The organism is Zunongwangia atlantica 22II14-10F7 (genome assembly GCF_002094855.1).
GTDB lineage: Bacteria > Bacteroidota > Bacteroidia > Flavobacteriales > Flavobacteriaceae > Zunongwangia > Zunongwangia atlantica.
The window spans coordinates 1-115343 of sequence record NZ_ARYN01000015.1; the positions used below are offsets into that span (position 1 = coordinate 1).

Consider the following 115343-nt stretch of genomic DNA (forward strand, 5'->3'; position numbering starts at 1 on the left):
TATACTATGACCGTTTTTTGCAGGAGTAGAAGAACTACCTGTGACTCCGGTTTTAGTGGAAGAAAATATAGATGTAATTTCTGGAGGAGACGTAACATTTGAAATAGAAAATCCAGATGCCAACTTAACGTATAACTGGTATGCTGAAGGGGATGCAGCTACTATAATTCATACGGGGGAGACGTATGAAATTACAAATGTGACCGCTTCAGCAGGTTATACAGTGAGAGCAATTTCTGATGCCGGTTGCGAAAGTGAGGCTGCTATTGCAACTATAAATCTATTGCCAGATTCATTAGCTCCAACGGTAGTTCCTTCAGAAGCTACCATTACTGAAGGTGAAACGGTGACTTTTACAGCTAGCAGTGAAAATCCAGACCCTGTTGTGTATGCCTGGTTTGATGAAGATGGCGTGGAAGTTTTTGTGGGAGAAAACTTCACTACACCATCAGATTTAAGCCCTGGAACTTATACTTATGATGTAATTTCCAGGAATCCAGATACGGGACAGGAGTCTGAACCTACGCAGGTCACTGTAATAGTTTTAGAGCAATTGTTGCCTCCAACGGTAGTTCCTTCAGAAGCTACAACTACTGAAGGTGAAACTGTGACTTTTAAAGCAAGCAGTGAAAATCCAGATCCTGTAGTGTATGCCTGGTTTGATAAAGATGGTGTTGAAGTTTTTGTGGGAGAAAACTTTACGACACCATCAAATTTAAGCCCTGGAACCTATACTTATGATGTAATTTCCAGAAATCCAGATACGGGACAGGAGTCTGAACCAACGCAAGTTGTAGTAATTGTAGAACCAATAGGAGATTTAAATGATTGTACTGCGGCTAACGCTCAGAATAATGGGATAGATGGATTGCTTTGTGTATCATGCGGAGTAACAAATGCCGGTAATGCCGTAGATAATGATCCAGATAATTTTAGCCGTTTAAGTGTATCGGTTGGCGTAGCTGCTTCGGTTTATCAGGAATTAATTTTTCCACAGGCGGGTATTTCAGGAGATAATATTCGATTAGATTTAGGAATACCTAGTGGCCTTGCTGATGTAGGTGTTTTAAGCGGTATTCAGTTGACATTGTTCAATGGTGCAACTCAGGTTAATCAGTTTACTTTAGACGCTTCTTTAGTTTCAGTAAATGTACTTGGAGGAGATCGATTTACAGCAGATTTTGAAGCTAACGGAACCTATGATCGAGTTGAGGTTAGAAATTTAGGTCTTGTAACTGCGCTTACCAGCCTAGATATATATGGAGCTTACATTTTGGTGCCAGAGGTACAGGTTGATAATGATACTGTAGAAATTTGTAGTGGAGAAACAGTTGATTTCAATATAGCAACTGAGGCAGGTTTATCTTATGCCTGGTACGACTCAGAAACAGGAGGTAGTCTATTAGCAACTGGAGGTAATTATTCAACTTCAGAAATAAATACCAGTCAGACTTTCTATTTAGAAATAAGTAGGAATTCTTGTCCAATTCAGGATAGAATTCCGTATGAAGTCGAGGTCTTACCAACCGCTACGGAAGATGATATAGTTGTAAATGACTTAAGCATTTGTGCTGGTGGAAGTGTGGAACTACAAGCAAGCAGTTCAATCACAAATCCAATATTTACATTTTACTCAGATGCAGAATTAATTTCAGAAATCACCAATCTTACCGTAACACCCACAGTAACTACAACGTATTATGTAACTGTAAGTGGAGATAAAGTGTGTGAAAACCTTCCAAGTGATGCTGCAATGATCACGGTGGCCGTTAGCGATCCGGGTACACCAACTACAGATATGGCTATGCAGAGTTTTTGTGCTCCGGCTACAGTTGCCGATCTAATGACCAATGAAGGAAATGTAGTTTGGTATGCCGATGAAACTGGTGCAGATATTTTAGATGAATCTACAACGCTTCAGGATGGAATGACTTATTATGCTGGTTTTGATCCTGCCAGTGGTTGTGCTAGTTCAGAGTTATTAGCAGTAACTGTTGAAATTTTACCTACTGCTACAGAATCTGATATTATAACTACAGATTTAGAAATTTGCTTAGGAGAGAGTTTTGAGTTAAGCGCAAGTAGTGCGATAGCGAATCCTGTGTTTAGATATTATACTAATGCTAGTCTTACTTCAGAGATTACAAATCTTACGCTTATTCCAACATTTAACGCAACCTATTATGTAACAGTAAGTGGGGACGGACTTTGTGAAAATTTACCCGGAGATGCTGCGACGATTACGGTTACAATTAGTAATCCTGGTACGCCAACTACAGATATGCCAATGCAAAGTTTCTGTACTTCTGCTACGGTAGCGGATTTAATGACCAATGAAGAGAATGTAGTTTGGTATGCTGATGAAGATGGAACAACACTACTTGCACAAGACGAAGCTTTAGTTGATGGAATGAACTATTACGCCGGTTTTGATCCTACTCTAGGATGTCCTAGCAATCAATTGTTAGCGGTACAAGTGGAGATCTTGCCAACCGCTACAGAAGATGATATTATTGTAAATGATTTAAATATTTGTACAGGTGGAAGTGTTGATTTAGAGGCAAGCAGTTCAATTACAAATCCAATATTTACATTTTATTCAGATGCAGAATTAACTTCAGAAATCACTAATATTAACGTATCACCAACGGTAACTACCACCTATTATGTAAGTGTAAGTGGAGATGGAGTTTGTGAAAATCTTCCTGGCGACGCCGCAATGATTACAGTAATTGTTAGTGATCCGGGTACACCAACCACCGATATGCCAACACAAAGTTACTGTGCTCCAGCCACAGTAGCCGATTTGATGACCAATGAAGGAAACGTAGTTTGGTATGCTGATGAAGATGGAACAACACTACTTGCAGAAGACCAAGCTTTAGTTGACGGAACAACCTATTATGCCGGATTCGATCCAGCCAGTGGATGTGCTAGTTCAGCATTGTTAGCTGTTGAAGTTGAAATTCTACCAACCGCTACGGAATCTGATCTGGTAGCAATGGATTATGATATCTGTATGGGTGGTAGTGTGGAACTGGAATCAACAACTTCGGTAGCCAATGCAACGATAAGGTATTACGCCGATGCAGATCTAATGACTGAGATCACCGATCTAACAGTAATGCCAACGACAACTACAAGCTATTATGTAACGGTAAGTGGTGATGGACTTTGTGAAAACTTACCAGGTGATGCGGCGATGATTACGGTAAATGTAAGCGATCCCGGTACACCAACTACGGATATGCTAACACAAAGTTTCTGCGGAGATGCTACCATAGCTGATCTGATAACCAATGAAGGCAATGTGGTGTGGTATGCCGATGAAGAAGGAACAACGATCCTGTCCGATACTGAAATATTAGTAAACGGAACTTACTATGCCGGTTTTGACCCAGCAAGCGGTTGTGCAAGCAGTGAACTATTAGCGGTAACAGTAGAGATTCTACCAACAGCTACGGAATCAGATCTGGTAACAATAGATTACGATATCTGCGTGGGTGGAAGTGTGGCACTGGAGGCAACGACTTCAGTAGCCAATGCAACGATTAGATATTACGCTGATGCTGAACTGACCACGGAAATCACCGATCTAACAGTAATGCCAACGGCAACTACAAGCTATTATGCAACGGTAAGTGGTAATGGTATTTGTGAAAACCTTCCTGGTGATGCCGCAATGATCACGGTAAGTGTCAGTGATCCGGGGACACCAACCACCGATATGCCAACACAAAGTTTCTGTGCTGAAGCTACTGTAGCCGATCTAATGACCAATGAAGGAAACGTAGTATGGTATGCTGATGAAACTGGTGGAGACATTTTAGATGAATCTACTTCCCTTCAGGATGGAATGATTTACTATGCAGCTTTCGATCCAGCCAGTGGATGTTCTGGTTCAGAACGTTTAGCAGTTACAGTAGATTTTTTACCTACGGCTACCGCTAATGATATAGCAGTGAACGATAGCTTTATTTGTAGTGGCGGTAATGTTATACTTACGGCAACTAGCTCGATTAGCAATCCTGTATTTAGGTATTATACTGATGCAGCTCTAACTTCAGAAATTACCGATCTAACAGTTATGCCAACAAGCACTACTGCTTATTACGTAACGGTAAGTGGAGATGAAATTTGTGAAAACTTACCGGGTGAAGCGGCTACACTTCAGGTAATTGTAAGTGATCCCGGTACGCCAACAACAGCATTACCTAATCAATCTTTTTGCGCCGGGGCAACGGTGGCTGATATTCAGGTAAATGAAAGTAATGTTGTTTGGTATGCTTCTGCAGATGCAACAAACCCAATTGCTCAAAATACGCAATTAGAAAACGGTATGACCTATTATGCCGGTTTTGATCCCGCTAGTGGTTGTTCAAGTTCACAGCGATTAGCAGTTACAATTAGCTTACTAGCAGATACGGTTGCGAGTATAGACGGACTCACAGATGATATCTGTTTAATGGATGAAGTGACTTATACTACAGAATCTGGTAAAGAAGATTACTTATGGGATATCGAAGGAGGTGAAATTACAGCCGGTGGTGGATTATCTGATAATTCAGTTACTGTAAGATGGACAAGCCTTTTAAATACTTCAGTAAGTGTTTCTTATATGGATAACGGAAGTTGTTCAGCAGAACTTATGGAAATAATCGATATCATAGTGGTAAACTGTTCAGATCTAGCGATGAGCGTTTCTGTAGATAACTTCTCACCGATGATTGGAGAAGATGTGACTTTCACCATTAGGGTTGATAATCTCGGTAATGTAGACTTTAATGATATCATGATTCGAAGTATGTTGCCAGAGGGTTACAGAGTAAAATCGATAACTTCAGTAAAGGGTCAGTTCAGTATGGTAAATAGAAATTGGAAGATATCGATGCTACAGGCACATGCCTTTGCTGAAGCCAGAATTATTGCGGAGGTCACAGATGAGGATGATTATATGAAAGTGGTAGAACTTATGTCTAGCGTTCCGGTAGATCCTAATGCAAGTAATAACAGGGCACAAATTACGGTTAATCCGCTTTGTCTAGTGGTTTATAATGAATTTACTCCAAATAATGATGGTTCTAATGATGTATTCAGGATCGATTGTATAGAGAATTATCCTAATAACAAACTAGAAGTATACAATCGCTATGGAGATCTGGTATATGAAACCAGGGGATACCAAAACGATTGGGACGGAACGGCAAATCGAGGGCCGGTACTTACCAACAAACCCTTACCAGTAGGTACGTATTATTACATATTGCAGGTAGATGGAAGAGGAGAAGTAGAAAATTTAAACATGCAGGGATGGTTATATATAATGAGATAATGTATAGATAAAATTAAATCTTAACTGAGAAAAAATTAAAATTATGAATACAGCTTATATATATAGAAATTTAAAAGCCTGCTTAGTTCTTCTAATCTTAATAATAACTAAAGTGGCAAACGCGCAGCAAGATCCGCATTATACACAATATATGTACAATACAATGTCTATAAATCCTGCCTATGCAGGAAGTACAGGAAGCTTGCAGGCATTGCTGCTTTATCGTAGTCAATGGGTTGGGGTAGATGGAGCTCCAGAAACTCAGAATTTTAGTGTGCATAGTCCGCTTCGTAATGAAAAAATGGGGCTGGGATTAAATATTGTAAATGATGAGCTTGGTCCATCCAGTGAAGTTTTTGCAGATGTAAATTTTTCATATACCATTCAGACCGGGTATTACACAAAGCTCGCCCTAGGAGTTAAGGGTGGTGCCCGGCTTTTGAATGTAGATTGGAGCAAAGGTCGTTTTTACGATCCAGAAGATGTGCTTTTAAACACCAATATCGATAGTAGGATTATGCCATCTGTTGGTGCCGGCGCTTATTGGTATTCAGACCGTTGGTATATTGGTGCATCCGTTCCAAATTTTTTAAGATCAGATTATTATGATGATATTGAAGAGTCTGTACTTTCAGATCGCTTGCACTACTTCATAATGGGGGGCTATGTATTTGATATCAACCGAAATCTGAAATTGAAGCCTGCCTTTTTAGTAAAAGCGGTTAGCGGTGCACCAGTTTCAGTAGATGTTTCGGCCAATGTTTTATTACAGGAATTCCTGAATTTAGGAGTAGCCTATCGATGGGAAGATTCGGTAAGCTTTTTAGCAGGCTTTCAAATCTCAAGAAGCTTATTTGTCGGATATTCTTTTGATTACACCACAACAGATTTTAATAAATATAATGATGGTACCCACGAGATTTTATTGCGCTTTGATCTCCTAAAAGGAAATAATAAAATTAAATCCCCTCGATTTTTCTAATTCACTTTTGTTATGAAAAACTACATTTTACTATTGTTTTTTTTGAGTTTGGGAGTTACGCTACAGGCGCAACGTTTAAAGCATGCCGATCAATTATTTGAGGAAATGAATTATATAGAGGCCGCAAAAGTCTATGATGATTATCTGGCCAAAACCGATGAAAGAGAAATTGAAACCTTGAAAAAAGCCGGGGATGCTCACTATTTAATTAGTGAGATCCCAGAGGCTTTAAAATGGTATACGGAATTGTATAGCATTCAGGGAGAAGCGATGGAAGATGATTATATGTTTAAATATATCCAAAGTTTACGCGGAGTTCAGGATTATAAGAAAGCAGATGAACTTGCTGAAGTTTACTTAAAACGAAAGAATAATCCCATGCTTATAGCTCGTTTTATGGAACAGAAAAAGGAGTTATGGGGAATGCAGGAAGGAAACTCTGGTTACCTACTTTATAATTTGTCCACAAATAGCGAGAATTCAGATTTTGGGCCGGCATTTTATGGCGACCAGTTAGTGTATTCTTCCAGTAAAAAGAATAATGAAACTGGCAATAAAATTTATGTATGGAACCAACAACCTTTTCTTGACCTGTACATTGCAGATCGCACTAAGAATAATGGTGAGCTTATAAATGAAAAATTATTTATGGAAGGTCTGGCTTCCCGTTATCATGATGCCACCATTGCATTTTCCAGAGATTTAGATACCATTTATTACACCACTAATATGAGCAAAAACAACAAGCTGTTTAGTAATGCAGATGGTGTAAATAATTTCCATGTAATGCGCGGACTTATAAAAGAAGGTGAGATTAGCGATGTAGAAGACCTAATTTTTAATAGTAAAGACTATTCGGTTGGACATCCGGCACTTAGCGGAGATGGAAAACACTTGTTTTTTGTCTCCGATATGCCGGGTGGATTTGGTGATACCGATATTTATGTAGTTCAGCTCAACACCGACGGAAGTATGACGCAGCCTAAAAACCTTGGGCCAGAAATTAATACTGAAGGTCGAGAAATGTTCCCATATTACCAGGATGATGTTTTGTATTTTTCTTCAGATGGACATTATGGTTTAGGCGGATTGGATATTTTTCAGGCTAAAAATTTAGGTGATTTTCGTTTTAGCGTTCCGCAGAATTTAGCAAAACCAATTAATAGCAGTAAAGATGATTTTTCTTATATCATTGCTGAAAATCAGGAAGACGGTTATATATCCTCTAACCGAAGTATGGGCAAAGGCGATGATGATATTTATTATTTTACACGTTGCTGTTATCAATTAGTGGCGGGAAAAGTATTGGATTCACTTACCAAAAAACCTTTAGAAAATGCGGCTATAATTATCAAAGATCAATTTGATGCAAAAATAAAAACAGTAACCACAGATAGCCAGGGAATGTATGTAGCGCAGGTTCCCTGTAATGATGAGTTTTTATTTACTGCGGAAAAAAATAACTACTCAAAAGCTGCAAAATCGATTACCACAGAAAATGTTCATCGTGATACCATAAGTGGGGTTAACTTTTTACTGTCTGCTTACCAGGATCTGGTAGAGACCGATGGTGATGAGGAGAAAATAAAGATCGATCCTATATTTTTTGAATTTAACCAATACGATATACGGCCAAAAGCGGCAAAACAGCTGGATCATATAGTGTATGTGATGCAAAGTTTTCCTGAAATGAAGATCAAGATCGAATCGCATACCGATTCCCGAGGTAGTGATACTTATAATTTAATTTTGTCTCAAAATCGTGCAAAATCGACTAAAGAGTATCTAATCTCGCAAAGAATTGCTGAAAACCGAATTGTAAGCATCAAAGGCTACGGGGAAATTGAAATCCTAAACCGCTGCAAAAACAAGGTCGAATGTTCTGATGAAGAACACGAAGAAAACCGCCGCTCAGATTTTATTGTGGTGGAGAGGTAGGAGTGACTAATATCTATGTACAATTGTTTGAAATTTGAAGTATTATTTCTGAATGAATATTTTTTAAAAGGGAAACGGTCAAGATTCTAATTTTCAAAAAAAAATAATGGACTAACAGTTCAGCAAATTTAATTTCATCTTTTTTTCATTTGCCGTAAAATACCCGATATCAGGTATTTTTTGAAGCTTTAGATCTTAAGAAAACATATCAAAAATGATCAATACTGATACTTGGAGTATAAATTTTAAAAATTGATTTTGTTCTAGGATTTTGTGTGAATTAGTTTTAGATTTATGAAAATCAATTTGTTAGTGGGGATTTCCCAATATTACACCTAAAAAGTTTTAAAGTAATTCATTCAATCATCTAATTTCGATCATCATGAAGACAAAAATCCTTTTCATTTTCATCGCTTTTTCCTTTTTCAATCTTAATGCGCAACAATCAGATCTTAGTGCTAATAAGATTATGATAAAAGTTTATAAAAATTACCAGGAAAATCAACCTGAAGAAACACACATGGCCAAAACTTATTCGGCGGAATTGATAAGGTTGAATAACGATCCTGTAGTCTTAAATGAAAGTATTGGTTATTCGATCTATTTGGGGCAAAAAAGAAATACTGCAGTGTACTCAGATTATAAATTTGTGCCTAAAAATTCAAGAATTTCAACACCTAAGGCTGAATTCGAAAAGTGGATCGAGAAAGAAACAAATATCAGTATTATAGGATTATCTACCGGAATTCACCAATATCGTGTGTTTCAGGAATTAGGCCCTATTTCAAAGAAAAAACACAATGTATTTAAATACAATATCGAGAAGATCACTAAAGAAAATGAAGCGATCGTTCATTTTTTAAATGATCATTTTGAAGGAGAGTTAACTGTAGATCTAAACGATTATTCTATCAAAAATGCGAGTTATACGACTAAAAAATTATATAGTATGACACTAAACCGTTATGTTGAAGGTGATGTGGAACTATATTTTGAAAATTCTTCGCGATTATCCAAAATATCATCGAAGTATAAATATAAGGAAATGGATTATGAGAATAATCTGATGGTTTTGGAGCAAAAATTGGAAGATTTCGAGATCTCTTCAAATGAGTACTGGGCATTTAATTTGTACAGTCAAAATCCCTTTGTGATCTATAATGAAACCGAATGGAAAAAATATAAAAACATACTATCGAAATTCGATAATTTAGATGCTAATTTTTATGCTTCAGCTAGAGCAGAATTAAAAAATAGTCTCTGTGAAAATTCGGGTAAGTGGTTAACTTCAGAATCTAATCAGTTAAAACTTGCTTATCATAAAATAAGGTCTTTAGAGCTACAATTCGATTAGTTTTATGCCTAAAATACGATTTTGCTATTCCTTTCAGTGTAAAAAATTATACCGCAGAGTTTTGCAATTTCAATTTTCTTCGATGGTTCTTCAGAATTAAAAAAGTAGCGTAAAAAATCACCAAAACTAGCGGAATACCAACACCTAAATATCGCAAAGACATATCAAAAGTGTTTGTAATTTCTCCGGAAGAAGAGATCGCAAAACTTACGATGGAAGTGATAATATAAAGGAGTCCGCCAATTAATCCTCCGGCAATCCCGGCATTACTGGGGAAATAGATCATATTCTGAGTAAAATAGTTGGTAAAAATAAAACCAGAAATAATATGCATTAAAAAGGCAAATCCTATTAAAAGATATAATTGGTCTAATTGAACAGCAGCGATTACAAATAGAATTAACAAAACGATTTGTACAAAAGCCGATATTCGTAATTTTTGAGGGAAATTTTTTTTCGAAAAAGTTTTACTTAAAATTCCGCCAATCATCCAGGAAATTCCCAGGATAAGTGTACAATATCCTGTGGTCACGGCATTAAAACCAAAGTGATGTTCTACCACAAATGGGCCGGCGATATTAAATACCATTACGGTAGAGTAGGCAAGTCCTAAGATTAAAATTCCAAAAACAAAGGCTTTATTTTTCAACATGATGGCGTAAAGCATGGAAGTTTTCTTCAGGTTGAATTTCTTCACATTTCTTATTGTTTCGCCACTTAACAATAATTCAGCAAAAAATAGAATTCCGGCATAAATAGCGAGGAAGTAAAAATTAGCCTGCCAATTAAATAAACTTTCCAGATATCCGCCAAGAAAAGGTGCGATTATTGGTCCGCAAGACCACACAATGGTGAAAAAGCTTAAAAAATGCTTTCGTTTTTCTTCATCATAAACATCTACAAAATAAGCACGTTTTGCCACCACGATAAAGGAAGTCCCCAATCCCTGTACAATTCGCCAAAAACAGATTAGCCAAACCTGCTCTGTCCAGGTAATAGCAAGACTACTTATAACTAAAGCCACTAAAGAAAATAAAACGGGTTTGTAACGCCCAAGACTATCTAAAATGCTCCCAACAAATAGCTGTGCAAAACCATAACTTAAAAAGAAACAAGTTAAGGTAAGCTGAATACTTTTTTCTGAAACCGAAAGATTTTGGGCCATAGAAGGGAAGGAAGGCAAATAAATATCGGTCATAAATCCTGAAAGTGGAATCGTAAAGAAAGTGACGATGGTAGCAATTTGTTTCCGTTTTTCAGAGGCTTCTCTTAAATGCATTGTTTGTGGGGATTAAGAATGCGGCAAATATCAGATTAATTTTCGGGAGGTAAGTCGGAATATTTTAGTGTGACTTTCAGTATTTGAAAAAAGTTATTTATAAGTGAGTTGTAAATAGAAACTTTTCATTTTTTTTAATTATCACATTTATAATGGATTAGGTGTGATTCTGTCTATTTTGATGACGAAATTGTTGTAAAACGAGTCTTTAAAAAGGAGTTTTCATATCAATAATATAAAAAGAAGTATTCAATTTATTATCTAAAGGCTTATGAATCTAAATAATTAAAAAATTTAGGATATAAATATTTAATTATATGTAATATTAATATTTCATTATGTTAAAATTAACTTTTTGTTTGATAACACGGAATTATTGTATTTATTTAGCTAAATCGATTAACTAAAATAATTTAGTTGAATTTATGTTAATTTAAAAACTAACTAAGCATGGAAAAACAATTACTCTTACAAAAAGGGTGGAAGGCAAGTTTTAACAAAATTGTTGGTTTTGGGAAATCCAGTTTTGGGCAAATTCCAAAATCTAAGTTGTTGCTTGTTTTTTTAATGATTTTAAGTGTCCAAGATTTTTATGGGCAGGAATCTGTTACCATTACCGGTACGGTAACAGATAATAATTCACTGCCTTTACCTGCGGTTTCTGTTATGGAAAAGGGAACCCAAAATGGAACACAAACAGATTTTGATGGTAAGTATACCATTACAGTAAATTCAGGAGCAACCTTAATATTTACTTATGTAGGTATGAATCCTTTAGAAATGAGTGTCGACGGTAAAACTGTTATCGATGTGGCTATGGAAAATGATCCACAGGCACTAGATGAAGTTGTACTTGTAGGTTATGGTAAACAAAAGAAGATTAGTGTAGTAGGTGCACAATCTACTATCGAGCCAGCCGAACTACAACAACCTGTTGCTAATATTTCTAGTATGCTGGCGGGTAGAGTTGCTGGTCTAACCGGAGTGCAACGATCAGGTTTACCTGGTTATGATGGGGCCGATATCTGGATTAGAGGTATAAGTAATATAAGTGGAGGAAACTCACCTTTAATATTAGTAGATGGGGTACAACGTTCTCTAGATAATTTGGATCCTAGGGATATTAAATCTTTTACTGTTTTGAAAGATGCTTCGGCAACAGCAGTTTATGGAATTAGAGGTGCTAATGGTGTTATTTTGATTGAAACCAAAAGAGGACAGATTGGAAAACCTGAAATTTCGGTAGATTATAATGAGGGTATAACACAGTTTACACAAATGCCAGATTTAGCAGACGGTGTTCTTTATATGAATTTAGCTAATGAAGCTTTAACTACCAGAGGACAGGTTGCAAGATATTCTCAGGAAACTATAGAGAGAACTGCTAATAATTACGATCCTTTATTATATCCAAATGTAGATTGGTTTGATGAGGTTTTTGATGACTTTGGTAGAAATAGAAGAGTTTCTGCCAATGTTAGTGGAGGAGCAGAACAGGCTAGATATTATGTTTCCTTAGGATACTACGATGAAACAGGCTTATTTGTAACCGATGGTCTAGAAAATTATGATTCAGATACGAAATTTAAAAGATACAATTTCACATCAAACCTTACTGTAGATATCACACCTATTACAGAAATGCATTTAGGGATACAAGGTTATGTCTCTGAAGGTAATTATCCATCTGAAGGAGTTGGAAATATATTTTCTCAGGCAATGTTAGTTCCTCCAGTAGAATATCCTGTATTATATCCAGGAGGATTTATACCGGGTATTAGCTCGAATGGAGATTTACGTAACCCATACGCAGATGTAGCGATGAGAGGTTACAGAAATGAAAACAAGAATCAATTATATTCAAACTTAAGATTAACTCAAAAGTTAGATTTTCTAACTGATGGTTTGTCGCTTACTGGTATGTTTTCGTTCGATACTTACAATCAGCACAATATTACCAGAAGTAAAAGGGAAAGTACTTATTTCGTTAATCAGGATTACCCATATACCGAGGATGGAGAAATTATCATTAATGAAACATATACAGGATCTAATTATTTAAATTACGGTAGAGCAAATTCTGGTAATAGAAGATTTTACCTGGAAACCAGTTTAAATTATGATAGATCATTTGGAGATCATCAGGTAAGCGGACTGTTATTATTTAATAGAACCGACTATGTAGATGCTGCTGCTAATGATTTTACAGCTTCTATTCCATATAGAAATCAGGGACTTGCAGGAAGAGCTACATATTCTTATGATAATAGATACTTCGCCGAAGTAAATGCAGGTTATAACGGATCTGAAAACTTTAGTCCAGATGATCGATATGGTTTCTTCCCTTCATGGGCATTAGGATGGGTTGTTTCTAACGAAGATTTTTTCGAGCCATTGACTAAAACGATTAACTATTTGAAATTTAGATATTCTGATGGTTTAGTAGGTTCAGCTTCAGGAGCAGGCCGTTTTGCATATCTAAGTAGAGTTGAAGATGGTCAATCTGGATATAATTTTGGTGAGAACGTTTACGGTATCGGAGGGATTGCTGAAAATTACCAAGGTGTAGATGTGACATGGGCTGAATCCAGAAAGCAAGATTTAGGTATAGAACTTAATGCTTTCAATAATAGCTTTAGATTAATCTTCGATTTATTTAAAGAGCGTACGGAAGGATCTTTTCTTCAAAGATCAGATGTACCTAACTATATAGGTTTGGTTAGTGATCCTTATGGGAATTTAGGAATTACCGAAAATAAAGGTTTTGACGGTACTTTAGAGTACAATAAAACTATAAATGATTTTAGTATTAATCTTCGCGGGGTGTTTTCATATAACGAAAATGAGATTATCGAAAACGGAGTTCCAGAACAGCCTTATGAATGGTTAGATAGAAGAGGTGCAGGTTTACTTGCTAGATGGGGTTACGTAGCTGAAAGGCTGTACACTTTAGAAGATGATACAGATGGAGATGGTTTAATTACTCCGGCTGATGGTAATGGTATACCAGAACAGTTTGGGCAAATTATGCCTGGAGATATTAAATATACAGATCTAAATGGAGATGGTCGTATAGATGCTTACGATCAAAAACAAATAGGTAATGGTGATGTACCTTATTTTACTTATGGACTTGGTATAAGCACACAATACAAGAACTTCGATTTGAGTGTATTCTTTCAAGGTCAACACGCTGCAGATATTTTACTTAGTGGTATAGGAATCCAGCCATTTATTGGTGACGGTGGTCGCGGAAACCTTTATACTATTGCTGAAGATAGATGGACGGTAGAAAATAATGATGCTTATGCTACATACCCACGTTTATCTTATGGTTCTTCAGGTATCGGACAAACAAATAATACTCAGGCTAGTACCTGGTGGTTAAGGGATGTTAACTTCTTAAGATTAAAGACGGCTGAAATAGGCTATACTCTGCCACAAAATGTATCAGAAAGATTGGATCTTGATAATGTGAGGTTTTATATGAGAGCCACAAACTTATTTACAATAAGTGATTTTGATCTTTGGGATCCAGAACTTCTAACAAGTAATGGAGGGCAGTATCCTAACATTTCTGTAGGTTCTGTAGGTGTTACTTTCAGATTTTAGAATTAGGGAGATGAAAAATAACACATTGATGATTAGTCAAAATGATTTGAAAAAAATATGATAATGAAAAAAATATTAATCTTAATCGTAAGTATACTTTTAGTATCCTGTAATGATGATTATCTAGATCAGGTTCCTGATGATCGTCTTACATTTGATGAGACCTTTTCCAGAAGAAATACGGTAAGGCAATATCTTGCAAATATTTACTCTCGTATTCCAGATGAACATTCACAACGTTATGTAGGTGCGGGAGCAGGCCCATGGACGGCAGCTTCAGATGAAGCCGATTATACATGGTCTGGAAACTGGGCAAATAGCCTGAATATTGGAGATTGGAATCCTACTTCTCAAAATGTGAGCAATATTTGGTCAAGTTTTTATCGAGGAATTAGAGCTGCATCTACTTTTATTCAAAATGTAGAAAGCTGCCAGGATTGTACAGATAGTGATATTTTACAGTATAGAGCAGAAGCAAGAGCTTTAAGAGCTTTTTTCTATTATAATCTTATTCGTAGCTGGGGACCAGTAATTCTTCTTGGGGAAGATCCAATTCCGGCAGATGCAGATCTAAGTGAATTAAATAGAAATACTATGCAAGAATGTGTAGAGTATATTGTTTCTGAACTTGATATAGCTGCTAATAATCTTTCTGATTTTCCTTACGATGGGCAAAATGCAGGGAAAATGAGTAGACCATATTCTCTAGCTTTAAAAGAGAAAGTTTTATTGCTGAATGCGAGTCCTTTATTTAATGGTAATACAGCATACTCAGATATGGTTGATGCTGAAGGTACACCATTAGTGAGCCAGAGTGCAGATGCTTCGAAATGGCAAAGGGCAGCAGATGCTGCAAAAGACTTTATAGATGAGTTTGTTCCCGGTACCTTTAGTTTATATCGTGAGAATGATGCAAATGGAACGTATAGTCCTTATTTGTCTACCAGAAATGTAATGATTACAGACTGGAATGAAGAAATAATTTTCGCAAGACCTAGAGGTTCTAGTTACTTCTTCTACGATGTAACTCCTTTTCACGCCCAGTATCCACAAGAGGTAAAAGGAGGTGGAGCTTTAAGTGCTACTCAGGAAATGGTAGACGCATATTTTATGGCCAACGGCCTTTCAATAGACGATCCTAATTCAGGCTATCAAGAAGATGGGTTTTCAGATTTTCAATCTCCTTACGATATTCAGCAAAGAACAACTTATAATCAGTGGGTAAATAGAGAGCCTAGGTTTTATGTAGGGATTACCTATAATAATAGCTTATGGTTAAACCGAAATTTTGGAAATGTAGTAACAGAAACTTGGTATAATGGAAATTCAGGTAGAGCCGTAGGAGGAAACGATTATAGTAGTACGGGGTATGTAGTAAGAAAAAATGCAACTACAGATATATGGTGGAATACAGCTTATGCAGTTCCTATGCTAAGATTGGCTGAAATTTATCTGGATTATGCAGAAGCTTTAAATGAAGCAGATCCAGGAAACCCTGATATTCTTACTTATTTAAATGAGATAAGAAATAGAGCTGGTATACCAGAGTATGGGCCGGGAGGTATTGATGTTCCAGGAACACAAGCTGAAATGAGAGAAGCTATTCATAAAGAAAGAAGAGTAGAACTTGCTTTTGAGAATGTTAGATATTTTGATGTTAGACGATGGAAAGAAGCAGAAGATTCTTTTAACGGAGCTACACATGGTTTAGATATAAATTCCCCTCAGTTAGATAATTTCTATACAGAAGTAATTTTTGAAAATCGTGTATTCACAGAAAGACATTATTTGTGGCCAATACCACAAGATGAAATCAATGCAAATCCGGCATTAATCCAAAATACCGGATGGTAAATTTTGAGTTTGAATTGAGTTAGTTTGTTCACACAGGCTCTTTCCCACGTGGTGCAGCGTGGGAAGAGTCTTAACTTTCAAATAAACTACTCGTAAAACATGTAAAGATGAAAATATTAAGATTAGTCATACTACTTTTAGTGGTAAGCCTTCAGGTAAATGCTCAGGAAGTTGAAGAATATTCAAAAGGAAAGCTGAGCATAACTTTTAAAAATTTTGATGCTACTTTAAAGGAGGGAACTGAAGATAAATTTGTTTCAACTGTCTTTAAGGTTTACCCTAAACTTTTAAAAGATTTTAATCCAGATGCCCAAAAGCATATCACCATTAATATAGATACCTCTTACACTGGTGTTGCCTATGCTTTTAATGGAGAAATCACTGTAAGTAGCAGGTGGTTAAAACAAAAACCTACAGATATAGATCTAATAACTCACGAGGTTATGCATCTTATTCAATCTTACCCACATGGTGGTGGGCCTGTTTGGCTTTCAGAAGGTGTAGCAGATTATGTTCGATTTAAATATGGTGTGGATAACACAGGAGCTGGATGGTCTTTAACAGATTTTAATGAAAATCAAAGTTATACCAATAGTTACCGTATAACTGCGAGATTTTTAGTTTGGTTAAGTGAAAATTACGACGATGCTATAGTGTATAAACTGGATCAACAAATGAGATCTAAAACCTACTCAGAGGGTTCTTGGGAAAAGCTTACAGGTAAAGGAATAGATTCTTTATGGGATCAATATTCAAAAAATCCAGAGATTTAATATGATAAAATTTCCATTCTATAATCTTTTTTCTGGTTTAGCGCTGTTTTTCTTTATGAATTCATGTTCCTCAAGTGAAGATGAAGTAACTCTTGAAGATGATAGAGAGGAAGTTGAAGAGCCAACTGAAGAAGAGCCTGATGATGAATATGCGGCACCAGCCATGTGGCAGGAGCACTGGTTTGATCATACAGAGTTAGTGCAACTGGTTTACGAAAATGAGGATCTTGCTTTGTATTATGATAGTGATGTAGACCGTTCAATTATCTGGCCTAACACTACATTTTCAGATGTTTGGGAGTATGTGAAAACCGTTTATGGTTCTTATGGTGAAGATGAAAAATTATATGCCATATTGCATACCGATAAATACTCTGGTGGGCATCCATCAACATTTATGGATGAAAGTCACGATTTTAGAAATGTTGTAGACTGTGGCCCATACACATGGCAGGACGAAGATCCAGATTTGGGTTTAAGTATGATGATTCATGAAGTAGGACACATTGTTGAAGGCGCTACTAATGGTATTCAATACAATCCGGCATGGGATATTTGGGGAGACAGTAAGTGGGCAGAGATTTTTGTATACGATGTTTATAAAGGAATTGGTAAAGATGATTTTGCGCAGCATGCCTATGATGATTTTATGAATACTGTAGATGACTATCCTCGTCCGGGCACAATGTGGTTTAGAAATTGGTTTTATCCTATCTATTCAAATTATGGAGAAGCTGCGCTTTTGAATAATTTTTATGATTTGTTAGCAGATTATTTCCCAACGAACTCTGCCAAAAACAGGTTTTCTCGAAGAATGAATATGGGAGAGTTTATCCATTTTTGGAGTGGTGCTGCAAATCATGACCTTAAGGAGCAGGCTACGATTGCTTTTGGATGGAGTTCAATTTACGAAGAACAACTTACCAAAGCTCGTGAAGATTTTCCTGAATTAGATTATGAATATTCAGAAACTCCAGAGGTGGATCAGCCTGTTAATTTTGCTTTAGAAGGTAACTTAAGTGTAAGTGCTGAAAATGCAAATGGAGCAGAAGCACAGGAAGGTTCTTCTAAACTTACAGATGGGTTACTAAGTACTAAATTTTTTCTAAGACCATATTCTAGCGATTTCGAGGCGATTTTATCTTTTGAAGACGAAATTACTATTAATGCCTATTCCATTTCATCTGCTAATGATTTTGCAGAAAGAGATCCCAAGAGCTGGGAATTATTAGGCTCTTTAGATGGAGAAAATTGGGAGAGCATTGATGTTCAAACAGAGGTAACCTTTGAAGAACGTTTTCAGAATAAAATTTTTGAGTTCGACCAGGATATCAATTATTCTTACTTCAAATTAAGGATTATGGAGAATGCAGGTAGTACAGATCTGCAGGTAGGTGAATGGAGCCTGCTATACATTAATGACCAAAATGATAATTAACTTTTAATAATAGAGTTATGAAAAAAAATACTTTTAAAATACTTCTTGGTTCACTACTTTTTGTAGGGATTACTTCTTGTGAATCAGATGATAGTAGTATCGTGGATGGAATGCCAGATGCTATTGTAAATACAGATGGAGCAGATGCTCCTGCCAGAGGCTTAAACGAAAGCTGGTTTGGTCACGAAGAGGCCTTAAACCGCCAATATTATGAAACCAATGTAGCGGTTTATTATGATGATTATGTAGATCGTGAAATTGAATGGCCATTTTTATTTACCCAGAGTATTTGGGATAATACAATAAGCACATATACTACAGTAGGGAATAATATTTTATACGCAGTCTATCACACAGGAGCTACAAATCAGGCTGAATATTTAACCAATTTTGATTCTGAAGTAAGTGGCGGTGTAATAGATGTTCCACTTGATGATGCTGAAATGGGAGAAGAAATCACAACTCAGATTATTTCTCAAATAGGTAAGCTTGTAGAATACTCGGCAAAAGGGGTAGAAGGCTCTCCAGCTGAAGATTTATGGATGGACGAATTTAATAAGATCTTTGTGTATGACACCTATCTAAATCTCGATATGGAAGCTGAAGCAACAACGGTAAGAGATCGCTATGCAGCTACCCAGTTAAATGGTGTTTATTGGTTTAGAGATTGGTTTTTACCACTTTATGAAACCTACGGTGGTACTTCTTTCCTAAACAATTTTTATAATATTACTTCGCAAAACTATCCAAAAGATGGCGATAGTTATGCCAGAACAATGAATTTAGGAGAGTTAGTTCATTTTATGAGTGGTGCTGCCGGCGAAGATCTTCAACCAATGGCTGAAGTAGCTTTTAACTGGACAGATGATATTGAGAGCGAATTATTACAAGCTCGTGTGGCATTTCCAGATTTAGCTTATCCTTTTGAAGCTGTTTCGCAACTTCGTGATGTAACTGAAGGTGCAAGTATTACAGTAAGTAAAGAAAATGGTGGAGGAGCAGGAGCAAATGAAGGTTCTCCAAAATTGATTGATAACGATCCTAATTCTAAATACCTTACAGGTAATGTACAAAACATTATAGGAACTAGTGATTTTTGGTTACAACAGGAATTAGTAGCTCCAGAAGCAGTAAATAAATATACACTTACCTCAGGTAATGATGCTCCTTCTAGAGATCCTAGTGCATGGCAACTTTTAGGATCTAATGATGGTTCTAGCTGGACCGTTTTAGACGAGAGAGCTGATGTAACTTTCTCTGATAGAAATCAAACTAGAGAATTTGATTTCGACAATTCAACTGAATATTTGTATTATAGGTTGAATATTACAGATTATAATGGTGATTATAACTTCCAGTTAAGTGAGTGGAGATTATTGGTTTTAGAAACACTTACTGCACCAGAACCTGTAGATTATACGATAGGGGCGACTATTTCTGTAAGTAAAGATCATACAAACGGAGCAGATTCTAACGAAGGATCTTCAAAACTTATAGATAACGACACTTCTACAAAAATGTTTCTTGGAGGATATACCAATGATTTCTGGATGCAGCAGGATTTGTCTTCAGAAGAAATCGTAACAATGTATACGCTAACTTCCGGAAATGATGCACCAGATAGAGATCCTCAAGACTGGACGCTTTCTGGATCTAATGATGGAGAGAACTGGGACGAATTAGATAGCCGTACAGGTGAATTATTTGATGGTAGAAATCAAACTAAAGAATTCTCATTTTCTAATGAAACAGCTTATCGATATTATAGGTTAGCAATCACAGCTAACGCTGGTAGTGGTGATTTCCAAATGAGTGAATGGCGACTTATTGGTATGGAATAGGTCAATTTTAATAACTTCTTTTTTAGACCCCGGGAGCGATTCCGGGGTTTTTTATTACAGGATGGCAAATACCGCTAGACTTTTCACGCTAGTAAGTTTTTAAAGTTTGAAAATGCATTCTGCTAAAATCTACGTGCGTTTGCCTAGAAGATTTTACATACGGCTCTCCCATAATTATTTTGCATACTACAAACAGTGGTAGGTCAAAAAGCCTAAATTTTTATAAAATACATCTATGACAACGATTCTGCCAGCTTGGAGGCGAAGGAAAGTTGAATATGGTAGCTAACCTGTTAATTACAATTTCTATTTTGCAAATCGATAGCAAAAACTTAGTAGATCATATCCCACTTTCTTTAGCGGAATGAGAAAAGAAATATTAGAAAGATCTTCGAGATTGAAGAATCAGGTGATAAACCAATTTTATATAGAGCAATAGAATATCGATTTCTATAAATATTCTAGTCTAAGGAATTTTTAGTGACCCAGGTTTTCCAGCCAATAATCGCCATTTGTACTTTGCTGGCCTTGGTTAAATCTAATTGCTTTTTAGAATAGCTTGGCAAGACTTTCTTGTTAAGCCTGGCTAAAGTTTTAAACAACTTCTTTTTCATTTTGGTCAGTTTATTTCAAATATATTAAAATATTGACTTTCAATAAAAAAGAAGCCGTTTTTATAAATTACTTACCAGGTGTTTGATTGGTAATCTTAAAGGCATCATTTTCAGTATCCATAATCATATAAATAGTTTCTACATGATCACTGCTGTTCGAAGCGCTGTAGGTAACATTCCATGAAGATGAACCAGATTGTCTGGATTTCATTTTAATATTATCGATTAGCCCTTCATCATTTCTGTGTAGTTTTTTAATATCTACATCAACATCGTATGCTTTTTTAATTTTCTTGATCATACCATTAATAGCGGCATCAGTTTCATATGGATTAATAGTATAAACAAAAACTTTAGAAGTCGTTTGTATTGGTATATCACCTTTATAGTCGTTGGTGTAAATTTCCACTACACCATTTTCAGTATGTTGACCTTTGTATTTAGTAGCTGCGCTTTTGTCTTTTAACACATACAATGCTTTAATATCTGCAGGAACTATTTTTTCAAACTCTTTAATTGAAATCACTTCACCGTTTAGCACATAAAGTGGTTGCCCTTGCTGGTTAGAAATGTTTCTAATTCTTACAGCCGTTTTAAGTGTATCTAATGATTTTTGGTTTTCGACTTTACTAGAATTTCTAACCTTAGTCGTGTAAATTTTCACACCATATTTAGAAGCTTGGGCACCATATAGGGCAGTCGCTTCGGCTCCTTTTAAATAAGTAGTATTTTCAATGTCCTTTTTTTCTAGATGATTCAGAAATGTTCTGTCTTTTTGAATAATTCCGTCTAAAATAAAAAGAGTGTCATTCGATTTTATTGGTGACGAGAAATTTACTATTCTAGTCAAATTTCTTTTTTGGCTAGGTTTTGTTTTTTCTTCGGAAGGAGCATCTGCTTTATGCGTAGTTTTTACTGAACTAGCCTCTTTTTTTAAAGTTAAGATTTCCGGTTTTTTGGCTGAAGTGATCGTTAAAAATTGAAGTTCAACTGCTTCTTCCTTTCTATCTAGATTTTTATAAAATTTCTGAAGATCATCTATAAGTTCTGTTTTAGATAATAATACAGCACCATCTTTAGCATGTTTGCCATACTGCTGTTTTGCAGTTGTCGGTTTCATAATTTGTACCGCCTCAAAAGTGATCGCTTTTCCTTCAATTTCAGATTTTGTATAACTTTTATCATCTAGAATATAAAGTGGTTTTTCGCCTAGAACATCAAAAGCTTTAGATCGAATTGGTAATTTTTGATTATCATTTTTAGCTGCTTCTGTATCTTCTTCAAAACTCACATTACCTAATATACTTTTGTTCTTTACGGTGTCAATTTCCTGATTTAAATTTAGTTTTGGCGAAGAATCTAAGACGATACTTTCTTTCTTTAAATTAAAACTGTACAAAAACAGGCATAAAAATGGAATTACTAAAAGTGTTTTCCACGGTGTGTTTTTCTTTTTCGATTTGTTAAGCATGATGATTCTTTTTTTAATAAATGATTGATAAAATTGATTAGACATGGCTGGCTGTAAACCAACAGTGGCCATCACTAAAGCTTTTTGATATTCTTTTTTACTCGGGATATTGGCTACAGCATCCTGATCTGCTAAGAACTCCAGGTTTTGTATCACTACTTTTTTATAAAGCCAGATAAACGGGTTAAACCAAAAAACTACACAAAGCAGCGAAGTAAAAATAACATCTAAAGAATGCCATTGCTTTGCATGTATTTGCTCGTGCTTCAGGATTAATTTTAGATCTTTTTCGTTGTGTTTTTCAGGATTAAAAACAATGTGTTTAAAAAATGAAAATGGCTTAATGTTTTTAGAAGTTCTAACCAGTTTTAAAGTTTTAAACCGCTTTTGTTTTCCAGAGTTTATAATTCTTTGAAGGCTATATAGTTGAAATAAAAACTTAAATGCCATTATAGCTATCCCTAATAAATACACATAAAAACCAATTTGCCACCAATCTATAGGTTCTTCTATGGGCAAATTTTCCTGCGGAGCAAATTCAGTAAAAGCGATATAAGGGGCATTGCTGCCTTGGGCTTCTATGTATTCTTTTTGTGTAAAGTAAATAAATGGCAAGACCAGGGAGCTTACAAGACCAACTAATAAAAACTTACGGTTTTGCATAAAACTAGTCTCCTGTTTTAGCAAAAGGAAGTAAGCGAAATAAAATAATCCGATTAATGCAGAGGATTTTAAAAGATAAATAAGTACGTCTTGCATAATAATATGTAATTTAATTCTTGGTCCTTATGAAAGCAGCATTAGTGTCTTTAGAGATTTCAATTCTATGTGCTGGATTCATTTTCAGGATTAATTTTTGATCTTTAAAGCTTATGTAGTTAGAAAATGATGTTGATTTAGTCTGATTTTCCATTGATAAACTTTGTACAAAATCAGTATCGCCAGGAAACTTTCTGCTTATAGTAAATTCATTTAATTGTCCGTTTAGATATGAAACGTCCGAGATCTTTAAAGTGACAGAATCCTTATAAAAATGATTAAACATAGAAACCTTGCTTTGCAGTTCTTCTTCACTGGTATCCCGATTAAAATAAAATGAAAATTCTGCATTTTCATCTATAGTCTCCACTTCATCCACATTACAACTGTAAAAGATAAAACTTAAACATGGGATTAAAAAGCTTAGTTTTAATAAATGTAATTTGCTGGAAGCTTTTTTATTAAGCATGATAATTCGTTTTTTGATTGATGATTGATTAAATGATGTAATGGGTAATTGCTGATTTGCTAAACCTTGTGATAAAAGCTGATATTGGTAAAATTTGAATTCATTTTTTTGATTGGTCGCTCTGGCTTTCTTCATTACCGCTCGATCTGTAATAAATTCTAGGTTATCGATAATTCGAGTTTTTAACAGATAAATTAGCGGATTAAACCATAAAAAACATTGCATTAGATGAATAAAAAGTACATCCAGGCTATGAAATTGTTGCGCATGGATCAACTCGTGCCTTAAAACATAGTTTTTAATGCTTTTTACTGAAATTTTATCTAGAAAAATGTAGTTGAAAAACGAGAATGAACCATGATTATCAGGACTTTGCTTTATTTTAACGCCTTTTATTACTGAAATATTTTCTGTAGCAATTATTAGTTTTTTCAGTTGAAATAATCGAAGTATAAACCGGCCAAAAAAGCTAAAACTAATGAGTAGATAAATCGAAAAAATAATTGCTTCAAAATTTATCGAATTTCGACTACTAATATTCGTTGAATTTTTACTGAATTCTTCAAAAGTACCTTTAGTAGCTTCCAGAAAAGCCGTTGGCTTAATTTCTACGAAAATAGTATACTTAAAAAGTGGTAAAACAAGACTAAAAACAATTCCGAAGATGAAATAAAACCTCGAAAATTTAAAGAATTTGGAATTTTTTAGAAATAACTCGTAACCGGCAAAAAATACTGCCAGTATCAAGAAATTTTCGATAATGTAATTCCAAAATTCCACGTTTTAATCTTCTTTTTTATTCTCGATAATCTCTAAAATTTCTCTAAGCTCTTTAGCGCTAATTTTTTCTTCTTTTGCAAAAAAGGAAACCACACTTTTATAACTATTATCAAAGAAACGTTTGGTTGCAATATTCATAAACTGTTTGCGATAAGCTTCTTTGGTGATTACCGGGTAATATTGGTGCGTTTTCCCATAGGCGATATGCGCAACATATTCTTTTTCCTCTAAATTTCTAACAATGGTAGAAACGGTGTTGTAGTGTAATTTTTGTTCTTTAATATGCGGAATGATCTCTTTTACGAAAGCTTTCTCCAGCTTCCAGATAATTCGCATAATTTCTTCTTCCTTGTTTGTTAATTTTTCCATGCTAAAATGCTCTCAAATTAATATTTGATAAATATAACGAAAAAAATAGTTATTAAACTAGAATCGTAGTAAATATTTTATAAACCATAATTTAGTGGTAGTGTATTTGCAATTCTGGATTGTCCCATAAAACCAGAAATACTATAAGATCTGGTAGGGCTAACGTTCCCAAACTCATCGATATAAAAAGGATATTCGTAAATAATAGCCGATTGTTGATCTTCGTAAAGAATGCTTAGTTGTTTGGCAAGCATTATCACTTTTGTAAATTTTCCTTCTGGTGCAATTTCAAAATATTTGTAGGGTGCTACCTCAAATCGTTCGTGAAAAATTCTAAAATTATGCTCGGTAAGTTTTTTGTTTGCAAGTGCACGCATAAACTGAAGTAAAGATCCGCTAAAGGCTTCTTTACGATGTTTTATAAAACGTCGTTTTACTTTTTCATTTAGTTCTCTAAAGAAGCTTGTGCCTTCATAAAATGTGAAATCTACCAATTGTAGTCCAGAACTGCCACCACTGTATTTAACCGTAAAATCCATCAGCTCATATTCGATAATATAGCCTAGATATTTATTTTCGATAATAATTGGCTCGTTGGCAAATGCAATAAGTTCAGCATTCGATGGGCTGTATTTTAATTTTATAGCATCTTCATTTAAGATCTTTGATTTGGTAGCCGCTTCAGTTTTTCCTAAAAATTCTCTTCTAAAAACTCGCAGTTTATGTTCTCTTGTCCATGGATCGGTTTCTAAAACAACAGTTTCTAATTGATCGATACTTTCTTCTAAAAATACGATTGGAAAATTGTCGTCTTTAAAAACCGAAATATTAGCAACAGTTCTGGTGGTGTAGCCAATCGACCTAAAAATAAGCGGAGAGATATTGGAAGCGGTATTCTGAATTTTAAAAAAACCTTCTTTATTACTGGTGGTTCCCAAGCTGGTACCGTCAAAATAAATAGATACACCCTGAAGCGCACTAGAGTCTTTCGCGCTTAAAACTCTACCGGTATAAACTTGTTGCGCACTTAGCGGTACAGAAAATAAAAATAGAATAAAGAAGATATTTTTCATGCTTACAATATAACGATAATTTTAGTCAGTAAACTATTTTTGTAGTTTTTAAATCTATTTTTTATAAATCTAATAGCTCTAAATATTAAGTTATATTCGCATAAAAATTGATAAATGGATATAGTTTACATACTTATTGGGCTGACTTTATTAGTGGTAGGAGGAGAGTTTTTAGTAAGATCTTCTGTTGCGTTATCTTTCAAGATGAATATTTCCCGTATGGTAATTGGGCTTACAGTGGTTTCTTTTGCGACTTCTGCACCCGAGTTGCTGGTAAGTTTGCAGGCTGCTTTAGATGGATTTTCAGATATTTCTTTAGGAAATATAATAGGCTCCAATATTGCCAATATTGGTTTGGTGTTAGGAGTTACGGCAATGATCTCACCAATAGCTATAGATCGTGATTTTTATAAATTTAACTGGCCGGTAATGATGGCGTTTTCTTTTGCGCTGTTTTTCTTTTTACTGAATGGGGAAGATATCGATCGTCTTGAAGGTGGAACTTTGGTTTTAGGTATTATTCTATATTTATTGTTTCTAATTTTACGTAGCCGAAAAGTAAAAGAAGAGGTTGTAGAAGAAGTAGACGAAAGCTTAAAAGGGACTTCCTGGTTTAAAATTATTATTTGGCTAATTATTGGTGGTGCCGCTTTATATGGAGGATCTGAATTATTAGTTGATGGATCTGTTTCTTTAGCCAGAGATTTAGGAGTAAGTGAACGTGTAATCTCTGTAACGATGATTGCTATTGGAACTAGTATTCCAGAACTTGCAGCTTCTGTAATTGCAGCATTAAAAAAGGAAAAAGCCCTTTCTTTTGGGAATTTAATAGGTTCTAATATTTTTAATATTGCTTCAGTACTAGGAATTACTTCATTAATTCAGCCTATTGTAATGCAATCTCAGGAAGTGTTAAGTAACGATATCTACTGGATGATTGCTTTTGCTTTTATATTGGTTCCGTTAGCTTTTCTTCCGAAGAAATTTTTATTCAGCAGAATAAAAGGCGCAGTGATCTTAGCGGGTTATGCTGTATTTCTTTATATCACGATTTTTAGGTAAATATTATTAGAGAAAAGACTATAGAATATAGAGAAGATAAAAATGGATGTAAGAAATTATCTATTGCCATTTATCTTAATTCCTCATATAGGTTTATTCGCCTAAGTTTGGCAGAAAATTAAAAGAATCCTTCCTATTGAAGGGCTGCAAGCTTGGCTATGTGTTCTTGGTTTAATTAGAAAAACCATATTCTTAATTGCTACACTTCAGAAAAAACTGCCTGAAAAAAGACTAATTTCAGTATATATAAATTGAATCCAATAAAAAAGGCGTCTCCAAAAGGAAACGCCTAATCTAAGATTAATTATAATCTAGCCTAAAGCTTATTCTGCATGTTTAACCGTCTTAATAATACGGCTTGCAATTTTGTAAGGATCACCATTAGAAGCTGGTCTTCTATCTTCTAACCATCCTTTCCATCCGCGCTCTACAGTTGCGATTGGAATACGGATTGATGCACCACGGTCTGAAACTCCGTAGCTAAAGTCGTGGATAGAAGCAGTTTCGTGCTTACCAGTTAATCTTAAGTGGTTATCTGCACCGTAAACATCGATGTGTTCTTTCACTACTGGACGGAAAGCTTCACAAATTTTCTCGTAAGTTTCACGGTTTCCTGCATTTCTTAAAGTAGAGTTAGAGAAGTTAGCGTGCATACCACTACCATTCCAGTCTAAATCTCCAAGAGGTTTTGGATGAAGGTCTACAGATACTCCGTATTGCTCACCAATTCTTTCTAGTAAATATCTAGCAACCCAAATTTCGTCTCCAGCTGCAGCTGCACCTTTAGCGAAAATCTGGTATTCCCATTGTCCGGCAGCAACTTCACCGTTGATACCTTCTACATTTAATCCTGCTTCAAGACAAGCATCTAAATGCTCTTCAACGATAGCTCTTCCGTAAGCGTTAGTAGCTCCTACAGAACAGTAATATGGTCCTTGTGGTCTTGGGTATCCATTTACTGGGAATCCTAGAGGCTTTCCAGTTTCGTTATCGATTAGGAAATATTCTTGCTCAAATCCAAACCAGAAATCATCGTCCTCATCGTCTATTGTAGCTCTACCATTAGTTTCGTGTGGAGTGCTATCTGCATTAAGTACCTCGCACATAACAAGGTAACCATTCTTACGTTGTGGATCTGGACAAATAAATACTGGCTTTAGTAGGCAGTCAGAAGAATTTCCTTCAGCTTGACCTGTTGAAGATCCATCGAAAGACCATACTTCACAGTCTTCAAGTTTTCCGGAAAAATCGGTAATTATTTTTGTTTTACCACGTAACTTCTGAGTCGGCTTGCTACCATCAAGCCAGATATACTCCAGTTTTGATTTGCTCATAATCTAATTCGGTTTTATAAAAAATTGAACGTCTAACGTTAACAAAAATATAATATTTTGAATACAATGTATATGTTTTAGGGGGTGATTTCTGAAGAATTTCTTTTTTATGAAATTTTACCCCTAAAAATTAAGGGGTTTAGATTATTTGATGATTTTGGAGGTCTTCTAATGATAAATATTTAAATTTGATAACAAAATTTTATTAATCATAACAGCTTAACATGTCAACACTTAGATTTAAGGCAATAGAAGAAACCTTTAACCGAAGATCTTTAAATATAGAAGAGCCGGGAAGACGTTCTGCTATCTTTGGAAGTAATGTCTTTAACGAGTCGGTAATGAAGCAATACCTAACCAAAGAAGCATACAATAATGTGATGGATGCGGTAAAAACCGGCGCAAAAATTAATCGTACCGTAGCCGATCATATTTCTGCAGGAATGAAAGAATGGGCTATTAATAAAGGAGTAACTCATTATACACACTGGTTTCAGCCTTTAACCGGGGCAACGGCCGAAAAACATGATGCTTTTTTTGAAACTATTGGGGAGGGTCTTGCTATAGAAAAATTTGGAGGCGGTTCTTTGGTACAACAAGAACCAGATGCGTCTAGTTTTCCTAATGGTGGAATTAGAAATACTTTTGAAGCTCGTGGTTATACAGCATGGGATCCTACATCACCAGCATTTATCTGGGGAACTACATTATGTATTCCTACTGTTTTTGTTTCGTACACCGGTGAGGCTTTAGACTATAAAACTCCGCTTCTTCGTGCGTTACAGGCGGTAGATCAGGCAGCGACAGACGTTGCAAAATATTTTGATAAAAATGTAACTAAAGTAAACGCTACTCTAGGTTGGGAACAAGAGTACTTTTTAATAGATTCTGCTTTAGCTGCAACTCGTCCAGATATTCAGTTAGCGGGGCGTACACTTTTAGGACACTCTCCTGCAAAAGGACAACAGTTGGATGATCACTATTTTGGATCGATACCTTCTCGAGTTTTAGCCTATATGAGGGATTTAGAAATCGAATGTATGCGATTGGGGATTCCTGTAAAAACGAGACACAATGAAGTTGCTCCAAATCAATTTGAACTTGCACCAATTTTCGAGGAAGCCAATCTTGCTGTAGATCACAACTCCTTAATTATGGATGTGATGAATAAAGTTGCAGAGCGTCACCATTTTGTAGTACTAATGCACGAAAAACCATTTGCCGGAATTAATGGTAGTGGTAAACACAATAACTGGTCTTTAGGAACAGATACGGGAGTAAACCTTTTGTCTCCTGGAAAAACTCCTATGAAAAACCTTCAATTCTTAACTTTCTTTATCAACACGATAAAAGCGGTTTATGAAAATGAAGAGTTATTAAGAGCATCGATAGCAAGTGCATCTAACGATCACCGTCTAGGAGCAAATGAAGCACCACCGGCAATTATTTCAGTATTTATTGGTAGCCAGTTAACTTCTGTTTTAGATGAACTTGAAAAAGTAACTTCAGGAAAATTATCTCCGCAGGAAAAAACAGATCTTAAATTAAATGTTGTTGGTAAGATTCCTGAAATCTTGTTGGATAATACAGATCGTAACAGAACTTCTCCTTTTGCATTTACCGGAAATAAATTTGAATTTAGAGCTGTAGGATCTACTGCAAACTGTGCAAATCCAATGACCGTTCTTAATGCGATAATGGCGAAACAGCTAAAAGAATTTAAAGCTGAAGTAGACAAGCTTATTAAGGACAAGAAAATGAAGAAAGACGATGCGATCTTCAATGTTCTTAGAGAATATATTAAGCAGAGTAAAAAGATTAGATTTGAAGGTGATGGTTATGGTGAAGCCTGGGAGAAAGAAGCTGCAAAAAGAGGCTTAAGCAATAATAAAACCACTCCTGAAGCACTTAAAGTACAGGTTTCTAAAAAAGCGATTAAGCTTTATGGAGATTTAGGAGTAATGAATAAGGTTGAAATTGAAGCGCGCCACGAAATCGAACTTGAAGAATATACGATGAGAGTTCAGATTGAAGGTCGTGTTTTAGGTGATATTGCAAGAAATCATGTAATCCCAACAGCTATTCGTTATCAAAATATTCTTATTAAGAATGTTACTGGATTAAAGAGTATCTACGGCGATAATTACGAAAAACATGCAAAAGAACAATTAGAGCTAATAGAAAGTGTTTCTACTCATATTGCTGTTATTAATAGCAAAGTAAATGCGATGATTGAAGCTCGTAAAGTAGCCAATAAATTAGAAGATATCCAGAAGAAAGCAGAGTCTTATTGTAATGAAGTAAAACCTCATTTTGATGAGATTAGATATCACTGCGATAAATTGGAATTACTGGTAGATAATGAGCTTTGGCCATTAACCAAGTACCGTGAATTATTGTTCACTAGATAATTTCTTTCAAAATTAAAGATTTTAGCCCTGTAACTTGCAGGGCTTTTTCTTTTTAGAAACTTCTTAAAGAATTTAAAACTGTTTATCTTTGACGCCTAAACCATATTCATGAGTCAGGACGTAAGTAAAAGGTATAGTCAGCGTGGTGTTTCAGCTGGTAAAGAAGATGTGCATAATGCCATTAAGAATGTAGATAAAGGGCTTTTTCCTAAAGCATTTTGTAAAATTATCCCAGATTATTTAACCGGAGATGAGGATTATTGCGTGATCATGCATGCCGATGGCGCGGGAACTAAATCTTCTTTAGCCTATATGTACTGGAAAGAAACTGGCGATCTTTCTGTTTGGAAAGGTATTGCCCAGGATGCTTTGATCATGAATATTGACGATCTACTTTGTGTAGGTGCTACCAATAAAATCTTATTGTCTTCAACCATTGGTCGTAATAAAAGTTTAGTTCCGGGAGAGGTAATTTCAGCAATTATTAATGGAACTGAAGAACTTATTGCAGATCTTAAAGAATTTGGCGTAGAAATTCATTCTACCGGTGGTGAAACGGCAGATGTTGGTGACCTGGTAAGAACGATCATTGTAGATTCTACGGTAACAGCAAGGATGAAACGTAGCGAGGTAATTGATAATAGTAATATCGAACCTGGCGATGTGATCGTTGGTTTAGCTTCTTTTGGGCAGGCTACATACGAGAAAGAATATAACGGAGGCATGGGAAGTAATGGTTTAACTTCTGCTCGCCATGATGTTTTTGCAAAGGTCTTAGCTGAAAAATATCCTGAAAGTTTTGATGCTTCGATTCCTAATGATCTTGTATATTCTGGAGGAAAAAATTTAACAGATGAAGTTGAAGATTCTCCGCTAGATGCCGGTAAACTGGTATTGTCGCCAACAAGAACTTATGCGCCTGTAATTCAGAAGATATTATCTAAATTCAGTAATAAAGAGATTCACGGGATGGTGCATTGCAGTGGAGGAGCACAAACCAAAATTCTTCATTTTATAGATAATCTTCATATTGTAAAAGACAATCTTTTTGAAGTTCCGCCGCTATTTAAGTTAATTCAGCAGGAAAGTAAAACAGATTGGAAAGAGATGTACCAGGTGTTTAATATGGGGCATCGAATGGAAATCTACGTAAAACCAGAGCTTGCAGACGAAATTATCGAAATTTCAAAGTCGTTTAATATCGATGCTAAGGTGGTGGGAAGAGTAGAAGCTTCAGATAAAAAATCCTTAACGATAAAGAGTGAATTTGGCGAATATTATTATTCGTAGATTTTACATTTAATTTAATAAAAGGGCTATAAGGTTAACTAAAATTGTTTTAGTGTTAATTTTGTAGCTTTTTTTATTTAAATATCTCATTATGTTTGTGAAAATATGATTGTTTGTTAGATGAGTGAACGAAGAAAATTAATTGTTTTTTCCATTGTGTTTTGGGTTGCCGTAAACTTTGCAAGTTTATCGATGTTTAGTGACGAGGTAAGTAGATGGGTTCGGTTTATTGGTACCGCTTTCTTTTTTATTACCGCAACTTTACATAAGCCCTTTTCCTGGAAATTATTTTTTATACTTCTATTGTTCTCGATCTGCGATTTCTCCCTTATTTATTTTGAAAATCCCATTTTTAACGCCCTAACATTTATTAGTAGAGGAGCTGCATTTGTAATTGTAGGAAGTATAGGAGCAAAAAAAATAAAGCAGCTGAAGATTAATAGTTTAGAGTTGTTTATAGGTGCGGTTTTGGTAGCGATAAATCTTGTTTTACTTTTTGAGCTGGAAAGTATGATCTCTTTAAAACACGCTGAAGAATTATATAGTCCCGGTTTTTACGCTTTTGCTTTTATTGCCATACTTACCACTATTATTGCCGTATCTTACAGTAATCGTTATAGTAATCTTAAGAGTATCTTTTATATGTGCGCCGTGCTTTGGATGATCTTTTCAGATATGACCTATTTTATTGGATATTATCTTGATTTTCCTGAATTTTACTACGCAGATCATGCATTTAATATTCTGGGATCTGGTTTCTTAATGCTTTATGCAGCAACCACAAATAAAAAAGAAAATTATATCGATATTGATGTAAAGATCTAACCCGGTAAATATCCCATCTGTACAAGTTCTTTTGCTGAATGCACCAGTGTTGTTTGTTTATGCTGAAATAAATAAATATCGTCTGAAACATCTAATATCGCCTCGTAGCGATGATCTGTAATTATAATCGCTTTTTGTTGTTTTTGCTGCTGAATTATTTCTGAAAATTTTTCGATCATTAAAGGAGAAAGCTGTGCAAAAGGTTCGTCTAATAGAACGATATCCGCATTTCTTTTTAAGACCAGGTAGATTTCGATAATTCGTTGCTGCCCGCCAGATAAATCCCGAATTTTCTGATGTTTTACTGAATTCATTTCAGAAAATATACTGCTAAAATCACCAAAATCGATATTATATAGTTTAAAAGCCTTTTCTACTAAAATAGTGGGCGAAAGCAAAGGAAACTGCGGAAGCATGGCAACTCTTCCGGTTTTGTAAAAGCGCTTCAGGACAGGTTTTTTGTCTATGCGAAGTAGTTTGTATTTCGGTTTTAAAGTTCCGAAGAGAATTTTTAAAAGGCTACTCTTTCCGCTACCGTTTCTACCTAATAATCCGGTTACTTTCCCGGTTTCGGCCTTTACATAAGCCGCTTTAAGAATAGGTTTATCATCAAAATACAACTCGACATTATCAATTTCAAAGATCATATTAGAAAGTTTATGGCGGCACAAAGGCTAAGAAGAAAAATATCGGCCAAAATGGCTAAACTGAATAATTGCAATCGGCTAAAGCCAAGATTGTAATAAAATACGAGCTCTTTTTTTGCAGTGGTGAATCGGTATAAAAGATAAATGATAAAAGCGATGAATAATTTATCGATTACAATTACAAAAAGCGGACTATCAATGGAAAATATCAGCAGATTAACTAAAAGTGAAGGAACCAAAAATTTGCGGTAAAATTGAAAAAGCACAGCAGAAGTGTTAGGCATATTTTGATATTTTGATCGATGTTTTAAATTAAAAGCGTTAAAATGCTTATTTTATTATGATTAGCACTAAAATAAAGAAAACGAACAGGTAAAGTTTAGAGAAGATAAAAATTCAGTCAAATTATTGTAAATTTGCTACCTAAATTCTTAAGAATTGTATGTTAGAGAAGCTTAATATCGTTAAACAACGTTTTGATGAAGTGAATGATCTTATTATCCAGCCGGATATTATTGCCGATCAGAAACGTTACGTTGAACTTAATAAAGAATATAAAGATCTTAGAGCGCTTATGGACGAGCGTGAAAGATATATTGAACTTACCGATAATCTTAAAGAAGCTGAAGAAATAATTTCTGACGGAAGTGATCCTGAAATGACCGAGATGGCAAAACTTCAGCAGGAAGAAGCTAAGGAAGAATTACCAGCTCTTGAAGAAAAGATACGAATGATGTTGGTGCCTAAAGATCCTGAAGATGCTAAGAATGTCGTGATGGAAATTCGTGCAGGTACTGGTGGTGACGAAGCGAGCATTTTTGCTGGTGATCTTTACAGAATGTACACCAAATATGTAGAAAGTAAGGGTTGGAGTCACAATATTGTAGATTTTAGTGAAGGAACCAGTGGCGGATTTAAAGAGATGATTTTCGAAGTTTCTGGAGAAGATGTTTATGGTACCATGAAGTTTGAAGCTGGTGTTCACCGTGTACAACGTGTGCCGCAAACCGAAACTCAGGGTCGTGTACATACCTCTGCAGCTACAGTTATGGTATTACCAGAAGCTGAAGAATTTGATGTAGAGATCGATCCAAAAGATGTGCGTATCGATTATTTTTGTTCATCGGGGCCTGGTGGGCAGTCGGTTAACACAACCTATTCTGCAGTGCGTTTAACTCACGAACCTACAGGTTTGGTAGCACAATGTCAGGATCAAAAATCGCAGCACAAAAACAGGGAAAAAGCCTTTAGGGTTTTACGTTCTCGTTTATATGAAATGGAGCTTGCCAAGAAAATGGAAGCCGATGCTGCAAAGCGTAATTCGATGGTTTCGAGTGGTGATCGTAGTGCAAAAATTAGAACCTACAACTATCCACAAGGGCGTGTAACAGATCACAGAATTAACCTAACACTTTACGATCTATCCAACATCGTGAATGGAGATATTCAAAAAATTATTGATGAGCTAAGATTGGTAGAAAATACCGAAAAGCTTAAAGAGAATTCAGATATATTTTAATATTCGGCATTTTAAAACATAATTTTAAACGCCATCTAAAAACTAAATATGACCACCCAGGAGTTAGTAGAGCAGATTAGAAAAAAGCAATCGTTTTTATGCATAGGTTTAGATGTAGACCTCAAAAAAATTCCAACTTATCTACTTTCTGAGGAAGATCCAATATTTAGTTTTAATAAAGCAATTATAGACGCCACGCATCAATTTTGCGTGGCCTATAAACCTAATACGGCTTTTTATGAAGCCTGTGGTTTAAAAGGCTGGGAAGCTTTACAAAAAACCATCGATTATCTTCACGATAACTATCCAGAAATTTACACTATCGCAGATGCCAAACGTGGTGATATTGGTAATACCTCTAAAATGTATGCAAAGACCTTTCTAAAAGATATGGGCTTCGATTCGGTTACCGTAGCGCCTTATATGGGGAAAGATTCTGTTGAGCCGTTTTTAGAATTTGAAGATAAACATACCATTTTACTGGCTTTAACTTCTAACGAAGGTGCTTTCGATTTTCAGACTTTAAAATCTGATGAGACTGAGATCTACAAAAAGGTTTTGGAAACTTCTAAAAGCTGGGAGAATTCAGAAAACCTAATGTATGTGGTTGGTGCAACTAAAGCTGAATATCTTGCTGAAGTACGTAAGATCGTTCCAGAAAGTTTCCTGCTTGTGCCCGGTGTTGGAGCACAAGGCGGTAAATTAGAAGATGTTTGTAAATACGGAATGACCAAAGATGTTGGTCTTTTGGTAAATAGCAGTCGTAAAATTATTTATGCTTCTACCAATAATAATTTTGCTGAAGTTGCCGCTGCAAAAGCTGAAATCCTACAGCAGCAAATGGCTGAAGAATTAGAGAAATTTAAATTTGAGCATTCGAATGAATTATAAGAGTACTGTCACCCTGAACTTGATTCAGGGTCTCATATTCAAAATTTTTTCTTGAATTTTATTAGATTCCGGATCAAGTCCGGAATGACAAAAATCTCATTGATTACAAATAACGGATAATCATCAATTCGAATAATGTTTATGACGATTTTCGATCATTTAGGCCGAAAATTATTTCTTAGCGATACTCCAAAGCGCATCGTTTCTTTAGTTCCAAGCCAGACGGAGCTTTTAGTCGATCTTGGATTAAAAAATAGTATTGTAGGTATCACAAAATTTTGTGTGCATCCAGAGCATCTTCGAAAAGAGAAAAACGTTGTTGGCGGGACAAAAACTGTTCATTTAGATAAAATTGAAGCTTTAGCACCAGATATTATTTTGTGCAATAAGGAAGAGAACACTAAAGAAATTGTAGCCGAATTAGATAAAATCGCCCCGGTGCATGTTTCAGAGGTTTCGAATATTTCAGATTCGCTTCAGCTTATAAAAGATTATGGTGAACTTTTTATGGTTCAGAAGAAGGCTTTAAAATTAGTCGATAGAATAAATAAGAAATTAGCGGCTTTTTCCGAAGAAATTCAGCATAAAAAATGGAAAAGCTGTTTGTATCTTATCTGGAAAGATCCTTATATGGCTGCGGGAAATGATACCTTTATCAACGAGCTTCTTAAACTAAATAAGTTTGAAAATAAAATTGCCGGAAATAGATATCCGGCAATTAATAGGGAACAATTGATTGAATATTCACCAGATGTGATTTTGCTATCTAGTGAGCCCTATCCGTTTAAACAAGAACATATTGAAGAAATTAAGAAATTAGGTCTTAATGCAATTCTTGTGGATGGGGAATATTTTAGTTGGTACGGTTCAAGATTAGAAAAAGCGGTTAGTTACTTTAAAACACTGCATTAAAATTCGTTATTCTGTAGCCCAATTTTCTACTTCGGGATAATGCATACGTCGTAGCTCACGCAAGATTTTTTTCGCTTTTTCATTAATCCTGTCACTACGTTCTTTGTCTACAAGTGCCAGCTTATAAGCCTTGTGCATTAGATAGGTATACTTCTCGCACATACACTCTTCCTTACTTTTTTTTCTGAAAATCTTAAACATACTCCAATCTTTCTTCATCTAATAATACAAAGATACAATCGAGTGTTTTTAAGAATTACTAAGCAGCAGTTAAGGTTAATTTAAAGTTTAAAGATAAACTTGATATTTTGTTAAAATATTTTTGACTTTTTAATCCTGAAGCGAAAAAACTCGTTTTAGCAAGGTGGTTGTTCTTGCAGAAATATCATTTCTTATTTCTTTTTCTTCCACAGCAATCATCGTATAAACGCCATCTAAAGCTTCAGAAGTTACATAATCTGAAAGATCTGGATTTACATTATTAGTTAGCGGAATGCTATTATAACGTTCGATGATATTACTCCAAATCTGGTTGGCGCCAACTTTATCTAAAGAGTTTGTAATTACGGGACTAAATTTATCATAAAGCTGAGATTTGGTTTTTCCAACCAAATATTGTGTCGCGGCATCATCTTGTCCCAGTAAAATTGTTCGAGCGTCATTAAAAGTAATTTCTCTAACAGCATTAACAAAAATTGGTGTTGCTTCTTTAACGGCATCTTCTGCAGCACGGTTTAATACTCGCAATCCCTGGTCGGCTAAATTGCCCAATCCAATATCCCGTAAAGTCTTATCTACCTTCTGTAATTCTGATGGTAACGTAATTTTTACTAATTCATTCTTAAAAAAACCATCCTCCTGAGTGAGTTTTGTAACCTGTTTATCGATTCCAAAATCTAAAGCCTGGCGTAATCCAGTGGCAATTTCAGTATTGGTTATACCGTAACCACCTTGAGGTAACTGGCTGGCAATATCCTGCAATTCAGCACAAGAGCTAAGGGATAAAATAACAAATAGGCAAAGTAATTTTTTCATGGAGCTTTTTTTCAAATATAAGATAAGTATAGTATTTCTAGTATTATAAAAATTTATGAATAAATTAAAATTATCGATTTTTATTATTGAGGTATCCTATTTACCTTTAAAAAAATTGAAACTAAAACTAGAATTATGTCTAACGAGAAAAAATTAACCACTGCTTCCGGAAGACCTTTTGTAGAAAAGGAAGATTCGTTAAGCGTTGGTAGAAGAGGACCATTATTACTTGAAGATTATGTGCTTCATGAAACAATGGCTCATTTTAATAGAGAAAGAATTCCAGAGCGTGTGGTACATGCTAAAGGTTCTGGTGCCTTTGGAACCTTTACTGTGACAAATGATATTACTAAATATACAAGAGCAAAAATATTTTCTGAAGTTGGTAAAAAAACCGATATGCTGGCGAGATTCTCTACGGTAGGTGGAGAAAAAGGTTCAGCCGATTCAGATCGTGATCCACGTGGTTTTGCGCTTAAATTTTATACTGAAGATGGAAACTGGGATCTGGTAGGAAATAATACGCCGGTATTCTTTATAAAAGATCCTAAGAAGTTTGGTGATTTTATTCATACTCAAAAACGCCACCCGTTTACGAATATGAAATCGCAAACTATGCGTTGGGATTACTGGTCGTTAAATCCGGAGTCTTTACACCAGGTGCTTATCTTAATGAGTGATCGTGGTACGCCTTATGGTTTTCGCCATATGAATGGTTATGGATCGCACACTTTTTCTTTGATCAATGATAAAGACGAGCGTTTTTATGTAAAATTTCATTTTAAAACCGATCAGGGAATTAAGAATTTCACCGATGAAGAATCAGTTAAGATGGCAGGTGAAAATCCAGATTTTGCTCAGCAAGATTTATTAGAACATATTGAAAATGGGGAATTCCCAAGCTGGACATTAAAAATCCAGGTAATGCCAGAGGAGGAAGCTAAAAATTATAAATGGAATCCTTTCGACCTTACCAAAGTATGGCCTCATGACGATTATCCTTTGATCGAAGTAGGGAAAATGGAATTGAATAAAAATGCCGATAATTATTTTGCTCAAATCGAGCAATCTGCCTTTGCACCGGCGCACATTGTAGATGGTGTAGGATATTCTCCAGATAAAATGCTGCAGGGACGTTTATTATCGTATCCAGATGCACACCGTTATCGTTTGGGAGCAAACTACGAGCAAATTCCGGTAAACCGCTGTCCTTACATGGTAAATAATTATCAGCGTGACGGATTTATGAGAGTTGATGGAAATGGCGGTAGAAGTGAAAACTACTACCCAAATAGCTTCGACGATATTTCTGTAGATGAAAAATATAAGTTGAAAGCACCAAGAGTTACAGATGCTGAAGCTGATTGGTTTGATCGTAACGCTTCTGAAGCTGGGGACGATGATCATTATACTCAACCGGGTAATTTATACCGAGTAATGAACGAAGAAGCAAAATCGAATCTGGTTTCTAATACCGTAGGATCGATGAGCCAGATCGAGGGAGAGAAAAAAGATGAAATAATCATGCGCCAGCTTTGCCACTGGTTTAGAGCAGATCCTGAACTTGGAGCAAGAATCGCAAGCGGATTAGGGGTTGAAATTAATACGGAAGAATTCGCTCGATAATTATCGAATCTTGAAAATATGATTGAATCACTCAATCGAGGATTCAGAATAAAAATAAAAAGCGCCCAGAGTGGGCGCTTTTTTTATGTAAAGATGATCGTCTTGTTATTAAAGACCATCGTTTTTCTTTGAATATGAAGTTTTATTCCGCGGCTAAAGACGATCTTTTCCAGATCTCGGCCTTTTAGAATTAGATCTTTGATAGAGTGCGAATGAGAAATTCTTGTAATATCCTGTTCTATAATTGGGCCGGCATCAAGTTCGGCGGTAACATAATGGCAGGTAGCGCCAATAATTTTTACTCCGCGTTTATAAGCCGAATGATAGGGTTTTGCCCCGGCAAACGCCGGTAAAAATGAATGATGAATATTAATAATATTGTTAGGATATTCGCTTATCATTTTATCTGAAATGATTTGCATATAGCGCGCTAATACAATAAAATCAACTTCAAATTCTTGCAAAAGCTCTAATTGCTTTACTTCGGCTTCAACTTTAGTGTCTTTGGTAACGGGAACATGATAAAACGGAATCTCAAAAGCTTTAGCAATAGGTTCAAGGTCTTTATGATTGCTAAGAATAAACGGAATTTCAACGCCTAATTCCCCAGCTTTATATCTTCCCAAAATATCATATAAACAGTGATCGTACTTAGAGACGAAAACGGCCATTTTTAAGACACGTTCTTCAGAAAAAAGTTTCCAGTTCATATTGTAGGTTTTAGCGATCTCTTTTTCAAAATCTGCTCTAACTTTTACAATATCAAATTCCGAAGAAAATTCATTTTCTAAACGCATAAAGAAAATACCATTTTCAGTATCCACATACTGGTCGATATAAACGATATTTCCATTTCTCTCGTGGAAAAAATTAGTAACCGTTGCTATAATTCCGCTTTTATCTTTACAATTGATCAGTAAAGTAACCTTCGCCATGTTTTTCAGTATTAAAGCTTCAAAAATCAAAGCCTGATAAAGAATAAAATTAGTTTAATCACTTTAACTGAACCAATGAGAATTCAGATTTATGCTTTTTTCAGAATAATCAAAAATTATTTACAATTTTCGTAAATTGCCACTCATAATTTCACTCTTTATTGAAAATGGAACAACAGACTCCGTATTTACCTAAACATAAAATAAGAATTGTAACCGCAGCTTCCCTTTTTGATGGGCACGATGCTGCCATAAATATAATGCGTCGTATTATCCAGGCGACCGGGGTAGAGGTGATTCATCTTGGTCACGATCGTAGTGTAGAAGAGGTAGTGAACTGCGCGATACAGGAAGATGCTCACGCTATTGCAATGACCAGTTATCAGGGCGGGCATACCGAGTATTTTAAATATATGCACGATTTGCTTCAGGAAAAAAATGCCGGGCAAATTAAGATTTTTGGCGGTGGAGGCGGAGTAATTCTTCCTGAAGAAATTAAAGAACTGCAGGAATACGGGATTACCCGAATTTACGCGCCCGATGATGGAAGAGAGTTAGGATTGCAGGGAATGATCAATGATCTGGTAAAAACGGTAGATGAGGAAGTGCCTTCGTTGCCAGAAAATACCAATGTTGAAGAAGACCTAAAATTGAAGAAAATAAATACGGTTTCTCGTTTAATTTCTCTTGCTGAAAATAAGCATGATGAATTTAAAACCCATTTTGATGCCGTTCCAGAAACGGAAAAGAATATTCCTGTTTTAGGAATTACAGGAACAGGTGGTGCCGGTAAATCGAGTTTGGTAGATGAACTGGTTCGACGATTTTTAAGTGATTTCCCAGATAAACAAATTGGGATCGTTTCTGTAGATCCTTCTAAAAAGAAAACCGGTGGCGCTTTGCTTGGTGATCGTATTCGAATGAATGCGATAAATCATCCTCGAGTATATATGCGTTCACTGGCTACGCGACAAAGCAATTTAGCTTTATCAAAATATGTACAGGAAGCTGTTGAGGTTTTGAAAAAAGCTGAATACGATCTTATTGTTTTAGAAACTTCTGGAATTGGTCAATCTGATACCGAAATTATGGATCATTCAGATGTGTCTTTATATGTAATGACTCCAGAATTTGGTGCGGCAACTCAGTTAGAGAAGATCGATATGTTAGATTTTGCAGATCTTGTTGCGATCAATAAATTCGATAAGCGTGGTGCACAAGATGCTTTACGCGATGTGAAAAAGCAGTACCAGCGAAATCACCAATTATGGCATGAGGATGCTGAAAAGCTTCCAGTTTTTGGAACGATTGCTTCCCAATTTAATGATCCCGGTATGAATACCTTGTATCGCAAGATCATGGATAAGATCGATGAGAAAACAGCTTCTAAATTAGAATCTACTTTTGAAGTGACTCGAGAAATGAGCGAGAAGATCTTTGTGATTCCGCCAAAACGAACTCGTTATCTTTCTGAAATTGCAGATAATAATCGCTCTTATAATGAAACAGCAATAAAGCAGGCCGATATTGCACAAAAACTCTTCGGTATTTATAAAACCATATTGAGTGTTGCGAATATTTCCGAAGAAAAATATAGTGCGCATCTAGATAAAAACGGACTCGTACAGGAAGAATTTTTAGACGATGAGCAAACTGAAAATCACGAATTTTTAGGATTGCTTTTTAAAGAATTCGATCGTGTGAAAATGGATCTAGATCCTTATAACTGGGAAATTATACTGGGTTGGCAGGAGAAAGTGAATAAATATACCGAGCCTATTTACTCGTTTAAAGTTCGTGATAAAGAAATTAAGATCGAAACGCATACCGAATCACTTTCACATACGCAGATCCCAAAAGTTGCTCTGCCAAAATATTCGGCCTGGGGTGATATTTTAAAATGGAGTCTTCAGGAAAATGTGCCGGGAGAATTTCCGTACACTTCAGGATTGTATCCGTTTAAAAGACAGGGTGAAGATCCAACCCGAATGTTTGCAGGTGAAGGTGGGCCAGAGCGAACCAATAGAAGATTTCATTATGTAAGTTTAGGTTTGCCGGCCAAGCGTTTATCTACGGCATTCGATTCGGTGACCCTTTATGGGAACGATCCAGATCATCGTCCCGATATTTATGGTAAAATTGGTAATGCGGGAGTTTCAATTTGCTGTTTAGATGATGCTAAGAAGTTGTATTCTGGTTTCGATTTGGCGCATCCGTATACTTCAGTGAGTATGACGATTAATGGGCCAGCGCCTATGCTGCTTGGATTTTTTATGAATGCTGCGATCGATCAGCAATGTGAGAAATATATTAAAGAGCATGCTTTAGAAGATAAAGTTGAAGCAAAATTAAAAGAGCTTTACGACGATAATAATATCGAGCGACCAAGCTATAAAGGAGAACTTCCTGAAGGGAACGATGGTTTAGGTTTAATGCTGTTAGGTTTAACCGGAGACCAGATTCTTCCGCAGGAAACCTATCAGGAAATTAAGATCAATACCCTGGCATCGGTTCGTGGAACAGTACAAGCCGATATTTTAAAAGAAGACCAAGCGCAAAATACCTGTATTTTCTCTACGGAATACGCCTTGCGTTTAATGGGTGATGTTCAGGAATATTTTATCAAAGAGAAAGTTAGGAACTTTTATTCGGTTTCAATTTCAGGATATCATATTGCTGAAGCCGGGGCGAATCCAATCACGCAGTTAGCATTTACCTTAGCGAATGGTTTCACATACGTGGAATATTACTTAAGCCGCGGAATGGATATCAATAAATTTGGACCTAATTTATCGTTTTTCTTCAGTAATGGTGTAGATCCAGAATATGCAGTGATTGGCCGTGTTGCGAGAAAGATTTGGTCTAAAGCTTTAAAAAATAAGTACGAAGCGAATCCAAGAGCGCAAATGCTAAAGTATCATATCCAGACTTCTGGGCGTTCGTTGCATGCTCAGGAAATCGATTTTAATGATATAAGAACGACGCTTCAGGCATTATATGCGATCTACGATAATTGTAATTCATTACACACCAATGCTTATGATGAAGCCATAACAACACCGACCGAAGCTTCTGTAAGACGGGCCATGGCGATTCAGCTTATTATCAATAAAGAGCTTGGTTTAGCGAAAAATGAAAATCCAATTCAGGGATCATTTATTATTGAAGAGTTAACAGATCTGGTCGAGGAAGCTGTTTATGCCGAATTTGATAGAATTACCGAAAGAGGCGGAGTGCTTGGTGCAATGGAAACAATGTATCAACGTGGACAAATTCAGGAAGAAAGTCTGTATTACGAAACCCTGAAGCATAATGGTGATTATCCAATTATCGGGGTAAATACGTTCTTAAGTTCTACAGGATCGCCAACAGTCACTCCTGGTGAAGTAATTAGAGCCACAGAGGATGAAAAGCAGAACCAGATCAAAACTTTAGAAACGCTGCATACCGCGAAAGAAACCAAAGCTGAAGAAGCTTTAGAAGCCATAAAAAAAGCAGCAGTACAAAACGAAAATATTTTTGAAGTTTTAATGGAAGCTACAAAGGTGTGTAGTCTTGGCCAAATAACCAATGCGATGTTCGAAGTTGGTGGGCAATATCGAAGAAATATGTAAACAAAATTATAGTAAGGCAGCTTGATAAAAATAGCATGCAAATTCCTTGAATATCAGTCAGAAAATCGCCAATTTTTAGCTCTTAAAAAAAGGCGATTTTTTTGTTTGTAAATTGATGATTCCACTCTAAATTTGTCGGCTTTTTAAAATAGCATTTTCAGTTAAAATTAAAATAGAAATCTGGCAGTGATGGAAAGTGTTTGGTTATTTGCAATAGCAGTATTTACCGGTTTCTTTGCGATTAATAGTCCGTTTGGTAATATTCCGGTATTTATCAGTTTAACAAAACAGGCTGATCGTAAAACCCGAAAAAATATATCAAAAAAAGCAACATTTACGGCTTTTGTAATTGTATCTGGCTTTGTGATTTTGGGTAAGTATATTTTTGATCTTTTTGGATTAACAATTCCTGCCTTTAAAATTACCGGGGGGATCCTTATTTTCTTTGTAGGTTTTGAGATGATTAGAGCTCAGGAATCCAGCATTGATAACCAGAGTGAAATTAACTTTAATGAAGGTATTTCTACTTCTCCATTAGCGATACCAATCCTTGCCGGGCCAGGTTCGATTGTTACCGCAATGAACTATACAACCAATGCAGATTATATTCAGCTACTGGTAATTTTGGTAATGTTTGGTTTAATAATGTGGTTGAATCACCTTGCATTTATCTCTAGCGATTATCTTGTAAGATTTATTGGGCAAAACAAAATTGTAGTAATCGAAAAGATTATGGGATTAATCATCGCCATTATTGGTACAAATATGTTAATCCAGGGAATAAAATTAGCTTTTTTTACTGAAGATTTTCAGCTTTAATTCTTTTGGTTGTGGTGCAACCAATCTGTAATTAAATGTTCAAAGTGATGAATTTCTCTGCGAAGTAAATCTAAAAACTCGGTTTCTTTGATTCCGGTTATTTCAATATTGCGGCAATTAGATTTAATTCTTCTTGCCGCTTTTCGTATTTTTTCGATACGTTTAAGCTGAATTTCTTTAGATCGCGCAGTGACTACTCCGGCTATTCCCGGTGCAAGCTGTAGCGATTCAGTTACCAGTCTACCAGCATAATTATGGGCAGGAATACTGGAGATTTCCATTTCAAGAACATTTCTATTGTCAGAAAAATAAGAAGAAACAGCACTCGAAATCTTAAAGATTTCTAAGGCTTTCTTGTAAACTGGCAATTGATAAGCTTTCATAAACTGGGAATTTCTTTTATAAAATTACCTAGAAATCGCTCAGGTTACATTTAATAATTAAGGTGTAAATGTAATTTTGGTTTAATATTTAAATATATTTACGCTAATTACTTTAAATATGAATATAGATAAATTGAACTGGGCAATCTTAGAATCACTCCAGGAAAACGCCCGACTTTCTTTTTCTGAAATAGGAAGAAAAGTAGGTCTTACTTCTCCTGCCGTGGCAGAACGTGTAAAGAAAATGGAAGATGCCGGGATTATAAAAGGCTATAAAACCGAAGTGTCCTATCAAAAAACAGGTCATCACCTAAAAGCGATTATCACCTTACGGGCCTTTATGGGACGTTTAAAACCCTTCTTAGAAAAGGTAACCGAATTTAAAGAAGTGATTAACTGTTATCGAATTACCGGAAACGAAAATATTATCATGGAAGTAATTTTTCAGGATCAGGGACATTTAGAGGTTTTTATCGATAAGCTAATCACTTATGGCGAAACAAAGACACATATTATTTTATCGAATGTTATCGAGCATGCCCCGGTACGGAATCGAAAAATTACTTAATTCCGCTAACCAGATACATTAATGAACCACCTGCGGCGTGATATTGCTCACGTTGTACGGCACCCATAATATGATCTGAACGGGTATCATATTTTTCCTGATATTCGAAATAAAAAGGCATGTATTCTTCTCCGGCAGCATTAAAGTAGTCGATATCTTTTCGGGTTTCAGATTTCCAGGCGCTTCCCTGCATCCATTGCTTTAAAGTAGCTATTTGTTCTTTATTATCGTACGGTGGATACATCGCAATAGCTTTGTCTGAAAGTCGAACCATTATGTCTTTTAAATCCTCAGATGCAAACCAGCCTGGTAATAAATCCCCTAAAGAATTATCGCCCTCACCAAGTTTCTTTTTTCCTTTTTCGATAATTAAACGATATTTTATATGATCTAGAGTTTCCTCGATACTATCGTTTTGCGAAATCGAGTTTTTGGTAAGTGTTTGCACGATATTGTTAGGTTCTACACAAAGTAAAAGTCCGTTTGGTTTAAGCACTCTAGTCATTTCTTTAAGTGCTTTTTTCGGATTTTTAAGATGAATTAAAACCGTTTGGCAGGTAACAAAATCGAAACTTTCATCTTCAAAAGGAATATTTTCTGCATCACCTTTTTTTAAATTGAAGTCGATTTTCGATAATTTGAAGTGACTTTCTAATTCAGCATTACTTTCAAACCAACTTTCGTCATTATCGATTGCTGTTATTTTTGAGTTTTCAGCCAGGTAAGGAGCCAGGGTCTTTGTCCAGTGCCCCTGCCCGCATCCTACATCCAACATGTTTGAATATTGATTTAATTCCAGTCTTTTAGCAGTAAGGTCTAGAAAGCCTTTATTCCACCAAAAGTCCCGATACGATCCAAAATAGTTGTGAGAATGTCCTTTTTGCAATGCTAATAATTTAGTTTGCCAAATATACTTCAGTCCTAAGGTTCTACCAAGTGTAAATTTTTTCTGAAAAAGAATAGGCTAAAGTGTTGAAAATTAACAGATATTAAAATATTGCGTGCCCTTAGTTAAATTTAGGTAAATTGGAATTTTTTTAATAAAATATTCAGTGTTCTGGACGTATCTTTGAATAAACAAAAAAAGATTATGAAGAAGTATACAGTGTTATTTTTAGTTTTGGCAGTAGCAACCGGTTTAGTAGGTTTTACAGGACTAAGATTTACTGGTATTGAAGTGATACGTGTTTTATGCTTGATTACTGCCGATCTTTTTGTAATTTCATTAATGGCAAAGATTTTCTTTCCAAATAGAAAATTAAAATTGCAAAGAGTAAAAAAGGAATAAAATTTGCATTTGCAAAAGGTTTAAGCTTTCACTTAAGTGAAAGCTTTTTTTATGCTTTCAATTTAAAAACAAAGTATATTTACTGGATTATCTGGATTAAATCTGGTTTAGTCTCTATAGCTTTCAAAAAATGGATGCTTCAGGGATAAAAAAACAATAACACCTATGTATAAACTAACACTATCCTGTTTTTTTGTTTTTCTTTTTTCTTCAGTAGGTTTTGCTCAAGAAATAAGATTGCAAAAAGGAAATGTAACCGATAACATAAAAATTAGCGATTCTACAGATGCTACTTATGCGGTTTATCTTCCGCAGTCTTACGACATGGAGAGACCTTCTCCTGTAATTTTTATTTTAGATCCTAATGGGCAGGCTAGGGAAGCGGTACAATTGTTTAGGCAGGTTGCTGAAGACCAAAATTATGTGATCGCTGCAAGTAATCAAAAAATAGTTGGAGATTCTATAGAGCAGGATATTATGGAATCTGTTAAATTTATGAATGGTTTTTTTCGCACCATAAAAGTAGATCCCAATTTGCTGTATATCGCCGGGATAAATAAAGGAGCCGAAATAGCTTCAGCAATTCCACTTATTAACGAAAGAGTTAGTGGAATTCTGGCAATAAATAAAGCTTGGATTAACAGAAAATTCATTGAAAATAGAGAAAAGCCTTATATTCTTTCACTAGTATCGGGAACTAGAGATTATTCAAGATTCGGAATGATTGATGTTCTGGACATTTTAAATGGAGAAGATTATCCTACCGAAATCAATTATTTTGAGGGAGGGCCCGAGTCCTGGCCAGATACTTTTACGATTAGCAATGCAGTGGGTAAATTTACTTTAGAGGCTATGAATAATGGTGAAAGACAAAAAAATGATACTGTTGTTAATACTATTTATCAAAATGAAATTAAAGCTATAGAGAGTTTGGTAAGACAAGGCTCGTATTACACAGCCTTTACTCAGGTAAAAAAAGCAGAAGAGAAATTTGACGATTTTGAGCGTTTTGATGACCAATTAAAAGATTTGAGAAAAGAGATTAGAAAAACTCGTGAATTTAAGCAACAAAGGAGAAAGTGGTTTGATATAAAGGAAGAGGAGACTTTTCAAAAAGAGGATTATGATCACTTTTTAGAGGTAGATATTTTTACTAATAATTTTGAAAATATTGGTTGGTGGGCAGAGCAGTTGGATAATCTAAAGGAAGGAAAAGAGAATAAAAACTTAATAGAAAGAAATCGTGCATATCGCCTTGAAGGTTACTTAATTGATCTAGTGAGTATAAACTATAAAACAACCATTGCATCTAAAGCGTCTATCGATTCAAAGATTTTTATTTCAATCTTAAAAACAATTGTAGATAAAAACGATCCCGATGCATACCTAAGCATTGTAAAATTAGCTGGCCATGATGGAGATGCTGAAACCGCTATGCTCTACCTAGAAGATCTTTTAAAAACAGGTTATAAAGATTTTAATAAACTGTACGAAATAGAAGGAATCCTGGATTTACAGATGAGTACAGAATTTAATTTGCTAATTGAAGAATATGGAGGTGAAGCAAAATACATTATTTTTGATTCTGAAAGAGAAACCGAGGAAGCGGAAGCTACTAAGGTAAATTAATGGCAGATTAAAAATCACCTATGAAAACATACATTTTTAGTTTTATATTTTTAGTATTTTCTTATTTCAGTTTTGGGCAAAATACTGCGGAAAGTCAACTTGAGAATGCAAAGAAATTTCAGGAACATCTAAACGAAGAATATAAAGATCCGGAAGAATCTCCATTATCTGAACAGGAAAGACTGGCCTTTACGGCACATAATTTTTTCGAGATTGATACCGCTTTTATCGTAGATGCTGAATTTGTAAGAACACCTTACGAAACTACATTTAGAATGCAAACATCTTCAGACAGGCAGCCAATATATGTGAAATATGCTGATCTTTATTTTACGCTGAAAGGCAAAAAAATGAAATTGGCCGTTTACCAAAGTCAGTCTTTAAAAAATGATCCTGAATATTACGATTATCTGTTTTTACCTTTTACAGATCTTACCAATGGAAAAAGTACTTATGGAGGAGGAAGATATATAGATTTAAGGATTCCTGAGGAAGATGTAAAAAATATAACTTTAGATTTTAATCAGGCCTATAATCCATATTGTGCTTATAGCGGAGGATATTCCTGTCCTGTTCCTCCTGCTGAAAATAACCTTAATTTGGCCATAACAGCAGGAGTAAAAGCTTATACTAATAAGCACTAGACAGGTGCATAATAAGAATTTGAGAATATAAGGAGATAGGTTTATTATGCATTTAATTAAAAAATTGGTTAGCTAGTTGTCGATTTTTGATTGTTAGAATGAATAAATCGCTGCAACTAAAAATGATGATAAATTATCCTGCATCATAAGATCTGAATCTACAAAAGGCGCTTCACCATCTACGCTATCTAATCTTAATTCAGGTTTAAGCATAAAGTTTCCATAAGTATAGCTACCTGTTAAAGTGAAAGCAGTGGTATTGGTGTCTGCACCATATACTAGCCCACCATCTGATAACTCATTAAAGTATTCAGCTCTTAATCCAATAGCAAAGCTATCTGAAGTGTTTAATTGAGGATATATAGCAGCGCCAGCAAATCCAGTACCATCTGTAGTTTGGTATGTACCATTAAATCCTAAATAGAAGGTATCGCTAAGATCCCATCCTGTTGTTAGATCAACCTGAAATAAAGCATCATCAGATAGCGACTGCTCTCCGTAAATTAAATTCAGATAAGCACTACCAGCATCATTAGAATATCCTAATTGCCCACCAAAGGTATATTTACCAATAGGATTAAATTCGGTATAATCTGTCGGGTTCATAACAGCTAACATGGCACTCCAGTTTTCATCTATGGTAAAATCTGCCTTTAAACCTGTATGAGAAAATGGTCCATAGGAAAACATATAAGAAGTAGAGTAGTTAAAGTTAGCAGCCGGAGAAATAACCTCGTAACCAAGGAAAGTATTAAAATTACCAAAGGTTAATCTTACATTATCGCTAAGGTTATAGTAAACGTACAATTGGTTTACAATCGCAGCAGAACCAGTTGATAAGAATACGGCATCTTCGCCGCGAGGACCAAAAACAAGATCGGCCACAAAACCTACTTTATCACCTTCGTATCCCATAATTACATTGGCCATACCTATGGCGAATCCCGGGTCGTTGGCAAAAGAAGTTCTTGGTGCCGCAGCATCATAAATTGGATCTCCGTTTGTATCGTATTCCGTTTTATTTAATCCATTAAAATTGGTTCTGAAATAAGCATCTACAGTTCCTGAGATACTAAAAGGACTTTCACTTTCTTCTTGTGCCTGAAGGTCTATATTTAATAAGGCTATTATAGAAAATACTAGAAAAAGTCGGATATTTGCAAAAGTGAATTTTAACATGTTTACATGATTTAATTTGTTCGACAAAAAATGAGTTAATAGTAAGCAGTAAGAAAAATTCATAATATTAGGAGCACTCCGCCAAGTGCTCCTTTTTTATTTTTCAGACTGTAATAGTAAACGTGTGTGTTTGTTATGTTTTGATTTTGGAGAGCTATTATTTATCTCTTCCAAATTCAGGATAAGAATCGATACCGTGTTCGTGAATATCTAATCCTTCTAATTCTTCTTTTTCGGTAACTCTTAATCCCATCACAGCTTTAAGAATAGAAAGTAGGATAAATGTTGTGATCATTGCCCATCCGCCAATGGAAACCACACCAATAGCCTGTACTCCCAGCTGTCCAAATCCGCCTCCGTATAGAAGTCCGCCATCAGTAGCAAAAACTCCTACAAGTAAAGTACCAACGGCACCAACAACACCGTGTACAGAGATAGCTCCAACAGGGTCGTCGATTTTAAGTACTTTATCTACAAATTCAATAGAGAAGACAACTACGATACCAGAAACAATACCAATAATAAATGCACCCATAGGATCTACTGCAGCACATCCTGCGGTAATACCAACAAGACCAGCCAAAGCACCGTTAAGGGTCATTGAAATATCAGCTTTTCCGTATCTAATCCAGGTAAGGAACAATGCAACTACAGCACCCGCTGCCGCAGCAAGGTTTGTTGTAATTACAATACCGGCAACATTATTAGCACTATCACCAGATATTGCTAATTCAGATCCCGGGTTAAATCCAAACCATCCTAACCAAAGGATAAATACCCCAAGTGCGCCATAAAGCATGTTGTGACCAGGAAGAGCGTTCGATTTTCCATCGGTATATTTACCAATACGAGGACCTACTAATGCGGCAGCAACTAATGCAGCCCATCCACCAACAGAGTGAACAACAGTAGAACCTGCAAAATCGATAAATCCTAAGCTGGTTAACCAACCATCTCCCTGCCATACCCAGTGACCTGAGATTGGATAAATAACAGTTGTCATTAATAAAGAGAAGATTAAATAGGTAGAGAATTTTGTTCTTTCAGCTACCGCTCCAGACACAATAGTTGCAGCAGTTGCACAAAATACGGTTTGGAAGAATAAGTTATGCATGTCGTCACGAACATCATAAAATAAGCTTGGTGTTCCTATAAAACTACCAATAGAATCTCCATACATAATAGTATACCCAATAGCCCAAAAAGCTAAAGAACCTACAGAAAGGTCCATGAGGTTTTTCATGATAATATTTGAGGTGTTTTTAGCCCGTGTAAAACCGACTTCAACTAGTGTAAATCCTGCTTGCATAAAGAACACCAGTATCCCACAAACTACAATCCACATTAAATCTAATACAGCATCTGTTTCCATAATAATTTCGTTATTTCAATGTTAGTTAATTATTTTAGGGAGTCTGTCCCTTTTTCTTTAGTACGTATACGGTAAGCTTCGTCGATTGTAGAAACGAATATTTTACCATCGCCAACAGAACCTGTGTAGGCAGATTCTAAGAGGGCACTTACAGTTTTGTCCAGGAATTCATCTGAAACGATAATAGACAACTTACGCCTTTGAATATCTGTGGTGCTGTAAGACACCCCGCGATAAACATGGCCTTGTTTTTCGTTCCCGACACCTGTAACATCCCAGTACGTAAAAAAGACAACCTCAGAGCTGTGCAAGGCTTTTTTTACTTCGTCAAATTTTGACTTTCTGATAATAGCTTCAATTTTCTTCATAAGAATTTCAGGTTTAGTGATTTAAAAGTATTAAAAATTCTTAAATAAAGTTAAAAAAGTAGGGGTTAAGCCTAAAGAAATGTGAATATAGGAAAATTACCCCCTTCTTGTTATGGGGTAAATAATTAAAAAGTGAAATTTGAACTTTTCAGTAGAAACTTTTTAAATGCTAATTAGGCTATTTTAGAAACATATAGCCCTATGGCCGCAGCGATAATTCCTAAAACCAAACTTCCGAAGGCATAAATGGCAAAATTGTAGTAATCGCCAGATTTCAAAAGTACTTGATTTTCAAAAGAAAAGGTGGTGGGTGAAGTGAATCCTTCACAAAAACCAGTTGCCAACTTAAGATTAGTGGAACTGTTAATAGTATTGTTTTTTATGGTTAAGCAAAGTTAAGCTACTATAAAACTTCCTAGAGTAATTGCGGTAAATGTGCACCAAGGCAAATGCTTCCCTTACTATTTAATGCTTTGTTAATTAAGTAAGGGCAAGTACTACCTAAACCTCCACCAAGAAATACTAAAATATTACTTTTAAAGATTCAATTTTAATTTACGGGAATGTAGATATTGGTTATCCAGTTTGCAGGATTAGGTGTTTCTTCAGGTTTATTTAAGTAAACTTCAAAAGGTTTTGTTGTTTCATTAACTTCAAGTCCGTTTTCTTCAATATATTCATAAGCTTTATTCCAGGCTTCTTCAAGATTTTTGTAGTTTCCTTTTAAAACAGCTTTAAGCACTTTTTGGTTTGGCATATTTCCATTTAAAACATTGGCATCCATAGGGGTAATAACTTCACTTGGTGTAAAGTAACCTGCAGAGAAAATTGCAGTTCCGCCAGATTGATCCCAATCATTATATAGCACAAAAGGATTGCCTATTCTTTCAATATTTTGAGCTTCCATAAAATTAGCTACCTCTGTGATCATAGGCTGCATTTTTTCTGTAACCTGGCTAATTTTACTTGCTGTAGTGGTGTACATAAAATAACCGCCACCGTGATTTACAACTCCATCTACACTAATACTGTATTCGTTCATTTTATTAGTGATAACGTCCTGCATCTTCCTAAGTCCTTTTTCAAATTTAGGGCGCATAATTTCTTGAAGTGATTCTTCAGATAAAAGAAAGGAAAGTTTTTCTTTAAAACTTTGTTTTCCTTCCATACCCCAGGTCACTTTTGTCTGGTTGTTTTCTAAAGCTTCAAACGTCCAGTACATTTTACTACTTGCGTTCGTGAAGGTGTGTGGAAGAGTGATTTTTTGTATGACTTGGGAAAAAGGTTGTGTTTCTAAAGTAGTGATTTTAGTGTCTCCAATTTCACTGCTTTCCCAGTAATAAACAGCTCCTTCTCCTTGTAAAGTATCCCCGTAGCTTATAATTAAGTCATCTGAATCCTGGTTCCAAGGATCCCAATATTCCCAATTTTGAAGATTATTAACTTCTTTAAATACGATTTCCTGAGGCGCATTAAAAACTTTAGATTCTTCAAATTTATAATCACCATCTTTGGTTGCTACATAAATAGAACCACCAATAAGTACAATAAGAATTAAAAAAAGTAAATATTTAAAAATCTTCATGGGCTTACGTAATCACTATTATCGCTAAGATAATAAAATAGAAAAAGCTTTTATTTTAAATATACCTTAATTACAAATAATAAAAGAATAAAGGCGATAAAACCTACTAAAACATAAATACTGTTCTTATAATATTTGCGATGTAGGTTTAAATCCTTTCTATACATAAAAATCATTACGATGATAAAGGCCACTAAAAAAAGTCCTGCAAATACCCACTGTCCTGTGCTAAACATTTTGTCTATTTTTATGCAAATTTAAACGAATAAGCGAAGAAAGTAATGAAAAAAAGAATCGATGCGGTTACGCAATTTCATAATGCATTTGGATTAGGAGTTAGTGAGCAGCCACTGGCAAGTTTAGGGGATGCAAAAAATAAACTGCGGTTTGAATTAATGAAAGAAGAAAACGAGGAATATCTTGAAGCAGCCCAAAATAATGACCTTGTGGAAGTTGCTGATGCTTTGGGAGATATGCTTTATATTTTATGCGGAACAATTATAGAACATGGAATGCAGCATAAAATTGAAGAGGTTTTCGACGAAATTCAGCGTAGTAATATGAGTAAATTGGGAGCCGATGGAAAGCCAATTTATAGAGAAGATGGTAAAGTATTAAAAGGCCCTAATTACTTTAAACCTAATATTAGAGAAATTTTAGATAAATAATTTATCGATATTCTAAGATATGCGGAGGCTCGTAGCGATAATTTTCTAATGTAAATTGGTTATCTGTATTTACATTAAAATCTAATACGTTGCGACCTCTTCCCGGCATATTAGGAAAGATAGCAAAGGATAATCTAATATTATCAAAAACAAAGTAATCGTTACTAATTATTAATCCGAAACCAAATTTAGTATAAAGATCATTGCTGAAAAATGGCTTTGGCGCTTCCCCAATAAATCCAAGATCAAAATTAATAAACGGACTCATCCTAAAACCCAGCCAACTAAATGGAACATAAGATTGTGTTTGAAAATTGAATACAAATTTCCTGGTTCCAAAGACTTCGTGCGTATCAAAGCCATAAATTCCATCTTCATCATTTAAGGTTATTCGGTCTCTAATAAAATCCTTCCTATTAATTCCAACTACGATATTAGATTTTACAAATTGTCTAAAAAACCAACTTCCAAGCCTAAAAATCGGTGAAAAATAGGTGTTTTCTAATCTAAAAAGTGATTGCCTTGCTTCATTTTTTAAAAAGTAACTTCCGTAGCCAAGATTAGTGGCCAGGTAACCAAAATTTTTAATATAATCTGTATACGTTAAATCGATCCCCAGATAAAAATAATTTTGATTACCAGAATTTCGTTGAATTCCGGAGTTTATAATGTAGCTATGTCCTAGTGCAATATCTTCAATGTCTCCATTTCTAAAAATATAGCGGTCTCTGGTATAATTAATATTTCTAACCCCTACAGAACCCAACAAAACGTTAGTGTTGGAAAAATATGCTACAGAATCTATGTTTTCACCCGGGCGGTCTAAATAATCTCTTTTCGTATATCTACCGGCAATAATAAGGTTGGTAGGTAGTTTTTTTTCAGAATTTTTATTGGCAATGGGTATGGCATAACCACCCCAAACATTAAAATCCCTGTATTTTAAAGGTTCATAAAGTAAAGTATCTAAGTCTTCGTGATAAATATGCTCGTCATAAAGTGTTTCTCTAATACTTATCTGGCCTGCCCAGCGAGCGTATGGAGAATAAAACTCTCTATCGATACTTGCAAAATTCTCGTAAGTATCAGCAACATCTAAATCTCTTAAGAATTCGGCATTAATATAGGTATTGAATAAATTTTGTGCGCGATAACCAATCGTGTAACCAGTTCCTATTTCATCCTGATAGCCTTGTTTGTAAGCTAATGTGGTGCGATGCCCTAACCCAAAACTGTTATATTCCCGTAATCTTAATTCGCCTTTACGGCTGGATACACTACCATCTGCAGAAATACTCCAACTATCCAATACATAAACATATAAGTCTACAGCATTGGGATCACCTTCAACATCGGTTGGTCGTATTAAAGTTCTTCTTATATAATTTTGTGCCCTAAGTACACGCTCAGATTCTAAAACTTCTAAGGAGTCCATTTTAGAATTTTCTTTAACCAGTAAAAAGCCCTTAACAGTAAATTCTTTAGTGCGGGCATGTAAAACATTTCCTATTTTCTGAATTTTTTGCGTAGGTTTTACAGTGGTATCCTTTTCGCTATATCCAAAAGGATCTAAAGAAGTGATGTGAATTTTACGGATAGTTTTTCCCTGATATTTAGAGAAATCTCGTTGTAATTGATCTTCTATCTTTTTAGTGGCAGTTTTAGCGTCTGCCGGGTTTACAGGATCGAACATTAAATCGTACAGCATTCTTGTGAACTTGCTGTTTTTTGTTTTTTCCTGAAGTTGTTTGTAGAAATCACGATCCTTTTCCATTTGTAAAGAATCTCTAACAGGAAATCGCTGTAAGCTGTCGTTTTGAGCAGATACTGAAAAACAGAAAAATAATAATATAATGATACTGTATCTCAACTCAGTTTCTTTTACTCGATATTGTACGTTTTGGATGCTTATTTTTTTCCGAAGCTCCTCTAAAAAGAAATAAACATTTTAAGATTCTTACCTTTTAGCTATTGTTTTGGATATTTTGCCTGAGGTAAACAAACTTATGTAATTTTTTTCTACAGAAATATTTAGCCTTTGTTAAAAGAAGAACGATTTATAAAACAAAAAATGCGCTGATCTTCAGCGCATTTTTATATAATTATAAAGAGGTTTTTATTTAACCTCGTGTCTCCAGCCAAATTTATCTTCTGCCTGGTTATATTGAATTTTTAATAATCGATCTTTAAAAGATTTTGAGTATGAATCTTCGATTGTTGGCAATTCGTATTTCTCACCTTTATAACCAAATCCAAGAATTGGGGTAACAACTGTAGCTGTACCAGATCCAAAAATTTCTTTAAGTTCACCAGCCTTTACAGCTTCGATAATTTCAGAAACTGTAATTCTTCTAATTTCAACATCGATGTTGGCGTCTTCTGCAAGATCTATAATACTTTTTCTGGTAATACCATCAAGAATTCTATCACTTGTTGGGGCAGTAACCAATTTGTCTCCAATTCTAAAGAAAACGTTCATAGTACCCGCTTCCTCAAGGTATTCGTGTGTATTGGCATCTGTCCAGATAATTTGTTGATATCCTTCGTTTTTAGCGATATCTGTAGGGAAAAATTGTGCCCCATAATTTCCGGCAGCTTTAGCATATCCCACACCACCATCTGCAGCACGACTATAATCTTCAGATATTTTAACTCTAACTTCTCCGCTATAGTAAGATTGCGCAGGAGAACATAAGATCATAAATTTATATTCTGTAGAAGGAGATGCAGAGACACCAGCTTCAGTAGCAATTACAAAAGGACGAATATACATAGAGTTTCCAAAACCTTTTTGGATCCACTCACTATCTAATTTTAGTAATTCCTCTAGACCATTAAAAAAGTGACCTTTAGGAAATTCAGGAATAGCAAGACGTTTGCTAGACTTATTAATACGTTCAAAGTTTTGTTCTGGTCTAAAAAGCCATACTTTATCATCATCGTCTTTATAAGCTTTCATTCCTTCGAAAACTGCCTGCCCATAATGAAATACTTTTGCAGATGGGTACATTTCTAAAGGTCCGTAAGGAACAATTTCAGGAGTTTGCCAGGAACCATCCTTGTAATCACAAACCATCATGTGGTCTGTATAGACTTTCCCAAAGGTAAGATTGCTAAAATCTACACTAGATAATTTAGAAGAAGATGCTTTTGTGATTTTTACTTTCGTCGCGATGTTTTCCATTTTGTGTTATTTAAGAGCTTCAAATTTACCGAAATAAAAGTAAATTTAAAATCTAAAGTTTTGGTATTTTTGAGCATATTCAAGCAACAACCAATATAAATTAAAGATGAAAAAAATTATGTACGCTGCCTTACTTTGCGCTGCAATGGTAAGCTGTAAAAATTCCGAAGAAACAAAAGAAGAAGAAACAGTAATTACTGAAGAAACCGAAACTGCTAATAAAGATTTAGCTTATGCCTCTTTCGGAGAAGAAATTACTGCGGCAGGTGCTTTAGATGCGGCAACTATTGCTGAACGTTACGAAAGCCTAAAGCCTGGCGATACGATTTCTACCAGTTTCGTGTCTACGGTAAATTCGGTTTGTAAAATGAAGGGATGCTGGATGAATTTAGAAATTCCTGGCGACGAAGATGTAAGTGTGAAATTTAAAGATTATGGATTTTTTGTGCCTAAAGACATCGAAGGAAAAGAAGTAGTGGTTGAAGGGAAGGCTTTTCTTAAAGAAGTATCTGTAGAAGATCAAAAACATTTTGCTGAGGATGCAGGGAAATCTGAAGAAGAAATTGCCGCAATTACAGAACCTAAACAGGAATTGGCGTTTTTGGCCAATGGTGTACTTTTAAAACAATAATATTTGGAACGAAAAATCATTAAAACCGGTGACGGTTCGGCGACCATTCATTTGCCAGAGTGGGATGAACAATACCATTCTAAGCATGGTGCTTTACAGGAAGCAATGCATGTCTTTATAAAAATGGGGTTGGATTTTACAATTGCTGAATTTGATAAATCTAAACTTTCTATCCTGGAAATAGGATTTGGAACCGGTTTAAATGCTTTACTTACCGCTTTCTACGGAAGTACTATTAAAATTGAGTATACCGGTGTTGAAGCTTATCCTGTAAAACCTGAAGAATTAGTGTTTTTGGATTATGCTTCAGTTTTACCCGATTTTGATACTGCAGCTAATGTTTTTAATAAAATGCATCAGGTAGATTGGGAAAAATCTTCGGCTATAACTTCTAATTTCAGTTTAAAAAAGCAGGAGAAAACATTTCAGGAAATTCAGGACCAAGATACTTTCGATCTTATATACTTTGATGCCTTTGGTGCACGGGTTCAGCCAGAATTATGGACAGAAGAGATCTTTCTAAAAATGTATAATTCGTTAAAATTAAATGGCGTTTTAGTGACCTATGCAGCAAAAGGAAGTGTAAGAAGAGCGATGCAGGCGGTAGGATTTAGCGTAGAAAGATTACCTGGCCCGCCGGGAAAAAGAGAAATGTTAAGAGCCGTTAAAAAATAGGTTCTATAGCTGTTAAACCTCGCTAAAAAAATTACCTAAAAGCGACATTAGCACTATCTTCAAAAGAAAAAAATGCGGGTACTAATTACTGGAGCGACCGGACTTATTGGGTCAAAAATTTCAGCATTATGCCACGAAAAGGGCATAGATGTAAATTATCTTACTACGAGCAAAGATAAAATTCAGCATAAAGATCATTATCGCGGGTTTTTATGGGATCCGCAAAATAAGGAAATCGATACGCGGGCGATAGAAAATGTAGATGCGATTATTAATCTTGTTGGGGCAAGCATTGCACAACGCTGGACGAGTGAGAATAAAAGAAAAATTATAGATAGCCGGGTAGAAAGTACCAATTTGCTATTTGATACGTTATCCAAAAACGAACACCAGGTAAAGCATATTGTTTCGGCCAGCGCCATTGGTGTTTATCCCAGTTCTTTACAAAAGCTTTATTTTGAAGAAGAAGAACAGGTGGACGATTCTTTTGTAGGAAAAGTTGTGGTGAAATGGGAAAGTGCCGTAAACAATTTTAAAGATTTAGGGCTAAAAGTTTCGAAAATCAGGATAGGATTAGTGATGGCTGAAAATGGTGGTATGCTAGAAAAATTGAAAGAGCCGGTAAATTTTAATATTGGTGCACCTTTAGGAAATGGTCAACAATGGCAAAGTTGGATTCATATTAAAGATCTTACACAAATTTTCCTTTTTATTTTAGAAAAACAACTTGCAGGGACTTTTAATGGTGTTGCACCAAATCCTGTAACCAATAAAGAAATGACTAAAGAGGTTGCCAAACAACTGGATAAACCGCTATGGTTACCTAACGTTCCTAAATTTGTGCTTAAAGCTGCTTTTGGTGAAATGTCGACACTTTTATTGTCCAGCCAGTTAGTAAGCAGTAAAAAAATAGAAGAGCAAGGGTATCATTTTGAGTATGTTCATTTACAACCTACTTTAGAGGATTTGTTGTAATTCAACGAAAAAAATCTGTAAATAAAAAAGCCGGCAATTTTGCCGGCTTTTTTGTATTCATTAAAAAGAAATTAAGCTTTTTTAGTTGCTTTAATATCTAATTTTAAAGTGATATCATCGTAGATAAAGTTATCTCCTAAACTATCAAACACAGATTTAGAACCATAGTTTACATTCCAGTCTGTACGATCGATAGTAAATTCTTCACTAGAAATTTCGTATCCATCTTCAGTTTGGTTTATAGAAACTGGGAAAGAGATATTTTTAGTTTCTTCTTTAATAGTAAGATTTCCTTCTAACATAGTTTCACCTTCAGTTTCAGAAATTCCTGTTACTTCAAAAGTAGCTTCTGGAAACTCGTTTACATTAAAGAAATCTCCTTCTTTACCTTCTACAGTTCCCATTAAGTGAGCTTCAAGATTTGCTTTTTGATCACCTTCTAGATCTGTAACTTCGATAGATTTCATATCGATAGTAAAGTTTCCACTTTCAATAACACTGTCATTTGCCATAAAAGTACCTTCAGTAACTTTAATAGTACCACTGTGCTCTCCTGCTGGTTTTTTACCAATCCAGCTAATAGTAGAAGCTGTAGTATCTACAACATACTCCATAGATTCAGCAGTTGCTTCAGCCACTTCTTTAGCATCTTCAGCTTCACTTTCGTGACCGTTATTATTTTTACAACTACCTAATCCTACGATAAGGCTTAACGCCATAAATCCTTTTAAAATGTTTTTTTTCATCTTGTTGAAATTTAGTTTTTTTGCAATTTGGTTGAAGAGCAAAAGTAATATGAAATAAAATTTTTTGTACTAAAAATTTATTAAAAAATATCGGTGACATTTTGACACAACACCAGGCTTGGCAATAAATTTGACTATAAATAAGCATCAAAAAATTGATATATAAAAATGACAAAGAAAGCTAACGATAAAGAACAAAATTCTGTTAAGGATCAGGTAGAAGAGAATATCGATAAAGCAATCGATGAGGTAGAGAACGAGAAAGCTGAAATGCCTGAGAATAAGGAACAAGCAGAAGAGGAGGTTTCTGAAAGTGATAAATTAAAAGAAGACCTTCAAAAAGAGAAAGATAAATTTTTACGTCTTTTTGCTGAATTTGAAAATTTTAAAAAGCGAACTTCTAAAGAGCGCTTAGAGTTATTTAAAACTGCCAACCAGGAAGTTATGCTTGCTATGTTGCCAGTTTTGGATGATTTTGACAGGGCTTTGGTGGAAATTAATAAAACCGAAGATAAAAACCTTTTAAAAGGTGTAGAGCTTATCCATAATAAGTTTAGAGAAACACTTAAAAATAAAGGTTTAGAGCCTGTAGAAGTTGAAAGTGGAGATACTTTTGATGCCGATATTCACGAGGCTATCACACAAATTCCTGCTCCTAATGACGATCTTAAAGGTAAGATTGTTGATGTTATAGAGCGAGGATATAAATTAGGAGAACGTATTATTCGTTATCCAAAGGTTGTTACCGGAAAGTAAAGTAAGGATTACAACTTTTAACAAGAAACTTAAACCATGAAAGAGGATTATTACGACATATTAGGTGTAAGTAAAGGTGCAACGGCAGCTGAAATTAAGAAAGCTTATCGAAAGATGGCGATCAAATATCACCCAGATAAAAATCCGGGTGACACAGAAGCCGAAAATAAATTTAAGAAAGCAGCTGAAGCTTACGAAATATTAGGAAACGAAGAAAAAAGAGCTAAATACGATCGTTTTGGACACCAGGCCTTTGAAGGAGGCGGCTTTGGTGGCGGCGGAGGTATGAATATGGACGACATATTCAGCCAGTTTGGTGATATCTTCGGTGGCGGCTTTGGCGGCGGATTCTCAGGTTTCGGTGGCTTTGGTGGCGGCGGTCAACGTCGTGCAAAAGGAAGTAACCTTAGGATTCGTGTAGCACTTACTTTAGAGGAAATTGCTAACGGTGTAGAAAAGAAAATTAAAGTTAAGCGTAAAGTTCAAGCATCGGGCACAACCTATAAAACCTGTTCTGCCTGTAATGGTACGGGGCAGGTAACTCGTGTTACCAATACGATTTTAGGTAGAATGCAAACAGCTTCTCCTTGTACTACCTGTGGTGGTAGTGGCCAAATGATCGATAAAAAGCCGGCCGATGCAGATGCACAGGGATTAAAAGTACAGGAAGAAACAGTTTCTATAAAAATACCTGCAGGGGTAGAAGATGGAATGCAGTTAAAAGTTTCTGGAAAAGGAAATGAAGCTCCCGGAAACGGAATTCCTGGTGATCTTTTAGTGGCAATTGAAGAAAAAGCACATGAAAGTTTACAAAGAGAAGGAGATAATCTACACTACGATCTTTACATAAGCATTTCTGAAGCTGCCCTAGGTGCATCCAAAGAAATACAAACTGTTAATGGTAAAGTGCGAATTAAAATTGAACCAGGGGTTCAATCTGGAAAAATTTTAAGACTTCGTGGTAAAGGTGTAAGCAGTTTAAATGGATATGGTAAAGGAGATTTACTGGTTCATGTAAATGTTTGGACGCCAAAAACCCTAACTAAGGAGCAAAAAGAGTTTTTCGAGAAAATGGCTAATGACGAGAACTTTCAGCCAAATCCCGAAAAAAGCGATAAATCATTTTTTGAAAAAGTTAAAGATATGTTTTCTTAGAACTTTCATTTTAAGAAAAAATTTATATATTTGATTCTCACTAAGACTTTTAGTGATAATTTTTCTTTTTCATAGCAATTTTTTTCCCATCCTTAATCAATTTAAGGGTGGGTTTTGTTTTTTAACACCCTCGTTAAACCTTTTATAAAGCTGTTTTAAACTCCTTGTAGTCAGAGCTGTTCTTTAGTAATTTTCAGAAAAATTAAAAATGAAAGTTATGAAAAAGAAGAGTTTAATTTTATCTATCGTATTTGGTTTACTAACTACGATCAGCTTTGCGCAGGAGGATAAATATTTTACCGCCGCAGAGAATACTGAAGATTATACCGTATTAGAATTGGCGAAAATGGACGATCAATTTTCTACGTTTGTGAGTTTTCTAGAAGCTTCAGGATTAGATACTTCAGTAGAATACGCTGAAGGCTATACCATCTTTTTACCAACTAACGAAGCTTTTGAAGAAATGAAGGTTGGAGAATTATCTGAGCTTACAGATCCTAATAATAAGATGAAATTAGTTGAATTTGTAAAGTATTATATAGTTCCTGAGAAAGTTTATAAAAATGAATTTAATAGCTCTCAGGTAATTACAGTTTCAGAGAATAAATCGATTAAAATTAATGCTGAAATGAACGGACTTAGTGTAGATATTGGTGGTGCAAATATTATTGCGAGTGATATCGAATCTAAAAACGGAATTATTCATGTAATAGATCAATTAGTAACACCAACAAACTATTTTGCTAGTAGTTACTAAAAGATAAATGAACTTAAATCCCCATTGAGCTTCCTTTTTTAAGGAAGCTTTTTTTATGCTTAAATGCGAAATTGTAAATATTAGGCAGCAATTTTTAAGTCTGTACTAGGATTTGAATATCTTTACACCTCTTAAATTTTATTTATGGAAAATCTTTTGGTTGCAGAGAACATCTATAAACGATTTGGAAGTTATACTGCACTAAATAATGTATCGATCACCATCCCAAAAGGAAGCGTATTTGGTTTATTAGGGCCAAACGGCGCAGGAAAGACAACATTTATTAGGATTATCAATCAAATTACAATGCCAGATGAAGGTAAAGTATATCTTGATGGAAAGCCTTTGCACCCAGAAGATATAAGACATATTGGATATCTACCAGAAGAGCGCGGTTTATATAAATCGATGAAAGTTGGTGAGCAGGCACTATATTTAGCAAGATTAAAAGGTCTTTCTAAAGCTGAAGCTAAGGAACGTTTACAATACTGGTTCGAAAAATTAGAAATTACCGGATGGTGGGATAAAAAAATCCAGGAACTTTCTAAAGGTATGGCTCAGAAAGTACAGTTTGTAATTACGGTATTACATAACCCAAAATTGTTGATTTTTGACGAGCCTTTTAGCGGTTTTGATCCTGTAAATGCTAATATTATAAAACGGGAAATTCTTGAATTGAAAGAAAAAGGTGCTACGATTTTATTTTCTACCCATCGTATGGAAAGCGTAGAAGAGCTTTGTGATTATATGGCGCTTATCAATAAATCCAATAAATTACTGGACGGTAAGGTTTCAGAAATTAAAAAGGAATATAAAAGCAATACTTTTGAAGTTGGTTTAGAAAGCGAAAACGAAGCAGCATTACTGGCAGAACTTCAGGAGAAATTTAAAGTAGGAAAAGCTCAGTTTAAGAGTATTAACGACGATCTTAAAGTAAGTATACAGCTTCAGCCACACGAAAATCCAAACGATCTTATTCAGTATTTATTAAGTAAAGCAAGGATTAATCACTTTGTAGAAGTAATCCCTTCAGTAAACGATATTTTCATTAAAACGGTTACTCATAATGCGTAGTTTAAAACTTATCATTCAACGAGAATATTTAGCACGAGTACGTAATAAGACATTTATTGTAATGACATTTCTTAGTCCGGTGATTCTGGTAGGAATGTTTGCTTTAATTGCCTACTTAAGTATGCTTAATAGTAGCGAACAACACATTATTGGATTGCATGATGAAACAGGTTTGTTTCTGAAAGAATTTCAGGACGATGAGAATCTTCAGTATCTCAATTTTTCAGATAAAAGTTTAGATGAAGCTAAAAAAATTGTGCGTGAAAATGAATATTATGGGCTTATACATATTCCCAGCGCCGATAATAATTATGATCTAACCGGGGAAGTTGAATTTTTTGGCGAAGAGTCTCCTGGTTTGGGAACTGTTCAGAATATCGAAAAAATCATTTCTAATAAATTACAGCGAAATGAATTAATTCAGCGTGGGATAGATGTAGATCAAATCGATTCGGCAAAGACAAGTGTTGATGTAGAAATTCAAAACTTTTCTGGAGAGACCACATCAAAAATGGCCAATTATCTTAGAATGTTTTTTGGTGGAGCGGCCGGGTATTTATTGATGATGTTTATTATTATTTACGGAAATATGGTAATGCGATCTGTAATCGAAGAGAAAACAAATCGAATTATTGAAATTATTGTATCTTCAGTAAAGCCCATTCAGCTAATGCTGGGGAAAGTAATAGGAACTTCTCTGGCAGGGATAACCCAATTTACAGTTTGGGTTATTTTAGGCGGAATTTTATATACAATTGCGGGGTTTTATTTTGGGGTAGATTTAATAAATGCACAACCTGGGCAAATAGAAGTAGAGCAATTAAATGTTCCTGAAGTAAACCAATTAGTAGCAGATGTTCTAAATCTGCCAATATTAAGCTTGATTATTTATTTCCTAATTTACTTTTTAGGCGGTTACTTTTTATACAGCGCTATTTATGCTTCTATTGGTGCTGCGGTAGATAGCGAAACCGATACCCAGCAATTTATGCTGCCGGTTATTATTCCTTTAATGCTCGGGATTTATATAGGATTTTTTGCAGTTATAGAAAATCCTCATGGTACAGTAAGCACCATTTTCTCCATGATTCCTTTAACATCTCCTATAGTTATGTTAATGCGTATCCCATTTGGGGTGCCATGGTGGGAAATTTCCCTTTCTATTCTTATATTGCTGTGTACCAATACGGCAGTGGTATGGCTTGCCGCAAAAATTTACCGTGTTGGTATTTTAATGTATGGTAAGAAAGCTAGTTATAAAGAGATTTATAAGTGGCTTAAATATTAGAATGCAAAACGAAACAGCGAATCAAATTTCAGAAGTAATAGAGCAGGACATTTGGGGAAACATTCAGGAGTTTTTAGACTTCACCCTGCTTAGTCAACCATTTAAACTCACCGTGGGTGTTGTTTTACTGGTGATTTTTGTATTTATTCTAACTTCTGTTATTCTAAGGCTTATTCGCAACTTTATTGTTGGTAAGCTGCTTAATGAAGATAAACTAAAGTTCATAAGCGCGTTTAAGTTTGTAAAATATGTAGTTTATCTTATTGTAATTCTAATAACCTTAAGTTCTAGTGGTGTAGATATTTCGATCTTATTAACTGCTTCAGCCGCTTTATTTGTGGGTGTAGGTTTAGCTTTACAAGAACTTTTTCAGGATATTATTGGCGGTATTTTTATCATTCTGGATAAATCTTTACTGGTTGGTGATATCATTGAAATTGATAGTAAAGTTGCCAGAGTATTCGAAATTAAACTAAGAACTACTCGTGCTCTAACCAGAGACGATAAAGTGATGATTATTCCTAATCATAAATTTATTAGTGATACTGTTTATAATTACACCCAAAATCATCGCACTACAAGAGAGTGTGTAAATGTTGGAGTAGCTTATGGTAGTGATACGCAAAAGGTGAAAGATTTACTTCTGGATTGTGTAGCCAGGCAAAAAGGAGTGCTTAAAAATCCAAAGCCATTCGTTTTGTTCGAGGATTTTGGTGATTCAGCTCTATTATTTGGAGTTTACTTTTATATAGGAGATAGTTTTACCGATCCTAAAATAAAGAGCGAACTGCGCTTTAAAATTGATGATAGTTTTAAACAAAATGGCATAAGTATTCCATTCCCACAAAGAGATATTCATATAATTAACCCCCAAAATCAATCTAAAACCGACTAGTATGAAGGAAGCTTCTAAAAGTATTTTAGTGCCATTGTTTTTTCTTCTTTTTGGAATTTCAGCAAATGCACAGTTAACAGATTTAGCACGGGTAGAATTCACTTATTTCCCCCAATCTGATTCTGATAATTCTTTTAGAAGGTTTAGAAGTTTTTTAAATTTCCCTATAAAGCTTAATAAGAAAGGTTCTTATTTAATTCCCGGAGTTGAATATCGAAATGTTCACTTTAAATTTAATGATGACACTTCGTTTGAAACACTTCACCTAGATAGATTTCAGTCTTTTACGGCAACATTGGGATATCTATTTCATTTAAATGAAGACTGGCGTGTTGGTATCCAAACGGGAGCTAAAGCAGCTTCAAATTTTTCAACGAATGAATTGCTAAAAGATGATATTATCTATGAAGGTGCTGTATATTTTATAAAGATAAAAAGCGGAGAAAATATCCTTAAACCTACCCGAATTATCTTTGGGCTACATTATTCTACCACTACAGGTTTTCCTTTCCCTTTACCTGTTGCGCACTATTACAAAAAGTTTCATCCGCAATGGTCGTATATGGTTGGAGTTCCTAAAACTAACTTAAAATATCATGCTAACGACCGCAATGTTCTTCAGGCTTTTGTAACTTTAGATGGCTTTTATGCCAATGTTCAGGATAATTTTAATGTAACGCCAACGGTTCCAAATAGTACGAATCTTGCAGATAGTATGTCTATGACGGTTGTTTTAGCTGGTTTAGGATACGAGTATAGTTTTACTGAACATTTAGGGCTTTATGTTTATGCCGGTCATACAATTATGAATGATATTCGCCTGCGTGATGTAGATAGAAATGATGTGTACACAATTAATTCTGTAAACACATTTTATGCGCGTGGCGGACTTAAATTTAGTGTGTTTTAATGTCGAAAATATTATTAATAGAAGATGAAGCTGCCATTAGACGGGTGCTTGTTAAGATTCTAAACGAAGAAAATAAAGATTATAATGTTACTGAAGCCGAAGACGGTCTTGCAGGGATGGAATTGATCAAAAAAGAAGATTTCGATCTTGTGCTTTGTGATATTAAAATGCCCAAAATGGATGGCGTTGAGGTTTTAGAAGCAACCAATAAAATTAAACCAGAGATTCCTTTTGTCATGATTTCTGGACATGGCGATTTAGATACTGCCGTGCAAACCATGAGAATGGGCGCTTTTGATTATATTTCTAAACCACCAGATTTAAATCGATTGCTGAATGCGGTTCGTAATGCTTTAGACCGAAAAGAGCTGGTACAGGAAAATGCCCGACTAAAAAAGAAAGTGGGTAAAAACTTCCAAATGATTGGGGAATCGCCAGAGATTAACCGAATTAAAGAAATAATTGAAAAAGTAGCACCTACAGATGCCCGAGTGCTGGTGACGGGAGGAAATGGAACAGGTAAAGAACTTGTAGCACACTGGATTCATCAAAAAAGTGAGCGTTCTAAAGGTCCAATGATAGAGGTGAATTGTGCAGCAATCCCTTCAGAATTAATAGAAAGTGAACTTTTTGGTCACGTTAAGGGAGCCTTTACTTCAGCAAACAAAGATAGAGCGGGGAAGTTTGAAGCAGCGAATGGCGGAACTATTTTCCTTGATGAAATAGGGGATATGAGTCTTTCTGCACAGGCTAAAGTTCTAAGAGCCTTACAGGAAAATAAAATTTCGCGTGTAGGTAGCGATAAAGATATCAAAGTAGATGTTCGCGTTGTTGCTGCAACGAATAAAGATCTAAAACAGGAGATCGAGGATAAGAAATTTAGAGAAGATTTATACCACAGATTAGCTGTGATTTTAATAGAAGTGCCTTCACTTAACGATCGTAGAGACGATATTCCTCTTTTAGTCGAGTATTTTTCTGAAAAAATAGCTAGTGAGCAGGGCACTAATAAGAAAAGTTTTACTGCTGAAGCGCTTAATCAACTTAAAGAATATAATTGGACCGGTAATATTAGAGAATTGCGCAATGTTGTAGAGCGTTTACTAATTTTGGGAGGAAAAGAAATTACCGAAGAAGATGTAAGTCTTTTTGCGAGTAAGGTGTGAAAAATCATGTAAAAATAACGAATATTGAAAAAGCCGAATTTCAAGATTCGGCTTTTTTTATTGGTACTGCCAAAGGGTATAATACACCAAGGTAGTTTACTCTGTATATTTATTGATAACCAACCATCGATTACCAGCACTTAAAATGGTAAGCACAGTACCGCTTTCAATATTTGTGATGCTGCTATTGGTTGTTACATCAAAAAGGTCATCGCCATTTACAAAAGACAAAGCTTTATCTGAAGTTGTAGACCAGCATACCAAAATAATGGTTCTGCCTCTATTCTCTGAAGCATCTGGCACTTGCACAGCACTTAGATTATTGTTAATTCTTAGAGAACCTAAATGTTCTTCTATTACAAAAGTTCCTGTAGAACTGGTAGAAGAAAAATATGGATAATAAGTTGGTGGTCGCCATCTCATCAATCCATCTTCTGAAAGTGCTAAAACCATATCTTCATTGGCTCTTTCTGAAGGGAAAATGTATTCTGAAGAAGGATTTAACCCAATACCTAACCTACCTGCAAAATATCCTGCAAATACATCTGCTGTGCTATTTCCCTGCGCTGTTCCGTAAATGGCATAAATATTTCCCTGTGCGGTAGAGCTTCCAATTTCAGAATAAAGACCAAAATTATTGCTGTTAGCGCCGTAGGTGCGGCCAACCCGGTTAAAGATTCCGTAGATATCATTAGTTCCGGTGCTTTGAAAGGTTTCATTAAAAATGCCATAATGAATCCCGGCTCCCGTGCCGTTTACATTACTTTTTATTCCGTATTTCACACCATTTGTGGCACTTCGATTTGTAATTTCAGCACCATAAGTTGTTCTTGTGTTCTCTTCTGAATTTTGATTATCGATCTCCAGTCCTTTTTTAATATCATCATCTCTATCTGGGATAATGTCAATTTGTAATTTAGACTCAATATCGTCTGTGCCAATACCTATGTTACCTTCACGATAAATAGAAGACTCAATATCTTCAGGGGAAGTTTCAGTATCTACTTCATAAAAATTTGCCTCAGAAGAGTTTCCTTTAATGGGCAACCACGAAGATTCTTCAGCATTCCAAAAATAAAATCCTTTCGAAAAATCGCTAATATCGGTATCCAGATAAACCATCATTCCGTTTTGTTCATCGTTTGGATCTTCAGACGGAAATTTCGAAATACGCGGAATTAAAATTCCGTCGCTATTAGAAGGATCATCAGGATCTGAACTTTTAATATCTAATGTTGCCTTTGGATTTTCAGTGTTAATTCCTACCTGTGCATAAGAAAACAGGTTTAAAAAAAATATGGGTAAAATAGAAATATACGTTTTCATAAGCATTAGGTTTTAGGTTGCTTAGAAAACTAAGGGTTTCGGGGTAGTGTAATAATTTTTAAAATTAAAACCTAAAACCCTTTAAGTCAATAATTTGAAAGTTAATTATATGGTAATCTATGATAAACTTATGCCAATTCCTTTAATTTATCCTGTAAAATCTTGATCTCATCACGTAATCTTGCTGCCTCCATAAAATCTAATTCTTTAGCTGCAGTCTCCATTGCTTTACGCTTCTCTTTAATTTTTTTATCGATTTGAGGTTTGGTTAGGTAAGCACCTTCTTCTTCCGCAGCCTGCATTGGAGGTTTGTTATCACCTTCAAAAATCTCAAGCTTTTTCTTTACAAGTGTAGAGGTCTCAAGTTTTTTAACCAGAGGTTTTGGCGTGATATTATGCTTTTTATTGTAATTCATCTGCTTGGTTCGGCGGTATTCGGTTTCGTCCATGGTTTTTTGCATACTGTCAGTAATTTTGTCAGCATACAAAATGGCTTTACCTTCCACGTTTCTTGCCGCACGACCAATGGTTTGCGTAAGTGAGCGGTTACTTCTTAAAAATCCTTCTTTATCAGCATCGATTATGGCAACAAGAGAAACCTCTGGCAAGTCGAGTCCCTCTCTTAAAAGGTTTACACCAATTAGCACATCAAACAATCCACGACGCAGATCCTGCATAATCTCTACTCGCTCTAAAGTATCTACATCACTATGAATATACCTACAACGAACATCGATTCTGGTTAAATATTTGGCTAATTCTTCAGCCATTCTTTTAGTTAGGGTAGTTACTAAAGTACGCTCATCTTTTTCAACTCTTATCTGAATTTCCTCAATAAGATCATCGATCTGGTTTTGGCTTGGGCGCACTTCGATCACAGGATCTAAAAGTCCGGTTGGTCGAATTACCTGTTCCACATAAACTCCTTCACTTTGCTGAAGTTCATAATCGGCAGGAGTAGCACTAACATAGATCACCTGATTTTGAAGCATTTCGAATTCCTCGAATTTCAAAGGTCGGTTATCCATCGCTGCCGGAAGCCTAAAGCCATAATCCACCAAAGTTTCTTTTCTGGAGCGGTCACCACCGTACATTGCGTGAACCTGCGGTATCGTTACGTGAGACTCATCTACAACCATTAGAAAATCTTCAGGGAAATAATCTAAAAGGCAGAAAGGCCTAGTTCCCGGGTTACGCCCATCCAGATAACGCGAATAATTCTCGATACCAGAACAGTATCCAAGCTCCCGAATCATCTCTAAGTCGAAATTGGTTCTTTCGTCCAGCCTTTTTGCTTCAAGATGTTTACCGATATCTCTAAAATAATCTACCTGTTTTACAAGATCGTCCTGTATATTTCTAATCGCATTTTGTAAAACATCTGGCGAGGTTACAAACATATTGGCAGGATAGATATTTAAGCGCTCGTATTTTTCGATAATGTCATTTGTAGCAGGATCAAAAGCTTCAATTTCTTCAATTTCATCACCAAAAAAGTGAATTCTGAAGGCGTTATCAGCGTAGCTAGGAAAAACATCTACGGTGTCACCTTTTATTCTGAAGTTTCCGTGAACAAATTCAGCTTCGGTTCTAGAATATAAACTTTGGACTAAACTATGCAGAAATTTAGTTCTTGAAATTTCCATGTCTCTTTCAATAGAAACCACGTTTTTACGGAATTCTACCGGGTTACCAATACCATAAAGACAGGAAACCGAAGCGACAACAATAACATCACGTCTTCCGCTAAGTAGGGAAGACGTGGTGCTTAATCGTAGTTTTTCGATCTCATCATTTATCGAAAGATCTTTTTCTATGTATGTCCCTGAAGATGGAATAAAAGCTTCAGGTTGATAATAATCGTAGTAACTAACAAAATATTCTACCGCATTATTCGGGAAAAATTGCTTGAATTCTGAATATAACTGGGCTGCCAGCGTTTTGTTATGTGCTAAAACCAGTGTTGGTTTCTGCACATCTTCAATCACATTTGCAACCGTAAAGGTTTTACCAGAACCGGTAACTCCCAGTAAGGTTTGAAAGCGGTCGTTCTTTTCGATACCACTAACCAGTTGTTTTATAGCGTTGGGTTGGTCTCCGGTTGGTTTATATTCAGATTCAATCTTAAATTTCATGCGTTCTTTTTCTTAGCCTTACGAAGTTAAGCAATAAATGTGCCTATTCAAATAGGGTAGAAAAATTAATGAAACTAAGCTTTTTATAAATCCCTTTTCTTCAATAATGCATAAGAGAAATACACAAATAATACCGTCCAAACAATTACGATAAGGATCTGATACCAATGTATGGTATAATCTTTCTCAAAAGCCGAACCTAGTTGATTAGCAGCAGTTTGTACAGCGTTAAGTCTGGAAAAAGGTTCTTTTACCAAATTGCTCATGGATTCCAATGGTAAAAACTGAACGATTTTATCTGCAATATCACTTCCTTTAAAAATTCTCCATTTTAGAATGGCATATAAAATGGTTTCAACGATCCACCAGATAAATAAAAATCCAAGTGCAAAAGCCGAACGTTTTACCAAAATCCCCAAGAATAAACAGAAAGCAAAGAAACCTGTAAGTTTTACAAAATAGGCTAGAATATATTCAAGATCAGAAAAGATAATTGAAAACTCATTGTAGTCTGAAAATGAAAGTCCTAAGATCAAAGAAACTACAAAAAGAAAGATTGTAGAAACTATAGAAAATACCATCACAGTGATGAATTTCGATAAAATAAACTCCTTTTTTGATAGTCCGTCGATAAGGTTTTGTTTCAGTGTCCTGTTGCTATATTCGTTCGACATCATTGAGACAATTACAATTGCCAGAAACAATTTTAAAGTAGCCGCAATAAAGCTGTTAAAATGCCAGATGAACGGGAAATTAAAAATTCCCTGATCTGCAAGTCTAAAATTCATGTTTCCAATAGGAAATTCTATTGAAGCAATAAGGGCGATAAACGTGATTAATATGAAGTAAGTAAGAATAAGGATCTTTGAGGATCTACTATATCTAAGTTTTAGGAATTCTATATTTAAAAGTCGTAACATTACGCAGTAGTTTGATTGGTTAGTTGAAGGAATTGTTCTTCCAGGCTTTCTTTACGTTTAATTAAGTAGCTAAGGCTAAGTCCTTTTTCAAAAAGATATTGGTTAATATCTGAAGCACTCATTGGTTCTTCAATAATGGCTGTAACCAAATTTCCTTTAAGACTTACTTTACCAATCGATGGATGCTCATTTAAAAATTGTTGAAGTAATTCGGTATTTTCAGCTTCCAGTTCAAAGAATCCGTGGCTGGCGTTAATGCCATCAACCGGTCCGCTGTATAATTTTACACCTTTCCTAATGATCACCACATGGCTGCATACTTTTTCAACTTCATCTAAAAGATGCGAAGCCAATAAAATGGTAGTTCCGTCTGAAGCAATTTTGCGAATAATCTCACGAATTTGATGAATTCCCTGTGGATCTAGTCCGTTTGTAGGTTCGTCTAAAATTAAAATTTCAGGATCGTTAAGCAGGGCAGATGCGATTGCCAAGCGCTGTTTCATCCCCAAAGAGAAGGTTCTAAATTTACTGTCTTTACGATCCAGTAATCCAACAACCTCCAGTTTTTCTTCAACTTTATGGCTAGGCACTCCTTTAATTTTACAAACAAGTTCAAGGTTTTGTGCCGCTGTCATGTAAGGATAAAAGTTGGGATGCTCGATGATTGCTCCAACTTTTTTTAAAGCTTCGTGTGTAGATTCAGCGCCGTCAAACCACTTAAATTCACCAGAGGTTTTGTTTACCACATTTAGTACCATTCCCAAAGTGGTCGATTTACCACTTCCGTTAGGGCCTAAAATTCCGTACACGTTTCCTTTCTCGATTGTAAAGGACAAATTATTTACCGCCTTTAAAGGGCCGTAAACTTTAGTTAATTGATTAATGCTAAGGATTGTTTCCAAAATAGATGGTTTCTTTTCTTACACGACGACTAATTTACATTTTTGTTACAGTTTTCACATTACTATCTTTATTTTTACTCGATATTCGAGGTTTTTAAGACCTATTTTTTTAAATCTGTAGAAGATTAAATGGCCCTAAATCCTTATAATTTCAATACCTTAAAGATTTTCTGCGGAAGAGTTTAAACAAATTACAAGACTATGGAACCTAAACTGATGTCTAAAAAGAAACCTTCTTTTCCTGTAAACGATCGTTTCAATAAATATCTGGCACGTTATAATAGAAACACAAAAATCCCGGTTTTTTACGAAGATTTATTGAGGTTTTCAGGTTCAGTAGTAGTTTATGATCAGGACGATGAAGATACCTATTGGGTACGCTGTTATTACCCAGAATTTGAACGCGAAGAAATAGATGAAAGCTTAAAAAAGATCTATAATATTTTACATTCTGATGGTAGTGACGATATGCTCGAGTTTCTCGCAGTCGATGCGATCGATTATTGCACCTTCGGAAATTCCAGACCTTTTCGTATAAAAGTTAGGAATATCCTGAATGATGTTTTTACCTATTTTTATGTGAAAAAAGCTGATGCATCCCGAATCTATGGACTCGAATTAGAGCATTTGCTTTCTCCGCATCGTATCACTTTTTTGGTTTATAAGGATACTTTGATTGAAGCTCACATTGCAGGAATTCCGGGGGATGTTTTTATTGAAGAGCATTTACCAAAATTAACCGAATGGGAAAAGGCACAGATCGCAAAGCAATTCGTAAAATTTAACGAGCGCTGTACTGTTCGGCTTTTGGGCGATATGCGTTCTTACAACTATGTGGTAATCCCAACACACGATTTTGATCATGTGCAATATCAAATACGAGCAATAGATTTTGATCAGCAATGTTTTGAAGGCAAATTTAAAGTCTATCGACCTCAATTTTTCAAGGAAAACTATAAAATGGTAAAATTGGTTTCAGAGAGACTTCAGCTTTCGTCGATCGAGCAATATCGAAAAGAAGAACGTTCCCTGTTAGCTAAAAGGATGATCAATACACAGGCAAGATTTAAGCGTTTAATAAAATGTATGAGTAACGATCATGTTTCTACTAAAGAAAACGTAAATCAATTACGAACAGAGCTGTATCATTTCACTAAAGACGTAAAATTTAAGCGAGCCAGTACTATGGGACAAATCTTAAGAACGGCACTAGATTTTGTGCAGCGCAATTACGAAGATGTAAATATGAAACGACTGCTACAGTAAATTTTCTTCCAGAAGAAATTAGTTAGTATTCAAAAAAAATAGAGGAAACCGATAAAACCCAAAAAAATCTGTAGGTTTGTAAATTGTTATAAATTTTAGATAATTCAATCAAAAACATCAATTTACAGTAAACTTTATGATTAAAATTTACAAATCCCTTAAAACATTAAGTCTCATAGTCTTAGCAGGTACGCTAACAAATTGTGCTGATGATGACGAAAATCGTATTCCAAATTTCCCAGAATCTCAAATGTCTTTAATTCATGGAGACAGTCAAAAATCATGGCGACTTGTTGAGGTTGTAGATGATTATTCAGATGAAACAGACGATTTTTTTATTACTGCAGACTGTGTAAGTGACGATGTTTACACGTTTAAAGTAGATAGGGAAGTAGAAATCACTTATGGCGAAGTACTTTGTTTCGATCATTTAAGTGAAGGAAATTTTACCGCAGAACACGAACAATTTTCAGCTAATTTAAAAATGATTGGCGATCCCGGAACTATTTATTTAAGTTTTGGAAGAGGATATGCGAATGAGGATTATGGACTTGTAGGATCTACATTTTCAAATTATCAGTTATCAGAATTATCTGAAAACCGAATGGTTTTTACGCATTCTAATACTGGAATCCTTGGCGATTATCACGAATCTTATACTTTCGAAGCTATCGAGGTTTCAGAATAAACAGTAAACTACCTCGGGGCAAGCTCTCGTGGCATTTGTTGGAAACAAATTTTTAATTTCGAGGGAAGCCTCTGGGATTATAAGCTTTGGCGGTGCCAATAAAAATAAAGGCCGAAATTATCGAATTTCGGCCTTTATTTTTTTCTATTTAAAGTCTAGCTTTTTTCTTCTTTGTTGAAGTAAACCAGGTAATAATACATTTGTTTTTCTTCGTCCCAACCTTTTTCTACAAATTTATCGGCCGAATCTGCATTCACAAAATCCATTTTAATCTGAATATTGGTATCCAGGTTGATCACGTTTTTTAATTTTTTACGTGCATCGGTCACCGCTTTGTTCGCGATAGGGAAAGTAGTTAGATCTTCGATCTTATATTTTGGCGCTTTCTCGGTTTTATAATTCTGAAATTCAGGTACCAAATCTGGATTATCGATAACCGAGTTTAAGAAGTTTGTTTCTTCAAAATCGTCGTTTTTAGCGAAGTAATCCATACTTCGGTTCATAAACATTACTTCTTCTTTCTTGTCTTCCGCAGGTAAAACTACGTCTTTGGCGAAATTCTGGCAGAATTTTAAATACTTTTTGGTGTAGTAATTTTCATCGGCCATTACATCTACACCCAAAAAGTTCTCTAGCCAGTATTTTGTGTCGTATTTGTTAGAATCGATCGATAAGATCTTGTAACCTTCAGCTCTTTGTTTGTTAAAAATCAATGCTCCTTTATCTAATTTCTGAAGATTGATTCCCTGCTGAACGATCATTTCTAAAATGCTTCCTTTTTCCTGAAATTGTAAGAAATCATGCTTTAATTCAGATTTAAAAATCCCGATTGCAGGAAGCTTTTCGTTATCTAGCTGTGCATTTTCAAAATATACCACATACACTTCACCACTTTTAATGTGTGGATGTGCAGATTGCTCAAAAAGAAGCGTGGTTATCTTTTTTGAAGCCTCATGAATATTTTCAGGATTATCAAAAATAGCATTCGCCAGGTTGTAAAGTTCGTTGAACTCTAGATCGGTTTCATGATCAAATTTGTAATAATTCTCTTCTTTTTCTCTAAAAGGCTTTAGAAAATATTCCTTGATCAAAGGTGTAATTTCGTCATTTAGCTGATAAGGTGCTGCAGACAAAAAGATATTTTCGTTACGGCTTTTGTTACCCACACGATGAATCGATAGGGATTCAATTTGCGCATTATATAAGTTGATCATTCGGTTTAAAAATTATAAGTCGGTAAAAATTACAGCTAAAAATATAGAAAATTAGTTCCAGTTTTCATCAAAAGAAAAACTGTCGTAATCGTCTACATCGAAATCGTCGTTAAAATTTTCGTCTGCCGCAGGATCTTCTTCAGCCTTAAATTCTTTATCTGGCGCATTAGACGGAATTTGCCCGTGTACAAACATTAAATTTGGGTAATCGCGTCCTTCTTCCACCTCTGCAATTTGTGCAAGTTCTACCATAAACGTCCACATATTAAAGAAATCGTACACGTAAAGTAGTTTTGTTTGGTCTTCAGAAAGTACGCTATCTAAAGTTGTTTCATTCATCAAACGAATGCTGTCGTCACCGCCACTCATGTCGAATTGATGAATTTCTTCACCTTGCGTCCATTCGTCATCACTTAAATAAAACGAAGCCATCTCGGTTCCGTCAAAACCAAATGCCTGCACAATGGTGTTATGTAAATCCTCGAGCGTATCGGTTTTTAAAATTTCAATATCTCTAAAAACATCTTCTGCCGTGTCTAGAATTACTCTAAATCGATAAACCATAATTGAAAATTTTGAGCTTCAAAGTTAAGAAGTTTTAAGCGGTTTGCTACTCTTAAAACATTCTAATAATAAATAAAACTGAACACCAAATAATACCGAAGCAATTACCAGGTGTAGTGGCTGACTTAAAAATGGGAAGTCCAGATAATACATGGCCATTCCCGTAAAAATCTCGATCACAATTAGAAAAATGATCCAATTGGTTAAGCCAAGATTGTAAAATTTTTGCTTGTTTTTCCACCAGATAAAAAGGTTTGCCAAAAAGACCAAAACCGAAAATGAGCGGTGAATATAAAATGAAATTTCAGGATTGTTAAGCCATAGATCGCGAGTTCCGTATCCGAATATTTTTACCTGTTCGTCTACAAATTGTCTTACCTGTGTTCCTAAAACTACCTGAATCAAACTCAAAATTATTGATACGAGTACAACTGTTTTAAAAGTTTTAGAAACTTTAAAATCATACATTTTTACTGAAGAATCTGCTAGAATATACAATAAGATCGCTACAATTACCAGCGCCATGACCATGTGCAGGGTAATCCTAACAGGCGCTAAAACTGAATATACCACGGTGGCACCAAGCCAGGCCTGAAATACCATTAAAAATACTGAAAGCCACGATAGGATCGTAAGTCGTTTCCTGGTTTTCCATTTTCTGAAAGATAAAATGGCCATGATCAAAACAGCAAAACCGGCTAAAGCGCCCACTAGTCGGTTAACATATTCAGTCCAGGTATGCAGCGGATTAAATATTGCGTAATCGTGTTTGGTGTAGGTTTCCCAGTTGTCGGGATTATAATTTTCTGCGGAAGTAAAATCGCTTTTGGCAACTTTTAAACTTTCGTCTACAATAATTACCTGCCCTTTTTCATAATCTCGATCTGCCTGAAAAAGAAGTTCAGATTCCTGGGTAGGAGGGATGTAATATCCAAAACATTTAGGCCAATCTGGACATCCCATTCCGCTTCCCGTCATTCTTACCACTGCACCTGCGATGATGACCAGGTACACTAAAACCAGTGCAATTTTTACCGAATTTCGATACACAATTTCAATTTTTTATAAGTGAATTATTGGGAATTTCCTGATGTTTTAATCTTGTTTTGATACTTCCTTTAAACCAAGTTTTTTACCTCTGCTAAGCATAAGTTCTTTTGCAGCGGCATGATCATTTGGGATTTCGCCTTCTAAAATTGCTTCTTTAATGGCATCTTTTATAATCCCAACTTCTCTACAAGGCTTAATATTGAAGGTTTCCATAATTTCTTCTCCACTAACCGGCGGTTGAAAATTACGAACATGATCACGTTCTTCAACTTCTTTCATCTTTTGCCTTACGATCTTGAAGTTGTTGTGGTATTTTTTGTAGCGACGCGGATTTTTAGTCGTGATATCGGCCTCGCATAAGGTCATTAGATCATCGATATTTTCACCGGCATCAAAGATCAATCTTCGTACAGCGGAATCTGTAACATCATCATCTACCACCGCGATTGGTCTGGAACTCATTAATACCATTTTTTGGACAAATTTCATCTTGTCGTTTAGTGGCATTCTAAGTCGCTTAAAAAGTTTGTAAACCATTTTAGATCCTACAAACTCGTGGCCATGGAACGTCCAGCCGTTCCTTTTATGGAATTTCTTTGTTGGGGCTTTACCAATATCATGTAATAGCGCCGCCCAGCGTAACCAAAGATTATCGGTGTTTTCGCTAATATTATCAACCACTTCAAGCGTGTGCCAAAAGTTATCTTTATGGCGTTGGCCTTCAATTTCGTCGATTCCTTCCAAAGCGGTAAGTTCAGGAAGGATAAGTTTTAAAAGCTTTGTTTTATGTAACAGTGCAAAACCTTTAGAAGGTCTTTCAGAAAGAAGGATTTTATGCAATTCTTCTGTAATTCGCTCTTTAGAGATAATTTTTATGCGCTTGTGATGCTCTTTTATGGCATCTAAAGATTTCTTCTGAATAATAAAATTAAGCTGCGATGCAAAGCGTATAGCTCTTAACATTCTAAGAGGATCGTCTGAATAGGTGATTCCTGGCTCAAGCGGAGTCCTTATCAATTGCGATTTTAAATCTTCAAGTCCGCCAAAAGGATCCAGTAAATCACCAAAATTAGCTTTGTTATGACTTAGAGCTAATGCGTTAATGGTAAAATCCCGGCGATTCTGATCATCTTCAAGGGTTCCATTTTCTACAACCGGATTTCTACTACCTTCAGAATAACTTTCTTTTCTGGCACCAACAAATTCGATTTCCATATCGAAAGCTCGAAGCATTGCCGTACCGTAGTTTTTAAAAACCTGCACTTTTGGTTTATGCGGAAGTAGCTCAGAAACTTTTAGCGCCAGGTCGATTCCGCTGCCAACGGCAACAACATCGATATCTTTGGCATTACCACGTTGTAAAATAAAATCTCTAACAAAACCACCAATAACATAACTTTCTAACTGAAGTTCTTCGGTTGCCTGAGAAATTACCTTAAAAATTTGATGATCTAAAGCTTCGCTATAATTCTTCACTACATTAATTTTTCGCCACGAATACAGATACCTATAAAACGCTCATTTTAAAGTCTAAAAAAACCTATGAAATTTGGCTAATTTTATAAAACCTTATTCGTGGTTTAGCAATCTATTTACGTATTACTTTAACCGTTCCGTCGTTACTAAGTTTAATAATAGCCGATGGTTTGGAAGATTTTTTAGACTGGTGCAAATTTACTACATAGTCCACACCTTTTAAAATTTCAGGGCTAATTTGGGAAAAAGAATCCGGTGTTGGTTGCCCGCTAATATTCGCAGAAGTAGACACTAAAGGTCGGCGTAATCTTCTGGTTAATTCCTTACAAAAAGGATCTTTAGTAACTCTTATAGCAAGGGTGTTATCTTCAGCAATTACATTTTCAGCCACTCTAATAGGATCGTCGTAAATAATAGACGTTGGTTTTGCAGCGTACTTTAAGATGTCGTAAGCAACTTCTGGAACTTCTTCTACATATTCATTCAGCATTTTAAAATCTGAAACCAAACAGATCATCGATTTGCTTTCTGCTCTTTTCTTAAGCGCAAAAATCTTATCAATGGCATCTGCGTTGGTGGCATCACAGCCAATTCCCCAAACCGTATCGGTAGGATAAAGAATAATTCCGCCTTTTTTAAGAACGGCTAAACAATTTTGAATTTCAGTCTTTTTATCTTCCATAGTTACCTTGCTAACGACCTGCAAAGATACTTCAGAAAATTTACGAAACCAGTTTTAAGTCAAAATTCCTTAAAATCAAGGCATCTTTTTTAAATCTCTTTGATCGATTGCTTTTGTTTAAGTGATTTAGAAAGACTGGCGCCGCCAAGTAAAAGTCTAAACAACGGGAAATATTTAGGTTTTACGATACAGGTTAAACCATACCGAATGCGTAGAAAATTAAGTAAGAATTGATGTGCTAAAAAGCCATAATGTTTACGAGTATGGTAAAGCAAGGAGATCTTTAATTCTCGTTTAATAAGGATATTTACACTCTTTTTAATACTTACACTTTTAAAATGAATGTATTGCGCTTCAGGAAAAATATAGGCGTATTTTTTTCGCTCTTTTAAAAGTCGTAAGCCAAGATCTGATTCTTCGTAGTAGAGAAATAAATTGGTGTCGAAACCTCCAATATTATTAAAATCTTCAGCATTAAAAAACATAAACGATCCCTGAACATAGTTTACTGCAGTAGGCTTATCGAAGAATTTTTTCCGACTGGGATATTTTTTTGGATTTACTTTTTCCAGAAATCCGCGTTTTAAAATTTCCCTGCTAAGTGAAGAAAAGTGATCTATAGTACTTCTAAAATTTTTGTCTTCATCTAGCATTTGTGGCGAGCATACACCGGCATCTGGCGTAGCATCCATAAAATCTTTTAAAACCCAAAGACAATTATTGGTAAGCTGTAACGTATCGTTATTGATAAAAGCATAATAATTGCAATTCGAGACAGCATTAACGCCAATCATATTTCCTGCCCCAAAGCCAAAATTTTGTTTGCTTCTTATAAGCTTTGTGTTCGGAAAGTTTTTTTGCTGAAGCTCACTTTCTAAAAGTAAATAATCCTCTTTTTCTGAAGCATTATCTACCACTATAACTTCTATCGCTTCAGTATTTTGATGGGTTTCAAAAATCGAAGCCACGCAATCTAGTGTAAATTTAGCAGTGTTATAATTTACGATAATACAACTTATAGCGATGCTCATGTTAGAGATTTAGAGATGTTTTTCTTGAAATATGTTCTAGAAACGTTTAAAACTGATAATCCTGATTTATTATTAAAATTAGATTGCAAAACGTGTCTAAAATACCAAAATTTGACTTTTAGCCTAAGAACTCCTAAGTTTTTTATAAGGTCATAATACTATTCATATTTTAATTAGTCTTTAAATTTCTATAATCGTAATTTTGCAATATGAAAATCGTATACGCAGACGCTTTTAAAGACCAGGCTGGAAAAATAGATCAGATTTTAGCTGATTTTTCAGAGAAAGGGAAAACGCTTAGCAGTGGCCGAAATATCATTAAAACCTTCGATCTTAATGGTAGGCAGGTGAATGTGAAATCGTTTAGGATTCCAAACCTGATCAATAAGATCATTTATCGTTTTTTTAGAAAATCGAAAGCTGCGCGAAGTTTTAGTTATGCTGAATATCTTTTATCCAGAGAAGTGGGGACTCCTTTTCCTGTTGCTTATGCTGAAGAGTGTAAGTGGATCACATTTGGCCGCAGTTATTACATTTGTGACCATTTAGAATACGATTTTACCTTTAGAGATATCGAGAAATTTGAAGATGAAGCACAAAAAGAATCGGTTTTAAGGGCTTTTACACGCTTTACTTACGAGCTTCATGAAAAAAATATTGAGTTTTTAGATCACTCTCCAGGAAATACGTTAATACAAATCGATGGCGATCAATTTGAGTTCTTTTTGGTCGATTTAAACCGAATGAATTTTAAGCGGTTGGATTTTAAACAGCGCATGAAAAATTTCGCTCGCCTTACGCCTAATAAGGAAATAATCAAGATTATGGCTAACGAATATGCTATAATTACAGCCTGGAACGAAAATGAAGTTTTTGAAACCATGTGGGGCTACACTCAGGAATTTCAGGAGAAATTTTTGAGGAAAAAAAGGCTAAAGAAAAAGCTTAAATTCTGGAAAAAGTAATTTTCTAATTCGCCATAAAAATATCTCCCGTTTTTATCGAATATCGACTATCGATTAAAAGGTTTTCTATAGCTTTTTAAAGTAAAATAATTCAGTTTTTTTCTTAATTGATAGCGTCTTACCAGGTTTAAAGGTTTGTTGGATAATTCAGATTTATCAGTGTGTAAAACATCAATACAGGTAGAAATTACGCGCTCGCTGCTTTTTCCATCAAAATAAGGATGCGTGTCGTAGATGTAAGATTCGATGTTTTTCAGTAGTTTTTCTGAAGGTGAAAAAGCTGCTCTAATGGCGCTTTCAATTTCTTCAGCATTAGAAATATTGATAAGATGATTGGCAGGTTTATTATTTCTAAAAGTCACTACCGGTTTTTTCTGAAGTATAAACTCGGTAATTGCAGATGTAGTGTCTGAAAACATGATATCTGCCTGGCGAAACAGCGGAATAATATCTGTAGTATCGTAATATTTGAAGTTTTCGTGCTGCATTTTTTTAACGATCTCAATTTTCTCTTTATCCATTTTTGGATGCAGCACAGCCAGAAACTCAAATTCGCCAGTTTTCGATAATCTTTTTATTTCAGCGATCACTTCTTCATTATACAACCAACTGTATTTTGGAGAGAAGGTAGAAGAAAGCAATATTGTAGGTTTTTCACGCTTATTTTCTTCAATCTTAAACAAAGGATCTACTTTAGACCAACCGGTTTCTCTCACTAAAAAATGATTCTTTTTTTGCTGAATTTCCTTAAACGGAATGGTCGTCGATGGACCTTGCGTACAATAAAGATCAAATAAACCACGAATTCTAAAATGACCTTTTTTGTCGCTATGTTTATGGGCTAAAAATCCATGAAAAATCTGCACTTTTAATCCCGGTAGAAAATCGGCAACAACATCTGTAATGCATAGCACGATATCTGGATTGTAATCTATCGCGTCTTCAATTGTTTCGATCAAATCCCCATTTTCAGGGAAATAGGATCTGGGAGGATCCAACTCTGTAAACCATTTTACCTCGTAGTTTCTTTTCCTAATTTCTTCCTGAAGCGGTAAACCAATCGGCAACGCATAAGTATGACTTATATAAATTAAAAAGCGATAGGTCATTTAGTGTTCAATTTTAGGAATTGGTCTAGCGGTTCTTCAATATAAGCTGGTAAAAATTTCTCGTAAAGCTCAAATGCATCTTTGTGCAAATCGTCCTGACTTTTTTCAGCAAATAATTCCGGAGAAAAATCTTTTAAATGAACCGAAACATTCTGCTTTCCGTCTTCATAAATATTCCAGTTCGTTTTGTTTAAAGGCGGAGAAAAAATCGCAAAAGATGGGATATTTAAAGCTTTCGCCATGTTTATAGCGCCACCTTCATTCCCAATGATCGCATCACAAAAACTGGTAAGAGCTAAAAATTCTCTCAGACTTTTTCCGTAGATCTCAAGATGAATTTTCTGCTTGGTTTGCGCATTGCAATAACCAATTAAAGTTGAAATTTGATCTTTTTGGCTTGGGATATAATTAAATAAAATAGCCGTATTTTCTTTGGCTGCGATCTGGTCTAAGAGCCTGGCCAAATAGGGGAGCGGATAGGTTTTCTTTTCTGAACTTCCTAAAGCCCCGATCATATAAATAGAATCTGAAAGATCCACGCCACCTTCAATTAAAATTCTTTTAGCTTTTTCACGTTCAGCATCGCTCAAGAATATTTTTGGTTTTAGCTGAAGCGGAGCATTTTTAATAAGCGGAGTAAGCAATTGCATTCGCTTTTCGATCGCAGCACCTGCATGTGTTTTAGCCTGAATTTTTCGGCTAAAAACATGTGTGTAGAATGGGCGGGTATATTTTTTATCGAATCCAATTTTATATTTCGACCCAGATAAACTGGTAAGAATCGATGTTTGTACCGTAGAATATGCATCGATAATGGCGTAGTATTTTTCAGATCTAATTAGCTTCAGTAATCTATAAAAAGGAAGCTCATTTTTACCGAATATCAGCTTATCGATAAAAGGATTGTTTTCTACAACCGCCTTAGTGTGCGGATAAATTAGGTAATGCAACTGCGCTTTAGGATAAGCATCCCGAAGTGCCTCAAATAAGATTGAGGACGTAAGAACGTCCCCAATCATTTTTTGCTGTATTACCAGAATTTTCATTTATACCGCAACATCATATTCTCTAAGCGCATCGTTTAGAGAAGTTTTTTTGTTGGTACTTTCTTTACGTTTCCCAATAATTAATGCACATGGTACATTAAATTCTCCCGCTGGGAATTTTTTCGTGTAACTTCCAGGAATCACTACAGATCTTGCAGGAACAATTCCTTTCATTTCTACAGGCTCGTCACCAGTTACATCGATAATTTTTGTTGAAGCAGTAAGTACAACATTTGCTCCAAGAACGGCTTCTTTTTCTACACGTACACCTTCTACAACGATGCTACGAGATCCTAAGAATGCGTTATCTTCAATAATTACAGGAGAGGCTTGCAACGGCTCTAAAACACCACCAATACCAACACCACCACTAAGGTGAACGTTTTTACCAATTTGTGCACAACTACCAACAGTTGCCCAGGTATCTACCATAGTACCTTCGTCTACGTAAGCACCAATGTTTACATAACTTGGCATCATAATAACACCGCTAGAAATGTAAGCACCGTGTCTTGCTACAGCGTTTGGTACTACACGAATTCCTTTTTCTTTATAACCTCTCTTTAAAGGCATTTTATCGTGGTACTCGAAGATTCCAGCTTCAAGAGTTTCCATTTTCTGGATAGGGAAGTAAAGCACAACACCTTTCTTAACCCACTCGTTTACCTGCCAACCACCTTCAACTGGCTCGGCAGTTCTTAGTTTACCTTCGTCCAAAAGAGTAACAACTTCTCTAATGGCATCGGTAGTTTCTTTATCTTTTAACAGCTCGCGATTTTCCCAGGCTGCTTCGATTTTCGCTTTTAAGTGATCCATAAATCTAATTTTTAGCAAATATAATAGCTTCATTGTAATTTTTGGGGAGCTATGGATATAAACCTTACCTTTGCATAAATTTTGAAGTATGGCAAGAGTAATGGCATTAGATTATGGAGTAAAGCGAACGGGAATCGCCGTTACCGATGAACTTCAGATGATTGCCAGCGGACTTACCACAGTTGACACTCCATCTCTTTTAAATTTTCTTGAGGATTATTTTAAAAAAGAAAAGGTAGAAACCGTGGTGGTAGGAGAGCCAAAGCAAAAGGATAATTCGGCCAGCCAGAGTGAAGTTTTTATTGCTGAATTTCTTAAAAAATTCACCGAAAAATTTCCTGATATGAAGCTGGTACGTGTCGACGAGCGTTTTACCAGTAAAATGGCTTTTCAAACCATGATTGATAGCGGACTCAAAAAGAAGAAGCGACAAAATAAAGCTTTGGTCGATGAAGTTAGCGCAACCATTATCCTTCAGTCTTATCTTTATTAAACTTTTCAGGATTAAATAAGTCCAATTTAAGATAAGTATTTACTTCAGAATTAAATTAGATAATGTATGATGTTTTATTATTTGAATTCAATTATACTTATTCATGATGCATTAATCATTTTGCAATAGACATTACAATTTAAAAAGAGAATAAAGAACAGTATATGATTTTACCAATAGTTGCCTACGGTGATCCGGTGTTAAAGAAGATGGCAAAACCGATTGATAAGGATTACCCTAAATTAGAGGAATTAATAAGTAATATGTGGGATACCATGTATAATGCCTACGGCGTTGGTCTTGCTGCACCACAGGTTGGGGTTCCTATCAGATTATTTGTGATCGATGCCGCTCCTTTTGCTGAAGATGATGATCTAAGTGCTTCTGAAAAAGAATATTTAAAAGGATTCAAAAAAGTTTTTATCAATGCGAAGATCATAGAAGAAACCGGGGACGAATGGGCTTTTTCTGAAGGTTGTTTAAGTATTCCAGATATTAGGGAAGATATTTTTAGAAAACCAGAGGTAACTATCGAATATCAAGATGAGAACTTTGAGACAAAAAAAGAAACTTTTACCGGTTTAGCGGCACGTGTAGTTCAGCATGAGTACGATCATACAGAAGGAATTCTTTTTACTGAAAAGATCTCCAGCCTAAAGAAACGACTGATTAACGGGCGTTTAAAAAAGATTTCTTCAGGAAAAATTAGAGTAGACTATAAGATGCGTTTTCCAAGCGCAAAAAAAGGTCGTTAATATTTTTGATAATTTAAAGCGGGGTGTGATATTTGCCACCCAAATTCAAACGAGACTATGGCATTAGATAAAATTTTAGCAATATCAGGGAAACCAGGTTTGTATGAGCTTGCTGCACAAACCAGAGGAGGTTTTATTGCAAAATCAATCTTGGATGGAAAAAAAATTGCAGTTAATATGCGTCACAATGTGAGCATTCTTAGCGAAATCGCGATTTATACCTATACAGAAGAAGTGCCTTTGGGGCAGGTTCTAGAAAATATTAAACAAAAAGAAGATGGTGGTGAAGCTATTAGCCACAAAGCTTCTAAAGCACAACTGGAAGATTATTTTGCTGAAATATTACCAGATTACGATGTAGATCGTGTATATACTAGTGATATTAAAAAAATTATCCAGTGGTATAATCTTCTTACCAAAAATGGTTTAAATGATTTCTCTAAATCTGAGGAAGCTGAAACCGAAACTTCAGGAGAAGAAGAATAGATAAAGATTTATTTCAAAACAGAGAAAAACCTGTTTTAGCAGCTTGCTGAAACGGGTTTTTTATTTGTCTGAAAATCAGTTATTTGTCAAATCTAGTAATTGATGATTTGATAAAATTTAACTTATATTATTAATAAATTAACGATTTCTAATCGCATTTTAATCTAAATCCAATAATATTTTAAATCGAAGCCAATAGTTTTGATTTAAAATCAAGTACCAATGAGAACTATATTTTTATTTTGTTTTAGCCTGTTAATTTCTGGTCTAAGTTTTGGCCAGGAACAACCACAAAACGTAAAAGAAGGAGATGTTTTTACGATCAATTCAAGTAGTAATTTAAAATATGAATTCCTAAAACTACCAAAGTTAAATATGTTGGTAAAGCAGGGAGAACGACCAAATTATAAGAAATTAAACGGATTGGAAGTAGAGGTTGTTTCTGTAGAAAAAACTAAAGAAGGAACTTTTGCAGTTCTAAAAAGAACAGACGATGAAGATTTTTTTATTCATCGTAAAACAATAAAGGCCAATTTAGATAAGGCTTTTAGTTACGGGGAGTTAAAGTAGATTAGATTATTTTTTCCAAACTAAAAAGGAGTATAGTTTTTAATTATACTCCTTTTTTATTCTATCTAATTTACGTTTGTTATCACGATCTTTAATGGTTTCTCGTTTATCGTAAAGCTTTTTACCTTTAGCAAGGCTAATTTGCATTTTTGCGAGTCCGCGATCGTTAATAAATAACCGAAGCGGAATAATGGTTAATCCTCCATTTTTAACCTCTTTTTCAAGTTTTCGTAATTCTCTTTTTTGCAATAGGAGTTTACGTTCACTCTTTGGATTATGGTTAAAATGGGTAGCATGTGAATATTCTTCTACATGCATATTAATTACATATAATTCGCCATCCTGAAATTCACAAAAACTCTCTGCAATAGAGGCTTTACCCTGGCGTATCGCTTTAATTTCGGTTCCAGCTAATTTTATTCCTGCCACATATTTGTCCAGAAATTCATATTGAAATTTAGCCTTTCGGTTTTTGATATTTATAGTGTTAGCCTGTTTCATTTCAATTCAAAAAATTTGGAAACTCATTTTTTAGATGTTGTGCTAAATAGTTTCCTTTTATATAATGCCTGTTCTGCGCTTTTTTGACTTACAAAAATAGTAAGCTTCACAAGATTATTAACGCATTTTACAAAAATCGTAACAAACAAAAGTAAGAATTCATTTTTACTCCACTTCAATCAGTGGTCACTAATTCCTCGAGAACCTGAAAGGAATTATTATCTTTGCCGACAATTTTAGCCTATGAAAAAAATTACCCTACTCCTTCTAATTTCAATATTCAGTATTTCCTGTCAGCAAAAAGAGCTTGATGCCAAAGAGATTATCAACAAATCTATCGAAGTCTCTGGTGGAAAGAAATATGATTCTGCAACAATATCTTTTAATTTTAGAAATAAACATTATAAAAGTACCAGGAAAAATGGCCAATATCAACTAGAACGCCATCAGGAAGATTCCTTGGGAAATAAAATCATCGATAAATTATCGAATAACGGCTTTACACGCACAAAGAACAGCGAGAACATTGCTTTGGCAGATTCTACAGCCAGTGCATACTCAAATTCGGTAAATTCAGTACATTATTTTGTGCAATTACCTTACGGTCTAAATGGTGAAGCGGTGAATAAAGATCTTTTAGGGAAAGACAGTATAAAAGGTAAAGAATATTACGAAATTAAAGTTAGTTTTAATCAAGATGGTGGCGGCACCGATTACGAGGATGAATATCTTTACTGGATCAATACCAATACATTCACGGTAGACTATCTGGCGTACAGTTATCACGTAAATGAAGGCGGAATGCGTTTTAGAGAAGCCTTTAATGAACGAATAGTAAACGGAATTCGTTTTGTGGATTATAAAAATTATGCTGAAGACGATCTTTCTACACCTTTAGAAAGTCTTGATGAACTTTATGAAGCCGGCGAATTAGAATTATTTTCTGAAATTATTACTGAAGATGTTGAGGTTAGTTTTTCAGAATAGTTTTTCTCAACGCTGATTCTTAAATTCAATATTAGCTGTTTTTATAAGCAATTATTCGTAAACGCCGATAATCGGCATACCAGCCATCTTCTTTTAAAAGTGCTGGTTTTAGTCGGTTTTGAACTTCATTTTTAATGATTTCAGCGTCATTTTCAGGAATTCCTTCAAAAAAAGTCTTCCCAAACATCGAAATCCAGTCGATTATACCAGTTTCTTTATCAGCTAGTTTGGTAGGCCGATCGTATAATTCGGCTAAACGAACTTCAAAGCCTGCTTCTTCCAAAATATTGGTATATTCAGCAATAGAAGGGAAAAACCATAAGTTGATATTGGCCTGTTTTGGATAGTTTTTTTCTTTCAATACGGCTTTTAGTGTCTGTTCGATTTTCTGAACATTTCCTTTACCCCCAAATTCGATAATTAAGCGACCTTTTTTATTTAAATGCTGAAACATATTCGCCGCTGCTGCTTTATAATTTTTTACCCAATGCAAAGTGGCATTCGAGAAAATAGCATCAAATTTTTCAGCAAAATCAAAACTTTCAGCATTAGCAATTCTAAATTCTAAGTCTGGGAAATTACTTTTGGCGCTTTTAATCATGGCTTCAGAAGCATCCATGCCAATAACTTTTGCTCCGCTTCTCGCAATTTCCTCAGTCAGTTGCCCGGCACCACAGCCCAGGTCTAAGATCAATTCATCTTTCTGCGGCTTTAAAAGTTCGATTAGTGAACTTCCGTAGTGAAAAACAAAATCATGCTTTGTATTATACAATTTCGCATCCCAGCTTGTAGCCATTTTTTTAGGTTTTTGGTTAAATAGAATCGGTACTTAACGAAGCAGTTTCTGCTAGTTCTTCTTTTAAACGATATTTCCAGCGTAAAGTTTCTGTGTATTCCAGTCCAAAATTGGTCTCGGTTTCCAGGTAATATATTTCGGTTTCAAAATCATTAAAAATCTCGTTGTAGATTTCTTCAGCAAACTTTTGCCACTTCATTTGCGAGTCGATTTTGGCTTCGATAAAAGCTTCACGCATTTTACGGGCGTAAAGTTCTAAAAGATCAAATTTAAGCTGATTGTATTCTAATTGATGCTTATTTTGATAGTTAGGTTGGATATAACTGCAACTAAAAACGATAATTGGTAAAACTTCAACCCGGCCTTTCGCTCCAATTTTGTAATCTTTATAATCTACATTTAAAGTGGCGCAAAGAAAAGAAGGACGTTCTAGTTTTGGCGCACTTTTAAAATGCTTCCAATCTACAGGATGTTCCCGGCTCCAAATAAGCATGTTCTGAAATGCAAAAACATCTTCTAATCTAAGGATGTTAAACTTTATCTGGTGACAGCTGGAAAATTTACCCGGTAATTTATGTGATGTAATTTTGATGGCGTTACCACCAAGTTTTCGAGCTTCATTTCTTGCATGATCCAAAACATGCTCGTAGCTGCAATCTACCGTAAAACCACCATCTTTTAATTGAAATTCGCCTATAGTCTCATAGGCTATAGAATCTGGGATAGTTTTGTTCTCTTCGATAATTGCTACGGATTCATTTTTTTTAAGCGGAGCAAATTGTTGTGCGGCTTCTCCTTTTAATTTCATTTTAGAAGCGCAGGAGATGGTACTAATAATAAATAGCAGACAAATACATTTTCGCATGGAAACAGGAAACTTAAATTTAAATGTAGCGAATTAATATCAAATCTATGATTATCTAAATGAAGAATTAATACCATATCGTTTTTTGTTAAGAAATCTCAATTAACTAGAATTTCAAAAAGCTTTAACGGGGCTTTATAAGCAAAGCCTGGAGTGCTAACGTACCTTAGAAAAAAATAAAAGCTATGAGTACATTAATTGAAAACGATGTTATTACAACGATCAATCCAGCGACAGGTGAAAAACTTAAGGATTATCCGTTAATGACTAATGAAGAAGCTAGTGAAGCAGTTAAGAAATGTCACGAAGCTTTTGTAGACTGGAAACACAAATCTTTAGAGGAAAGAGGTGCAGTTCTTAAAAAAATTGCTGAAACTCTTAGAGATTATAAATCTGAATTTTCTCAGCTAATGACCAAAGAGATGGGAAAATTAGTGAGTCAGGCAGAAGAAGAAATAGATCTTTGTGCTACAATTTGTGAATATACTGCTGAAAATGGCGCTAAAGAATTACAAAACGAACCAGAACGTGAATTACCAGGTGGTGGTCGCGGAATTATAACGTATTCTCCAATTGGTGTGATCTACGGAATCCAACCATGGAATTTCCCAGCCTACCAGGTAGTACGTTATGCGATCGCAAATCTAATGGCTGGAAACGGAGTGTTGTTAAAACATGCTGAAGGAACCACAGGATCTGGTTTAATGTTGGAGGAAATCTTCGAAAGAGCTGGTTTACCTAAAAACTTATTTAAAGTATTGATCATAGATCACGATCAGTCTAATGATATTATCGATAATGATTTTGTTAGAGGAGTAACTTTTACCGGAAGTCCGAACGGTGGTAGAGCAGTAGCAGAAAAAGCTGCAGGAAACCTTAAAAAGACTGTACTTGAATTAGGATCTAATGATGCGTATTTAGTATTAGATGATGCAGATCTTGACACTACAGTAGAATGGAGTGTGAAAGGTAGGATCTATAATAATGGTGAGACCTGCGTGGCTGCAAAAAGATTTGTAGTAACCGAGAAGAATTATGATGCGTTCTTAGAAGCATTTACAGAAAAAATGAAGAATGTAAAAATGGGAGATCCTACTAAAGAAGACTCTCAAATAGGACCAATGGCACGTAAAGATCTTCGTGAAAAGTTACATGATCAGGTAGAAGAAAGTGTGAAGAACGGAGCGAAAGTGCTTTGTGGAGGAGGAATCCCAGACGGCGATGGGTATTTTTATCCGGCAACTGTATTGGCAAATGTGAATCCAGGACAACCAGCTTACGATGATGAACTTTTTGGCCCTGTAGCCTCTGTAATTAAAGCAAAGGATGACGAAGATGCTATTAGAATTGCAAACGATAGTAGATTTGGTCTTGGTGGCGGAATCTTCTCTAAAGATGAGAAAAAAGCGATCGAGCTAGCCGAAAAGCATTTTGATACAGGAATGGTATTTATTAACTCTTTTGGCGTGGCACAACCAAATATGCCATTTGGAGGAGTTAAAAACTCTGGGTATGGTAGAGAACATGGTGGCTTTGGGATCAAAGAATTTGTAAACACCAAAGCGATCAATATTTTAGAAGGATAATATTGAACAAATAAAAGACGCTGGATTTAGTTTCAGCGCAATTGGTTGGAGAAAAAGCCGTGAATTAGTTTTCACGGCTTTTTGTATTGGCACCGCCAAAGGGAATAGTACTCCCCCAAGCTTACCTCGAGATTACAAATTTGCTTCCATTAATGTGAGCTTGTACCGAGGTGGTTTACTTATAGATTTTATTTAATTGATCGTTAGATTTTCGATCGTATTTTCTCCATTGGGATTTACCTGAACGATAAATAATTTACCGTGTTGTGATTCATCAATATCATTTTTAAAGATTTCTTCTCCAAAAACTGCATTAGCGAAATAAGGTGTGGTATTGGTGTGCCCCACAACCAGGACTTTTTTGCCTTTAGTCGCTTTTTTAAATGCATCGGAATTTAATTTAGTGTGATCGTAAATCTGCACCTTAAGTCCTTTACTTTCTGCGGTAGGTTTCCCGGTTTCTACGGTTCTGATAAAATCTGAACTGTATACCGCATCAAAATCAACTTCAGCAAAAACTCCTTTCCATTTTTGGGCGCGCTCTTTTCCTTCTTCGGTTAAAGCGGGATTACGGTTTCCGGTATCTGTTGTGTCTTTTTCAGCATGCCTAATAAAATAATAGGTGCTTATTTCATCCAATTTCGGCTTTATATTTTCCTCTTTTTTTTGAGGCTGTTGCTGGCAGGAAATGGCAATAAACAGAAAGCTTAAGAACAGATATTTGATGTTTTGCGTCATAATTTTTTTGATTTAGTTTGAATTGAAAAGATAAGCGAAGTCTGATTATTCCTCAAAATCTATCTCCATTAAGATTAGCTGCGTTAATTGTCTTCCGAAGCTATTGAAATTATTATCTGAAATTAACAATAGAGATTGTTTCCCATTTTCCAGTGTGGGGCCAAAGCACATTCCTTCAATATTATCGATAATTTTATCTGTTAGTTGGTCTTTTACAGATTTAAAATCGAAGACTAAACGTTTTCTAGCTGGTGAAAAGCTAGCTTTTTTTAGCGATTCTTTATCCAGAATATTAGTTGCTCTTTTGGTATCTACATCAAAAATCTTAACAGTATTACTATGCGAACCATGTCCTGCTGAAAATGCACGTTCTAGCACTAAAAAATTACCCGGTTTGTATTCTAAAAGTTCGGTTACGCCATTTATTGCAAAATACATCCATGGGATTTTTGAAATTCCGTCTAAACGATAGGCAAATTGATTGGTAGCTTGTTTAGTTTCTTTATCAAAATAAGTAATTCTGGTAAAAGATTTTGTAGAGAATAATTTAGGTTTAGGGCCATCTTTTACTAACGGAAGTTCTGTAGCTACCCAAAATCCTTTGTTATCTACAGCTTCTGCCAAACCTTCAAAAACTCCGTTATGCCTTGGTTTTTGTTCGCCGGTTGCTGTAAAATGCTGCGGAATTTCAAAAGCATCCTTAAAATTACCATTTTCATCTAAAATAAATACTGAAGGATCTTTTTGGTTATTAATGCTTCCTTCACTGCTAATGTAAACCTGCTTTTCTCCAGGGGAAAATCGAATCGCTTCAGGATCTAAAGTATGTTCTTTAAAAAATTCAGCAGATCTTTCGATCATTACCGTTTTTTTGAAGTTTACAGTGTCAATTTTATTTCCTGCCAGATCAATTTCAGCTTCATAGAAACGCGCATCAGATGGGGTGTCGACAATAAGGTAATATTTGCCGTTTTTATAATCGATTCCAGATAATCCGCCAACTTTAGTATCGTCTAAGCTAAGATCTTTATCGATCACATATTCGTCTAGAAACTTAATTTTTATTCTGTCGTCTTCAATTTTTCTGGTGGTTGCACATGAACAAAAAAGCAGCCCCAAAATGGCCAATATTGGTAATTTCTTCATCATAATTTTTTTCAGGATAAAAATAACAAAAGCTTAAGTAAAATATGGCGATTCCTTATGATTAATCGGTATTTGGTTGATGTAAATTTATATTGTTAACCAATAAAATCAAGTGTTATGAATAGTGATCAATTAGAAGGAAAATGGAAACAGGTGAAAGGTGAATTCAAACAGAAGTACGGTGAAATAACAGATGATGATGCAACCTATGCTGAAGGGAAATTTGATGAAATGCTTGGAAGGTTACAGGAAAAAACCGGCAAAACCAAGCAAGAGTTGAAGTACGAGATAGAGCAGTGGTAATTTGATGCTTTATGCCGGTAATAAGAAAGGGACTGTAATTTACAGTCCCTTTTTTAATGCTTATTTTCTTTCTTCGATTATTCAGAAGCCGTTAATTCTTCCTGATTTCTGAATACTAAATTATCGTCAAATTCATCTAATAAGATGATACTATCGGTATGAATATTTCCTGAAAGGATTTCTTTAGAAAGTTTATTCAACACCTCTTTTTGAACCGTTCTTTTTACCGGTCTTGCGCCAAATTGTGGATCGAAACCTCGTTTTGCAAGGAAAGCTAAAGCTTGTTCTGTAGCATCTAAAACAATGTTTTGTTTTGCCAGCATTTTCTTCACACCTTTTAACTGAAGATCTACAATTCGTTTAATATCTTTTTGTGTTAAAGGAGTGAACATTACAATATCGTCGATACGGTTTATAAATTCTGGTCTTACACTTTGTTTTAGTACGCCAAGAACTTCAGTTTTTGCCGCTTCCATTGCGGTTTCAACATCCTGGATCGCTTCAAATTTATCCTGAATAATCTGGCTTCCCATATTCGAAGTCATAATAATGATGGTGTTCTTAAAGTCGGCCAAACGTCCCTTGTTATCTGTTAGGCGTCCTTCATCAAGCACCTGTAACAGGATGTTAAACGTGTCTGGATGCGCTTTTTCGATCTCATCCAAGAGTACAACTGAATATGGTTTACGTCTAACAGCCTCAGTTAACTGTCCGCCTTCGTCGTAACCAACATATCCCGGAGGAGCACCAACTAAACGGCTTACCGAATGACGCTCCTGGTATTCGCTCATATCGATTCTGGTCATTGCCGATTCGTCATCGAATAAATATTCTGCCAGTGCTTTCGCTAATTCAGTTTTACCAACTCCGGTTGTTCCTAGGAATAAGAAGGATCCAATTGGTCTATTCTGATCCTGTAATCCAGCACGACTTCTACGAACGGCATCACTTACGGCAACAATTGCTTCTTCCTGTCCTACAACGCGACGGTGTAATTCGTCTTCTAGTCGAAGTAATTTTTCACGTTCGCTTTGTAACATTTTAGTTACCGGAATTCCCGTCCATTTTGCAACAACTTCAGCAATATCATCGTTAGTAACTTCTTCCTGAATTAAAGATTTACCACTTTCTTTTTGCTGAACTTCTTTCTGAAGTCGCTCTAATTTCTCCTGGGCTTCCTTGATTTTTCCATAACGTAGCTCGGCAACCTTTCCGTAGTCACCTTCACGCTCGGCACGCTCGGCTTCCAATTTATATTCTTCAATTTCAGATTTAGCTCCCTGGATGTTATCTACAACTTCTTTCTCATTTTTCCATTGTGCATGAATTTCATTTCGCTCTTCCTTAAGATTCGCTAAATCTGCATGTAAAGATTTAAGTTTTGCTTCATCCTTTTCGCGTTTAATTGCTTCGATCTCGATTTCCAGCTGCATGATCTTACGATCTAAAACATCTAACTCTTCTGGTTTCGAGTTGATCTCCATTCGAAGTTTAGAAGCAGCTTCATCCATAAGATCGATCGCCTTATCTGGCAAAAATCGATTAGTGATATAACGTTGCGATAGTTCCACCGCTGCGATAATCGCTTCATCCTTAATTCTAACTTTGTGGTGTTGCTCGTATTTTTCTTTAATACCACGAAGTATCGAGATCGCACTTTCTGTGTCTGGTTCTTCAACCATCACTTTTTGGAAACGGCGTTCTAAGGCTTTATCTTTTTCAAAATACTTTTGATATTCATCTAAAGTGGTCGCTCCAATCGCTCTAAGCTCGCCACGGGCAAGTGCAGGTTTTAGAATGTTTGCGGCATCCATTGCGCCCTGGCCACCACCGGCACCAACAAGTGTATGAATCTCATCGATAAAAAGAACAATATTACCATCGCTGCCGGTTACTTCTTTAATAACCGCTTTTAAACGTTCTTCGAATTCTCCTTTAAATTTAGCTCCAGCAATTAGCGCTCCCATATCCAAAGAGAAAATTTGTTTCTTCTTAAGATTTTCAGGAACATCACCAGCTACGATACGATGTGCTAAACCTTCAGCAATCGCAGTTTTACCGGTACCGGGCTCACCAACAAGCATTGGGTTGTTCTTGGTTCTACGCGATAAGATCTGTAAGATTCGGCGTATTTCTTCATCTCTACCGATTACAGGATCCAGTTTTCCGGTTTCTGCTAATTGGTTAAGGTTTTTCGCATACTTATTTAAAGAGTTATACGTTTCTTCAGCACTTTGAGAAGTTACACGATCTCCCTTTCTTAATTCTTCGATAGCTGCTTTAAGACCTTTTTCAGTAGCACCCTGATCTTTGAGGATCTGAGAAATTTTACTGGAAGATTTAAAGATTGCCAGTATTAAATGTTCTACAGAAACATACTCATCGTTCATTTTTTTGGCAATGCTCGATGCTTCGTTCACTGTTTTGCCGGCCTCCCGACTTAACATGATATCGCCACCGCTAACTTTTGGAAAACTCTGAAGTGTGTTATCCAAAATTTGATTAAAGAGGTTAACGTTAATGTTCAGTTTTTTCAGCAAAAAAGGAGTAACATTTTCATCTACGATCGTAATCGCTTTAAATAAATGCTCATTTTCGATTTGCTGATGGCCCATCTCTTGAGCAAGCTGCTGTGCCTGCTGAATGGCCTCTTGTGATTTTATGGTGAAATGATTAAAGTTCATAGTCTTTTTGTTTTTTGAATTCTAAATAGCAAATGCTGTACCTTATGAATAATTAGACAAAATGGCATTATTTTTAAATAATCTTAAGACAAAACGACAGTTTTTGTATTTATACTGAAAATCTTTTAATTTGTGTAATCATCTGGTTTTAAGGTGTATCTTTGCAAAAAATTTAAGTATGGGAATTTTTGATAAAATGTTTGGAGGAGGAGAGAAGGAGTCGAAAAATGAGTCTACATTACAGTGGACTCCCTTAAATGATATATCGCAGTTAGAGATAGCTGAAATGGAATCGCAGCAGCAATTGGTTGGAATATTAAAACATTCTACAAGGTGCGGAATTAGCCGAATGGTGTTAAGACAATTTGAAAATTCTTATGATCTACCTGAAGATGCACCGGTGAAATTATACTTTTTAGACTTGCTAAGCCACCGAGATATCTCGAATGAAATTGCAAATCGATTTAAGGTAATGCACGAGAGTCCGCAGCTTATCTTACTTAAAGAAAAATTGGTAGTACACCATAGTTCCCATCAAGACATTGATAGCGAAAATCTCAAAGAATTTATATAAAATTTGAATATTTTCTTTTTTTAATTTAATTTTAGAAACCTTTGTTAAAGATTATTAATCAATATTTCAAAAAGGTTCATCATTTGTAATTTTGAATCAGGTTTAAAGATTAATCAAGTTATGGATAAAGAGATAGATTTTAAAGAACTGGAAAGAAGATGGGAAGCCATCAAAAAAGGTCAGGAAACCGAAAGACAGAAAAGAGAGTTCCAAGACTACAGCAATGCAAATCTCCCGGAAGATCGAGAGAAAGAAAGTAGCGATAAGAAAGCTGCTGAAGCTACGCTGCGCGAGTCGAGGGAATTTAGAAGCTATAGCCGACAATAAATAAAAAAAGCTGCCATGATTTGGCAGCTTTTTTTATTACCTGTTTTTAAGGTACAGGTTATTTCTTTTTAGGTTCGAATACTGGTAAAATTTTGGTGTTAATTTCACCAAAACCAATTCGTACGCTCTCATTTTCACAGTGACCTCTCATTATAACCGTATCATTATCTTCGATAAAGCTACGCGAACTTCCGTCCCCCAATTTTAATGGTTTTTCACCTTTCCAGGAAAGTTCTAACATACTACCATAAGTATCTGGTGTTGGCCCAGAAATTGTTCCTGAAGCCATCATATCTCCAGAGTTTACAGGGCATCCATTAATAGTATGATGCGCCAATTGCTGACTCATATTCCAATACAAATATTTATAATTTGTCTTCGATAGTAAGTTTTCTTCGCTTCCTTCTGGTTTTAAGTAAACTTCAAGATTTATGTCGAAGCTCTTATTACCACTGTACTGTAAGTAAGACATTAGTTCTTTTTCTGGTTTAGGACCTTCTGTTCTAAAAGGTTCTAAAGCATCCATAGTTACAATCCAGGGAGAGATTGAAGAAGCAAAGTTTTTGGCTAAGAATGGCCCAAGTGGAGCATATTCCCATTTTTGGATATCACGAGCACTCCAGTCGTTAAACATAACCATTCCAAAAATATAGTCTTCAGCTTCGTCTACAGGAATTGGCTCTCCCAATAAGTTAGCATCTGTGGTGATAAAGGCCATTTCCATTTCAAAATCTACCTGTTTTGACGGTCCAAAAACCGGTTCTTTAGCACCTTCTGGCATTGTTTGCCCCTTTGGACGATGAATAGGAATATGACTGGTAACTATAGAAGAACTTCTACCATGATATCCAACCGGAATATGAAGCCAGTTTGGTAGCAGTGCATTCTCTTTATCTCTAAACATACTACCTACATTAGTTGCATGTTCTTTACTAGAATAAAAATCGGTATAATCGCCAACCTGCACCGGCATTTGCATTTCAATCTCATCTAGAGTGAAAAGCACTACATTACGGTGCTCCTGGTTATTTTTTAAGGTTTCGTTCTTCTCGTCAAAAATTTTGGCAATTCGGTTTCTAACTAAACGCCAGGTTTTTTTACCATCTGAAATAAAATCATTTAAAGTATCCTGAAGAAAAATATCATCGGTCAAAGGAATACCCTCAAAGTAACCAAGCTGATGTAAAGCACCAAGATCGATCGCAAAATCACCGATTCTGGTTCCGATAGTAATGATATCATCTCTGGTTAAAAAGACACCAAAAGGGATGTTCTGAATAGGGAAATCAGTATCCTTAGGAATGTCTAACCAGGTTTTTCTTGTAGGATCGTTTGCGGTAATTGACATAGAAAAATAAAAATTTGTTAAAATCTGATTGATTCAAATATATTATTTTCCTGTAATTAACCGAATGTATTTATTACTTTTGATGAATATTTAACGTAAATATTTAAGATGCAACGAGATACAATAATTTTTGATTTAATCGAGAAGGAAAAAGAGCGTCAACTACATGGTTTAGAGCTTATTGCAAGTGAAAACTTTGTGAGTGATCAGGTAATGGAAGCTGCCGGATCTGTACTTACCAACAAGTATGCAGAGGGATATCCCGGTAAACGTTACTATGGTGGGTGTGAAGTTGTAGATGAGGTAGAACAGTTAGCTATAGATCGCTTAAAAGAACTTTTTGGTGCTGAATATGCTAACGTGCAGCCACACTCTGGTTCACAAGCTAACACTGCTGTTTTTCAGGCCTGTTTAAAGCCAGGTGAAAAATTCTTAGGTTTCGATCTTTCTCACGGTGGGCATTTAACACATGGTTCTCCGGTAAACTTTTCAGGTAGATTATATGAGCCTGTCTTTTATGGAGTAGATAAAGAAACCGGACTTATCGATTACGATAAAGTTGCAGAGATTGCAGAAAAAGAAAAACCAAAAATGATTATTGCAGGAGCCTCTGCATATTCTCGTGAAATAGATTATAAAAGATTTAGAGAGATTGCAGATAGCGTTGGTGCTATTTTATTTGCAGATATTGCTCATCCTGCTGGCCTTATCGCTAAAGGTGTTATTGGAGATCCAATCCCACATTGTCATATTGTAACTTCTACAACTCATAAAACACTTCGTGGCCCACGTGGTGGAATTATAATGATGGGAAAAGATTTTGATAATCCTTTTGGAGAAAAATTGAAAAATGGAAGTCTTAAGAAAATGTCTGCTATTTTAAATAGTGCAATTTTCCCAGGAAATCAGGGTGGTCCTTTAGAGCATATTATCGCTGCTAAAGCGGTTGCTTTTGGAGAAGCTTTAACCGATGAGTTTTTGCATTATGCTGTACAGGTGAAGAAAAATGCTAAGGTAATGGCAGAAGCTTTTGTTGAAAAAGACTACCAAATCATTTCTGGCGGAACTGATAATCACTGTATGCTTATCGATCTTAGAAATAAAGGAGTAAGCGGTAAAGAAGCTGAAGAAGCTTTAACCAAAGCAGATATTACGGTTAACAAAAATATGGTGCCATTTGATGATAAATCACCTTTTGTAACTTCTGGAATTAGAATTGGTACTGCTGCCGTAACAACAAGAGGTTTGGTTGAAAAAGATATGCCTAAGATCGTAGAATTGATCGATAAGGTAATTTCTAATATTGATAACGATGCTAAATTAGCTGAAGTAAAATCTGAAGTGAATGCCCTAATGCATGGTCGTCCACTTTTTAAAGCTTAAGCTATTTTTACCAATATTATATAAAAAAAGCTACCAATTTTGGTAGCTTTTTTTGTTCGTTTCTGGATCGATCGATTATAATTTTAATTTTCGGGTTAGGTAAAAACCTAAAAATAAAAATGCTCCTGGGGTAAAAAAGCAACAGGCAACATACACTAGGTCACTATTTAAAATGGTGTAGGTTTCAAAAAGGTTTCCTATAAGAAATCCAAAACCAACCCCCATTAAAATAAGTGATAAATTAAGTAAAATAACTGGCCAAACCGGTGATGCTCTATCTTTTCTAAATTTAAATAGTGATGCATCTTTATCGTGTTCGATAAGAGCCAGGCGTTCTTTATTTCTTGTTTGAAAGAACAGAAAACAAATACCAAAGATGCAGGCAAAAAGGGAAATACATATAATAACAGGTTCCATATTTTAATTTTATTTGATTAATGACTAATTTTTTAAGCGCTTTCAAAAGTTAAGACGATACTTTGTAAAAACAGGTTACAAATAAATTCAAAAAAAAGAATAAAATTAATGTAACCAGGTTTTCTTAATCGTCGTCATATACTAAAATGACCATCAAAAAAGACCAATTACTCATCGATCAAATCCTGGGCGGAGATAAGCAATTATTCTCTGTCCTGGTAGATCGTTATAAAAAATTGGTGTTTACCTTATGTTTACGATTATTGAAAAATAGGGAAGAGGCTGAAGAAGTTGCTCAGGATAGTTTTGTGAAAATCTATAAATCTCTTAATAAATTTAAAGGTGAGGCAAAATTTTCGACCTGGGTGTATCGAGTAACTTATAATAATTGTCTCGATTTTCTGAAGGCGAAAAAACGTAAATTTCAGGAATTAAGTGTAGATGCTTATGATGGTTTTGAGATCGAAGATTTAGATAATGCTATTACTGTTCTTGAAGAAAAGGAGCGAAAATCGGCTATTTTGAGCTGTATTAATAGTCTGAATGAAGATGATGCATTTTTGCTAACTTTACATTATTACGAAGACCAGTCGGTTAAAGAAATTGCTGAAATTATGAATTTATCTGTGGCCAACGTAAAAGTAAAGTTGTACCGAAGCCGTAAACAACTGGCGGTTATTTTAAAAAGAAGGTTGTCGAATGATATGTTGCTGAAGTATGGAAAATAAAGAAAAGAAATTAAACGAATTTACTCAGAAAATTTTCAGTGAAACCAGTCTGGAAACTCCATCTTTCAATTTTACCGATAAGGTAATGGCTAACCTTCCTGAAATTCATTCAGCTAAAACAATAAAAACTACTTCAGTTAAGAAAATAAAATATGAGCCATTAATTTCTAAAAGCGGTTGGATAATGATCGCAGCTTTTGTGGCGATATTGTTAATTTCAGCATATTTTTCTTCCGCAGTAAACGCATCAGAAGTAATGATCGATAAATGGAGTACGCTGAAATCTGTTTTTAATTTCTCTTTTAAAATGCCCAATATTGGTATTATAAATACAGATGTTTTGGCGATTTCTATAGCACTTTTTACCGCTTATTTTTTATTAGAAATTTTTCTGCTGAATAACTGGATAAATAAGAGAAATTTTGTTCAATAATCGAGATTAAATATCTTCTGGGCTTTTTTTGAGTGAGGCTTAAACTGATTTTTCCTGAAATAAAACCTTCATATTTTCATCGATTCTTGCCGGACGTTTAGACTCGTGGCTCATTAAACACCAGGTGGTTTTTGCTTGTGCCAGAACTTTATTGGTGTTTTTGTTTTTAATACTTACGTGTCTTATAGAAGTTACATTGGTAATTTGATCTACATAAGTTTGTAGCAGGATCTCATCGTCTAAAAACGCCTGTTGTTTATAATCGATCTCATGTCGAACTACTACCCAAAAAAAATCTTCTTTTTGAGCTGCTGAAGCGCGATCTTCCCAATGGCCTTTTGCGACATCCTGGATCCATTGCACATATTGTACATTATTTACATGGTTTTGTTCATCAAGATCGCTTGGGGTAACCTTGATTTCCATTTCAAAAATTTGGGGTGTGGTAATCATTTACTTTTCTATAATTTTTACCTCAAATAATTTATCCCAGTGTTTTCCTGTTACAAAAAGTTGCTTGGTATGAGGGTTATAGGCAATACCATTTAAAACATGGTTTACTTCATTAAGCTCATTTTCGTTACCTAATTTACTTCTTAAACCTCTAAAATCGATAAGTCCAACAATGGCTCCGTTTTTAGGATTAATAATCGCCACGCCATCTTTTTGGTAAGTGTTTGCGTAAATAAGGCCATCTACCCATTCTAACTCATTCATTTTAGAATTAATGCTTTTATGAGTAGCGATTTGGATGTAATCTTCTTCGGCTAAAGTTTCAGGATTCAAAAGCCAGATCTTTTCTGTTCCGTCACTTTTATAAATATGTTTACCATCATTACAAAGTCCCCAGCCTTCTTCACTTTGGTTATAACTAAAGGTTCCTTTTTTCTCAAAAGTTTTGCGATCGTAGATATAACCTTCTTTTGCCTGCCAGGTAAGTAAAATGATCTGGTCGTTAAAAATGGTCATTCCTTCTCCAAAAACCGAATCATCTAAATCTATAATCTGTAAAACTTCACCGGTTTTAAGATCTACTTTTCTAAGATCAGATTCGCCATATTCACCTGTGCTTTCATATAAAGTATCGTTTAAAAACTCTAATCCCTGGGTGTAAGCTTCTGGATCGTGAGGATAAGTATTTACAATCTCGTAAGTATAGGCTTTAGGCGGCGTATCATTAAAGATTTTGATCGATTTATGGGTAGTATCTTTTTGGCCTTCGTAATAAACTTCAGCCTTTAAAGTTTGATTTCCTAAAAGTTGATCTTTAAGCTTAATGTCAAAAGACCAGTTTGGTGATTTTGCGGTTACTTTTTCAGTATTCAAATAAACGATAACCGAGTCGATACTGAACTCTTTTTTGTTTTCAATTTGCCCTGAAATGCTTTCGCCAAGCTGAAATTCTTTCTTATTTTCATCAGTTTTAATAGTAAAATGCGATTTTTTTGAGCCAGAATTACTTCCGCAGGAAAAATATAAAAAAGCTAATGTTAAGATTAACAGAGATTTAAATTTCATCATCTTCTAAAGTCCTATTTTGTATGGCTAAATTAACTAATTCTGTTTAAAAAATGCTTGCCAGAAGTGCTAAAGATTGTATATTTGCACCCGGCAAGTCCCACACAACCAGCTCCTGCTGAATCCCCCAGGGCGGGAACGCAGCAAGGGTAGGCGGTCGTAGCGGTGTGATGTGGGTCGCTTGCCTTTTTTTGTATCTGGAAATTAGCAAAATTAATCGCATATTTGCCTTATGAAAACAGATACTCTTTCTCAAAAAGTTGTTTTAATTACCGGTGGTTCTTCAGGAATTGGTAAAGCGATTGGCGACTATTTAAATAAATATAATTTTAAAGTTTACGGTACCAGTAGAAAATCTACAGGAAAATCATCAAATTTTAATCTTATAGATTTAGATGTTACTGCTGAAGATAGTATCTTTAATGCGGTAAAATTAGTTTTAGAAAAAGAAGGACGAATTGATATTTTAATTAATAATGCCGGGGTTGGGATTACCGGTCCTTTAGAGGAAACGCCAACACCTGAAATTCGTAAAGCTTTTGAAACCAATTTTTATGGTCCCATAAATGTTTGTAAAGCAGTTTTGCCAATTATGCGTAAGCAAAACGAAGGTCTTATAATTAATGTGACATCGATAGCAGGATATATGGGGTTGCCTTATCGCGGAATCTACTCAGCTTCTAAAGCAGCATTAGAAATTGCGACTGAAGCTTTTAGGATGGAAGTAAAAGGCTTTAATATAAAAATGACCTGTGTAGCTCCTGGTGATTTTGCAACTAATATCGCTTCTGGCCGTTATCATGCGCCTGTTTTAGACGATTCTCCTTACAAGCAATCTTACGGAGATTCTTTAAAATTAATGAATGAACATGTAGATGCTGGGCAGGATCCAGATATGATGGCGAAGGCGGTATTAAAAATTATCGAAGAAAAAGAGCCAAAAGGGCATTATAAAGTAGGAGAACTTTTGCAAAAGGCAAGTATCGTTTTAAAGAAGATCTTACCAGATAAAGCCTACGAGAAGATGCTTATGAATCATTATAAATTATAATAAGTGTATTTAATGTGTTATTTTTACACTTAAAAGAATTAAGAATAAACTTATAAAACTTGCAATATGAAATTTTTTATTGACACCGCTAACCTTGATCAAATTAAAGAGGCACAAGAATTAGGGGTTTTGGATGGTGTAACTACCAACCCTTCTTTAATGGCTAAAGAAGGAATTACCGGTAAAGAGAATATTATAAACCATTATAAGAAGATCTGTGAAATCGTAACAGGAGATGTTAGTGCAGAAGTTATTTCTACAGATTTTGAAGGAATGATAAAAGAAGGAGAAGAGCTTGCAGCCCTTCACGATCAAATTATCGTAAAGGTACCAATGATCAAAGAAGGTGTAAAAGCTATTAAATACTTCTCTGATAAAGGAATTAAAACCAACTGTACTTTAGTATTTTCTGTAGGGCAGGCATTATTAGCGGCAAAAGCAGGTGCAACGTATGTATCTCCTTTCCTTGGTCGTTTAGATGATATCTCTACTAATGGTCTTAACCTTATCGAAGAAATTAGATTGGTATATGATAATTACGGATTCGAAACTGAAATCTTAGCAGCTTCTATTCGTCACACTATGCACGTAATTGACTGTGCTAAAATTGGTGCAGATGTTATGACTGGCCCTTTATCTTCTATCGAAGGTTTATTAAACCACCCTTTAACGGATATTGGTTTAGAGAAGTTCTTAGCAGATTATAAAAAAGGAAATGAGTAATTTCTTTTCTTACAATAAAATTAAAAAGCTGCCTTTTGGGCAGCTTTTTTTATGTCTTATTTTTTTTAAATTGAATTGTTTGCTGAAAAAAAGTATTCAGAAACTATAGAATCTTAATACTTAATATTAGATGTTTTAAAGGATGATTTTTTCAGAAGTTTAAATTGAAATTTATAAAGCACCTGAAAATAAAATTCAACAAAAAATCGAGAGTAATTAAACCTCGTGAAGTAATTTATACGGAATTTATACGGCTTATTGATTAATAAATTCTACCAGTTCAGATTCAAATTCTGGTGAAGAACTAAGTGCAATATCTCCTCTAACAATAACTGCGTTTTTATCAAGGAAATTTAGTCGGTACAAGTATTTTGTAGCAAAATTGCTCCCAAAATTCCTTCTGGAGAGTTGATATTGGTTGTTTAGGGCGTAATTATTTTCGTTAAGGATTCTTAACCATTTATTTTGTTGACCAATATCCAGGTTAACACCAATAAAATCTAATTCGGGATACTTTTCCTGTAAATTTTTAATAGTTCTAAATTGCCACAAGTATCGTCGTATGTTATTGGCAGACCATAAATAAATAATAGTCTTTTTTTCTACAATATCACCATAGGTAGTTTCATTTCCATCGGTATCTAAAATAGTAAGATCTGCTATAGATTTTCCTGCAAAATAGCCTGTCTGGATTTTAGCCAGCTGATTCATTTCTTCAATTTCAGAATAATCTAAAGAATTAGCGAAAGCTATTACTTTATCTAGATCTTCTTCGTTAGAAGCCATGGTTATTGCTTTACTTAGTAAAAGGTCTAAAAAGCGATTTTTAATTGCTGGTGTTTCAGAAAGAGAGTCGATTAATGTTGCTCTTCGTTTTATATTATTAAAGTTAGAAACATTAAAACAATCTCTTTCTAAGTTTTTTTCTAAACAAAATTCAATAGCCCTTGTACGAAGGTAATCGTCGATGGTGTTGGTGTAAACATAGTAGTTTTGAAGCAACTCGTTATCAAAATCTATAGAGTCTCGATAATCGTTAAAACCGTCTGGAATTAGTTTGGTGAATTCTGGATAGTATTTTTTTATAAGATAAGTATAACGTTCACGAAGATCGTAGAACTCATAATCGATACTTTGGCGAGCAATTTTTTTAAAGGTTTCGCTTAGATCATTTTTAGCCGTATTTTCTTCAAATTCTTGTAATCTTTGATTGTGGATAGAATCGCTAATGTGCTCAAAATCTTCAGGCTTAATTTTATAATAATTCAGCACTAAATCATTATTTGCTCTATTCCGAAGAAAAAGATCCAGTAAAAATGAACTTTCTTTACTTCCGCGGCCACTAAAATTAAGAGACTGATCAAAATCGTAGGTATTTACCCAAACCATAATACTATCACCGGGCTCCAAATACACTACCTGATTTTCTGGATTGTGCTGTATAGTATAAATTCCGGGAGTGATATTCTCTAGATATTCCCCAAACTGATTGTTATTATTTAGGGATAAGGTGTCTATAAGTTCTTGATCTTTAGATAAGATAATATACCTTAAATTTGGATTTACAATTTTACCGCCAAGGTATACTTTAGCATCGTTGGTACTGTTGTCTATACAACCTACTAGCGAAAACAAAGAAGAAATAATACTTAACAGTAAAAATTTTCTCATCCAAATAAATATAATCTCATAACCTAAATAAATCTTTCAACTAATCAGCAAATATAAAATGTGCTTAAAATTTTGAATGTTAACCACGAGTTAAAAGGAATTTTCTAAACGTTAATCTTTTAGAAAGTGTGCAATATATACTACTTTTGCGAAAAATTTAGAATAATTTATGCTTTCAGTTTCAAATCTTTCGGTGCAGTTTGGTAAAAGAGTTCTTTTCGATGAAGTGAACACAACTTTTACTGAAGGGAATTGTTATGGGATTATTGGTGCAAACGGTGCCGGAAAATCTACATTTTTAAAAATTTTATCAGGAAAATCAGATCCTACGTCTGGTCACGTTCATTTAGAGCCTGGCAAACGTATGTCTGTACTGGAGCAAAATCACAATCTTTACGATGATTATCCCGTTTTAGAAACGGTTTTAAGAGGAAATAAACCGCTTTTTGAAATTAAGACTGAAATTGATGCGCTATACGCAGATTATTCTGATGAGAATGCAGATAGAATAGGGGAGTTGCAGGTGCAGTTTGAAGAAATGGACGGATGGAATGCCGATAGTGCTGCTGCTTCATTATTATCTAACCTTGGTATAAAAACAGATCTTCATTACACATTAATGAAAGATTTAGATGGTAAACAAAAAGTACGTGTGTTATTAGCACAGGCACTTTTTGGAAATCCTGATGTGCTTATTATGGATGAGCCTACCAACGATCTGGATTACGAAACGATAAACTGGTTAGAAAATTTCTTGGCAAATTATGATAATACGGTGATCGTTGTATCTCACGACCGTCACTTCCTTGATGCTGTTTGTACGCATATTTCTGATATCGACTTCGGGAAAATTAATCACTTTAGCGGTAACTATTCTTTCTGGTACGAATCTTCTCAATTAGCGGCAAGACAACGAGCGCAACAGAATAAAAAAGCTGAAGAGAAAAAGAAAGAATTACAGGAATTTATTCAGCGTTTTAGTGCAAACGTGGCGAAATCTAAGCAGGCTACATCTCGTAAAAAGATGATCGATAAGTTAAATATCGAAGAAATTAAGCCTTCAAGCCGTCGTTATCCTGCAATTATTTTTGACAGAGATCGTGAGGCTGGAGACCAGATTTTAAATATTGAAAAATTAGAAGCTTCTATAGAAGGAGAAACGCTTTTTAGCGGAATAGATATTAATCTTTCAAAAGGAGATAAAATCGTTGTGTTTTCTAGAGATAGCCGTGCTACTACTGCTTTCTATGAAATTATAAACGGTAAAGAAGAGCCTGTTGCAGGAAAATATACCTGGGGAGTTACTACTTCACAATCATACCTTCCGTTAGATAACTCAGAGTATTTTGATAACGATCTTACTTTGGTAGACTGGCTAAGACAATATGCTAAAACCGAAGAAGAAAGAGAAGAAGTTTATATTAGAGGTTTCTTAGGTAAAATGTTGTTTAGTGGCGAGGAAGCTTTAAAAACCAGTAATGTGTTATCTGGAGGAGAAAAAGTACGTTGTATGCTAAGCCGAATGATGATGATGAGAGCAAACGTATTGATGTTAGATGAGCCAACAAACCACCTGGATCTGGAGTCGATCACTGCCTTTAACAATTCACTTAAGAATTTTAAAGGAACTGTAATGCTTACTACGCACGATCACGAATTTGCGCAAACTGTTGCAAACCGTATTATCGAGCTTACTCCAAAAGGAGTGATAGATCGTTACTTAACTTTCGATGAGTATATGAGTGATCCTAAAATAAAGGAGCAACGCGATAAAATGTATTCTTAATTTATAGAATATTAACTTATGAAAATATGAAAGCCTGAAGTTTTTACTTCAGGCTTTTCTTTGGCTAAACAAACAAATTTTTATTTAAAATGATATAATTTGTTTTCCTTAAAACATTCCGCCACCCTGGGCTTCATCGTTATCTCTTTGTTTTCTTTTTAGTTTTTTTCCATTGTTTCCTCCAAAACGATAGCTAAATCCTACATATACATTTTGGAATTCGCTTTTAAAATATCCGTTCTGCTCGTAAGGAAGTGTGGTACTAAACCTGTATTCCTGGGTTCCAAAAACATCATTAAAGTTTAAGCTAAGCGTTGCTTTTTTATCTAGGAAGGTGTAGCGACCACCAATGTTTGCAAAAAATACATCTTCATTGTTAAACTGAAGTTCTTCACTTGGCCCTCTGTAAAATCCGAATAATTGTAGGGTTAAATCTTCGGTTACGCTAAAACTGTTGTTTACTCTTGCGGTATAAACCGTGTTATCTACTTCAACAAAACTGGTTCCTACAATTCCGCTTTGTGTTTGCTGGTATAATTCTAAACTTCCGTTTGCACTCCACCAATCTGTAAATTTATAGTTCGAAGAAAGTTCGATTCCGTAGGCGTTTGTATCATCAAAGTTTGCGAAAGAGATAATTAAGCTTGCAGGATCTGTAGGATCTTCTTCGATCAACTGGTTAATGTTATCGTTTATATTTCTGAAGAAAACACCACCGGTAAAACTACCGTTTTTAAGTTTTCTGGTATAATTGAATTCAACCGAATTTGTGAATTGTGGTTGTAAATTTGGGTTACCTACTACTGTGATTGTTGGGGTGCTTACCTCTCTTACAGGGCTAACCTGTCCTAAACTTGGTCGATCTATTCTACGGCTATAACTAACCTGGTAGCTGTTTTTCTCGTTAGGCGTATAGTTGAAAAATCCTGAAGGGTAAAGCGTTACATAATCATCGCTAAACACGTTTTCTCCATTTACTTCAGCATCGATATTAAAACTTTCTAATCGGGCTCCTAACTGGTAAGAGAATTTTTCGAAAGTTTGTCCAAACGTACTGTATAAGGAGTAAATATTTCTATCGTAATCGTAATCTGAATTTTGTGCAGCCGGGTTGTTAGTATCGTAATCTTCGGTATTAGTTAAGATTCTGGCTTCAGCTCCAGCTTCAAATTTCGCCTTTTCACCAATAGGAAGCGAATAATCAATATTAGTGATTACATTAGATCGATCTTCTTTTACAATTTCAGAATAAGAATTAAAGCGAGCATCATTGCTGAAATTTGCTGCAAAATCTTCGTCTCCATTAAAATCATTAAAATCGGCTTCAAATAATAATTCATGTCCTTCTTTTGGGAATAAATGCTTATATGCAAAGTTGTAACTAGCATTTACATTGTTTAAATCCAGGTCTAAAAACTGCTCAAAGTTATTTGCAGGATCATTAAGGTAGGTAGCGGTAATTGTTGCACCTAAGCCACCATTAAAAATGTTTTGGTTGGTATAAAAGCTAAAAGTGTTATTATCGTCTAAAAAATAATCTACTCCAATTTTATATAAATACGACTCGTTGTCATTTAACATATCTAAATACTGTGTAGCATCTCTACATACCAGATTAATGTCGTTTATGTTTGCTCTTTTTCCGAAGTTGGTTCCAAGATTTGCATAGAAATTTAATTTCCCCTGACGGTAGTTTAAATCTAAAGAACCGTTAAATCGTGCATTTTCACCGTAGGTTAAACCTGTATTTAAAGTCCCATTAAATCCATTATTTGCATTTTTATGTAAAACGACGTTAATTATCCCGCTCATTCCTTCAGGGTTGTATTTTGCTGAAGGATTAGTGATTAATTCTATCTTTTTTATCGAGCTGGAAGGGATTTGCTTTAATAATTGAGCAGGATCCATATTTGTTGGTTTTCCGTCAATTAAAATACGCACATTAGAGTTTCCGCGTAAAGCAATGTTTCCATCCTGATCTACGTTTACAGAAGGAAGATTGTTCATAATGTCTGAAGCGCTTGCTCCGGCAGTGGTAAGGTCTTTCCCAATATTAATGACTTTCCTGTCGATTCTTTGTTCGATCGTAGAACGTTCGGCAACAACTACAACTTCATCCATTTCAGCTACGTCAGGATCAAGATTTATGGTTCCTAATTCCATAGGTCCGTTACGATCTACTACAATTTCTTTACTGAATTTCTTGTAGCCAATAAATTGGATGTTCAGGGTGTATGTGCCCGATTTTACTTTTTTGATGATGAATGACCCGTCTTCTTCTGATGTTGTTCCGGTGATGATATTGCCTTCAGTATCTTTTAAACTTATGGTAGCATAAGGAATTGGTTCCTGTAAATCTGTATCCATAATAGTTCCTGAAATTCTTGCAAAAGGTTCATTATTTGCGACCGAATTAAAAGTGCTTAGAGCAACGATGATGATTAAAAATAACTGTTTCATTTTTTGATTGATGTTAGTTTTCAATATTGTGTTTTGTTATAAATAATACTTTGTATTGCATATTACCTAAAAGTGTATTTCTGCAATTTTAATGGTTTCTACTATATAGACGACGTCAAAAAATTAATGTTACAGAAATTGGAAATTAATTTTGAAAAAAGTTCGCGCCTTGCAAATAGCGCGAACCTTATCAAGCATTACTATCTTCTAACCATCAAAAAAAAGATAGCAACGACATTTTTAGACTAGTCTTACCATAAAGACTGATAAGTTGTAAACTTGTTACAGTAAATTTTAAAAAGTATTTTTACTCTATAATCGAGATTAAATTTTTTAAGCTTTGTTTCGACATAAAAATAAATTTCAAAAAAGAGATTAAGGGCTTACCTTAAGTTAGTTAACAATATGAAAAAGAAAACATTAGTAATAGGAGCTTCCACCAATCCAGCCAGATATTCTAATATGGCGATCAAAAAATTGATTAGCAAGCAACAACCTGTTGTAGCATTGGGATTAAGAGAAGGAGAGGTTGAAGGGATTCATATAACAAAAGAAAAAGATCTTTTTCAAGATATAGATACCGTAACTTTATACGTTGGTCCAAAAAATCAACCTGAATATTATGAATATCTGGTTGTGCTAAATCCAAAGCGCGTTATTTTTAATCCAGGAACAGAAAATCCAGAACTCTATAAAATATTAGAGCAGAATAATATCGAATATCAGAATGCCTGTACTTTAGTGATGCTTGGTACGAATCAATATTAAGCCTAAAAAGGTAATTGCGCCATTTACGATTAGTAATTCGTAGTTAAATACATAACCACCAAGATATTCTGATGGTATATTACCTATTATGAAAGTTAAAACCACAGATATTAAGGAAACAATCCAAACCAGGTGATCTTTAATTTGCATTTTGGTAAAAATCCCGAAAGCAAAAAGTCCCAATAATGGGCCATAAGTGTAACTGGCGGCTTTTAATAAGAGGTCAATCACGCTGCTGTCCAGTAGATATTTGAAAGCAATAATAACGATTACTAAAAGCACACTTATTAAGATATGTGCACGTTTTCTTATACTGGTTTGTGCGCTGGCTTCTCGTTTTTCAATATTTAAGAAATCTACACAAAAACTGGTGGTTAAACTGGTTAAAGCACTATCGGCGCTAGAATATGCCGCAGCAATTAGGCCGAGTAAAAAGATAATAGCAAGACCAATTCCCATTTCAGCATTTAAAGCGATTTCAGGGAAAAGTAGGTCGGTTTTTTCTTTTCCGTCCAAAACGGGAACACTAATTCCGTTTTGTTCAGCATAAATAAAAAGAAGTGCTCCTAAGAATAGAAATAAGATATTTACCGGAATAAAAACCAGACTGTAAGACATCACATTTTTCTGTGCATCTTTTAGGCTTTTACAGGTTAAATTCTTTTGCATCATATCCTGGTCTAAGCCCGTCATACAAATGGTAATGAACATCCCTCCAAAGAAAGCTTTCCAGAAATAATCTTTTTCAAGAAAATTATCAAAATGAAATGTGCTGGTATAAGGAGCAAGTTCTGGAGCCGAGAAAAAGTCGTTAAATGTCCAGTTTAATTCACTCGATACAAAATAGATCGCAATCCCTACAGAGCCTAACATAAATAATGTTTGAAGTGTATCTGTCCAGACGATTGTTTTAATTCCGCCGCGCGAGGTATAGATCCAAATTAGTAAAATCGATAAGATAACGGTTACTACAAAAGGCACATTCCATGCTTCAAAGACAAAATACTGTAAAACGGTAGCCACTAGAAAAAGTCTGAATGAAGCCCCTAAGACTCTGGATATAAAAAAGAAAAAAGCTCCAGTTTTGTAACTTACATTTCCGAAGCGGTTATTTAAATATTGATAAATTGAAGTAACATTTAGGCTGTAGTAAATGGGTAGTAAAACGAAGGAAATCACCAGATAACCAAATAAATAACCAGCTACTACCTGCATATAGCTAAATTGCGAATCTCTTACCCACCCAGGAACCGATATAAAGGTAACACCAGAGAGCGAGGCGCCAACCATCCCAAAAGCTACGATGTACCAGGGAGATTTACCTTCAGCCTTAAAAAAGGCTTCGTTACTATCTTCTTTTCCTGTGAAATATGATATTAAAAGTAAAACACCAAAGTATAGTGCGATGAGTAGTACAATATGTATAGGTTCCATAAATACGAATTTAACCAAAACATTTGCAAACTTAGCATATTACTAACTATTTGCATCGGTTTAAAAATTGTAAATTTGCGGCTATGGATTTTTCTTCGAAATTATTGGAGCAGGCTGTAGACCAAATGTCACAGTTGCCCGGTATAGGAAAACGTACCGCGCTTAGATTGGTTTTACACCTTTTAAGGCAACCCGAAACGCAAACCGAACAACTAAGCAAAGCACTTTCTAAATTAAGATCAGAAATAAAAAGATGCCGAAATTGTTACAATATTAGCGATACAGAGCTTTGTGATATTTGTGCAAATCCTTCCAGACAGGAAGATCTTATTTGCGTTGTAGAAGATATTCGCGATGTGATGGCGATCGAAAATACAGGGCAATATCGCGGGATGTATCATGTTTTGGGTGGTAAAATAAGTCCTATGGATGGTATTGGTCCCTCGCAACTTACCATTAAACCATTAATCGAAAAGGTAAAAGATGGTAAAATACAGGAAATTATTTTCGCGTTAAGTAGCACGATGGAAGGAGATACAACAAACTTTTATATCTATAAACAATTAGAAGGAACCGGAGTTAAAACATCTACCATCGCCAGGGGAATTAGTGTTGGAGATGAATTGGAATATGCAGATGAGGTGACTTTAGGGCGAAGTATTACCAATCGCGTTCCTTTTGAAAATAGCCTAAAAAGTTAAAATGCTTTAAGCTTCTGCTTTCAGGTTGAAGGATGAAATTGTAATTTTACACCGTAAATTTTTAAGTGTAGACGTAAAAATATTTTCAGTGAATTTATATTTTATTGATTTTTTAATATTTAAAAACCTTTAATTTAAGTAAATTCGCAAACGAAATAACAAAAAAT

General features: G+C 35.2%; 104 protein-coding genes and 1 other RNA gene. 56 read left to right on the forward strand and 49 right to left on the reverse strand.

Annotated elements, in window-relative coordinates; all coding sequences use genetic code 11:
• The first annotated feature begins 40 nt into the window (after window positions 1-40).
• From IIF7_RS15410 to IIF7_RS15425, 4 genes are all read left to right on the forward strand, one after another.
• A complete protein-coding gene (locus IIF7_RS15410) occupies window positions 41-5332 on the forward strand; it encodes an Ig-like domain-containing protein (RefSeq protein WP_084842600.1) in 5292 nt (1763 codons plus the stop codon).
• Between the two features lie 43 nt (window positions 5333-5375).
• Window positions 5376-6314 (forward strand): PorP/SprF family type IX secretion system membrane protein, encoded by a 939-nt coding sequence (locus IIF7_RS15415; RefSeq protein WP_084842601.1) that lies wholly within the window; start codon window positions 5376-5378, stop codon window positions 6312-6314.
• A gap of 12 nt (window positions 6315-6326) precedes the next feature.
• Window positions 6327-8252, forward strand: coding sequence for an OmpA family protein (locus IIF7_RS15420; protein WP_084842602.1), 1926 nt, complete (start codon window positions 6327-6329; stop codon window positions 8250-8252).
• Between the two features lie 382 nt (window positions 8253-8634).
• Complete coding sequence (locus tag IIF7_RS15425; protein WP_084842603.1) at window positions 8635-9606, forward strand: hypothetical protein; 972 nt, start codon at window positions 8635-8637, stop codon at window positions 9604-9606.
• 46 nt (window positions 9607-9652) lie between these two features.
• On the opposite strand, the gene IIF7_RS15430 is transcribed toward IIF7_RS15425, so the two are convergent.
• Window positions 9653-10885 (reverse strand): MFS transporter, encoded by a 1233-nt coding sequence (locus tag IIF7_RS15430; protein WP_084842604.1) that lies wholly within the window; start codon window positions 10883-10885, stop codon window positions 9653-9655.
• 450 nt (window positions 10886-11335) lie between these two features.
• On the opposite strand from IIF7_RS15430, the gene IIF7_RS15435 reads away from it, so the two are divergent.
• The 5 genes from IIF7_RS15435 (at window position 11336) to IIF7_RS15455 (ending at window position 20403) form a co-directional block, all read left to right on the forward strand.
• Window positions 11336-14497, forward strand: a complete 3162-nt coding sequence (locus IIF7_RS15435) for a SusC/RagA family TonB-linked outer membrane protein (RefSeq protein ID WP_084842605.1) — start codon at window positions 11336-11338, stop codon at window positions 14495-14497.
• Between the two features lie 63 nt (window positions 14498-14560).
• Window positions 14561-16351 carry a RagB/SusD family nutrient uptake outer membrane protein gene (locus IIF7_RS15440; RefSeq protein ID WP_084842606.1) on the forward strand — a complete coding sequence of 597 codons (1791 nt, stop codon included), beginning with the start codon at window positions 14561-14563 and terminating at the stop codon, window positions 16349-16351.
• A 107-nt stretch (window positions 16352-16458) separates the two neighbouring features.
• A complete protein-coding gene (locus IIF7_RS15445; protein ID WP_245801657.1) occupies window positions 16459-17124 on the forward strand; it encodes a basic secretory family protein in 666 nt (221 codons plus the stop codon).
• 1 nt (window position 17125) lies between these two features.
• Window positions 17126-18562, forward strand: coding sequence for a discoidin domain-containing protein (locus IIF7_RS15450; protein ID WP_139801344.1), 1437 nt, complete (start codon window positions 17126-17128; stop codon window positions 18560-18562).
• A gap of 17 nt (window positions 18563-18579) precedes the next feature.
• Window positions 18580-20403 carry a discoidin domain-containing protein gene (locus IIF7_RS15455; protein ID WP_084842607.1) on the forward strand — a complete coding sequence of 608 codons (1824 nt, stop codon included), beginning with the start codon at window positions 18580-18582 and terminating at the stop codon, window positions 20401-20403.
• Window positions 20404-20864: 461 nt separating this feature from the next.
• Here the strand turns inward: IIF7_RS15455 and IIF7_RS15460 are convergent, their stop codons facing one another.
• From IIF7_RS15460 to IIF7_RS15480, 5 genes are all read right to left on the reverse strand, one after another.
• Window positions 20865-21017, reverse strand: coding sequence for an SsrA-binding protein (locus IIF7_RS15460; RefSeq protein WP_084842608.1), 153 nt, complete (start codon window positions 21015-21017; stop codon window positions 20865-20867).
• A gap of 67 nt (window positions 21018-21084) precedes the next feature.
• Window positions 21085-23247 (reverse strand): M56 family metallopeptidase, encoded by a 2163-nt coding sequence (locus IIF7_RS15465; protein ID WP_084842609.1) that lies wholly within the window; start codon window positions 23245-23247, stop codon window positions 21085-21087.
• 13 nt (window positions 23248-23260) lie between these two features.
• Complete coding sequence (locus IIF7_RS15470; RefSeq protein WP_084842610.1) at window positions 23261-24496, reverse strand: M56 family metallopeptidase; 1236 nt, start codon at window positions 24494-24496, stop codon at window positions 23261-23263.
• Window positions 24497-24499: 3 nt separating this feature from the next.
• Window positions 24500-24865 carry a BlaI/MecI/CopY family transcriptional regulator gene (locus IIF7_RS15475; protein WP_084842611.1) on the reverse strand — a complete coding sequence of 122 codons (366 nt, stop codon included), beginning with the start codon at window positions 24863-24865 and terminating at the stop codon, window positions 24500-24502.
• Window positions 24866-24942: 77 nt separating this feature from the next.
• Window positions 24943-25938 carry a carboxypeptidase-like regulatory domain-containing protein gene (locus IIF7_RS15480; protein ID WP_084842612.1) on the reverse strand — a complete coding sequence of 332 codons (996 nt, stop codon included), beginning with the start codon at window positions 25936-25938 and terminating at the stop codon, window positions 24943-24945.
• Window positions 25939-26052: 114 nt separating this feature from the next.
• On the opposite strand from IIF7_RS15480, the gene IIF7_RS15485 reads away from it, so the two are divergent.
• Entirely contained in the window at window positions 26053-27000 is a 948-nt protein-coding gene (locus tag IIF7_RS15485; RefSeq protein ID WP_084842613.1) for a calcium/sodium antiporter, read from the forward strand.
• Window positions 27001-27323: 323 nt separating this feature from the next.
• Here the strand turns inward: IIF7_RS15485 and IIF7_RS15490 are convergent, their stop codons facing one another.
• Complete coding sequence (locus tag IIF7_RS15490) at window positions 27324-28334, reverse strand: glutamine synthetase beta-grasp domain-containing protein (protein WP_084842614.1); 1011 nt, start codon at window positions 28332-28334, stop codon at window positions 27324-27326.
• A gap of 224 nt (window positions 28335-28558) precedes the next feature.
• Between IIF7_RS15490 and IIF7_RS15495 the strand changes: the two genes are divergently transcribed.
• From IIF7_RS15495 to IIF7_RS15505, 3 genes are all read left to right on the forward strand, one after another.
• Complete coding sequence (locus tag IIF7_RS15495; protein ID WP_084842615.1) at window positions 28559-30745, forward strand: glutamine synthetase III family protein; 2187 nt, start codon at window positions 28559-28561, stop codon at window positions 30743-30745.
• A 108-nt stretch (window positions 30746-30853) separates the two neighbouring features.
• Complete coding sequence (locus tag IIF7_RS15500) at window positions 30854-32035, forward strand: AIR synthase related protein (RefSeq protein WP_084842616.1); 1182 nt, start codon at window positions 30854-30856, stop codon at window positions 32033-32035.
• Between the two features lie 120 nt (window positions 32036-32155).
• Window positions 32156-32860: a hypothetical protein gene (locus IIF7_RS15505; protein WP_084842617.1), complete on the forward strand. Its 705-nt coding sequence runs from the start codon at window positions 32156-32158 to the stop codon at window positions 32858-32860.
• Here IIF7_RS15505 and IIF7_RS15510 read toward each other — a convergent pair.
• Together IIF7_RS15510 and IIF7_RS15515 are read right to left on the reverse strand one after the other, a co-directional pair.
• Window positions 32857-33507, reverse strand: a complete 651-nt coding sequence (locus IIF7_RS15510; RefSeq protein WP_084842618.1) for an ATP-binding cassette domain-containing protein — start codon at window positions 33505-33507, stop codon at window positions 32857-32859. The two genes, IIF7_RS15505 and IIF7_RS15510, sit on opposite strands and share 4 nt — an antisense overlap.
• Window positions 33504-33791, reverse strand: a complete 288-nt coding sequence (locus IIF7_RS15515) for a hypothetical protein (RefSeq protein ID WP_084842619.1) — start codon at window positions 33789-33791, stop codon at window positions 33504-33506. Before IIF7_RS15515 ends, IIF7_RS15510 begins: the two co-directional genes overlap by 4 nt.
• A 158-nt stretch (window positions 33792-33949) precedes the next feature.
• Between IIF7_RS15515 and prfA the strand changes: the two genes are divergently transcribed.
• The 3 genes from prfA to IIF7_RS15530 all read left to right on the forward strand — a co-directional run bounded on the left by prfA (window position 33950) and on the right by IIF7_RS15530 (window position 36829).
• Window positions 33950-35026, forward strand: a complete 1077-nt coding sequence (gene prfA / locus IIF7_RS15520; RefSeq protein ID WP_084842620.1) for a peptide chain release factor 1 — start codon at window positions 33950-33952, stop codon at window positions 35024-35026.
• Window positions 35027-35074: 48 nt separating this feature from the next.
• Window positions 35075-35917: an orotidine-5'-phosphate decarboxylase gene (gene pyrF / locus IIF7_RS15525; RefSeq protein WP_084842621.1), complete on the forward strand. Its 843-nt coding sequence runs from the start codon at window positions 35075-35077 to the stop codon at window positions 35915-35917.
• A 141-nt stretch (window positions 35918-36058) separates the two neighbouring features.
• Window positions 36059-36829, forward strand: coding sequence for an ABC transporter substrate-binding protein (locus IIF7_RS15530; RefSeq protein ID WP_084842622.1), 771 nt, complete (start codon window positions 36059-36061; stop codon window positions 36827-36829).
• A 6-nt stretch (window positions 36830-36835) separates the two neighbouring features.
• On the opposite strand, the gene IIF7_RS15535 is transcribed toward IIF7_RS15530, so the two are convergent.
• Window positions 36836-37048 carry a Lacal_2735 family protein gene (locus IIF7_RS15535; protein WP_245801658.1) on the reverse strand — a complete coding sequence of 71 codons (213 nt, stop codon included), beginning with the start codon at window positions 37046-37048 and terminating at the stop codon, window positions 36836-36838.
• Window positions 37049-37159: 111 nt separating this feature from the next.
• Entirely contained in the window at window positions 37160-37864 is a 705-nt protein-coding gene (locus tag IIF7_RS15540) for a DUF4197 domain-containing protein (protein ID WP_084842623.1), read from the reverse strand.
• Window positions 37865-37999: 135 nt separating this feature from the next.
• Between IIF7_RS15540 and IIF7_RS15545 the strand changes: the two genes are divergently transcribed.
• Window positions 38000-39490, forward strand: coding sequence for a catalase (locus tag IIF7_RS15545; protein WP_084842624.1), 1491 nt, complete (start codon window positions 38000-38002; stop codon window positions 39488-39490).
• 83 nt (window positions 39491-39573) lie between these two features.
• On the opposite strand, the gene purU is transcribed toward IIF7_RS15545, so the two are convergent.
• Window positions 39574-40425 (reverse strand): formyltetrahydrofolate deformylase, encoded by an 852-nt coding sequence (gene purU, locus IIF7_RS15550; protein ID WP_084842625.1) that lies wholly within the window; start codon window positions 40423-40425, stop codon window positions 39574-39576.
• A 167-nt stretch (window positions 40426-40592) separates the two neighbouring features.
• Here purU and IIF7_RS15555 point away from each other — a divergent pair, with 167 nt between their 5' ends.
• Both IIF7_RS15555 and IIF7_RS15560 read left to right on the forward strand, forming a co-directional pair.
• On the forward strand, window positions 40593-44039 hold the full coding sequence (locus IIF7_RS15555; RefSeq protein WP_084842626.1) for a methylmalonyl-CoA mutase family protein: 3447 nt from the start codon (window positions 40593-40595) through the stop codon (window positions 44037-44039).
• A 189-nt stretch (window positions 44040-44228) separates the two neighbouring features.
• A complete protein-coding gene (locus IIF7_RS15560) occupies window positions 44229-44858 on the forward strand; it encodes a MarC family protein (RefSeq protein ID WP_084842627.1) in 630 nt (209 codons plus the stop codon).
• On the opposite strand, the gene IIF7_RS15565 is transcribed toward IIF7_RS15560, so the two are convergent.
• A complete protein-coding gene (locus IIF7_RS15565; protein WP_084842628.1) occupies window positions 44855-45241 on the reverse strand; it encodes a hypothetical protein in 387 nt (128 codons plus the stop codon). The two genes, IIF7_RS15560 and IIF7_RS15565, sit on opposite strands and share 4 nt — an antisense overlap.
• 118 nt (window positions 45242-45359) lie before the next feature.
• On the opposite strand from IIF7_RS15565, the gene IIF7_RS15570 reads away from it, so the two are divergent.
• Complete coding sequence (locus tag IIF7_RS15570; RefSeq protein WP_084842629.1) at window positions 45360-45809, forward strand: Lrp/AsnC family transcriptional regulator; 450 nt, start codon at window positions 45360-45362, stop codon at window positions 45807-45809.
• Here the strand turns inward: IIF7_RS15570 and IIF7_RS15575 are convergent.
• The gene (locus IIF7_RS15575; protein WP_084842630.1) at window positions 45802-46695 is read right to left on the reverse strand and encodes a class I SAM-dependent methyltransferase; all 894 of its coding nucleotides are present in this window, start codon (window positions 46693-46695) and stop codon (window positions 45802-45804) included. The two genes, IIF7_RS15570 and IIF7_RS15575, sit on opposite strands and share 8 nt — an antisense overlap.
• 204 nt (window positions 46696-46899) lie before the next feature.
• On the opposite strand from IIF7_RS15575, the gene IIF7_RS15580 reads away from it, so the two are divergent.
• From IIF7_RS15580 to IIF7_RS15590, 3 genes are all read left to right on the forward strand, one after another.
• Window positions 46900-47097, forward strand: a complete 198-nt coding sequence (locus IIF7_RS15580) for a DUF1328 domain-containing protein (RefSeq protein WP_084842631.1) — start codon at window positions 46900-46902, stop codon at window positions 47095-47097.
• A 165-nt stretch (window positions 47098-47262) separates the two neighbouring features.
• Complete coding sequence (locus IIF7_RS15585; RefSeq protein WP_084842632.1) at window positions 47263-48726, forward strand: hypothetical protein; 1464 nt, start codon at window positions 47263-47265, stop codon at window positions 48724-48726.
• Between the two features lie 20 nt (window positions 48727-48746).
• The gene (locus IIF7_RS15590) at window positions 48747-49370 is read left to right on the forward strand and encodes a DUF1684 domain-containing protein (protein ID WP_084842633.1); all 624 of its coding nucleotides are present in this window, start codon (window positions 48747-48749) and stop codon (window positions 49368-49370) included.
• 93 nt (window positions 49371-49463) lie between these two features.
• Here the strand turns inward: IIF7_RS15590 and IIF7_RS15595 are convergent, their stop codons facing one another.
• The 6 genes from IIF7_RS15595 to IIF7_RS15620 form a co-directional block, all read right to left on the reverse strand.
• Entirely contained in the window at window positions 49464-50549 is a 1086-nt protein-coding gene (locus tag IIF7_RS15595) for a porin (protein WP_084842634.1), read from the reverse strand.
• Window positions 50550-50706: 157 nt separating this feature from the next.
• The gene (locus IIF7_RS15600) at window positions 50707-51921 is read right to left on the reverse strand and encodes an ammonium transporter (protein WP_084842635.1); all 1215 of its coding nucleotides are present in this window, start codon (window positions 51919-51921) and stop codon (window positions 50707-50709) included.
• Window positions 51922-51950: 29 nt separating this feature from the next.
• Window positions 51951-52289: a P-II family nitrogen regulator gene (locus IIF7_RS15605; RefSeq protein WP_084842636.1), complete on the reverse strand. Its 339-nt coding sequence runs from the start codon at window positions 52287-52289 to the stop codon at window positions 51951-51953.
• Window positions 52290-52462: 173 nt separating this feature from the next.
• On the reverse strand, window positions 52463-52633 hold the full coding sequence (locus tag IIF7_RS21235) for a fluoride efflux transporter FluC (protein ID WP_386274540.1): 171 nt from the start codon (window positions 52631-52633) through the stop codon (window positions 52463-52465).
• A gap of 206 nt (window positions 52634-52839) precedes the next feature.
• Window positions 52840-53874: an SRPBCC family protein gene (locus IIF7_RS15615; protein ID WP_084842637.1), complete on the reverse strand. Its 1035-nt coding sequence runs from the start codon at window positions 53872-53874 to the stop codon at window positions 52840-52842.
• A 50-nt stretch (window positions 53875-53924) separates the two neighbouring features.
• Entirely contained in the window at window positions 53925-54110 is a 186-nt protein-coding gene (locus IIF7_RS15620) for a hypothetical protein (protein ID WP_084842638.1), read from the reverse strand.
• Between the two features lie 45 nt (window positions 54111-54155).
• On the opposite strand from IIF7_RS15620, the gene IIF7_RS15625 reads away from it, so the two are divergent.
• Entirely contained in the window at window positions 54156-54542 is a 387-nt protein-coding gene (locus IIF7_RS15625; RefSeq protein ID WP_084842639.1) for a pyrophosphohydrolase domain-containing protein, read from the forward strand.
• A 1-nt stretch (window position 54543) separates the two neighbouring features.
• Here IIF7_RS15625 and IIF7_RS15630 read toward each other — a convergent pair whose 3' ends face one another.
• Window positions 54544-56412: a BamA/TamA family outer membrane protein gene (locus tag IIF7_RS15630; RefSeq protein WP_139801345.1), complete on the reverse strand. Its 1869-nt coding sequence runs from the start codon at window positions 56410-56412 to the stop codon at window positions 54544-54546.
• Between the two features lie 246 nt (window positions 56413-56658).
• Complete coding sequence (locus IIF7_RS15635; protein WP_084842641.1) at window positions 56659-57726, reverse strand: branched-chain amino acid aminotransferase; 1068 nt, start codon at window positions 57724-57726, stop codon at window positions 56659-56661.
• A 106-nt stretch (window positions 57727-57832) separates the two neighbouring features.
• On the opposite strand from IIF7_RS15635, the gene IIF7_RS15640 reads away from it, so the two are divergent.
• The 3 genes from IIF7_RS15640 (at window position 57833) to IIF7_RS15650 (ending at window position 60007) form a co-directional block, all read left to right on the forward strand.
• Complete coding sequence (locus IIF7_RS15640; protein ID WP_084842642.1) at window positions 57833-58357, forward strand: DUF4920 domain-containing protein; 525 nt, start codon at window positions 57833-57835, stop codon at window positions 58355-58357.
• A gap of 3 nt (window positions 58358-58360) precedes the next feature.
• Window positions 58361-59032, forward strand: coding sequence for a tRNA (5-methylaminomethyl-2-thiouridine)(34)-methyltransferase MnmD (gene mnmD, locus IIF7_RS15645; protein WP_084842643.1), 672 nt, complete (start codon window positions 58361-58363; stop codon window positions 59030-59032).
• A 72-nt stretch (window positions 59033-59104) separates the two neighbouring features.
• Window positions 59105-60007 carry a TIGR01777 family oxidoreductase gene (locus tag IIF7_RS15650; protein ID WP_084842644.1) on the forward strand — a complete coding sequence of 301 codons (903 nt, stop codon included), beginning with the start codon at window positions 59105-59107 and terminating at the stop codon, window positions 60005-60007.
• A gap of 71 nt (window positions 60008-60078) precedes the next feature.
• Here the strand turns inward: IIF7_RS15650 and IIF7_RS15655 are convergent, their stop codons facing one another.
• Window positions 60079-60753 carry a YceI family protein gene (locus IIF7_RS15655; protein ID WP_176218977.1) on the reverse strand — a complete coding sequence of 225 codons (675 nt, stop codon included), beginning with the start codon at window positions 60751-60753 and terminating at the stop codon, window positions 60079-60081.
• 168 nt (window positions 60754-60921) lie between these two features.
• On the opposite strand from IIF7_RS15655, the gene grpE reads away from it, so the two are divergent.
• The 8 genes from grpE (at window position 60922) to IIF7_RS15695 (ending at window position 68754) form a co-directional block, all read left to right on the forward strand.
• Window positions 60922-61509, forward strand: a complete 588-nt coding sequence (gene grpE, locus IIF7_RS15660; RefSeq protein WP_084842646.1) for a nucleotide exchange factor GrpE — start codon at window positions 60922-60924, stop codon at window positions 61507-61509.
• A 36-nt stretch (window positions 61510-61545) separates the two neighbouring features.
• Window positions 61546-62664 (forward strand): molecular chaperone DnaJ, encoded by a 1119-nt coding sequence (dnaJ, locus tag IIF7_RS15665; protein WP_084842647.1) that lies wholly within the window; start codon window positions 61546-61548, stop codon window positions 62662-62664.
• 217 nt (window positions 62665-62881) lie between these two features.
• On the forward strand, window positions 62882-63421 hold the full coding sequence (locus IIF7_RS15670) for a fasciclin domain-containing protein (RefSeq protein ID WP_176218978.1): 540 nt from the start codon (window positions 62882-62884) through the stop codon (window positions 63419-63421).
• A 144-nt stretch (window positions 63422-63565) separates the two neighbouring features.
• Window positions 63566-64495 (forward strand): ABC transporter ATP-binding protein, encoded by a 930-nt coding sequence (locus IIF7_RS15675; protein WP_084842649.1) that lies wholly within the window; start codon window positions 63566-63568, stop codon window positions 64493-64495.
• The gene (locus IIF7_RS15680; RefSeq protein ID WP_084842650.1) at window positions 64488-65783 is read left to right on the forward strand and encodes an ABC transporter permease; all 1296 of its coding nucleotides are present in this window, start codon (window positions 64488-64490) and stop codon (window positions 65781-65783) included. The genes IIF7_RS15675 and IIF7_RS15680 overlap by 8 nt, the downstream gene beginning before the upstream one ends.
• A 1-nt stretch (window position 65784) precedes the next feature.
• Window positions 65785-66678, forward strand: coding sequence for a mechanosensitive ion channel family protein (locus IIF7_RS15685; RefSeq protein WP_084842651.1), 894 nt, complete (start codon window positions 65785-65787; stop codon window positions 66676-66678).
• 1 nt (window position 66679) lies between these two features.
• Window positions 66680-67588 (forward strand): DUF6268 family outer membrane beta-barrel protein, encoded by a 909-nt coding sequence (locus IIF7_RS15690; protein WP_084842652.1) that lies wholly within the window; start codon window positions 66680-66682, stop codon window positions 67586-67588.
• Window positions 67588-68754, forward strand: a complete 1167-nt coding sequence (locus tag IIF7_RS15695) for a sigma-54-dependent transcriptional regulator (RefSeq protein WP_084842653.1) — start codon at window positions 67588-67590, stop codon at window positions 68752-68754. Before IIF7_RS15690 ends, IIF7_RS15695 begins: the two co-directional genes overlap by 1 nt.
• Window positions 68755-68850: 96 nt before the next feature.
• On the opposite strand, the gene IIF7_RS15700 is transcribed toward IIF7_RS15695, so the two are convergent.
• The 4 genes from IIF7_RS15700 to IIF7_RS15715 form a co-directional block, all read right to left on the reverse strand.
• Window positions 68851-70080 (reverse strand): hypothetical protein, encoded by a 1230-nt coding sequence (locus tag IIF7_RS15700; RefSeq protein WP_084842654.1) that lies wholly within the window; start codon window positions 70078-70080, stop codon window positions 68851-68853.
• Between the two features lie 128 nt (window positions 70081-70208).
• The gene (gene uvrB, locus IIF7_RS15705) at window positions 70209-72215 is read right to left on the reverse strand and encodes an excinuclease ABC subunit UvrB (protein ID WP_084842655.1); all 2007 of its coding nucleotides are present in this window, start codon (window positions 72213-72215) and stop codon (window positions 70209-70211) included.
• Window positions 72216-72298: 83 nt separating this feature from the next.
• Window positions 72299-73135, reverse strand: a complete 837-nt coding sequence (locus tag IIF7_RS15710) for an ABC transporter permease (RefSeq protein WP_084842656.1) — start codon at window positions 73133-73135, stop codon at window positions 72299-72301.
• On the reverse strand, window positions 73135-74037 hold the full coding sequence (locus IIF7_RS15715; RefSeq protein WP_084842657.1) for an ABC transporter ATP-binding protein: 903 nt from the start codon (window positions 74035-74037) through the stop codon (window positions 73135-73137). The genes IIF7_RS15710 and IIF7_RS15715 overlap by 1 nt, the downstream gene beginning before the upstream one ends.
• Window positions 74038-74238: 201 nt before the next feature.
• Here IIF7_RS15715 and IIF7_RS15720 point away from each other — a divergent pair, with 201 nt between their 5' ends.
• Together IIF7_RS15720 and IIF7_RS15725 are read left to right on the forward strand one after the other, a co-directional pair.
• Window positions 74239-75303: a hypothetical protein gene (locus tag IIF7_RS15720; protein WP_084842658.1), complete on the forward strand. Its 1065-nt coding sequence runs from the start codon at window positions 74239-74241 to the stop codon at window positions 75301-75303.
• A gap of 136 nt (window positions 75304-75439) precedes the next feature.
• The gene (locus IIF7_RS15725; protein WP_084842659.1) at window positions 75440-75991 is read left to right on the forward strand and encodes a hypothetical protein; all 552 of its coding nucleotides are present in this window, start codon (window positions 75440-75442) and stop codon (window positions 75989-75991) included.
• Between the two features lie 155 nt (window positions 75992-76146).
• Here the strand turns inward: IIF7_RS15725 and IIF7_RS15730 are convergent, their stop codons facing one another.
• The 6 genes from IIF7_RS15730 to IIF7_RS15755 form a co-directional block, all read right to left on the reverse strand.
• Window positions 76147-77205, reverse strand: coding sequence for a nucleoid-associated protein (locus IIF7_RS15730; protein ID WP_084842660.1), 1059 nt, complete (start codon window positions 77203-77205; stop codon window positions 76147-76149).
• A 51-nt stretch (window positions 77206-77256) separates the two neighbouring features.
• Entirely contained in the window at window positions 77257-77769 is a 513-nt protein-coding gene (locus IIF7_RS15735) for an IS1096 element passenger TnpR family protein (RefSeq protein ID WP_084842661.1), read from the reverse strand.
• Between the two features lie 24 nt (window positions 77770-77793).
• Window positions 77794-78819 (reverse strand): COX15/CtaA family protein, encoded by a 1026-nt coding sequence (locus tag IIF7_RS15740; RefSeq protein WP_084842662.1) that lies wholly within the window; start codon window positions 78817-78819, stop codon window positions 77794-77796.
• A 45-nt stretch (window positions 78820-78864) separates the two neighbouring features.
• Window positions 78865-80295, reverse strand: coding sequence for a CCA tRNA nucleotidyltransferase (locus IIF7_RS15745; protein WP_084842663.1), 1431 nt, complete (start codon window positions 80293-80295; stop codon window positions 78865-78867).
• 112 nt (window positions 80296-80407) lie between these two features.
• Entirely contained in the window at window positions 80408-80977 is a 570-nt protein-coding gene (locus tag IIF7_RS15750; protein ID WP_084842664.1) for an L-threonylcarbamoyladenylate synthase, read from the reverse strand.
• Between the two features lie 89 nt (window positions 80978-81066).
• On the reverse strand, window positions 81067-82008 hold the full coding sequence (locus IIF7_RS15755) for a glycosyltransferase family 2 protein (protein WP_084842665.1): 942 nt from the start codon (window positions 82006-82008) through the stop codon (window positions 81067-81069).
• A gap of 209 nt (window positions 82009-82217) precedes the next feature.
• On the opposite strand from IIF7_RS15755, the gene IIF7_RS15760 reads away from it, so the two are divergent.
• Window positions 82218-82973, forward strand: a complete 756-nt coding sequence (locus IIF7_RS15760) for a lipopolysaccharide kinase InaA family protein (protein ID WP_084842666.1) — start codon at window positions 82218-82220, stop codon at window positions 82971-82973.
• Between the two features lie 47 nt (window positions 82974-83020).
• Here IIF7_RS15760 and IIF7_RS15765 read toward each other — a convergent pair whose 3' ends face one another.
• Genes IIF7_RS15765 through IIF7_RS15775 form a run of 3 tightly spaced genes read right to left on the reverse strand, consistent with a single transcriptional unit; the run spans window position 83021 to window position 85944 of the window.
• Entirely contained in the window at window positions 83021-84082 is a 1062-nt protein-coding gene (locus IIF7_RS15765; RefSeq protein ID WP_084842667.1) for a UDP-N-acetylglucosamine 2-epimerase, read from the reverse strand.
• On the reverse strand, window positions 84079-85128 hold the full coding sequence (locus tag IIF7_RS15770) for a glycosyltransferase family 9 protein (RefSeq protein ID WP_084842668.1): 1050 nt from the start codon (window positions 85126-85128) through the stop codon (window positions 84079-84081). The genes IIF7_RS15765 and IIF7_RS15770 overlap by 4 nt, the downstream gene beginning before the upstream one ends.
• Window positions 85129-85944: a 2,3,4,5-tetrahydropyridine-2,6-dicarboxylate N-succinyltransferase gene (locus IIF7_RS15775; protein ID WP_084842669.1), complete on the reverse strand. Its 816-nt coding sequence runs from the start codon at window positions 85942-85944 to the stop codon at window positions 85129-85131. It abuts the gene before it with no gap.
• Window positions 85945-86032: 88 nt separating this feature from the next.
• On the opposite strand from IIF7_RS15775, the gene ruvX reads away from it, so the two are divergent.
• From ruvX to IIF7_RS15795, 4 genes are all read left to right on the forward strand, one after another.
• Window positions 86033-86437, forward strand: a complete 405-nt coding sequence (gene ruvX, locus IIF7_RS15780) for a Holliday junction resolvase RuvX (protein WP_084842670.1) — start codon at window positions 86033-86035, stop codon at window positions 86435-86437.
• Window positions 86438-86601: 164 nt separating this feature from the next.
• A complete protein-coding gene (def, locus tag IIF7_RS15785) occupies window positions 86602-87192 on the forward strand; it encodes a peptide deformylase (RefSeq protein ID WP_084842671.1) in 591 nt (196 codons plus the stop codon).
• Window positions 87193-87249: 57 nt separating this feature from the next.
• Window positions 87250-87678 (forward strand): DUF5606 family protein, encoded by a 429-nt coding sequence (locus IIF7_RS15790; RefSeq protein WP_084842672.1) that lies wholly within the window; start codon window positions 87250-87252, stop codon window positions 87676-87678.
• Window positions 87679-87900: 222 nt separating this feature from the next.
• Window positions 87901-88248: a hypothetical protein gene (locus IIF7_RS15795; RefSeq protein ID WP_084842673.1), complete on the forward strand. Its 348-nt coding sequence runs from the start codon at window positions 87901-87903 to the stop codon at window positions 88246-88248.
• A 39-nt stretch (window positions 88249-88287) separates the two neighbouring features.
• On the opposite strand, the gene smpB is transcribed toward IIF7_RS15795, so the two are convergent.
• Window positions 88288-88749 (reverse strand): SsrA-binding protein SmpB, encoded by a 462-nt coding sequence (smpB, locus tag IIF7_RS15800; RefSeq protein ID WP_084842674.1) that lies wholly within the window; start codon window positions 88747-88749, stop codon window positions 88288-88290.
• Between the two features lie 243 nt (window positions 88750-88992).
• On the opposite strand from smpB, the gene IIF7_RS15805 reads away from it, so the two are divergent.
• Entirely contained in the window at window positions 88993-89736 is a 744-nt protein-coding gene (locus tag IIF7_RS15805) for a DUF6503 family protein (protein WP_084842675.1), read from the forward strand.
• A gap of 31 nt (window positions 89737-89767) precedes the next feature.
• Here IIF7_RS15805 and IIF7_RS15810 read toward each other — a convergent pair whose 3' ends face one another.
• Entirely contained in the window at window positions 89768-90532 is a 765-nt protein-coding gene (locus IIF7_RS15810; RefSeq protein ID WP_084842676.1) for a class I SAM-dependent methyltransferase, read from the reverse strand.
• A 16-nt stretch (window positions 90533-90548) separates the two neighbouring features.
• Entirely contained in the window at window positions 90549-91340 is a 792-nt protein-coding gene (locus IIF7_RS15815; RefSeq protein ID WP_084842677.1) for a hypothetical protein, read from the reverse strand.
• Window positions 91341-91582: 242 nt separating this feature from the next.
• Between IIF7_RS15815 and IIF7_RS15820 the strand changes: the two genes are divergently transcribed.
• The gene (locus IIF7_RS15820; RefSeq protein ID WP_084842678.1) at window positions 91583-92983 is read left to right on the forward strand and encodes an NAD-dependent succinate-semialdehyde dehydrogenase; all 1401 of its coding nucleotides are present in this window, start codon (window positions 91583-91585) and stop codon (window positions 92981-92983) included.
• A 192-nt stretch (window positions 92984-93175) separates the two neighbouring features.
• Here the strand turns inward: IIF7_RS15820 and IIF7_RS15825 are convergent, their stop codons facing one another.
• The gene (locus tag IIF7_RS15825; RefSeq protein ID WP_084842679.1) at window positions 93176-93721 is read right to left on the reverse strand and encodes a phosphoglycerate mutase family protein; all 546 of its coding nucleotides are present in this window, start codon (window positions 93719-93721) and stop codon (window positions 93176-93178) included.
• 45 nt (window positions 93722-93766) lie between these two features.
• Window positions 93767-94870: an esterase-like activity of phytase family protein gene (locus IIF7_RS15830; RefSeq protein ID WP_245801659.1), complete on the reverse strand. Its 1104-nt coding sequence runs from the start codon at window positions 94868-94870 to the stop codon at window positions 93767-93769.
• A 114-nt stretch (window positions 94871-94984) separates the two neighbouring features.
• Between IIF7_RS15830 and IIF7_RS15835 the strand changes: the two genes are divergently transcribed.
• The gene (locus IIF7_RS15835; RefSeq protein WP_084842681.1) at window positions 94985-95170 is read left to right on the forward strand and encodes a CsbD family protein; all 186 of its coding nucleotides are present in this window, start codon (window positions 94985-94987) and stop codon (window positions 95168-95170) included.
• A gap of 77 nt (window positions 95171-95247) precedes the next feature.
• On the opposite strand, the gene clpB is transcribed toward IIF7_RS15835, so the two are convergent.
• Window positions 95248-97854, reverse strand: a complete 2607-nt coding sequence (gene clpB, locus IIF7_RS15840) for an ATP-dependent chaperone ClpB (RefSeq protein ID WP_084842682.1) — start codon at window positions 97852-97854, stop codon at window positions 95248-95250.
• Between the two features lie 178 nt (window positions 97855-98032).
• Here clpB and ytxJ point away from each other — a divergent pair, with 178 nt between their 5' ends.
• Window positions 98033-98428 (forward strand): bacillithiol system redox-active protein YtxJ, encoded by a 396-nt coding sequence (gene ytxJ / locus IIF7_RS15845; RefSeq protein WP_084842683.1) that lies wholly within the window; start codon window positions 98033-98035, stop codon window positions 98426-98428.
• Between the two features lie 120 nt (window positions 98429-98548).
• The gene (locus IIF7_RS15850; protein WP_084842684.1) at window positions 98549-98755 is read left to right on the forward strand and encodes a hypothetical protein; all 207 of its coding nucleotides are present in this window, start codon (window positions 98549-98551) and stop codon (window positions 98753-98755) included.
• Between the two features lie 58 nt (window positions 98756-98813).
• Here IIF7_RS15850 and fahA read toward each other — a convergent pair whose 3' ends face one another.
• Window positions 98814-100103: a fumarylacetoacetase gene (gene fahA, locus IIF7_RS15855; RefSeq protein ID WP_084842685.1), complete on the reverse strand. Its 1290-nt coding sequence runs from the start codon at window positions 100101-100103 to the stop codon at window positions 98814-98816.
• 108 nt (window positions 100104-100211) lie between these two features.
• Here fahA and glyA point away from each other — a divergent pair, with 108 nt between their 5' ends.
• Window positions 100212-101486, forward strand: a complete 1275-nt coding sequence (glyA, locus tag IIF7_RS15860; RefSeq protein WP_084842686.1) for a serine hydroxymethyltransferase — start codon at window positions 100212-100214, stop codon at window positions 101484-101486.
• 75 nt (window positions 101487-101561) lie between these two features.
• Here the strand turns inward: glyA and IIF7_RS15865 are convergent, their stop codons facing one another.
• A complete protein-coding gene (locus IIF7_RS15865) occupies window positions 101562-101903 on the reverse strand; it encodes a DUF6249 domain-containing protein (RefSeq protein WP_084842687.1) in 342 nt (113 codons plus the stop codon).
• Window positions 101904-102049: 146 nt separating this feature from the next.
• Between IIF7_RS15865 and IIF7_RS15870 the strand changes: the two genes are divergently transcribed.
• Both IIF7_RS15870 and IIF7_RS15875 read left to right on the forward strand, forming a co-directional pair.
• Entirely contained in the window at window positions 102050-102631 is a 582-nt protein-coding gene (locus IIF7_RS15870) for an RNA polymerase sigma factor (RefSeq protein ID WP_084842688.1), read from the forward strand.
• A complete protein-coding gene (locus IIF7_RS15875) occupies window positions 102621-103064 on the forward strand; it encodes a hypothetical protein (RefSeq protein WP_084842689.1) in 444 nt (147 codons plus the stop codon). The genes IIF7_RS15870 and IIF7_RS15875 overlap by 11 nt, the downstream gene beginning before the upstream one ends.
• 39 nt (window positions 103065-103103) lie before the next feature.
• On the opposite strand, the gene IIF7_RS15880 is transcribed toward IIF7_RS15875, so the two are convergent.
• Together IIF7_RS15880 and IIF7_RS15885 are read right to left on the reverse strand one after the other, a co-directional pair.
• Window positions 103104-103490, reverse strand: coding sequence for an acyl-CoA thioesterase (locus IIF7_RS15880; protein ID WP_245801660.1), 387 nt, complete (start codon window positions 103488-103490; stop codon window positions 103104-103106).
• A gap of 27 nt (window positions 103491-103517) precedes the next feature.
• Window positions 103518-104585 (reverse strand): glutaminyl-peptide cyclotransferase, encoded by a 1068-nt coding sequence (locus IIF7_RS15885; RefSeq protein ID WP_084842691.1) that lies wholly within the window; start codon window positions 104583-104585, stop codon window positions 103518-103520.
• Between the two features lie 88 nt (window positions 104586-104673).
• Between IIF7_RS15885 and ffs the strand changes: the two genes are divergently transcribed.
• The 3 genes from ffs (at window position 104674) to fsa (ending at window position 106356) form a co-directional block, all read left to right on the forward strand.
• An RNA gene (gene ffs, locus IIF7_RS15890) (signal recognition particle sRNA small type) lies at window positions 104674-104772 on the forward strand.
• 42 nt (window positions 104773-104814) lie between these two features.
• Window positions 104815-105633, forward strand: a complete 819-nt coding sequence (locus IIF7_RS15895) for an SDR family oxidoreductase (RefSeq protein WP_084842692.1) — start codon at window positions 104815-104817, stop codon at window positions 105631-105633.
• Window positions 105634-105699: 66 nt separating this feature from the next.
• Window positions 105700-106356: a fructose-6-phosphate aldolase gene (gene fsa / locus IIF7_RS15900; RefSeq protein WP_084842693.1), complete on the forward strand. Its 657-nt coding sequence runs from the start codon at window positions 105700-105702 to the stop codon at window positions 106354-106356.
• A 255-nt stretch (window positions 106357-106611) separates the two neighbouring features.
• On the opposite strand, the gene IIF7_RS15905 is transcribed toward fsa, so the two are convergent.
• The gene (locus IIF7_RS15905; protein WP_084842694.1) at window positions 106612-108027 is read right to left on the reverse strand and encodes a TlpA family protein disulfide reductase; all 1416 of its coding nucleotides are present in this window, start codon (window positions 108025-108027) and stop codon (window positions 106612-106614) included.
• 169 nt (window positions 108028-108196) lie between these two features.
• On the opposite strand from IIF7_RS15905, the gene IIF7_RS15910 reads away from it, so the two are divergent.
• On the forward strand, window positions 108197-109813 hold the full coding sequence (locus IIF7_RS15910; protein ID WP_084842695.1) for an ABC-F family ATP-binding cassette domain-containing protein: 1617 nt from the start codon (window positions 108197-108199) through the stop codon (window positions 109811-109813).
• Window positions 109814-109921: 108 nt separating this feature from the next.
• On the opposite strand, the gene IIF7_RS15915 is transcribed toward IIF7_RS15910, so the two are convergent.
• Window positions 109922-112273, reverse strand: coding sequence for a TonB-dependent receptor domain-containing protein (locus tag IIF7_RS15915; RefSeq protein WP_084842696.1), 2352 nt, complete (start codon window positions 112271-112273; stop codon window positions 109922-109924).
• 405 nt (window positions 112274-112678) lie between these two features.
• On the opposite strand from IIF7_RS15915, the gene IIF7_RS15920 reads away from it, so the two are divergent.
• Window positions 112679-113041, forward strand: a complete 363-nt coding sequence (locus IIF7_RS15920) for a CoA-binding protein (RefSeq protein ID WP_084842697.1) — start codon at window positions 112679-112681, stop codon at window positions 113039-113041.
• Here the strand turns inward: IIF7_RS15920 and IIF7_RS15925 are convergent.
• On the reverse strand, window positions 113012-114475 hold the full coding sequence (locus IIF7_RS15925) for a sodium:solute symporter (RefSeq protein WP_084842698.1): 1464 nt from the start codon (window positions 114473-114475) through the stop codon (window positions 113012-113014). The two genes, IIF7_RS15920 and IIF7_RS15925, sit on opposite strands and share 30 nt — an antisense overlap.
• An 83-nt stretch (window positions 114476-114558) precedes the next feature.
• Here IIF7_RS15925 and recR point away from each other — a divergent pair, with 83 nt between their 5' ends.
• Entirely contained in the window at window positions 114559-115176 is a 618-nt protein-coding gene (gene recR, locus IIF7_RS15930) for a recombination mediator RecR (RefSeq protein ID WP_084842699.1), read from the forward strand.
• Window positions 115177-115343 lie beyond the last annotated feature (167 nt).

What these genes read in the sequence shown, in the direction of transcription:
- IIF7_RS15690 (WP_084842652.1), top strand. Translation starts at nt 66,680, where the DNA reads ATGAAGGAAGCTTCTAAAAGTATTTTAGTGCCATTGTTTTTTCTTCTT.
- IIF7_RS15910 (WP_084842695.1), top strand. Translation starts at nt 108,197, where the DNA reads ATGCTTTCAGTTTCAAATCTTTCGGTGCAGTTTGGTAAAAGAGTTCTT.
- IIF7_RS15760 (WP_084842666.1), top strand. Translation starts at nt 82,218, where the DNA reads ATGAAAATCGTATACGCAGACGCTTTTAAAGACCAGGCTGGAAAAATA.
- IIF7_RS15875 (WP_084842689.1), top strand. Translation starts at nt 102,621, where the DNA reads ATGGAAAATAAAGAAAAGAAATTAAACGAATTTACTCAGAAAATTTTC.
- IIF7_RS15625 (WP_084842639.1), top strand. Translation starts at nt 54,156, where the DNA reads ATGAAAAAAAGAATCGATGCGGTTACGCAATTTCATAATGCATTTGGA.
- IIF7_RS15830 (WP_245801659.1), bottom strand. Translation starts at nt 94,870, where the DNA reads ATGATGAAGAAATTACCAATATTGGCCATTTTGGGGCTGCTTTTTTGT.
- prfA (WP_084842620.1), top strand. Translation starts at nt 33,950, where the DNA reads ATGTTAGAGAAGCTTAATATCGTTAAACAACGTTTTGATGAAGTGAAT.
- recR (WP_084842699.1), top strand. Translation starts at nt 114,559, where the DNA reads ATGGATTTTTCTTCGAAATTATTGGAGCAGGCTGTAGACCAAATGTCA.
- IIF7_RS15790 (WP_084842672.1), top strand. Translation starts at nt 87,250, where the DNA reads ATGGCATTAGATAAAATTTTAGCAATATCAGGGAAACCAGGTTTGTAT.
- IIF7_RS15685 (WP_084842651.1), top strand. Translation starts at nt 65,785, where the DNA reads ATGCAAAACGAAACAGCGAATCAAATTTCAGAAGTAATAGAGCAGGAC.
- ytxJ (WP_084842683.1), top strand. Translation starts at nt 98,033, where the DNA reads ATGGGAATTTTTGATAAAATGTTTGGAGGAGGAGAGAAGGAGTCGAAA.
- IIF7_RS15885 (WP_084842691.1), bottom strand. Translation starts at nt 104,585, where the DNA reads ATGATGAAATTTAAATCTCTGTTAATCTTAACATTAGCTTTTTTATAT.
- IIF7_RS15755 (WP_084842665.1), bottom strand. Translation starts at nt 82,008, where the DNA reads ATGAGCATCGCTATAAGTTGTATTATCGTAAATTATAACACTGCTAAA.
- IIF7_RS15735 (WP_084842661.1), bottom strand. Translation starts at nt 77,769, where the DNA reads ATGGTTTATCGATTTAGAGTAATTCTAGACACGGCAGAAGATGTTTTT.
- IIF7_RS15775 (WP_084842669.1), bottom strand. Translation starts at nt 85,944, where the DNA reads ATGGATCACTTAAAAGCGAAAATCGAAGCAGCCTGGGAAAATCGCGAG.
- IIF7_RS15825 (WP_084842679.1), bottom strand. Translation starts at nt 93,721, where the DNA reads ATGACGCAAAACATCAAATATCTGTTCTTAAGCTTTCTGTTTATTGCC.
- IIF7_RS15415 (WP_084842601.1), top strand. Translation starts at nt 5,376, where the DNA reads ATGAATACAGCTTATATATATAGAAATTTAAAAGCCTGCTTAGTTCTT.
- IIF7_RS15700 (WP_084842654.1), bottom strand. Translation starts at nt 70,080, where the DNA reads ATGAAAACGTATATTTCTATTTTACCCATATTTTTTTTAAACCTGTTT.
- IIF7_RS15710 (WP_084842656.1), bottom strand. Translation starts at nt 73,135, where the DNA reads ATGTTACGACTTTTAAATATAGAATTCCTAAAACTTAGATATAGTAGA.
- IIF7_RS15615 (WP_084842637.1), bottom strand. Translation starts at nt 53,874, where the DNA reads ATGAAGATTTTTAAATATTTACTTTTTTTAATTCTTATTGTACTTATT.
- IIF7_RS15720 (WP_084842658.1), top strand. Translation starts at nt 74,239, where the DNA reads ATGGAACCTAAACTGATGTCTAAAAAGAAACCTTCTTTTCCTGTAAAC.
- IIF7_RS15880 (WP_245801660.1), bottom strand. Translation starts at nt 103,490, where the DNA reads ATGGAAATCAAGGTTACCCCAAGCGATCTTGATGAACAAAACCATGTA.
- IIF7_RS15455 (WP_084842607.1), top strand. Translation starts at nt 18,580, where the DNA reads ATGAAAAAAAATACTTTTAAAATACTTCTTGGTTCACTACTTTTTGTA.
- IIF7_RS15850 (WP_084842684.1), top strand. Translation starts at nt 98,549, where the DNA reads ATGGATAAAGAGATAGATTTTAAAGAACTGGAAAGAAGATGGGAAGCC.
- IIF7_RS15570 (WP_084842629.1), top strand. Translation starts at nt 45,360, where the DNA reads ATGAATATAGATAAATTGAACTGGGCAATCTTAGAATCACTCCAGGAA.
- IIF7_RS15450 (WP_139801344.1), top strand. Translation starts at nt 17,126, where the DNA reads ATGATAAAATTTCCATTCTATAATCTTTTTTCTGGTTTAGCGCTGTTT.
- IIF7_RS15590 (WP_084842633.1), top strand. Translation starts at nt 48,747, where the DNA reads ATGAAAACATACATTTTTAGTTTTATATTTTTAGTATTTTCTTATTTC.
- IIF7_RS15730 (WP_084842660.1), bottom strand. Translation starts at nt 77,205, where the DNA reads ATGATCAACTTATATAATGCGCAAATTGAATCCCTATCGATTCATCGT.
- IIF7_RS15725 (WP_084842659.1), top strand. Translation starts at nt 75,440, where the DNA reads ATGATTAAAATTTACAAATCCCTTAAAACATTAAGTCTCATAGTCTTA.
- IIF7_RS15865 (WP_084842687.1), bottom strand. Translation starts at nt 101,903, where the DNA reads ATGGAACCTGTTATTATATGTATTTCCCTTTTTGCCTGCATCTTTGGT.
- IIF7_RS15765 (WP_084842667.1), bottom strand. Translation starts at nt 84,082, where the DNA reads ATGACCTATCGCTTTTTAATTTATATAAGTCATACTTATGCGTTGCCG.
- IIF7_RS15620 (WP_084842638.1), bottom strand. Translation starts at nt 54,110, where the DNA reads ATGTTTAGCACAGGACAGTGGGTATTTGCAGGACTTTTTTTAGTGGCC.
- IIF7_RS15440 (WP_084842606.1), top strand. Translation starts at nt 14,561, where the DNA reads ATGAAAAAAATATTAATCTTAATCGTAAGTATACTTTTAGTATCCTGT.
- IIF7_RS15580 (WP_084842631.1), top strand. Translation starts at nt 46,900, where the DNA reads ATGAAGAAGTATACAGTGTTATTTTTAGTTTTGGCAGTAGCAACCGGT.
- IIF7_RS15495 (WP_084842615.1), top strand. Translation starts at nt 28,559, where the DNA reads ATGTCAACACTTAGATTTAAGGCAATAGAAGAAACCTTTAACCGAAGA.
- IIF7_RS15460 (WP_084842608.1), bottom strand. Translation starts at nt 21,017, where the DNA reads ATGAAAAAGAAGTTGTTTAAAACTTTAGCCAGGCTTAACAAGAAAGTC.
- IIF7_RS15925 (WP_084842698.1), bottom strand. Translation starts at nt 114,475, where the DNA reads ATGGAACCTATACATATTGTACTACTCATCGCACTATACTTTGGTGTT.
- IIF7_RS15540 (WP_084842623.1), bottom strand. Translation starts at nt 37,864, where the DNA reads ATGAAAAAATTACTTTGCCTATTTGTTATTTTATCCCTTAGCTCTTGT.
- IIF7_RS15555 (WP_084842626.1), top strand. Translation starts at nt 40,593, where the DNA reads ATGGAACAACAGACTCCGTATTTACCTAAACATAAAATAAGAATTGTA.
- IIF7_RS15605 (WP_084842636.1), bottom strand. Translation starts at nt 52,289, where the DNA reads ATGAAGAAAATTGAAGCTATTATCAGAAAGTCAAAATTTGACGAAGTA.
- IIF7_RS15565 (WP_084842628.1), bottom strand. Translation starts at nt 45,241, where the DNA reads ATGAAAGCTTATCAATTGCCAGTTTACAAGAAAGCCTTAGAAATCTTT.
- IIF7_RS15425 (WP_084842603.1), top strand. Translation starts at nt 8,635, where the DNA reads ATGAAGACAAAAATCCTTTTCATTTTCATCGCTTTTTCCTTTTTCAAT.
- IIF7_RS15595 (WP_084842634.1), bottom strand. Translation starts at nt 50,549, where the DNA reads ATGTTAAAATTCACTTTTGCAAATATCCGACTTTTTCTAGTATTTTCT.
- IIF7_RS15515 (WP_084842619.1), bottom strand. Translation starts at nt 33,791, where the DNA reads ATGCCTAACACTTCTGCTGTGCTTTTTCAATTTTACCGCAAATTTTTG.
- glyA (WP_084842686.1), top strand. Translation starts at nt 100,212, where the DNA reads ATGCAACGAGATACAATAATTTTTGATTTAATCGAGAAGGAAAAAGAG.
- IIF7_RS15680 (WP_084842650.1), top strand. Translation starts at nt 64,488, where the DNA reads ATGCGTAGTTTAAAACTTATCATTCAACGAGAATATTTAGCACGAGTA.
- IIF7_RS15505 (WP_084842617.1), top strand. Translation starts at nt 32,156, where the DNA reads ATGAGTGAACGAAGAAAATTAATTGTTTTTTCCATTGTGTTTTGGGTT.
- IIF7_RS15475 (WP_084842611.1), bottom strand. Translation starts at nt 24,865, where the DNA reads ATGGAAAAATTAACAAACAAGGAAGAAGAAATTATGCGAATTATCTGG.
- fsa (WP_084842693.1), top strand. Translation starts at nt 105,700, where the DNA reads ATGAAATTTTTTATTGACACCGCTAACCTTGATCAAATTAAAGAGGCA.
- IIF7_RS15695 (WP_084842653.1), top strand. Translation starts at nt 67,588, where the DNA reads ATGTCGAAAATATTATTAATAGAAGATGAAGCTGCCATTAGACGGGTG.
- IIF7_RS15435 (WP_084842605.1), top strand. Translation starts at nt 11,336, where the DNA reads ATGGAAAAACAATTACTCTTACAAAAAGGGTGGAAGGCAAGTTTTAAC.
- IIF7_RS15650 (WP_084842644.1), top strand. Translation starts at nt 59,105, where the DNA reads ATGCGGGTACTAATTACTGGAGCGACCGGACTTATTGGGTCAAAAATT.
- fahA (WP_084842685.1), bottom strand. Translation starts at nt 100,103, where the DNA reads ATGTCAATTACCGCAAACGATCCTACAAGAAAAACCTGGTTAGACATT.
- IIF7_RS15430 (WP_084842604.1), bottom strand. Translation starts at nt 10,885, where the DNA reads ATGCATTTAAGAGAAGCCTCTGAAAAACGGAAACAAATTGCTACCATC.
- dnaJ (WP_084842647.1), top strand. Translation starts at nt 61,546, where the DNA reads ATGAAAGAGGATTATTACGACATATTAGGTGTAAGTAAAGGTGCAACG.
- IIF7_RS15815 (WP_084842677.1), bottom strand. Translation starts at nt 91,340, where the DNA reads ATGAAATTAAAAGGAGAAGCCGCACAACAATTTGCTCCGCTTAAAAAA.
- IIF7_RS15810 (WP_084842676.1), bottom strand. Translation starts at nt 90,532, where the DNA reads ATGGCTACAAGCTGGGATGCGAAATTGTATAATACAAAGCATGATTTT.
- pyrF (WP_084842621.1), top strand. Translation starts at nt 35,075, where the DNA reads ATGACCACCCAGGAGTTAGTAGAGCAGATTAGAAAAAAGCAATCGTTT.
- IIF7_RS15895 (WP_084842692.1), top strand. Translation starts at nt 104,815, where the DNA reads ATGAAAACAGATACTCTTTCTCAAAAAGTTGTTTTAATTACCGGTGGT.
- IIF7_RS15675 (WP_084842649.1), top strand. Translation starts at nt 63,566, where the DNA reads ATGGAAAATCTTTTGGTTGCAGAGAACATCTATAAACGATTTGGAAGT.
- smpB (WP_084842674.1), bottom strand. Translation starts at nt 88,749, where the DNA reads ATGAAACAGGCTAACACTATAAATATCAAAAACCGAAAGGCTAAATTT.
- IIF7_RS15420 (WP_084842602.1), top strand. Translation starts at nt 6,327, where the DNA reads ATGAAAAACTACATTTTACTATTGTTTTTTTTGAGTTTGGGAGTTACG.
- IIF7_RS15465 (WP_084842609.1), bottom strand. Translation starts at nt 23,247, where the DNA reads ATGCAAGACGTACTTATTTATCTTTTAAAATCCTCTGCATTAATCGGA.
- IIF7_RS15600 (WP_084842635.1), bottom strand. Translation starts at nt 51,921, where the DNA reads ATGGAAACAGATGCTGTATTAGATTTAATGTGGATTGTAGTTTGTGGG.
- IIF7_RS15510 (WP_084842618.1), bottom strand. Translation starts at nt 33,507, where the DNA reads ATGATCTTTGAAATTGATAATGTCGAGTTGTATTTTGATGATAAACCT.
- IIF7_RS15635 (WP_084842641.1), bottom strand. Translation starts at nt 57,726, where the DNA reads ATGGAAAACATCGCGACGAAAGTAAAAATCACAAAAGCATCTTCTTCT.
- IIF7_RS15870 (WP_084842688.1), top strand. Translation starts at nt 102,050, where the DNA reads ATGACCATCAAAAAAGACCAATTACTCATCGATCAAATCCTGGGCGGA.
- IIF7_RS15750 (WP_084842664.1), bottom strand. Translation starts at nt 80,977, where the DNA reads ATGGAAGATAAAAAGACTGAAATTCAAAATTGTTTAGCCGTTCTTAAA.
- IIF7_RS15485 (WP_084842613.1), top strand. Translation starts at nt 26,053, where the DNA reads ATGGATATAGTTTACATACTTATTGGGCTGACTTTATTAGTGGTAGGA.
- grpE (WP_084842646.1), top strand. Translation starts at nt 60,922, where the DNA reads ATGACAAAGAAAGCTAACGATAAAGAACAAAATTCTGTTAAGGATCAG.
- purU (WP_084842625.1), bottom strand. Translation starts at nt 40,425, where the DNA reads ATGGCGAAGGTTACTTTACTGATCAATTGTAAAGATAAAAGCGGAATT.
- IIF7_RS15905 (WP_084842694.1), bottom strand. Translation starts at nt 108,027, where the DNA reads ATGAGAAAATTTTTACTGTTAAGTATTATTTCTTCTTTGTTTTCGCTA.
- IIF7_RS15770 (WP_084842668.1), bottom strand. Translation starts at nt 85,128, where the DNA reads ATGAAAATTCTGGTAATACAGCAAAAAATGATTGGGGACGTTCTTACG.
- IIF7_RS15920 (WP_084842697.1), top strand. Translation starts at nt 112,679, where the DNA reads ATGAAAAAGAAAACATTAGTAATAGGAGCTTCCACCAATCCAGCCAGA.
- IIF7_RS15655 (WP_176218977.1), bottom strand. Translation starts at nt 60,753, where the DNA reads ATGAAAAAAAACATTTTAAAAGGATTTATGGCGTTAAGCCTTATCGTA.
- IIF7_RS15545 (WP_084842624.1), top strand. Translation starts at nt 38,000, where the DNA reads ATGTCTAACGAGAAAAAATTAACCACTGCTTCCGGAAGACCTTTTGTA.
- IIF7_RS15835 (WP_084842681.1), top strand. Translation starts at nt 94,985, where the DNA reads ATGAATAGTGATCAATTAGAAGGAAAATGGAAACAGGTGAAAGGTGAA.
- IIF7_RS15915 (WP_084842696.1), bottom strand. Translation starts at nt 112,273, where the DNA reads ATGAAACAGTTATTTTTAATCATCATCGTTGCTCTAAGCACTTTTAAT.
- def (WP_084842671.1), top strand. Translation starts at nt 86,602, where the DNA reads ATGATTTTACCAATAGTTGCCTACGGTGATCCGGTGTTAAAGAAGATG.
- clpB (WP_084842682.1), bottom strand. Translation starts at nt 97,854, where the DNA reads ATGAACTTTAATCATTTCACCATAAAATCACAAGAGGCCATTCAGCAG.
- IIF7_RS15640 (WP_084842642.1), top strand. Translation starts at nt 57,833, where the DNA reads ATGAAAAAAATTATGTACGCTGCCTTACTTTGCGCTGCAATGGTAAGC.
- IIF7_RS15500 (WP_084842616.1), top strand. Translation starts at nt 30,854, where the DNA reads ATGAGTCAGGACGTAAGTAAAAGGTATAGTCAGCGTGGTGTTTCAGCT.
- IIF7_RS15820 (WP_084842678.1), top strand. Translation starts at nt 91,583, where the DNA reads ATGAGTACATTAATTGAAAACGATGTTATTACAACGATCAATCCAGCG.
- IIF7_RS15585 (WP_084842632.1), top strand. Translation starts at nt 47,263, where the DNA reads ATGTATAAACTAACACTATCCTGTTTTTTTGTTTTTCTTTTTTCTTCA.
- IIF7_RS15560 (WP_084842627.1), top strand. Translation starts at nt 44,229, where the DNA reads ATGGAAAGTGTTTGGTTATTTGCAATAGCAGTATTTACCGGTTTCTTT.
- IIF7_RS15490 (WP_084842614.1), bottom strand. Translation starts at nt 28,334, where the DNA reads ATGAGCAAATCAAAACTGGAGTATATCTGGCTTGATGGTAGCAAGCCG.
- IIF7_RS15445 (WP_245801657.1), top strand. Translation starts at nt 16,459, where the DNA reads ATGAAAATATTAAGATTAGTCATACTACTTTTAGTGGTAAGCCTTCAG.
- IIF7_RS15795 (WP_084842673.1), top strand. Translation starts at nt 87,901, where the DNA reads ATGAGAACTATATTTTTATTTTGTTTTAGCCTGTTAATTTCTGGTCTA.
- IIF7_RS15535 (WP_245801658.1), bottom strand. Translation starts at nt 37,048, where the DNA reads ATGAAGAAAGATTGGAGTATGTTTAAGATTTTCAGAAAAAAAAGTAAG.
- uvrB (WP_084842655.1), bottom strand. Translation starts at nt 72,215, where the DNA reads ATGAAATTTAAGATTGAATCTGAATATAAACCAACCGGAGACCAACCC.
- IIF7_RS15805 (WP_084842675.1), top strand. Translation starts at nt 88,993, where the DNA reads ATGAAAAAAATTACCCTACTCCTTCTAATTTCAATATTCAGTATTTCC.
- ruvX (WP_084842670.1), top strand. Translation starts at nt 86,033, where the DNA reads ATGGCAAGAGTAATGGCATTAGATTATGGAGTAAAGCGAACGGGAATC.
- IIF7_RS15530 (WP_084842622.1), top strand. Translation starts at nt 36,059, where the DNA reads ATGACGATTTTCGATCATTTAGGCCGAAAATTATTTCTTAGCGATACT.
- IIF7_RS15480 (WP_084842612.1), bottom strand. Translation starts at nt 25,938, where the DNA reads ATGAAAAATATCTTCTTTATTCTATTTTTATTTTCTGTACCGCTAAGT.
- IIF7_RS15670 (WP_176218978.1), top strand. Translation starts at nt 62,882, where the DNA reads ATGAAAAAGAAGAGTTTAATTTTATCTATCGTATTTGGTTTACTAACT.